Raw genomic sequence first — 113,175 nt, 5'->3', positions numbered from 1 at the left:
ACGGGGCCTTGGTGTCGACGACCGGTGCGCCGGTCGCGTACTCCGTGTAAGAGGTCATGTTCAGCTCACCACTCCGGTCATGACGCCCACGGGTACGGCGATGAAGCCGGCCGTGAGCAGCAGTGCGAGGACGTTGGCCGTGGCCTTCAGGGCGCGGTCGCGGGTGCGGCTGCCGGCGCCGAGGGTCTGGGCGGCGCTCCAGAAGCCGTGCCGGACGTGCAGGCCGAGGGCGAGCATCGCGACGATGTAGATGACGTTGCCGTACCAGGTGGAGAAGGTGTCCACGACGTTCTGGTAGGGGTGCCCCTCCTGGAAGCCGCCCGAGTGCACGGTGCCGGTCGTCAGGTCCAGGAGGTGCCAGACGATGAAGAGGCCGAGGATGATGCCGCCCCAGCGCATGGTGCGGGTCGCATAGCTCGAACGCGGCTTGCTGTGGACGTACTTGGTGGGCCGCGCCTTGATGTCGCGGCGGCTGAGCTGGTAGGCGGAGACGGCGTGCGCGACGACCGCGACGACGAGGACGACGCGGATGACCCAAAGCGTCCACTCGTAGTGCATGAAGGGCTCGCCGAGGGTGCGCAGCCAGTGCGCGTAGTGGTTGAACTCGCCGGCCCCGAAGAAGATCTTCAGGTTCCCGATCATGTGGACGACCAGGTACGACAGCATGATCAGCCCGCTGACGGCCATCACCGTCTTCTTGCCGACGGAGCTGTCCCACACGGTGCGCGCCATGGACGGCCGTCGGTCCGTCCGCGTTGCCAGTGCCATGTTCATGAACGCTAGGGCCGCCCGACCCCATCGGTCCAAGACATGGTCCGGCTTGATTCGATAGGCAGCGGCTATCGACCGGCTATCGTACGACCATGCAGTTCACGCAGCTCCAGTACTTCGTGGCGGTCGCCGAGACCAGGCACTTCACCAGGGCCGCGGACCTGGTCCACGTCGCCCAGCCGTCGCTGTCCCAGCAGATCAAGGCGCTGGAGCGGGAGCTGGGCGCGGACCTGTTCCTCCGGGCCCGGGGCAACATCACCCTGACCGACGCGGGCGAGGCCCTGCTCCCGCTCGCCCGCCGCATCCTGGCCGACGCGGACACCGCCCGCTACGAGGTGCAGGAACTGGTCCAGCTGCGCAGCGGCCGGGTCCGCCTGGGCGCGACCCCCAGCCTGTGCACCGGCCTTCTCCCCGACGTCCTGCGCGCCTTCCACGACCGCTATCCCGGCATCCGCCTCCTCATCGAGGAGGGCGGCTCCCACGACCTGGTCCGCGAACTGGCCCGTGGCGCCCTGGACCTCGCGCTGGTCGTCCTCCCGCTCCCGACCCCGTCCCCCGCGCTGACGACGGTGGAGCTGCTGCGCGAGGACCTGGTGGTGGTCTCGTCCCCGGAGGCTGCCAAGCCCGGCGACGGCCGCCGCACCGTACGCATCGCCGACCTGGAGGGCGAGCGTCTGGTGATGTTCCGGCACGGCTACGACCTGCGTGAACTGACGGTCGCCGCCTGCCGCGCCGAGGGCTTCGAGCCGGACTTCGCGGTGGAGGGCGGGGAGATGGACGCGGTGCTGGGGTTCGTGCGCGCGGGGCTGGGGGTGGCCGTCGTACCGCGCATGGTCGCGGCGCGTTCCGGCCGGGGCCTGCGCGTCACCCCGCTCGCCCGTCCCGGCCTGCACCGGACGATCGCCCTGGCCCACCGCAGCGACGTGGCACCGCCGCGCGCCGCGCGGGAGTTGCAGCGGATGCTGCTCGAAAGGTGACGGGCCGCTAGCCTGCCCTGCGCTCCGCCGCGGCCTGCCGCACGGCGTCCAGTGGGATCCGCGCCTGTTCGCACAGCGTGGCCAGGTCGAAGTAGATCGTCTCGCCGGCCATGAGGCCCTGTTCGAAGGGGACGACGTTGGCGAAGGGCACCTCGAAGGAACCTCCACCGGGCGGGACCCCGAGCCAGTCGCCCCGGCTCGTGCCGCGCAGGGTCCCCCACACCACGATGACCTTGTCGCCGAAGGCGATGCCCTCGTCCTGCGGGGCCAGGTCCGGGAAGGCGATGAAGTACTGCTGTTCGTACGCGGCCCGCACCGCGTCCCGCCCCTGACTGCGCAGCCCCAGGGCCTGCGTCTCCAGGAAGCAGTCGTCGACGAAGGTCTGCAGGATCGAGTCGATGTCCCGCGCCGCCTCGGCCTCGCGGTGGGCCTCGAAGAGGCGACGCATGTTGGTGACGTCCATGTCCGCGCTCCCTCCGCTCAGGGTGCCGGTGCCCCCTCTTCGATCGTAGGAAGGGGGACACCGGACAGCCACCGCACGGCCCTCAGCCCGTCGCGTCCACCAGCGCCAGCTCGTGCAGCCGCTCCGGCGGGCCCGGGCGGGCGTAGTACCATCCCTGGGCCGTGTCGCAGCCCAGTATCCGCAGCTGCTCGGCCTGGGCGCCGGTCTCCACACCCTCGACCGTGACCGCGAGGTCCAGGCTGTGCGCGAGTGAGACGATGCCCTCGACGATCTTCAGGTCGACGGGGTCGGCCGGGAACTGCTGCATGCTCTGGGTGAAGGAGCGGTCCAGCTTGAGGATGCTCACCGGCAGGCGGCGCAGGTTCGCCAGGTTCGAGTAGCCGGTGCCGAAGTCGTCCAGGGCGATGTCGACGCCCATCTCGGCCAGCCGGCGCAACGGCTTGAGCAGGTCGTCGTCCGCGCCGATCAGCGCCGACTCGGTGACCTCCAGGCAGAGCGCGTCCGGCTCGACGCCCGTGCGCTCCAGGATGTCCACCGTGTCCTGCACCAGGCCGGGGTGGGTGAGCTGGCACGGCGAGAGGTTGACGTTGATACGCATCGGCCCCGCGTCCGCGTGCCGTTCTCGCCACTCGCGGGCCTGCCGGACGGACTGCTCCAGGACCCAGCGGCCCAGCGGGACGATCAGACCGGTGTGCTCGGCGAGCGGGATGAACCGGTCGGGGCCGAGGACGCCGTGCTGCGGGTGCAGCCAGCGGACCAGGGCCTCGGCGCCGCGGACGCTGCCGTCACCGAGGTGGACCAGCGGCTGGTACTCGATGAAGAACTCGCCCCGGTCCAGGGCCGTGGGCAGCGCGGTCGTCAGGCCGTGCCGGGTGATCGCCCGCGCGTCCGCCTCCGCGTCCGCCAGCTCGAAGCGGTTGCCGCCCGAGGCCTTGGCCCGGTACATCGTGATGTCGGCGCTGCGCAGCACCTCCGCCGCGCTGCGCTCCCCCGCCGGGCCCTCGACGATGCCGATGCTGCCACGCACGGTCAGCTCACGGCCGTCGACGCTGACCGGGGCGACCAGCGCGTTCATGATCCGCGAGGCGAGCTCGTCGACCTCGCGCTCGGTGTCGGGCCCCGTCGTCAGCGCCACGAACTCGTCACCGCCCAGACGAGCGACCATCTCGCCGGGCGCGGTGGTGCACGACTGGAGCCGGTCGGCCACCTCCACCAGCAGCCGGTCGCCGGCCGCGTGGCCGAGGCTGTCGTTGATGGTCTTGAAGCCGTCGAGGTCGAGGTAGCACAGCCCGAACCGCTGGCCCTTCCCCGCGCCGAGCGCCTTCTCCAGGCGCTCGAAGAAGAAGGTGCGGTTGGGCAGGCCGGTGAGCGCGTCGTGGGTGGCCTCGTAGCGCAGCCGGAGGTTGAGGAGCCGGCGCTCGGTGGTGTCCTCCATCAGCGCCAGCTGGTACTGCGGGTTGCCGTCCGCGTCGCGCAGCAGGGAGACCGTGAGGTTGGTCCACAGGGCCGTTCCGTCAGGGCGGGAGAACGCCTTCTCCACGTGATAGTGCTCGCGGTCGCCGCGGACGAGTTCGTCGTAGAGGGTCCAGGTCTGCGGCGCGTCCTCGGGGTGGGTCCAATCCGCCACGTTGCGGCCCAGCATCGTCTGCTCGGTGATGCCGAACATCCGCAGCAGCGCCTCGTTGACCTGGAGGATGTTGCCGTCGAGGTCGGCCATGCCGATCCCTATCGCGGCGCCCTCGAAGACCGCGCGGAAGCGGGCCTCGCTCGCGTGCAGCGCCTGGGCGACCACGCCCTGCGCCTTCAGGGCGGCCGCGGAGATCGCCTCCTGCTCGGCCAGCGTCCGCTCGCGCAGCGCCTGCGCGAACCCGGCGGCCATGGCGTGCTGGATGCGGGAGGCGCGCACCCGCAGGTCCTGCGGGTCGCCGTCGCCGCCGCAGTACAGCACCAGATAGGCGTCGACGCAGTCCAGCGTCCGGCTGAGCGCCTCCGGATCGGTGCAGTGCACCGTCACGAGCGCGGCGCCGACGGCCCTGCCCTCGTCGGCGTCGAAGGTCCTGGCCCGCAGTGCCTCGCTCAACCGGCGGGCCAGCGGCAGGAGTTGTTCCTCGAACTCGGGCCGGGTCGATGACGTCGTGGTCACCGGGAACACCGCCCGGCTCCAGATCGTCGCGAACCGGCGCAGTCTGTCCTCCGGCCCGTCCGGCTCGGCGATCACGCGGTACGCCCCACGCCGGCGAACCCGGAGAACGCCCAGGGATCCTCGTCGTCAGGGTCCCAGGTCTCCGTCTCCGGCCGCCAGTGCGGCATCGGCACCAGTCCCGGTTCCACCATGTCGTACCCCTCGAAGAACCGCGCGATCTGTTCGCGCGAGCGCATGATCAGCGGGTTGCGAATGTCCTTGTACACGTCCACCGCACCCCCGGCCCGCTCCGCGGGCAGCGGGATTCCCTCGTACGAGGCATGCGTGAGCACCAGCAGGCTGCCGGGCGCGAGCGCGTCGCGCAGCTCGGCCACCGCCCCGTACGGGTCGTCCTCGTCTTCCACGAAGTGCAGTATGGCAACGAGAAGCAGGGCCACCGGCCGGTTCAGGTCGATCAGTTGCTGTACTTCGGGGCTCGCGAGGATCTCCTGCGGCTTGCGCAGGTCCGCCGCGACGACGCCCGCGCGCTCGTTCCCGGCGAGGACGGCCTGGCTGTGGGCGACGGCCACCGGGTCGTGGTCGACGTAGACGACGTGCGCGTCGGGCCTGGCGGCCTGGGCCACCTCATGGACGTTGCCGAAGGTCGGGATGCCCGAACCGACGTCCAGGAACTGGGAGATGCCCTGCTCGGCGGCGAAGCGCACCGCCCGCCTCATGAACGCCCGGTTCGCCTGCATGATCTTGGGCAGTCCCGGCATGAACTCCATTGCCTTGCGAGCGGCTTCCCGGTCGACCTCGAAGTTGTGCGAGCCGCCCAGGTAGTAGTCGTAGATGCGCGAGACACTGGGCACCGAGATGTCGATGCTCCGTGGGGCCCAGGCGGGACGCTCCATCTAGCTCTCCAAGGCTTCAGGCGATCCGGTGTTCGAGCTGAGGCTACTGATCGCCTGCCAAAGGAGCGAGCCGAAACGGAAATTGACCGTCCGTTCCCGGTCACTGCCTGCGGCACGTGCCGAGTTGACGTTGCCATAGAAGCGGTGAATTCACGGCAAACCGGTCCGCCCCCTGTGTGCGGTCACAGGGGGCGGACCGGTCGGTCGCGCACGCCGGCCGTGCGTCCGGCATTCTCGCTGAATCCTCGTGCCTCCCTTCCGCGATGCGTCACTGCGGGAGTCGGGCGGTCAGCCCTGGGGAGTTGACCTTCGGGTCGGCCGGGAGGGGCGACCCTTTTTCCTGCTACTTCTTCGGCGCGCCGACCGGCTTTCCGTCGGGCGAGACGGCGTACCAGGTGCCGCCGACGCCCTGACCGTTGGTGTCGCCCGGCTCCTTGTCCTGGGCGAAGGTGTAGATGGGCCAGCAGTTGATGGTCTGCTGCTTGACCCCGTCGGGCCGGGTGAAGCTCATCAGGCCCTTCTTCTGGACGCCCTTGGTGTCGTTCGCCCCGACGGGACCGACGGCCGGCCACTTCTCCAGGCAGGCCCCGGTGCACCGGGAGATCGGGTCGGGCCAGGCGGTGTCCTTCAGGAAGCGGTAGACCGTCATGCCGTTCTTGTCGACGACGATCTCGCCCAGGTTGGGGTCCTCGCGGGTGGACAGTCCGGGCAGCGAGGCCAGCGAGGCCTTCTTGCCGGTGGGGGCGAGCGCGTACCACTTGCCGCCCACGCCCTGACCGTTGACGTCGCCCGCGTTGACGTCCTTCGCGTAGCGGTACGCCGGCCAGCCGCCGATCGTCAGCTGCTTGCTGCCGTCGGCGCGGGTGACCTCGCCGAGCAGCGCCTTGTCGATGCCCTCGCCGGCCGAGGCGTCGTCGGCCGGCACCGGGGGCCAGGTCGTCGCGCAGTCGCCGTCACAGTTGGACTTCGGCGGCTCGGCGGTGTCCGTGTCGAAGCGGTAGAGGGTGAGGCCGGCGTTGTCGGTCAGCACCTTGCCGAGCTCGGGGTTGGTGACGACGGCCAGCTTGCCCGCGGACTTGACCGGGGACGCCGGGGCGCTCTCCGAGGGGCTCGCGCCGGCGTTGCCGATGCCCGAGCCGATACCGGATCCCGCGTTTCCGTAGTCACCGGCCGCGGCCGTCGCGCCCACGTTCTGACTGCTCGCGGACGGGGCTGCTTCCTGGCCGCACGCCGTTGTCAGCGCCAGCACCGCCGCAGCGCTCGCCACGAGCGATGCACTCCGCCAGGAGACCTTCATCGTCAACTCCCCACATTGGTACCGGTGTTGCAGCGCCCTGCCGCGTCGCCGCACGGCCATGAGTACGGACGGAAGTGGCTGTTGTGTTCAACCGGGGCACATATTTCTTTCCGGAAGCTGTGACAGCGGTCCACCGCGAAGCGCGAAACCCCCTCCTCAAACCCCTGCGCGGCTCGCTCACTCCTTTGGGGCAATCACCCGCCACCAGGGCGCACCGCGGCGCGTTCTGGGGTCATGATCTGCGTCGTGCAACGACCCGAACCGACCCAATACGCCCCCGCCATACGGGTGTTGACGGTGTTGGCCCTGGCGTGGCTGTGCGTCGGCGTACCGTCCGGCGCCGCGCGGGCCGACGCCTGCGCGTCCGCGTCGACCGGTCCGGACGGCACGGTCGCGGTGGCGGTCGCCGGCAGCGGCCTGACCTGGCCCACCCCGCCGGGGTGCCCCACGCCCACTCCCCCGCCACCTCCGCCGTGCCCCACGCCGACCCCTACCCCCACACCGACACCGCCCCCCACGCCGAAGCCGACCCCGACCCCGACCCCGAAGCCCACGCCCACGCCCACGCCCACGCCCACGCCGAGCCCTACCCCGAAACCCCCGCCGAAGCCGACCCCGCCACCTCCGGCCCCGCAGCCCGCGGCCCCCGCACCGCGCCCGGCACCCACGCCCACCCCTACACCGACCCCGACGCCCGAGCCGTCGCCGAAAGCGACCCCGCGGCCGACCCCGACCCCGGCCCCGACTCCGGTGACCTACCCGGCGTACCACGCACCGGCCCCGCACCGGACCGCGCACCACAGCACCTCGCCACTCACCTTCGTCCTGCTCATCGCGGTGCCCGCCATCGCCGCCGTCGCCGCGCTGCGTCCGCGCTGATCCCTGGAGGCCTCCCTTGCCGGAATGGCTTGTTCTCACCCTCGCGATGCTGGCCGCCTGTGCCGTGGTGGTCGTCATCGTCGTCGTCCGCCACGGGGCGGCGTCGGAAGACGAGGACCCCGACGAGACCCCGGACGTCATCGAGTACATGACGATGTGGATCGGCGTGGTGTACGCCATCGTCCTGGGCCTGGCCATCGCCGGGGTGTGGGAGGGGCGCGGCGCCGCTCAGGACCACGTCCAGGCGGAGGCGGTCGCCCTGCACGAGGTCTCGGAGCGGGTCCGGGTCTACCCGACCGACGCCCGTGACCGTATTCGGGAGGATGTCAACGCCTATGTCGGACACGTCGTGAACACCGAGTGGAAGACGATGGCCGACAAGGGCGAGGTCACCGAGCGCGGCACCCAGCTGATGGAGAAGCTCCGCCAGGACGTCACCGACTACGAGCCGGCCAACGACTTCGAGGCCCAGGCCTACCAGCCGCTGGTCGACCAGGTGGCCGCGGCCGACACGGCGCGCACCGCCCGGACCAACGCGATGGGCGCGACGATGCCGGGGGTGGTGTGGTTCGGGCTGCTCACCGGGGCCGTCATCACCATCGGCATGGTCCTGGCCCTCCAGATCCGCAGAACACCGCGCGAGCTGATCCTCGCCGGGCTGTTCTCCGCCCTGATCGCCTTCCTGCTCTTCCTGATCTGGGACTTCGACGCGCCCTACAGCCGGGGCATCACCGCTTCGGCAGAGCCGTTCCTGAACCTGTTCCCCCACATCAAGGGCTGACAGCCCCTCACCTGACGGGCACCCAGCGGGGACGCCGCCACGCCGTCGGCGTCCCCCGACCGGCCCACAACCGTGCCCCATTCGCCCGACAGCGTTCGCGCAGGTGTGCGCACCTTCCTAGCGTTCCGATCATCGAGGTGCATTTCCGGCAAAGGCGGAAAAGGTCCGCAGCTGCTCCTCGGGGACCCGGAGGACTCACCATGCGCGCGATACGCGTAGCTTCGGCCGCACTGCTGGGCGTAGGCGCCCTCGCCCTCTCCGCTCCGGCCGCCATGGCGTCCGGCGGCGGCAACATCACGCCGTTCGGCTTCAGCGTCATGCCCTCCACGATCGCCGCGGGCGGCCAGGTGACCCTGCAACTGGACCGGGACAGCGGCGGCTGCACCGGGTCGGCGACGGTCAGCTCGGGGGTGTTCGACACGATCACCATCCCGGGCAACCGCTCGTCGGCGACGGCGGTCGTCGACTGGGACGCCAAACCGGGCGCGGTCTACAAGGTGACGTTCTCCTGCAACGGCGTGAGCGGTTCGACGGAGCTGACCATCGCCACCGGCCGCACCAACCCGACCAACCCGACGCCGTACCCGTACCCCGACCGCGGGGTGCACGCCGGTGAGGGCGGCAGTGTCGCCGGGTTCGACCTCAAGGAGATCGGACTGGGCGCGGCGCTCATCGCCGGCTCGGTCGGGGCGGCGTACCACTTCTCGCGGCGCCGCACCGGCGAGGACGGCGCCTGACCGCGCCTCGGCGGCACCGCACAGGCCTTCGCCCCGGACCTTGGAAGAGGTCCGGGGCGAAGGCCGTTACGTGCGCCTGCGAAGGAGGAACGGAGATCAGATCCGCTTCTCGGAGCGGCGGCGCATCCAGAACAGCCCGCCGCCGACGACGGCCGCCGCGACGAGTCCGCCGCCGATCGCCATGTCGGTCGGGGTGGCACCGGTGGAGCTGCTGCCGCCGAGACCGCCGCGGACAGCGCCGATGACGGTGAAGGCGGTCGGGTTCGTCAGGGTCCCGTTGGCGCACGTGACCGTGATGCTGTGCGTGCCCTGCCGGGCGTTGCTGTTGACCCTGGCGGTACCGGTCGCCAGGCCGGCCACCGAGTTCAGGGTGACCGGCGAGAAGGCGTCGGAGGTCGCGGTCGCAGGGGTGGTGCAGTTGTTGACGGTGATGTTCAGCTGCCCGCCGCGGGCGATGGCGCTCGGCAGGGCGGTGACGTTGGACGGGGTGTTCATGCCGTCGGCGACAGCCACGGGGGCGGCGAGCCCGACGGCGGCGATCGCGGCGCCGGCGGCCGCCAGGGCACGGGTAGTACGCATGTGATCCTCCGCGGAAGGCGCCCCGGGAACCGTCCCCGGTGGATCGGCGAGAAAACGCCTCCCAGAAAGACCCTCAGATGCCGTGCACGCGGGCGCATTTCGGCGATGGTCCGTCCTGGTGAGAGGACACGCCGAGCGAAAAGCGCACAATCGGATATTGCCGCAGGTCACGGACCGTCAGAAATTTCCTGGGGGTGTCGACTCGGATGGCGCACCCACACCGGTGGCGGCCACCCGTTCGCCTTTGCCCCGTCGCCGGTTTTGTGCCCGGCACTTAGCGTGCTCGTATGCGCGAATGACGTGGCGACGGCCGCGTCGAGAGGGGAATGCGAATGTCTGCGTCCGAGCTGGCCGATCTGGCCGAAGAGGAGGAGCAGCGGAAGAGGCGCGCTCCTTGGGGCGTGATAGCGCTTGTTCTGCTGACCGGCCTCGCGCTCATTCGGAACGGTTCGGGGGAGTTCGACGTGGGTCCGCCGCAGCCGGCGACGGCGGCCGCGGCGGACAGCCGTGTGCCCGGGACCTTCTCCGGGTCGGCGACCCCGCTGTCGTTCTCCGAGCCCGAGCGGGTGCGGATCCCCGCGATCCAGGTGGACGCTCCGGTCATGCCCGTGGGTCTGGACGCCGAGGGCTGGGTGGGCGCGCCACCGCCGGAGGACCCGAACCTGGCGGGCTGGTTCACCGGCGCGGTCTCGCCCGGCGAGAAGGGCACCGCCGTGGTGGTGGGCCATGTCGACAACCAGTCGGGCCCCGCCGTGTTCTACGGGCTCGGTGCGCTGAAGAAGGGAAATCGCGTCGAGGTGCCGCGCAAGGACGGGAAGACGGCCGTTTTCGAGATCTACGGCATCGAGGTGTTCGAGAAGCAGAACTTCCCGGGCGACCGTGTCTACGGCTCCAAGGGCACCCCCGAATTGCGGGTCATCACCTGTGGGGGCGGTTTCTCGAAGCAGAACGGCTATGCCGGGAACGTCGTCGTGTTCGCCCGCCTGGTCGAGGTCCGCTGAGCGTTCCCCGACCGGGCGGGCCGGTAGTCCGGGTTATACGTAATGCCGTCTCGGGACGGTCACGTGATATCCGGAGTCCAGGAGATGCGGCAGGTATTCGCGCAGCGCCCGGACACTCTGGGAACGGTCGCCCCCGGCGTCGTGCGAGAGCACCACGACGCCGGGGGCGGCGCCGTTCTCGACCCGTCGCTCGATGGTGCGGGCGCCGGGGGTGGTCCAGTCGAGGGTGTCGACGGACCAGGCGAGGGGTTCCATGCCGAGTTCGGCGCCTAGTCGGAAGGCTGCGCGGTTCCAGGCGCCGTAGGGCGCGCGGAACCACTGGGGGCGTTCGCCGTAGGCCTCCTCGATGACGTCGCTGGTGCGTTCCATCTCGGAGCGGATGCGGCCGAAGCTGAGGCGGGTCAGCAGGGGGTGGGACCAGGTGTGGTTGCCGACGATGTGCCCCTCGTCGGACATGCGTGCCAGCAGGTCCTTGTTGTTCACGGCCATCTCGCCGCAGACGAAGAACATCGCACGGACGTCGTACTCGGCGAGGGTGTCCAGGACGGCGGGGGTGTAGCGGGGGTCCGGGCCGTCGTCGAAGGTCAGCACGATGGTGCGACCCCGTCCGTGCACGCGCAGCAGCGGTTCGCGGCGGATCGGGGTCCGGCCGGGGGCGGTGCGGGGCGGGCCGTATCCGGTCAGGGGCTGGAGCCGGTAGGCGGAGGGCTTGAGGGGGCGGCGGGCCGGGGGGCCCGCGGCCGGGAGCGGGGGCTTGACCGGGTCCTCGCCGCCGAGCGCCGCGAACAGCCCGGCGGTGCCGGCCGCCCCGACAGCGGCGGCACCGGCGAGCAGGGCACGGCGTCGCGTGAGCAGCCGGGTGAGCAACTGATCCTTCGTCATGACTCATCAGTCGCCCGAACCACGACCGACGCACCAGGACAGCACCGGTGCGGCGGCAGGAATACACCCGCCCGGCCTAGGGCCTGTCCGGCGGATCATGCCGCAGACGCCTGCGTCAACCAAGTGCCGTGGCCTTCCTGCGACCTGATCCGCCGGACAGGCCCTGGACAGACTGTCAGTGGCGGCGTACGAGCGGGAACGGGAGGGTTTCCCGGATCGTGAGCCCCGTGAGGAACATGACCAGCCGGTCGACTCCGATGCCGAGCCCGCCGGTGGGCGGCATCGCGTATTCGAGGGCGTCGAGGAAGTCCTCGTCGAGCTCCATCGCCTCGGGGTCTCCGCCGGCGGCGAGCAGCGACTGCGCGGTGAGGCGGCGGCGCTGTTCGACGGGGTCGGTGAGTTCGGAGTAGGCGGTGCCGAGTTCGGTGCCGAAGGCGACGAGGTCCCAGCGTTCCGCGAGCCGCGGGTCGTCCCGGTGCTGGCGGGTGAGCGGGGAGACGTCGGTCGGGAAGTCCTTGTAGAAGGTGGGCAGCTGTGTCTTCTCCTCGACGAGGCGTTCGTACATTTCGAGTACGACGTCGCCGCGGCCGTCGTCGGGGGTGTACGGCACTCCGGCGCGGTCGCACAGCCGGTGCAGCCGGGCGAGTTCGGTGTCGGCGGTGACCTCGTCGCCCAGGGCCTCGGAGATCGCGCCGTAGACGGTCTTGACCGGCCAGGCCCCCGAGATGTCGTACTCCTGCCCGTCCTTGCGGGCGACCGGCGAGCCGAAGGCGGCCGTCGCGGCGCCCTGGATCAGCTCGCGGGCGAGGTCGAGCATCACGTCGTAGTCGGCGAAGGCCTGGTAGGCCTCCAGCATCGTGAACTCGGGGTTGTGCTTGTAGGAGACGCCCTCGTTGCGGAACGTGCGGCCCATCTCGAAGACCTTCTCCAGACCGCCGACGCAGAGCCGTTTCAGGTACAGCTCGGGGGCGATGCGCAGATACAGGTCGAGGTCGTAGGCGTTGATGTGGGTGGTGAAGGGGCGGGCGTTGGCGCCGCCGTGGATCTGCTGGAGCATCGGCGTCTCGACCTCCAGGTAGCCGCGGTCCAGCAGGCCCTGGCGCAGGGCCTGTACGGCGGTGGAGCGGGCGCGGACGACATCGCGGGCGGCGGGACTGGCGACGAGGTCGAGGTAGCGCATGCGGACTTTGGTCTCGGGGTCGGTGAGGCCGCGGCGCTTGTCGGGCAGGGGGCGCAGGCACTTGCCGATCAGCTGCCAGGAGGTGACGAAGACGGTCGGTTCGCCCTTGTCACTGGTGCCGGCCGTGCCGGTGGCGGTGATGTGGTCGCCGATGTCGGTGTCCGACCTGAAGCGGTCCACGCCGTCCTGGGTGAGGGCCAGTTGGTGGTCCCCGGACCAGTCGCGCAGCGTGACGAAGACGATGCCGCCGAAGTCCCGCACCCGCATGATCCGTCCCGCGACGGTGACGTGCTCGCCGTCGCGGACGTCGGCGAGGGCGTGGGTGCGGGCGGGGATGCCCACCGGGTAGGGGTCGATGCCCTCGGCGCTGAGGCGGGCCAGTTTGCGGCGGCGGACGCGGGCCTGTTCGGGCAGGCCCGCGTCCGGATCGGCCGTCCCGGCCTCGTCCCCTCCGGCGAGGCCGAGCGCCGACAGCGACGGCAGGCCTTCGGTGGTGGCCGGCCGCGGCCCGGCCTTCGGGTGCCCCTTTCCCCAGAGTTTGCGCAGCGACGGTACGGAGACGAAGCCCTCGGCGATTCCGGAGGCGAGGCCGATGCGGGCGAGGGCGCCGGTCTCGCCGTAGCAGATGAAGCGGGGGTACCACTCGGGCTGGTACTTGGCGTTGGAGCGGTACAGGGCCTCCAGTTGCCACCACCTGGAGAAGAACAGCAGCAGGCGGCGCCACAGGCGCAGGACGGGGCCGGCGCCGATGCGGGCGCCCTCCTCGAAGACCGAGCGGAAGACGGCGAAGTTGAGGGAGATCCGGCGGACGCCCAGCTTGGGGGCGGCCGCGCAGAGTTCGGCGACCATGAACTCCATGACGCCGTTGGGGGCGCTGCGGTCACGGCGCATCAGGTCCAGGGAGACGCCGTCGCGGCCCCAGGGCACGAAGGAGAGCAGGGCGAGGAGTTTGCCGTCCTCGCCGAGGGCTTCCACCAGGAGGCAGTCGCCGTCGGCCGGGTCGCCGAGCCGGTCCAGGGCCATGGAGAAGCCGCGTTCGGTCTCGGTGTCGCGCCAGGCGTCGGCCTTGTCGACGATCTCTTCCATCTCGGCGTCGGTGAGGGTGGAGTGGCGGCGGATGCGGCAGTGGGCGCCGGTGCGGCGCACCCGGTGCACGGCCTGCCGGGTGACGCGCATGTCACGGCCGTTCAGGTCGAAGCCGGCGACGTTGAGGATCGCCTCGTCGCCGAGTTGGAGGGCGCCTAGTCCGGCGCGCGCGAAGGCCTTGGCGCCGTCCTCGGAGGCGCCCATCGCGGCGGGCGCCCAGCCGTGCCGGCGGGCCGCGTCGAGCCAGGCCGCGATGGCGTGCGGCCAGGCCTCACGGTCGCCGACGGGGTCGCCGCTGGCGAGGCAGACGCCGGCTTCGACGCGGTAGGTGACGGCGGCCTTGCCGCTGGTGGAGAAGACGACGGCCTTGTCGCGGCGGGTGGCGAAGTAGCCGAGGGAGTCCCGGTCGCCGTAGGCCCCCAGCAGGGCGCGGATGCGGTCCTCCTCGTCGCCGTGCAGGGCGGCTTCCATGCGCTGGGAGCGGAAGAGGGTGGCGGCGGCGTTGAGCAGCGCGAGGGCGCCGAAGAGGCCGAGCAGGAAGAACAGGGCGCGCGGCGGGGTGCCGTCGAAGGAGCGGCCGGAGACCAGGCCGCCGCAGACCCGGTTGGCCGCCCAGAGCAGGCGCTGGCCGCGGGGCAGCGTGCCGGGGAAGAGTTCGACCAGGCCCCAGCCGACGAGGATGCCGAGGACCAGGCCGAGGATCAGCACCCCGACGGCCCGGCGCACCGCGCCCCGGCGCGACTCGGCGTAGAACTCGCCCCGGGCGACGACGAGCAGGGCGAGGGCCAGGCAGCACACCACCAGGGACGGGATGGAGTCGACGTAGAGGCCGACGGCCACGCCGAGGGCGTCGACGAGGACGAGCAGGCCCAGGTAGACGACCACCAGCCACCAGGCGACGCGTTTGCGGGCGGCGGTCGCGGCGGCGAGGAGGAAGAGGAAGACGGCGTAGGCGAGGTTGGCGCTGACCGGGACGATGAGGACGTCGAGGAAGCGCACGACGGGGCGCAGCGGTCCGCGCAGCGGCGGGATGAAGGCCAGCAGTAGACAGAGCAGTCCCAGGGCGCCGAAGAAGGTGGCGAAGCCTTCCGGGACCCTGCTGAGGTGGCCGCTGCCGGGCCGTCGTATCGGGCCCTTGGTGTCCTTCGCCTGGGCGGCCTCGACGGTGGCGGTCATGTTCCGACTGTAGGAACTGCCCGGCGACCTCGCCCGTCGGGAGGTCCCGCGTGCGGGCGGGGCCCGCGCTCTCCGATAGCCTCCGTGGCGTGACGGAACAGCACTCGCACCAGTTCGAGCGGGGCACGGACGGCCCGAAGGTCATCGTCGTGGGAGTGGACGGCTCCGATTCCTCCCTCCGGGCCGCGGCATATGCCGGTGGCCTGGCCCGCCGCCAGCACGCGCTTCTCGCCGTCGTGTACGTACGGCCGGTGCTCGCGGCGGGGGCGGCGATGGGCGCGCCGGTCGCCGAGACGACCGACGAGATCGCCGAGGACCTGGTCGCCCAGATCCGGGAGGCCACCGAGCGCACGAAGGGGATATTCGACGTGCGCTGGGAGTTCCACACCTTCCTCGGGGACCCGTACAGCGGCCTGGTGAAGGCGGCGGACGAACTCAAGGCGGACGCGGTGGTGGTGGGCGCCTCGGAGCAGGCCGGCCACCGGATCGTCGGCTCGGTCGCCGTCCGCCTCGTCAAGGCGGGGCGGTGGCCGGTGACGGTGGTGCCCTAGAGATCCCGCAGAAAGTCCAGCAGGAGACTGTTGAACTCCTCGGGCTTCTCCAGGTTCGGGAAGTGCGCGGCGCCCTCGACGATGACCGAGCGGCCCTTCCGGGCGGTGTGGGCGTAGAGTTCCGCGTCCGCGATCAGGTCCGGTGAGTCGAGCGCGCCGTTGACCATGAGCACCGGTATGCCGAGCTTGCGCACCCGGGGCCAGGTGTCGGTCATGGGGACGTGCCAGTTGCGCTCCCCGGGGGTGTGCTTGGCGATGGTGTGCAGGGCCATCTCGCGCAGCCGGTCCTGGATGGCGGGGTCCGTGTCCGCCGCCTCGCGGAAGGGGCCCGCCATGGCCCGAAGGAACACCTTCAGCCAGGCCTCGATGTCGCCGGAGTGCAGGGTGCGGGCCGACTCGGCGACGATCTCCCTGGTCTTGTCGTAGCTGTACTCGAAGTCGCTGACCGAGGCGCCGCTCAGGACGGCCCCCCGAACCAGTTCCGGGTACTCGATCGCGGTGTCGCCGGCGATCGCCCCGCCCATCGACACGCCGACCAGGACAGCGGGACCGGCGTCGAGGTGCTTGAGCAGGCAGGCGAGGTCGTCGGCCCAGCGGAAGGGCTCGCTCGCGTTGGCGGACCAGCCGTGTCCGCGGACGTCCGCGGCGACGACCCGGTACCCGGCTTCGACCAGGGCCGGGGTCTGGTCCTGGAAGAGGCGGTGGTCGACGTAGCCGGAGTGGAGCAGGACCACGAGGTCGCCGCTGCCGGTGTCGCGGTAGGCGAGGTCGCCGTCGGTGGACGGGAAGAAGCTCAGTTCCGAAGCAACTGTCATGACAACCAAGGTGTCATCTTTCGGCGACTTTGACAACCCAGTTGTCATGATGAGTGGGTGCATGATGACTCCGTGAACGACGACGACACCCCGCTCTCCCCCGACGACCTCGGCGACCGTGTCTCCGAGGTGTTCGATCTGGTCGGCGCGCTCTACCGGCGCGGCCTGCGCAAGCTCGAACAGGCCGAGAAGGAGGAGGGAGTCTCCGTCGGCGTCCGGTCCGTTCTCGTCCTGCTGCGCCGCTACGGGCCCATGACGGTGCCTCAGATGGCCCGGATCATGGCACTGACCCGGCAGTTCGTGCAGCGGATGGTCAACGACGCGGTGACCGAGGCCTGGGTGGAGGTCATGCCGAATCCCGCGCACCAGCGGTCCTCGCTGATCCGGATCACCACCGAGGGCGAGGCGGTGATCGACGCGATCCTCGCCCGCGAGCACGCCCTGAACCGGCAGGTCGGCGGGGAGCTGACCGAGGCCGAGCTCACGGCGTGCAGGCGCGTACTGAAGGAGATGCTGCGGACGTTCACCGACCCGGACTGATCTACTCCCCCATCGTCAGCCCGTCCTTCGCCGCGCCCCGGCTCAGCACCACGTCCCGGATGCGGTCGCGCACGCCGCTCAGTTCGGCACCGTCCTCGATCGCCTTGTTGAGGTTGACCACCCGGCCCGCGTCGATGTCGAACAGTTGCGGAACGAACTCCGCCTTCCGCACCTCCCAGCGCCCACCCGGCCGCGCGGGCGGGGCGAAGGTGAAGCGGCCGATCGTGGACTGGTTGCCGCGCGGGTCCTGGGCGCCCTCGTAGTTGAACATCTCGCCGGCGATCTGGTCGCCCATGCCGTAGACCACCCAGGTGCCGTTGACCTTCTCGTAGGCCTGCGGGATGTGGGCGTGGGTGCCGAGGATCAGGTCGATGTCGGGGCGGTCGCCGGTGCGGGCCGCGGTGAGCGAGCGGGCCAGCGTGAGCTGGCGGTCGTCGGGGGCGTCCTGCCACTCCGTGCCCCAGTGCACCGAGACCACGACCACGTCGGCACCGGCCGCCCGGGCGGCCCGCGCGTCGTTCACGATCTTGTTCTCGTCGATGAGGTTGACGGCCCAGGGCTGTCCGGCGGGCAGCGGGTAACCGTTGGTGTCGTAGGTGTAGGAGAGGTGGGCGACCTTCGCGGCGCCCGCGCGCAGGATCGTGACCGCGCGCGCCTCGTCCTCGGTGCGGGCGGTCCCGGCGTGCCGTACGCCTTCGCGGTCGAGGGCGTCGAGGGTGCGGTGGATGCCGTCGGCGCCGTCGTCGAGGCTGTGGTTGGAGGCGGTGGAGCAGCCGTCGTAGCCGGTGGCGGCGAGGCCCGCGGCGACCTCGGGCGGGGACTTGAAGGCGGGATAGCCGGTGTAGTCGCCGTTCGCGCCGTAGACGGTCTCCATGTGACACAGCGCCAGATCGGCCCGGGAGACGAGCGGTTCGACGCCGGAGAGCATCGGCCGGAAGTCGTAGCCGGTACCGCCGGCGTCGAAGCGGGCGCGGTCGATGATGGAGGAGTGCGGGAGGACGTCGCCGGAGGCGACGAGCGTGAAGCCGCGGGCGGTGCCGGCGGACGGCGCCGGGTGGCCGCCGCGGGCGGGCGGGTCGGATTTCTCGTGGCCTTGGGCCTGGCAGGCGGCGCCCGCGGCGAGGAGCGCGGTCAGGGCCAGCGCCACTTGTCGACTGCGTGCAATCATCAGCTCACCCCACTGTGATCATATTTACGCACAAATAGGTACGAAGCTGAGCACAGCCGCAAACTGACCGGCGGTCATTTCAACCGTTGGGCGAGGCGGAGGGGACCGTTCGTCGTACCGTTCGTCGACGCGATCGACCGCCCGCCGCAGATCCGCGTTCACGCCCTGTCCCTCACCGTCACCCTGCGATGCCATACGGCCATGACGGCCGGAACCACGCTCACGAACAGGACGACCGCCGAGCACGAGCTCGCCGCACTGCAGCGGGAGCACGGCCGGCCTCTCTTCGCGCTGCTCCTGAGGCTGTGCGACGGGGACCGGCAGCGCGCCGAGGACCTGGTCCAGGAGACCCTCGTCCGCGCCTGGCAGCACCCCGAGGCGCTGCGCGCCGACGACTTCGACTCCGTACGGCCCTGGCTGCTGACCGTGGGACGGCGCCTCGCGATCGACGCGCGGCGGGCCCGGCAGGCGCGCCCGGCGGAGGTCGGCGACGCGGTCCTGGAGAACGCGCGGGTGTGCGCCGATCACGCCGAGCGGGCCGCCGCGGCCCTCGATGTGCGCGAGGCTGTGAAGACACTCACTCCGGAGCACCGTGAAGTCCTGGTGCTCGTGTACTTCCAGGGGGCGAGTGTGGCGGAAGCCGCCGAAACCCTCGGAATTCCTCCCGGTACGGTGAAGTCCCGCGCGTACTACGCGCTGCGCGCCCTGCGCCGAGTCCTTCCGGGCTACGCGGCCGACCTGCGATGAAACTCATGGTGAAGCAAAGCCTTCGCAAAGCGCCTTGCTGAGGACCATGGTTGAGTAATCGGCTGTCTTCATCCGTGTTCCCGGATGGGGGCCCGGCGACGGGCGACGCGCACGCACCGGAGGAAGGCAGGAAGGGATGCTGCACAGAGGTCAAGAGAGCACGGACGGCGCCGGCGGCGGTGAACTCACCGTTCCCATGGCCTGGTTGTACGCCGAGTACATCGCCGACGAGCTGCTGCGGACCGGCGATCTCATGCCGCCGACGTCCTTCGAGTTCCGCGCGGGCCGGGACGCCCTCGCGCTGACCATCTTCCTGTCCGACACCGACGGAGAGCTGTCCGGCATCCGGGTCGTCTCCCAGCTGGAGACGTGGCTGTCGCTGACGGCGTACGACCAGCCCTGGCAGGACTGGGTCCATGACCGCATGGCGCGGCTCACGGCCGAGGCCCGCGACCGCGGCGGGCCCACTCCCGATCTGGACCTCGCGGAGGCGGCCTGGCGCTGGCTCCAGGAGACCGAGTTGCTCGCCCCCGATCTGAACGCGGTGCCGGGCGGCGGCCCGGTGATCGGCGAGGACGAGGGCCCCAAGGTGTGGACCCCCGCCTGGCAGCTGGGACTGCCGTTGGGGCATCTGGCCATCCACCTGTTCTAGCCACGCCCTGCCCGCGTTTTCAGCCCCATCCTGTCCGCGTTCAATCTGTCCCGGACTTTTTTCGAACGGGACCAATCCTCGTGCCCGGCCGCTCCGAATCCCTTGGTTGCGATTCTGTCTGGGGCTTGAGTGATTCGGCGGTCCGGTGCGTACCGGTGGGAGCAAGGAGTGACCCCACCCGCACCCAACGGCACGAGGATTCCGCATGAGGTCCCAGGAGAGGCATCGCGACGTCGCCGCGTACGCGCTCGGCGTGCTGGACGAGGCGGACGCGTTCCGTTTTGAGGACCACCTCATGGAATGCCCGAGGTGCGCCGCAGACGTCACAGAATTCGGCCCGATCACCCGGCAGTTGCTGCTGTACCGGCGTTCCACGCCGCAGTTCGTGCACCCGATGGCCAAGCCGGGCCCGCGGCTGCTGGACCGGCTGCTCTCGGAGGTCGGGGCGCGGCACCGGGCCGGACGCCGGCGCTTTCTCTGCGCGGTCGCGGCCACCGTCGCCTTCGCGGTGGCCGGACCCGGGCTCGTGGCTCTTACGGGCGGCGGCGAGAGCGCGGTGCGGATCGACGCGACCGACGCGCGGTCCGGCGTCTGGGCGCAGGTGACCTCCGAGGACTACACCTCGGGCAGCCAGTTGGAGCTGAAGGTGAAGGACGGGGCGGGTCCCCGAACCTGTCGCCTGGTCATCATCGGCACGGACGGCTCCGAGGAGACCGTCACCACCTGGAGCGTCCCCCGCCACGACGCCCGTGAACTCACCATGCAGGGCTCGTCGTCGCTGCACCCCGACCAGATCGCCCGCTACGAGGTCCGCTCCTCGGACGGCGAGCATCTCGTGACGCTGAAGGCCCGCTGAGCGGCGCCGACTTCACGGGCGCGCCGGTCACCCGGCGCCGCACGCCCCCTACTTGAGCAGCCGCGACATCCGACGGTCCGCGAGCGGCTTGCCGCCGGTCTGACAGGTGGGGCAGTACTGGAGCGAGGAGTCGCTGAAGGAGACCTCGCGGATGGTGTCGCCGCACACCGGGCACGGCTCGCCGGTGCGGCCGTGGACGCGCAGGCCGCTCTTCTTCTCCGCCTTCAGGCGCCCGGCGGCCACCCCGTGCGAGCGCTCGACGGCCTCGGTGAGCGTGTCGCGCAGGGCCGCGTAGAGGCGGGCCGTCTCCTCGGGGGTGAGGGACGCGGCGAGTTTGAACGGGGACATCTTCGCCGCGTGCAGGATCTCGTCGCTGTAGGCGTTGCCGACCCCCGCGATGAGGCTCTGGTCGCGCAGGGCGCCCTTGAGTTGGCGGCGTTCGTTCGCCAGGAGTCCCGCGAGGCGCGCCTCGTCGAAGTCGTCGGCGAGCGGGTCGGGGCCGAGGCGGGCCACGCCCGCAACCTCCTGGGGATCGTGGACGACGTACACGGCGAGGCGCTTTTGCGTACCGGCCTCCGTCAGGTCGAACCCGGCGCCGGTCTCCAGGGCCACCCGCAGGGCCAGGGGGCCCTTGCCGGGGCGGGGCATGCCGCTGGGCAGCTCGTCCTTCCAGTGCAGCCAGCCCGCGCGGGCCAGATGGGTCACGAAGTGCGGGCCGCCGTCCGTGACCAGGTCGAGGAACTTGCCGTACCGGTGCACCGCGGTCACCTCATGACCTTCGAGGGCGGCGAGCGGTGGATCGTACGTCTTCAGGACACTGATCGCGACGGGCAGCACCCGGACGATCTCGTGGCCGACCAGGTGCTCGGTGAGGAAGTCCTTGAGCGCTTCCACCTCGGGGAGTTCCGGCATACGTCCAGGGTGCCATCCCCCGTCACGCGCGTCCCGGGACGACGAACTCGCACCACACGCACTTGCCGCCGCCCCGCGCCTCCACCCCCCACACGTCCGTGAGCAGGTCGACCAGGAGCAGACCCCGCCCGGAGACCCCCGACTCCCCCGCCTCCCGGCGGCGCGGCAGGGCGCTGGAGGAGTCCTCGACCTCGACGCGCAGCCGGCGTTCGGAGCCGGTCAGGACCCGCAAGGTGACGATGGCGGAGCCCTCGGTGTGCATGAGGGCGTTGGTGATCATCTCGTCGGCGACCAGCTCGATCTCGTCGGCCCGCTCGCCCGAGCCCCAGGCCCGGACGGCGGCGCGGATCATGTGCCGGGCCTCGGACAGCGCCTCCGGGTCTCCGGGGGCGACGTGCTGCTGGAGCCGCCCGCCGGACTGCGGGGCGTCCAGGCCCCGGCGGCGCAGCAGGAGCAGGGCGACGTCGTCGTCGCCGCCGCGTTCCTCGGCCACGTCGATGAGCTTGTCGGCGAGGTCGCGTACGTCGGCGGGGCCGGTGCCGATGAGCGCGGTGAGGGTCTGCATGCCGTCGTCGAGATCGGCGCCGGGCTGTTCGACCAGGCCGTCGGTGCACAGCAGCAGGGTGTTGCCGGGGTCGAGTTCGATGGTGGCGACGGGGTATTCGAGGCTGCCGAACTCGGCGGACAGGCCGAGCGGCAGCCCGCCCTCGACGGGGACCCGGCGGCAGCTGCCGTCGGCCTGGCGCACCAGCGGGTCGATATGGCCGGCCCGGACCACCTGGACCACTCCGGTGGCGAGGTCGGCCTCGGCGTAGAGGCAGGTCGCGAAGCGGTCGGTGTCCAGTTCGTGGAGGAAGACGGAGGCGCGGGCCATGACGGTGGCGGGCGTGTGGCCCTCGGCGGCGTAGGCGCGCAGCACGATCCGCAACTGGCCCATGACGGCGGCGGCATGGGTGTCATGGCCCTGGACGTCGCCGATGACCGCGCCGACCCGGCCGCCGGGCAGCGGGATGAGGTCGTACCAGTCGCCGCCGATGTCCCGGCCGAGAGAGCCCGCGGCGGAGCCCGCGCGGTAGCGGACGGCGACGTCGGCGCCGCGCACGCTGGGGATGGTGCGCGGCAGCATGGCCTGCTGGAGTCCGGAGGCGAGGTCCTTCTCCTGCTCGTAGAACATGGCCCGTTGCAGGCTCTGCGCGATGCTGCTGCCGAGGGCTACCAGCACATTGCGGTCCTCCGGCGAGAAGCCGCTCCGGTCGCTGTAGAGCAGGCCCATCGCGCCGATCGGTCGGGCCTGCGCGATCAGCGGGAGGTAGGCGGCCGCGGTGATGTTCAGGTCGGTGAGGTGCGGCCACAGCAGCGGGTAGCGCTCGGCGAACTCCTCGGGCGACTCGATGAAGCGCGGGGTCAGGGTCCGTACGACCTCGCTCATCGGGTACTGCTCGTCGATGCCGGTGACATCGGTGCCGGGTACGAAGCTGCCCGCGGGGCCCTCGGCGATCAGCCGGATGCGGCCCGCCTCGACCAGGCCCATGACCAGGCTGGTGGCGCCCAGGTGGGTGAGGCCGCGGGTGTCCTTGAGGACGTCGATGACGTCGTCGACCGAGCGGGCGTAGGCGAGGGCGGCCGTGGTGAGCTGGACGACGTTGGTCTGCTCCTGGCGGGCGGCGTCCTGGCTGGCCTGTTCGTGACGGGCGGCAAGGTCGTCGAGTTCCTGGGTGGCGTCGCGGACGATGCCGACGATCCGGCGCGGGCGGCCCGTCTCGTCGCGCCGGATGTAGCCCTGGGTGTGGGTCCAGCGCAGCGAGCCGTCGCGGCAGCGGATGCGGAAGTAGGTGCCGTAGTTCTCGCTGCCGTCCTTCATCGCCTGGGAGACCAGGGCGTCCAGCCGGTAGCCCTCGGGGGCCGGGACCCGGATCGCGAGGGTCTCGGGGCGGCCGTCGTATTCGTCGGGGCGCAGGTCGAAGACCTCGTGGGCCTGCGCGTCCATGTGGAACAGACCGGTGTCCAGGTCCCAGTCGAAGCTGCCCATGCGGTTGAGCGCCAGAATCGGGTCCGGGTGGGCGGGCCAGTCGTCCGGGAGTGACAGGGCGCTCGCTCCCCGATCAACCATGGGCCCACCTTGCCAGGATTTGTCCGATTCTTCGACTGGGGCTGCCCGTGGGGCGCCTCGGGTGATCAGTCTCCGAACACGTCCGTGGGGCTGTCGAAGATGCTGTCGGTGGCGGCGGGCTCGTCGGGGCTGTCGGGGATGTCGGGGATGAGCCCGCCGCCGTCGGGCAGGTCGGGGGCGTCCGGGACGGTCTCGGGGCCGATGTCCTGCCCGGTGTCCGTGGGCTGCCCGGCCGAGGGCACGTCGGGGACGGTCTGGGTCTGCGGCGCGGTCGTCGGGGGCGGGGCCGTGGCGGTGCCGGTGGGGCAGGCGGAGGCGGGGGCCTGCGTGCCGGGGGTGACGGTGGCGGTCGGGGCGACGCAGTCGGGCGGCGAGTCCTGGCTCACGCTCGGGTCCGCGCTCGCTCTCGAAGCGCTCTCCGACGGACTGGATGCGGCGGGCGTGGTCGCCGTGGAGGCCGGCACCGGGGACAGCGGCTCGGGCCGGGGTACGACGTGGTCATGGCGTACGTCGTGCCCGCAGCGCCGCTCGATCCAGGTGTGGTCGACGACGTCGAGGATCGTGATCTGCGTGACGACCTGCGGTGCGGGGGTCACCACGATCACCCGGTCGGGCCGGTAGCCGGACCAGGACTGCCCCTTGGCTCCGGAGTTCCCGCTCTGCGCCGCCGAGGGGGTCAGCGGGTTGCCGCAGGCGCAGCGCACCCGCGGTACGCCCCGGTTGTCGACGAGGACGGCGGTGCCGGACTGGAGGACGGCCGGGAAGCTGGTGGCCTGTCCGGCCCGGTACCCGTGGTCGGTGACACGGGTGTCCGCGCGCAGCACGACCGAGGTGAGGGAGCGCAGATAGGCGGGGATCGAGGCCTGCGCGACGCCCGCGACCTGCGCGAAGGCGCGCCCCTTGGCCGGGTCGGCGGTCAGGTGCTCGATCTGCCGGTCCACGTCACAGCTGCCGGTACGCGCGGTGCCGCCGTAGAGGCCGGGGGTGGCGCCGGAAATGGCCCGGACGCCCGACTGCTGTGGTTGCTGCGTTCGGGTGACGGGCGTGGTGGTGGCCGTCGCGGTCGCCGTGGACGCGGTGAAGGGGTCGGGCCCCTGGGCCGCGACGGGCTGGAGGAAGAGCTCCCCGCTCGCCTGGGTGTCGTTGCCGCCTGCGCAGCCGGCGACGATCAGCGCCGCCGAGAGCGCGCAGGACGTGACGAAGGTTCCGGTGAAGTCACGCACCGTGGTCTCCTGCCTCACACCGAGTAATTCGTCACCATTGTTTGCTTCACTCGCTTGGGTTACGCAAGCGGAGGTGAGGTACACACAGAGTGACCTAGGCTTCCCGCGCGACAATGGCAGGGAGGAGCACCTGGCCGTGGACTGGTTCACCGCATCCGACTACTGGCTGAGTCGGCTGGTCTTCCAGCGGGCTCTGGCCGGCGTGTATCTCGTCGCGTTCCTCACCGCGGCCCTCCAGTTCCGGGCGCTGCTCGGCTCACGCGGCATGCTGCCGATCCCCCGCCACGTCGAGCGGATGCCCTTCAAGGCGGCCCCGAGCCTGTTCCATCTCCACTACTCCGACCGCTTCTTCGCCGCCAGCGCGTGGACGGGCTGCGCGGTGTCGGCGGCACTGCTCGCCGGCTTGGACTCCCGACTCCCGTTGTGGGCGGGCATGTTGCTGTGGCTGCTGCCCTGGCTGCTGTACCTGTCGATCGTCAACGTCGGCCAGACCTGGTACGCGTTCGGCTGGGAGTCGCTGCTGCTCGAAGTCGGCTTCCTGGCCGTCTTCCTGGGCAACGACGACGTGGCGCCGCCGATCGTGGTGCTGTTCCTGCTGCGCTGGATCCTGTTCCGGGTGGAGTTCGGGGCGGGGCTGATCAAGATGCGCGGGGACGCGTGCTGGCGGAAGCTGACGTGCCTGGACCACCATCACGAGACCCAGCCGATGCCGGGCCCGCTGAGCTGGTTCTTCCACCATCTCCCGCGCCCGCTGCACCGGGTCGAGGTGGCCGCGAACCACGTCACCCAACTCGTCGTCCCCGTCCTCCTGTTCACCCCGCAGCCGCTGGCCACGGCCGCCGCCGCGCTGATGATCGTCACCCAGCTGTGGCTGGTCCTGTCGGGCAACTTCTCCTGGCTGAACTGGATCACCATCGTGCTGGCCCTGTCCGCGGTGGAGTTCCCGTACGACGCCCCGTCGACGCCCGACGCGCCGCTCTGGTACGAGATCGTCGTCCTCGCCGTCGCCGCTCTGCTCGTCTACCTCAGCTACCACCCGGTGACGAACATGGTCTCCCGCCGCCAGATCATGAACCGCTCCTTCGACCCGCTCCATCTGGTCAACACCTACGGCGCGTTCGGCAGCGTCAGCCGCATCCGCTACGAGGTGGTGGTCGAGGGCACGGCCGACGACGTGCCGCGGGAGGACTCGGACTGGCGGGAGTACGAGTTCAAGGGCAAGCCCGGCGACCCACGGCACTGGCCGCGCCAGTTCGCCCCGTATCACCTGCGGCTGGACTGGCTGATGTGGTTCGCGGCGCTGTCGCCCGGCTACGCGGGGTCCTGGTTCGGCACCTTCGTGGAGCGGCTGCTGGAGAACGACCGCGACACCCTGAAGCTGCTGCGCCGCTCCCCGTTCCCGCCCGACGCCCCGCCCCGCTATGTGCGCGCCCGCCTCTTCCGCTACCGGTACACGAGTTGGCGTGAGCTGCGGGAGACGGGCGCGTGCTGGGAGCGAACGTATGTGCGGGAGTATCTGCCGCCGACCCGGCTGGCGGGGATGGCTCAGCGGTCGTAGAGGCCTTTCGGGGCGATGCTCAGGACGGTTCCGCCAGCAGTCCCGTCTCCCGCAGCTCCTGCCAGCAGGCCTCCGGTACCGGGGTCGCGAACTGGTCGGCGCCGTCGTGGACTTCGGCCGCCGAGCGGGCGCCGATCAGCACGCTCGTGACGGCGGGGTGGGCGGCGCAGAAGGCCAGGGCGGCGGCGCGCAGGGTGATGCCGTGCCGCTCGGCGACCTCCTTCATGCGCAGGGCGCGGTTCAGCACCTCCGCGGGCACCTGGGCGTAGTTGTACGTCGCCCCGGGCTTCGGGTCCGCCAGCAGACCGGAGTTGAAGGCGCCGCCGACGACGACGGCGGTGCCCTTCGCGAGCGCGGCGGGGAGCAACTCGGTGGCCGCGCTCTGGTCGAGCAGGGTGTAGCGGCCGGCGCACAGCACCACGTCGACGTCCGTGTCCCGGACGAAGCGGGTGAGCATCTCGGCCTGGTTCATGCCGGCGCCGATCGCGCCGACGACGCCCTCGGCGCGGAGCTTCTCCAAGGCCGGGTAGCCCTCGCGGAAGGCCTGCTCGGCGTGGTCGTCGGGGTCGTGCAGATAGACGAGGTCGACACGGTCGAGGCCGAGGCGTTCGAGGCTGGCTTCGAGCGTGCGTCGGATGCCGTCCTCGGTGAAGTCCCAGACGCGGCGGTGGGTGGCGGGGACGGCGAAGCCGTCCGCCAGGTCGTCGCCGCCGTCGGCCGACGGCTCCAGGCGGCGGCCCACCTTGGTCGAGATCAGGTACGCGTCGCGCGGGTGCTCGCGCAGGGCCGCGCCGAGGCGGCGTTCGGACAGGCCGAGGCCGTAGTGCGGCGCGGTGTCGTAGTAGCGGATGCCGCGGTCCCAGGCCGCGGTCACGGCGGCGTGCGCCTGCTCCTCGGGGACCTCGGAGAAGAGGTTGCCCAGGCCGGCGCCTCCGAAGCCGAGGCCGCGCGGGGTCCTCACTGGCCCACCGGGCGCAGTCGCAGGCCCTGCACGCCGCCGTCGACGGCGAGCGAGGTGCCGGTGGTGGCGCCGGAGAGGGGGCTCGCCAAGTAGGCGATGGCTCCCGCGACCTCCTCGGGGGAGACGAGACGGCCGGTGGGCTGGCGGGCCTCCAGGGCGGCGCGTTCGGCGGCGGGGTCCGCGGCCTTGTCGAGGAGGCGGCCGATCCACGGGGTGTCCGCCGTGCCGGGGTTGACGCAGTTGACGCGGATGCCCTCGCGGACGTGGTCGGCGGCCATGGCGAGGGTCAGTGAGTACACCGCGCCCTTGCTCGCGCTGTAGAGGGCCCGTTGGGGGAGGCCCGCGGTGACGGCGATGGAGCCGGTGTTGACGATCGCCGCGTGGGACGACCGGCGCAGGTGCGGGAGGGCGGCGCGGGAGACGCGGACCATGCCGACGACATTGACGTCCAGGACGCGGTGCCATTCGGCGTCGTCGTTGTCCTCGACGGTGCCCACGGCGCCGATCCCCGCGTTGTTGACCACGACGTCGAGGCCGCCGAGCTCGGCGACGGCGGCGGCGACCGCCTCACGGACGGAGGCGTCGTCGCTGACGTCGGCCCGGAATCCGAGCAGGGGCTTGGTCACGGACGACGGGTCGAGGTCGAGGACGGCGACCTGGGCGCCGCGCGCGGCCAGGAGCTCCGCCGTGGCCCGGCCGATGCCGGAGGCGCCGCCGGTCACCAGGGCCTTGAGACCCTCGAAGTCGGTCATGCCGCGTGTCCCTTCTTGTTCGATTCGTCGGCGAGATCTTCTGCCCAGAAGGCGCCGTCGGGGAACGTGTAGCGCGCGATCGACTCGGGCCGCATGGCGGCCGAGAAGCCCGGCGCGGTGGGTGCCGTGTAGTGACCTTCCCTGATCACCACCGGGTCGAGGAAGTGGTCGTGCAGATGATCGACGTACTCGATGACACGGTCCTCGGTGGTCCCGGTGACCGCGACGTAGTCGAACATCGACAGGTGCTGGACGAGTTCGCACAGGCCCACGCCGCCCGCGTGCGGGCACACCGGCACGCCGAACTTGGCGGCGAGCAGCAGGATGGCGAGGTTCTCGTGGACGCCGCCGACGCGGGCCGCGTCGATCTGGACGACGTCGACGGCGCCGGCCTGGAGGAGCTGCTTGAAGACGACCCGGTTCTGGACGTGCTCGCCGGTGGCGACCTTGACCGGGGTGACGGCCTTGCGGATCGCCGCGTGGCCGAGGACGTCGTCGGGGCTGGTGGGCTCCTCGATCCAGTACGGGTCGAACGCGGCGAGGGCCTTGGTCCAGCGGACGGCCTCGTCGACGTCCCAGCGCTGGTTGGCGTCGATCGCGATGCGGATGCCGGGGCCGACGACGGCGCGGGCGACCCGGCAGCGCCGCAGGTCGTCGTCGAGGTCGGCGCCGACCTTCAGCTTGATCTGCCGGAAGCCGTCGGCGACGGCCTCGGCGGCGAGGCGGGTGAGCTTGGCGTCGTCGTAGCCGAGCCAGCCCGGCGAGGTGGTGTAGGCGGGGTAGCCGCGTTCCAGCAGCTTGCCGATACGTTCCGCCGCGCCCGCCCTGCCGCGGCGCAGGATCTGGAGCGCCTCCTGCGGGGTGAGCGCGTCCGTTAGGTACCGGAAGTCGATCTGGCGGACCAGCCACTCCGGTTCGGCGTCGGCGAGCAGCCGCCACAGGGGTTTGCCCGCGCGCTTGGCGGCGAGGTCCCACACGGCGTTGACGACCGCGCCGATCGCCATGTGCATCACGCCCTTCTCGGGGCCGAGCCAGCGCAGTTGGCTGTCGCCGATCAGGTCGCGGTTCAGGGTCTGGGGGTCGGCGCACAGCTCCTCGACGGACCGTCCGACCACGTGGTGCCGCAGGGCCTGGATGGCGGCCACCTGGACCTCGTTGCCCCGCCCGATGGTGAAAGTGAAGCCGTGCCCCTCGTGCCCGTCGCCGGCGTCGGTGCGCAGGACGACGTAGGCGGCCGAGTAGTCGGGGTCCGGGTTCATCGCGTCGGAGCCGTCGAGCTCGCGCGAGGTCGGGAAGCGGATGTCGTAGGTGTCGACGGCGGTGACGCGGCCGGGGGTCGGTGGCACTGAGGGCTCAGCTCCTCGTCGGGCGTGATCGAGCAGTTGCCCGCATATTTATCAGACCACTTCACCTTCAGAACACCCTTCGCCCCCGAATTTTGCCGTGTTCGGGCGCTATTGGTCGGACCACTCCGGTGGTTAGACTTCCGCGCACGGCGAGTGGAGGAGTGAGGGCGTGGAGGAGACCCCGCAGAAGGGCACGGTGACCCAGCGGGCGATCGAGCAGATCAAGGCGATGATCGCCCAGGGCAGCCTGGAGCCGGGGCAGCGGCTGCCCACGGAACGGGATCTGGCCGTGCAGCTGGGGATCTCGCGCAGCTCGATGCGGGAGGCGATCCGCGCGCTGACGGTGCTGGGCGTGCTGGAGGCCCGGCACGGTTCGGGCATCTACGTCACACAGCTGGAGGCGGGCGACCTGCTGGAGACGTTCGGTGTGGTGGCCGATCTGTCCCGGGGGCCGCGGCTGGTGGAGCTGCTGGAGGTGCGGCGCATCCTGGAATCGACGGCGACGGCCCTGGCGGCGGCCCGGATCACCCCGGACCAACTGGCCGCGGTGGAGAAGCACCTCACGGCGATGAACGCCACCGACGACCCCGAGGAGATCCTCGCCCACGACCTCGCCTTCCATCGCGAGATCACCCTGGCCGCCGGCAACGAGACGATGGCCGCGATCCTGGAGGGCCTGTCCTCCCGCACCTTCCGGGCCCGGGTCTGGCGCGCCTACCAGCAGGAGGGCGCCTTCGAGCGCACCCGCCGGGAACACGCCGCCATCCATCGCGCCCTGGTCGCCCACGACCCCGAGGCGGCACGCGCCGCGGCGGCGGCGCATGTGGGCGAGGTGGAGCAGTGGCTGCGGTCGCAGATCAGTGAGGTCTAGGGCTCCCTTGGTTCAGTCGCCGATGAGGTCTGGGACTGCCCTGGCTCAGTCGCCGATGAGGTCTGGGACCGCCCCCGCTCAGTCGCCGGAGAAGCCGAATATCCCCAGGTGGCTCGGCTCCGCACCGGTGTGCAGGACGACGTACAGGCCGGTCCACCGCATCCGGCACTCGTCGAGGAGCGTTCCGCCGGGCCCATGCCCGTCCGCGAGGGACGCGTGGGCCCGGGTCACCGTCTCGTGGAACTGGTCGGGGGTGGGGTGCTCGGTGCCGAAGTGGTGTCTGACGCGGTCGGGCGCGAGCGGGCGCAGAGTTCCGTGGTCCTGGGCGTCGTGGTCGGACGGGGCGGCGGTCGAGTGCACGACCCGGCCGATGTCCAGGATCGTGTGCGTCCCCTCCTCGCCCATGAACTCGTCGTCCTCCCAGAGCTCCGCAAGGCTCCCGTACGTGTCGTCGTCGCCGTACTCCTCCTCGAAGACCTGCGCGTGCAGCGCCTTCAGTGACTCCTCGACGGTCCCCTCGAACGGCGTGACGTACTCCCAACCGCTGGCACCCATGTGTGCCCCCCTCCCGATGCGACATCCGCAAGATCGATGCCACTTTAGGGACAGCCACTGACAACGCGGCGGGGGCCGTCAGCCAGGGAGCACCCGGGTCTGTCCTGCGGGCAGTTTGGTCCACCAGTGGGCGTACCGGCTGTAGACCGACCGGTCCCTGTCCGCCAGGAACGCGAGCAGGGTGTGCGCCTCCTCGGCCAAGGCGTCCCATGCCGCGTCCGGGAGGTCGTGGAAGGCCGTCGCCTCGATGCCGTCCGCCACGGGGCGCCAGACGCCGGCCACATACCCGTCGATGAGCAGCGTCGGCAGGACGTCGCCGTTGACGCGGGTCACCAGCTTGCGGTACTCGGGCGGGATCACCCGGCTGCGGTCGTCGTACGCCAGCAGGACGCTGTCCCACATGGGGAGGAGGCGGGGCGGGGCGGGTGTGTCGGCGGGTGGGCGCGGGCCGGCGTGGACGTCGTACAGCGTTCTGCCCTCGGGTCCGGCGATCACCTCCAGCGTCTCCCCGAGCTCCTTCAACACCGCCCGGACGCGCGCCCGTTGGACCATGGCGAACTGGGCGATGTCCGCCACCGACGCCGGTCCGAAGCCGTGCAGGTAGCGCAGGACGAGGACGCGCAGCGCCGCTCGCGCCGCTTCCGCCGCTTCCGGCTCGCTGCTGAAACGGCCTTCGGGTGCGGCGACGTACGACGGGGAGTACTCGAAGGACCAGGGGCCGCCGGTCGGTACGTGCACCAGTGGCGCGTACGACCGCAGTCCCCACCACGCCCCGTCCTTCTTCTCCGTCCCCACCCGCTCCGCCAGCCAGCCCGCCAGCTCGCCGTTCGAGCGGGGCCGGGCGGCGAACTCCAGCAGCCCCGGCTCCAGTTCGGCGGCGTCCGCCGGGGTGAGTCCCGCGGCGGCGAAGCGGTAGCCGAGGCGGGAGGCGTACAGCGTCGGCTGCATCGCCTCCCGGACCGTGCGGTAGTCGTCGCAGTGGACCGTGTGCAGGGTGATGCGGAGCAGGGTCGCCTTGACGAGCGTGCGGTCGGTGAAGGCGGCGTCCAGTTCGGCCGGGTCGAAGCCGTCGAGCCGGTTCCACAGCGCGAGATACGGTGACGCCGGCTGCTGCGTCTGGAGGGCGAGGAGCCGGCGGACGGCATCGCCGACTCCCAGCGGCTCCCGGCGCAGCAGCAGCTGACGGGCGAGGGTGGCCCGGTTGAGTTCCCGCGCGGTGATCGTGGAGGTGCTCGAGGTGCTCGTCACCCCCCGGATTCTGCCCTCCGCCGGCGCGGGGTGACGAGCTGTCCGAGAGCGCCCCCCTCTCGACTCGGCGACCGAGCCGGGGCACAGTTCTCCCTACATACTGGCCAGTAGGAGGAGAGACCGTGACCAGTTGGACCGGCCGGACCGCCACCGAGATCGCCGCCGCCGTGCAGGAGAAGCGGGTCACGCCCCGCGAGGTGGTGGCCGAGCATCTCGCCAGGATCGAGCGGCTCGACGGCCGGATCGGCGCCTTCCGGACGGTACGGGCCGAGGCGGCGCTCGCCGAGGCCGACGAGGTGGGCTCCCGTGCCGACCTGGCTGAACTGCCCCTCGCCGGGGTGCCGGTGGCCGTCAAGGACAACCTCGCGGTGCGCGGCGAGTCCAAGCGCGTCGGCTCGGCGGCCACGCCGGACACGCCGTCGGCGGAGGACCATGTGACGGTCGCCCGGCTGCGGGCCGCGGGCGCGGTGGTCGTGGGCCTGACGAACGTGCCCGAGCTGTGCATCTTCGGTACGACCGAGGGCGTCCACGGCACCGCCCGCAACCCGTGGGACACCTCGCGCACGGCGGGCGGCTCCTCCGGCGGCAGCGCGGCCGCGGTCGCCGCGGGCCTGGTCCCGATCGCCCTCGGCAACGACGGCATGGGCTCGCTGCGCATCCCGGCGGCCAACTGCGGCCTCGTCACCATCAAGCCGGGTCACGGCGTGGTCCCGGCGGGCGTCAGCGACGGCGACTGGTTCGGCATGTCCGAGAACGGCCCGCTGGCGACGACGGTCGAGGACGCGCGGCTGATGCTGGGCGTCCTGGCGGACGCGGAGTTCGTACGGCCGCCCGAGTCCGGCATGCGCAAGGTCGCACTCTCGCTGCGCAGCCCGATCGCCGGCATCGCGATCACCGCGCCCTACAAGACGGCCGCCCGGGACGCCGCCGAGGTGCTCATGAAGGCCGGCCACCAGGTGCGCCGTGCCGACCCGTCGTACCCGATGTCGCTGAGCTTCACCTCGCTCGCCCACTGGACGGCGGGCACGGCGCAGGACGCCCAGGGCCTCGACCCCTCCCTGCTGACCCGGCGCACCCGGGTGCACGCGGCGGTGGGCCGCCGTTTCGTGAAGGGCGTCGGCACCGGCGAGGCCCGCGCGGAACTCCGCCGCCGCCTGGAGCCGTTCTTCGAGGAGTACGACATCCTGCTCACCCCGGCGCTGGCCCGCCGCTCCCCCGCGTCGGCGCCCTGGCACGAGCGCGGCTGGCTCCGCAACATCCTCGCCAACACCAACTACTCGCCCATGACCCCGCCGTGGAACCTCACGGGCTGGCCCGCGATGGCGGTCCCGTTCGGCTCCTTGCCGTCCGGCGCCCCCACCGCCGTACAACTGGTCGGCCGCCCCGGCACGGAGGCGGTACTGCTGGAGACGGCGCACCACCTGGAGAAGCTGCACCCGTGGCAACGGACGGCACCGCTGGACTAGGTCCGGCGCCGGCCCGAGGCCGGTCAGCTCCAGCCAGGCGGCAGCAGATCCCAGGAGCTGCGGCCGAGCCACGCTGCGAAGCCGATCGGCGGTATGCCCCGGAGCCGGTCGAGGGAGAGCGGCACGATCAGGCCGCAGGTGGCCCGCCCGTCCCACCACAGGGTGCCGGCGAGCGGGCCGGTCAGGGCCAGAAGGGTGGCGAAGCCGCAGCCGTGCTCCCGGGCGACGATCGCACCGGCCGTCTTGCGGTCCTCGAACGGCTCGCACTCGTCGTCCCAGGCCCGCCAGGCGGCCGCGTAGGCGTCCTGATCGGCGAAGTCCTCGGCGCGCGGCTCACGGTCGGCCAGTGCGTCGTCCTCGGCAGCGTAGGAGTCGGGGTGCGGGAAGGGCAGGGCGAGCAGCTCGCGCGCGGGGGCCCCGTTGTTCTCCCACCACCATCCGCGCTCCGTCCGCGCCAGCCGGGAGACGGCCCCGCCCGCACTCACAGTCAGCAGGTACGCGCGGTACTCGGCCGGAAAGGCGACGCCCAGTTCCTGTTCGGCGTCGGCCACCTCGGCCTCGGTCAGCGGCGGTGGTATCGGCGCCATCTACGGCGCCTGCGTCCGCGGCCGGTGACCGGCCGCGGTTCCTCTGATCGGCATGGGCGTGAGTGTCGCACGCCCATGCCGTCGGCGATCGCGAAGGGGACTGACCGGGTCAGTCCACGCTGGGCAGGATGTGGGGCTCGGCCAGGTCGTCTTCGTAGCCCGCGAGGCGGATGGGGGCGGAGCGCGCCCACACGTCGAGGCTGCCGAGCTGGCCGGGCCTGCGGCCGGCGCGCTCCGGACGTTCCTTGGGGCGTTGCTCGCGATTCGTCTTCTCCGGTGTCACCGCGCACTCCTTATGTGTCGGGTCACCCTCGGGGCGTACCAGCCAGGATGCGGCCTGGCGCCGGACGCCCGCTCGGGTCTGAGTCAAATCAGTTCGGACGCGGTGGCGCCGGTAACTCTGGTGAGTACAGGCCGTGGTGACCGGCTTGCCCCAGGACGGACCGTGGGTGTGGGTGGGACCCCGTACTGCTGTCCGTCCGCTACAGATTAACCAAATGAGCGGAGCACTGCTCGATGGGGCTGAAAACAAGGGGTAACCATTACAAGTCCCCCGTGTTGATTGGCCTGTTTGTGCCAGCATTCGCCCCGGTATGCCCCACCGGCAAGCTCACCCGTTCGGCCTACATCCCTGTCGGCTGACGGTCCGTCATGAGACGGTACGCCGATGACGCAGTCGTCGTACGGACTGGGCGGGCTGGACGGGAAGGCCGCCGTCGTCACCGGTGGGACGCGTGGGATCGGGCGCGAGGTCGCCCGGCAGCTGGCCGACGCCGGGGCGCTGGTGTGTGTGACCGCGCGGGACGCGGCGGACGTCCGGCGGACCGCCGCCGAGCTGGGCGGCGTCGGGGTGGCGGGCAGCGTGGCCGACCCCGCTCATCTGTCGGAGGTGACCGAGCTCGCCCTGCGGGCGTTCGGGCGGATCGACGTCGTCGTCAACAACGCGGCGACCAACCAGCCGTACGGCCCGCTGATGGACGCCGACCCGGACGCCTGGCGGACGGCGTTCACCGTCAACGTCGAGGCGCCGCTGCGGCTCGTGCAGTACGCGTGGCGGGCGTGGATGCGGGAGCACGGAGGCTCGGTGATCAACGTCTGCACGGAGGGCGCCACCCACGTCGGGCCGCACATCGGCGCCTACGGCACCAGCAAGGCGGCCCTCCTCCATCTCACCCGGCAGCTCGCCGGGGAGCTGGCCCCGCGCGTCCGCGTCAATTCCGTCTCGCCCGGTCTCGTCCGCACCGAGATGGCCCGTTTCGTATGGGAGCCGGGTGAGGCGGAGGTCGCCGCGGGGCTGCCGCTCGGGCGGATCGGGGAGCCGGCGGACGTGGCGCGGGCCGTCGTATGGCTGGCCTCCGACGCTGCCGAGTGGATCACCGGGGCGGATCTGCTGGTGGACGGCGGCACACGGGTGCGGGCGGCGCACCCGGGCGGGTACGCCGTCCACGACCGGCTGCGGTCGTACCCGCCGCCGCAGCCCTGAACAGGCTCTTTACGGGAAGAGCGCGATCCCCATGAGGACGATCAGCACGACGAACGCGACGAGCGCGATCGTGCCCCAGGTCCAGGGGTGTTTGTAAGGATCGTGGGCGCCACCGCGGGGCCGGTCCTCGGGGAGGACGTGATGCGCCGGGCGGTCGCTCGCGTAGAACTGCTCGTCGGTGGGGTAGTGGTTGCGCGGGTCACCGAGAGCGCGTGGATCGATGTTGTGCGGACTGGCCATGACTCACTCCTGGCGCGGTAGTCACCAGGGTCCGGGTTCCCTTCGGGCGCCGCGTGACACGTCACGGCCGACGCGTCACCACTTCCCGGGCGCGTAGTCCTTGAGGAAGACGCCGTACAGGTCCTCGCCCTGTTCGCCGCGCACGATCGGATCGTAGACCCGCGCCGCGCCGTCCACCAGGTCGAGCGGGGCGTGGAAGCCCTCCTCGGCGAGGCGCAGCTTGTCGAAGTGAGGGCGTTCGTCGGTGATCCAGCCGGTGTCGACGGACGTCATGAGGATGCCGTCGGTCTGGAACATCTCCTGACCGCTGGTCCGCGTGACCATGTTCATGGCAGCCTTGGCGGCGTTGGTGTTGGGGTGGCCCGCACCCTTGTAGCCGCGGCCGAAGACGCCCTCCATCGCGGAGACGTTCACGACGTAGGCCCGGCCGCTCGCCGCCTTCTTCGCGGCCTCGGCCATGCTCGGGCGGAGCTTGCTGATCAGGATGAACGGCGCCGTGTAGTTGCACAGCTGGGTCTCCAGCAGCTCCACCGGGGAGATCTGCTCGATGGTCTGCACCCAGGTGTTGGTGTCGACGACGTCGGGGACGAGGCCGCCCGCGTCGATGGCGGTGCCGTCGAGGTGCCTGGCGACGCTGGCGTTGCCCGCGACGAGCGCGAGGTCGGCGACCTGCTGGGCGTCGATGCCGGAGATCCCGGCGGGCAGCGAGGCGAGGCCGTCGACGGCGCCGGAGCCGAAGGCGCCGATGACGTGGTGGGCGGGCAGCTCGCCGGCGGGCAGCGGGGCGCTCTCGCCCTCGACCAGGGCGGCGTAGGCCGAGGGCAGGCGCCGTACGGTCTGGGTCGCGTTGTTGACCAGGATGTCGAGCGGGCCGGCCTCGGCGACCTGGTCGGCCAGGGCGACGGCCTGGGCCGGGTCGCGCAGGTCGATGCCGACGACCTCCAGGCGGTGCATCCAGTCGCCGGAGTCGTCCATGGCCTTGAAGCGGCGGATGGCGTCCTTGGGGAAGCGCGTGGTGATGGTGGTGTGGGCGCCGTCGCGCAGCAGCCGGAGCGCGATGTACATGCCGATCTTGGCGCGGCCGCCGGTGAGCAGGGCGCGCTTGCCGGTGAGGTCGGCGCGGACGTCGCGCTTGGCGCGGTTCAGCGCGGCGCAGTCCGGACAGAGCTGGTGGTAGAAGTAGTCGACTTCCACGTACCGGGTCTTGCAGGTGTAGCAGGAGCGGGGGCGCTGGAGTATCCCCGCGATCTTGCCCGCCTCGGTGACGGACGACGGCAGGATGCCCTCGGTCTCGTCGTCGATGCGCTGCGCGGAGCCGGTCGCGGTGGACTCGGTGACCGCCTTGTCGTGGGCGGTCTTGGCGGCCCGGCGCTCCTGGCGGCGGCGCTGCTTGACGGTGCGGTAGACGCCGGCGGTGGCCCGGCGCACGGCGATCGCGTCGGGGTGGTCGACCTCCAGCTTGTCGAGCTCATCGAGCACGCTGAGGCAGACGGCCAGCCGCTCGGGGTCGATCCCGGGGCCGTACACGACCTCGTCCACGGCCTCGTCCGTGATCGCCGAGCCGTCCTCTGTCACCGTCATCGCGCTGCCGTTCCCTGCTGCCCCGTGCGGCGCTCCGACCGCGTCCGCTTTCGAACGGGGAATTCTACGGAGCGCCGGGCCGGTCCTCCAAAATTCGGGAGGGTCAAGCCTCACAGGCCGTGATGAGCGTCTCCACCTCCTCGGTGAGGGCCCTGGCCAGGACGTCCAGGTCCGGCACCGCTTCCGCGTCGGCGACCAGGCCGTAGTGGACATGGCCGCGGTACGTCGAGACGGCGATCGCCAGGGACTGGCCGCGGGCCAGCGGGGCGAACGGGAAGACCTGGGTGACCGGGTGGCCGCCGAGCTTCAGGCCGAGGCTGGGCAGCGGCACGCTGGTGACGAGGATGTCGAACCAGAGCCGGGCGGCCTGGCTGACCAGGGGCCCGCCGAGCCGGTGGCCGAGCGCGGGGACGTGGTCGGCGAGCAGCGCGACGGCACCGGCGCCCCGGTTGGGCCCGGCGTCCTTCTTGCGGTCCATGGCCATGCGGACCGTGTCCAGGCGGGCGAGCGGGTCGGGGTCGTCGACCGGGAGTCTCACCAGGTAGCCGGAGAGCCGGTTGCCCTGCGGGTGGGCGGTGCGCGGGCGGCGCTTGGAGACGGGGATGAGCGCGCGGGGCGCGACGCCGTCGCTGCCGTCGCCGCGCTCGTCGAGCCAGCGCCGCAGCGCGCCCGCGACGACGGCGATGAGGACGTCGTTGACGGTGCCGCCCCGGATCTTGCGGACGCGGTGCACATCGTCGAGGTCGATGACCACCCCGGCGGTGCGGCGGGTGCCGCTGGGCTCGGCGGTGAGGGCCGCCGAGGAGCGCACGCCGACGGTGGAGAGCGCGACGGACGCGCCGATGTCGAGGGCCCGGCCGACGTCGGAGACGGCGCCGCGGACCAGCCCGGGCAGCTTGCGCACATCCGGGAACAAGCCCTTCGACGGCTCCTCGGGGCGCGGCGTGCGGGCCGGCAGGTCCATCGGGTCCAGGATCGCCGCGGCCAGCGTCAGGGCGCGCAGCCCGTCGGCCAGGGCGTGGTGGAACTTGAAGAGCACGGCGAAGGAGGCGCCGTCCTCCCCCGGCAGGACATGCGCCTCCCACGGCGGCCGGCCGCGTTCCAGCGGGCGTTCCATGAGCCGGCCGGCGTCGGCGTGGAAGTCGGCGGTGGGCGCGTGCAGCCGGACGTGGTCCAGGGGGTCGAAGTCGGGGGCGGGCTCGCGCGTCGCCCCTCCGAAGGCCAGCGGCTGCCAGACGTCCCGGATGCGCATCCGCAGGCCGGGCACCGCGGCGGCCCGGGCCGCGAGCAGGTCGGCCGCGTGGGCGCCCGCGGTGGGCGAGTGCGCCGCGAAGACGCCGAGGGCACCCAGGTGCATGGGGTGCTCGGCGGACTCGATGTTCCAGAACGCCAGGTCGAGAGGGGCGAGCAGATCTGAAGTCAATGGCTTGCCTCGCGTCGACGACGGGTGAGCAAGCAGTCAACCGCCCCCGGGCGATTACGGTCAAGTACGATCACGCTACGCACAGTTAACAGCAGATTAAGTCCGGCCCTCCGTGCCCCAGGGTTCACTGGCGCACCGGAGGCCGAGTTCAGGACACCTGCTGGCCCTTCCCGAGTGCGATCACCCCGCCCTTGGAGACGGTGTAGAGCTCGGCGTCGCGCTCCGGGTTCACCCCGATCGTGGCACCCGGTGGCACCTCCACGTTCTTGTCGAGGACCGCGCCCCGCACCACCGCGCCCCGCCCGATCTTGACGTTGTCGTGCAGCACCGACCCCTGCACGACCGCCCCCGGGTCCACCACCACCCCGGGCGACAGCACCGACCGGGTGACCTGCCCCCGGATGAGGCAGCCCGCGCTGATGATGGACTCGCTGGCGATGCCGCCGGCGTTGAAGCGGGCCGGGGACAGCTGGCCCGAGTGGGTGTAGATGGGCCACTGCCGGTTGTAGAGGTTGAAGGCGGGGCGCTCGGCGATGAGGTCCATGTGGGCGTCGTAGTACGCGTCCAGGGTGCCGACGTCCCGCCAGTAGCCGCGGTCGCGGTTGGTCTCGCCGGGGACGTGGTTGGCGCTGAAGTCGTACAGCTGGGCCTCGCCGCGCTCGGTGAGCTGGGGCAGGATCGAGCCGCCCATGTCGTGCAGCGAGTGCTCGTCCTCGGCGTCCCGCTGGAGGGCCTCTATCAGGGCCTTGGTGGTGAAGATGTAGTTGCCCATGGAGGCGAACACGCACTCCGGGTCGTCGGCGAGACCGGGCGGGTCGGCGGGCTTCTCCAGGAAGCGGTCCACCGTGAGCCCGTCCGAGCCGGGGGTGATCACCCCGAACTGCGAGGACTCCGAGCGCGGGACGCGGATCCCGGCCACCGTCACGCCCGCGCCGCCCTCGATGTGCTGGGCGAGCATCTGGCGCGGGTCCATGCGGTACACGTGGTCGGCGCCGAACACCGCCACGTACTCGGGCCGTTCGTCGTAGACGAGGTTGAGGGACTGCAGGATCGCGTCCGCGCTGCCCAGGTACCAGCGGGGGCCGAGCCGCTGCTGGGCCGGGACGGGGGTGACGTAGTTGCCGAGCAGGCTGGACATCCGCCAGGTCGTGGTGATGTGCCGGTCGAGCGAGTGCGACTTGTACTGCGTCAGCACGCAGATGCGCAGGATGTCTCCGTTGACGAGGTTGGACAGGACGAAGTCCACCAGGCGATACGTTCCGCCGAAGGTGACCGCGGGTTTCGCGCGGTCACCGGTCAGGGGCATCAGGCGCTTGCCCTCTCCGCCCGCCAGTACGATCCCGAGCACCGAAGGTCCACCACGACGCATGGTCGCTCCCCTCACCCTGGTTGTGACCCATGCCTGCCCCTGCCCGGGGCGCACTACGCCTGTTTGAGGATCTCCTCGTAGAGCCGCACCGTCCGCCGGGCGACCGCGTCCCAGCCGAACTCCCCCACCGCGCGCTCGCGTCCGGCCTCGCCCATCCGCCGGGCGCCCTCCGGATCGCCGAGGACCGCGTCCAGCGCACGGGCGAGGGCGGGCTCGAAGTCGTCGTCCACCGGGACGAGCAGCCCGGTCTTGCCGTCGTCGACGACCTCCGGGATGCCGCCGACCCGCGAGGCCACCACGGGGGTTCCGCACGCCATGGCTTCGAGGTTGACGATGCCGAGGGGTTCGTACACCGAGGGGCAGACGAACACCGCCGCGTGCGTGAGGAGCTGGATCACGTCCGGGCGGGGCAGCATCTGCGGGATCCAGTGCACGCCCTCGCGGACCCGGCTCAACTCCTCGTACAGCTCCCGGAATTCACGGTCGATCTCCGGGGTGTCCGGCGCTCCCGCGCACAGTACGACCTGTGCGGCGGGGTCGATGTCGCGTACCGCGCGCAGCAGATGGGGCACGCCCTTCTGGCGGGTGATGCGGCCGACGAACAGCACGAAGGGCCGGTCGGGGTCGAGGCCGATGCGGGTGAGGGCATCGGTGCCGTGGTCGGGGCGGTAGAGGGTGGTGTCGATGCCGTTGTGCACGATGTGCACCCGGGCGGGGTCGAGGGCCGGGTAGCAGGCGAGGATGTCCTCGCGCATGGCGCCGGAGACCGCGATCACCGCGTCGGCGGACTCGATCGCGGTGCGCTCGGCCCAGCTCGACAGGGCGTATCCGCCGCCGAGTTGCTCGGCCTTCCAGGGGCGCAGCGGCTCCACGGAGTGGGCGGTCATCACGTGCGGGATGCCGTACAGGAGCTTGCCGAGGTGACCGGCGAGGTTGGCGTACCAGGTGTGGGAGTGGACGAGTTCGCGGCCCTCCAGGCCCGCGGTCATCGCGAGGTCCACGGAGAAGGTGCGCAGCGCGTCGTTCGCGGTGTCGAGCACGGACCAGGGGCGGTGGCGCACCACGCCCACTCCGCGGCCCTCGCCCCAGCAGTGCACCTCGACGTCGGCCAGGGCGGCCAACTCCCGGGCGAGGAACTCGACATGGACGCCCGCGCCGCCGTACACGTCCGGCGGGTACTCCCGGGTCAGCAGGCCCACTCGCACCCGGAACCCCCTGTTCTCAGCGGCTGGTTGCCCTTCATGGTCACCCAGATGCGGCGCCTGGGGAAGAGCGCGGGGGTCGTGTGAAGCAACAGTCGCCGCAGACGCCCCCGCCGGGGACGCGGTAGTAGAGGCAGCAGCTGCGGCGCCGGAAGGCGGTGCCGGTCAGGGTGCCGGTGCCGGCGAGGAGGGGGTGGGCGAGGAGTTCCGTGGTGAGGGCGCGGCTGCGGGCGGCCACCTCGGGGCGGCCGTTCGCTCGGGCCCAGCCCGACAGCTGGCGGGCGGCTCCGGCGAGCGCGGAGGCGGCGTTGCCGCGCAGCAGGCCGGGGGCGAGGTGGTGGCGCGCCCGCAGCGCCGCCGCCAGCGGCTCCAGGTGCCCTTCCAGGACGACCGCCGCGAGGGTTCCCGCGTCGCCGGCCAGCGCGTGCACCTCGGTGAGCCACAGGTCGTCGGGGGCGCTGCCGTCGGCGTCCCAGCGCAGCAGCCGGGCGTCGAGGTCGGGGACGTGGCCGTAGAGCACGGCGCAGCCGAGGGCCGCGGACCACAGGCGGGCGGCGAGGCCCTGCTGGGCGATCGAGGCGGCGATCCGCACCTCCGGAGCCTGAAGGGAAGCGGCCACCTTACGGATACGAAAAGTCACGGATTCTCCGTAAACGTCCGACTTTTCGAAGTCGTATACCTCTGCGAGGGTCGGCAGCGTTGAACGCGACGGCGCACCCGTGCGTAGTAGGAAGAAGCCGCCGAGCGGGCGGAGCGCGGCGAGATCGGCGTCGAGGTCCACGAGGAGCAGTAGTACCAAGGCCCTTAGGGGACGGCATCAGGGGGGCCTGGGGCAGTGTCACCCACCCTGGGGAGGACTGACCCTCCGTAGTACTCCATCGGCAGTAGGACCCATTGCGTGCTCAGGTACGACGACGGGAATGGCATTCCACGGCATCGTGTTGCACATGGAAGCCGACCGTTCGCCGCGCCGGGGTCACCAGCCCCGCTTCACGCAGAGGAGCTGCTGATGAGCGCCCTCGCGTTGTCCGTCGTCCTGTCGCTCGTCTCTGCCGTCGCCTACGCGGGCGGGGCGATCGTCCAGGAGCAGGTCGCGGTGTCCTCCCCCGAGCAGCAGTTCGCGCCGCTGCGCCGGCCCAGCTGGTGGGCGGCGGTCGCGCTGAACGGCCTCGGCGGACTGCTGCACGTGGTGGCGCTGGCGTTCGGCCCCCTCAGCCTGGTCCAGCCGCTCGGCGCCCTCACCATCGTCTTCGCCCTGCCCATGGCCGCGCTGTTCGTCGGCCGCAAGGCCGGGGCGACCGCCTGGCGCGGCGCGATCATGGCGACCGTCGGTCTCGCCGGTCTGCTGTCCCTGGTCGGCGCGTCCGACGCGCAGTCCCTGGACACCGCCCAGCGGGTGGCCGTCGCCACGGTCACCGGCATCGCGGTCGTCGCCCTGATGATCGCGGGCCGGGCGGCCCACCGGCACCCGGCGGTGCGCAGCATCCTGCTCGCCACCGCGTCGGGTATCGCGTTCGGCATGTCCTCGGTGTTCACCAAGACGGTCGCGGTCGACTGGACCGGCGGCGTCTCGGTGGCCGACGTGCCCTCCCTCGCCGTGATCGCCGTCCTGGCCACGGCCGGCATGCTGCTCTCCCAGGCCTCCTACCGGGGCGCCGGGCTCGCGGCCCCGCTGGCCACGCTGACCGTCGTGAACCCGGTGGTCGCGGCCGTCGTCGGCATCACGATGTTCGGCGAGACCTTCCGCTACGGCACCACGGGCACCGCGCTCGCCCTGAGCTGCGGTGTGGTGGCGGCGGGCGGCCTGATCCTCCTCACCTCGGAGCGGATCGCCCGCACGGAGTCCGTGCCGGAGGAGCCGGTGCGGGTGCCGGCCCAGTCCGGGGACCCGGAGCCGGTCACGGACCCGCAGGCGGACGAGCTGCGGGTGCCCGCCTCGCCCGCGGAGCTGCTCACGACCCTGCCCGGTCAGCCCGGTCAGACCCGCGAAGAGGTCCTGGCGGCGGCTGCCGACGCGGCGGTACGGGAGGACGTCCTCGCCGCGACGGCCGAGGCGGCCTTGGAGGACATCCTCGTACCGGCACCGCAGCCGGCCCTGGAGGACGTCCTCGTCCCGGCGCCGCAGCCGGACGAGACCGATGCCCTGGACACCGCCCCGGACACCGAGGAGCGCCCGATCTTCTACGTCGGCCCGCTCTACGGCGCCTCCTACATCCCGATGCCAGTCCTCGACCGACACCGTACGAGGGTCAAATCCTGAGGGGCGGGTCCTGATCCCGGGATCAGACCCTGACCCCTCCGGCCCGGAGATAGGCGACCGGGTCGACATCGGTACCGAAGCCGGGCCCCGTCCGCACCTCGAAGTGCAGATGCGGGCCCGTGCTGTTGCCTGTGGACCCCGAGCGCCCGATGCGCTGTCCGGCGCTCACGCTCTGCCCGGTCTTCACCGAGATCGCGGAGAGATGGGCGTACTGGGTGTAGCGGCCGTCGGAGTGCCGGATCACCACCTGGTACCCGAACGACCCGGCCCACCCGGAGGCCACCACCCGCCCCGCGGCGACCGCCTTCACGGACGTGCCCGTGGGGACGGCGAAGTCGACGCCGGTGTGATAGCCCTTCGACCAGGCGGAACCTGCCTTGTGGTACGGGGTGCCGGTGGAGGCGTCGACCGGGGCGACCAGGCGGTGGCCGGTTTCCTCGGTGTCCTTCGCCTTCTTCTTCTCGGTGGCCGGCCTGGTGGACGTCTGGGTCGTGACCGTGGCCGCCTTGCCGCGCAGGCTGAGCCGCTGCCCCGGCAGGATGAGGTCCGGATCGGCGCCGATGGTCTTCCGGTTGGCGGCGTACAGACCGCGCCAGCCGCCCTTGACGTCCTCCCGGCCGGCGATGCCGGACAGGGTGTCGCCGTGGACCACGGTGTACATCTCGGCGGAACCGGCCCTGGACTGCGGCGTGGTCTGCGGCTGCACGTCAGGGACGGCGGCCTTGGTGCCCCCGGCCGGATGGATGTCGGGGGTGTCCCCGCCCCGGGTGAGCCCGGCCCGCACCGAACACACCGGCCAGGCGCCCGGCCCCTGCCCGTCCAGCACCTTCTCCGCCACGGCGATCTGCTGGTCCTTGGTGGCGAGATCGGCGCGCGGGGCGTACCGGGTGCCGCCGAAGGCCTCCCAGGTGGACTGGGTGAACTGCAGCCCGCCGTAGTAGCCGTTGCCGGTGTTGATGCTCCAGTTGTTGCTCGACTCGCAGGCGGCGACCTTGTTCCAGATGTCCACGTCGGCCGCCTGGGCGGTGCCGGCACCGATGAGCGGGATCGCCATTCCGGCGCCGCCCGCCGTGACGGTGAGCGAGGCGCGGTTGATCCTGTTCGGCTGATACCGGCGGTGCCGGCCGCGTACGGCCATGGAGCTCCCCCTACGACGTACGTCAGGAGGGCCAAAAGTAAGCGCCCCGAACAGGCCATGACAAGACAGCAATCAGCCGCCTGTTCCGGCCGCCCGCGCCGGCGGAATGTTCCGGCTGAACACGACGAGGCCCCCGAGCCGTATCTGCGTAGGCTGCTAACCAGCACGAGCGGCAGCACCGATAACGACCTACGCGATCCACTGGATCTTTGGGAGCAGACGGTATGAGCACTACAGCGCAGATCGGCGTCACGGGCCTCGCGGTCATGGGCAGCAACCTCGCCCGCAACTTCGCCCGCAACGGCTATACGGTCGCGGTGCACAACCGGACGGCGTCCCGTACGCACGCCCTCGTCGAGGAGCACGGGAGCGAGGGCGACTTCATCGCCGCCGAGACCGCGAAGGAGTTCGTCGCCGCCCTGGAGCGGCCGCGCCGGCTGGTCATCATGGTCAAGGCCGGTGACCCGACCGACGCGGTGATCCAGGAGTTCGCCCCGCTCCTGGAGCCCGGCGACATGATCATCGACGGTGGCAACGCGCACTTCGCCGACACCCGGCGCCGCGAGCGCGAACTCCGCGACAAGGGCATCCACTTCGTCGGCACCGGCATCTCCGGCGGCGAGGAGGGCGCGCTCAACGGGCCCAGCATCATGCCCGGCGGCTCCAAGGAGTCGTACGACTCCCTTGGTCCGATGCTCGAGAAGATCTCCGCGAAGGCGAAGGACGGCGCGCCGTGCGTCACGCACGTCGGCGCGGACGGCGCCGGGCACTTCGTGAAGATGGTGCACAACGGCATCGAGTACGCCGACATGCAGCTCATCGGTGAGGCGTACCAGCTGCTGCGCGATGTCGCCGGCTACTCGCCCGCGCAGATCGCGGAGATCTTCCGGACCTGGAACACCGGCCGCCTCGACTCGTATCTGATCGAGATCACCGCCGAGGTGCTGTCCCATGTGGACGCGGCCACCGGCAAGCCGTTCGTGGACGTGGTGGTGGACCAGGCCGAGCAGAAGGGCACCGGTCGCTGGACCGTGCAGATCGCCCTCGACCTCGGGGTCCCGGTGTCCGGCATCGCCGAGGCCGTCTTCGCCCGGTCGCTGTCCGGCCACGCGGCGCTGCGCGAGGCGTCCCGCGGCCTCGCCGGGCCCTCGGCCACGCCGCTGAGCGAGGCGGAGGCGGGCGCGTTCGCCGACCGGGTCGAGCAGGCGCTGTACGCCTCGAAGATCGTGTCGTACACGCAGGGCTTCCACGAGATCGCGGCGGCGCGCGAGGAGTACGACTGGGACATCGACCTCGGTGCCGTCTCCGCGATCTGGCGCGGCGGCTGCATCATCCGGGCCGCGTTCCTGGACCGCATCCGCGCCGCGTACGACGCCCGGGCCGATCTGCCGAGCCTGCTGTCCGACGAGACGTTCGCCCGGGAGATCGCCGACGCGCAGGACGACTGGCGCGAGGTGATCGTGGCGGCGACGCGGCAGGGAGTGCCGACGCCGGGCTTCTCGGCGGCGCTCGCGTACTACGACGCGCTGCGTGCGGAGCGGTTGCCTGCGGCGCTTACGCAGGGGCAGCGGGACTTCTTCGGGGCGCACACGTATCGGAGGGTGGACCGGGACGGGTCGTTCCACACGTTGTGGGGTGGGGACCGGTCGGAGGTCGGCGCCTGAGGGGTGGGGCGGTTTCGGCGGTACGGCGGATGCGGCTGAGTGGGGGTTGATCGCGCAGTTCCCCGCGCCCCTTGGGGCGTTCAGCCGCCCGCCGTCATCAAGTGCCGGTCCCTCAACTCAGGGGAGGTCCTGGCTCCGGGTTCGGTACCGGCTCCGGGCCCGGTGGGATCGGTGAGGGGTCCGGGGTCGGCTGCGGCCCCGGGCCGGGTGGCGGCGTCGGGGGCTGCGGGGGCTCCGGCGTCGGGCCCGGGCCCGGTGGTGGGGTCGGGGTCGGGGGCTGCGGGGGTTCCGGAGGCGGGCCCGGGGTCGGGGTGGGGCCTGGGGTCGGGTCCGGGTGGACCGGGTCCGGGTAGGGGGTCGGGGGGTTGGTCATCGTGTCCTCCAGCCAGATGGGACGTCGGCTCTGGACTTCTCCCCCGCCTACCCGGTCCGCGGCGGGCCAGTCACTCGTACGGCGGGATCAGAAGCCCTCCGGATGGGCCTTCAGCCACTCCTTCGCCGCGCGCAGCAGCTCGGGGTCGGCGGCCGGGGCCTCGTCGGGGTGGCGTGCGGCCCACTTGACGACGTACGGGCACAGCGGTGCCACGGGCACGCCCTCGCGCGCGGCGATGGTGTAGAGCTCGCGGGCCAGGGAGCCCGCGATGCCCTTCCCTTCGTGGGCCGGTTCCACGATCGTGTGGACGGGGACCAGGGCGCGCGCCGGTGCCTCGAGGACGAAGTACTGGATGTGGCCCACGACTTCGCCGCCGCCGATCGCCTCCAGGCGGCCGGCCGGCCGGTCGTCGCGGATCTCGATGTCGTCGCTCATGGGCACGCTCCTGGTCTCGGCCGTCTGTGACTCAGGCCGGTACGGCCTGCGGGCTGCGCTCCTGGTCCGAGCCCGGCACCGGCTCCGAGGGGTCCGCGCCCAGGGCCACGATGCGGTTGTCGTGGTCCACGTGCACGACCCGGGGTTCCAGTGCCCGCGCCTCGGCGTCGGTCACCTGAGCGTAACTGATGATGATCACCAGATCACCGGGGTGGACGAGATGGGCGGCGGCCCCGTTGATACCGATCACCCCGGAGCCGCGCTCGCCCTCGATGACGTACGTCTCCAGCCGGGCGCCGTTGGTGATGTCGACGATGTGGACGAGTTCGCCGGGCAGCAGGTCGGCGGCGTCGAGCAGGTCCGCGTCGATGGTCACCGATCCCACGTAGTGCAGGTCGGCCTGGGTGACGGTGGCGCGGTGGATCTTCGATTTGAACATGGTTCGGAACACGGAAACTCCCGATTCGTCTGCTCCCTGCCTGCTCTGTGCAGGTCAAGGGCGGTCTTCGGAGCGTACAACCCTTCGCATGTCCGGTCAGCCGTTGTTCATCGACCTGTGACGGCAGCCACTTCCAGTGATTTACTAGGACGTCCTAGTATTTCTTTGTCGCGCACCACTCCGCCTGTCCGGGAAGGCCCCCATGAGCGCTCTGCATCGACCCGTGCACCCCGTCCGCCTGGTCACCGCTTCGGCGCTGTTCGACGGGCACGACGCCTCGATCAACATCATGCGGCGCATCTTCCAGTCCCAGGGCGCCGAGGTGATCCACCTCGGACACAACCGGTCGGTGCGGGAGATCGTGGACGCGGCGCTGGAGGAGGACGCGCACGGCGTGGCGGTCTCCTCCTACCAGGGCGGGCACGTCGAGTACTTCGAGTACCTGGTCGAGTCGCTGCGCTCACGGGGAGCGGGGCACATCCGGGTGGTGGGCGGCGGAGGCGGCGTCATCGTGCCCGACGAGATCGCCCGGCTGCGCGGGAGCGGGGTGACCATCTTCTCCCCGGAGGACGGGCAGCGGCTGGGCCTCGCCGGGATGGTCAACTCGGTGGTGCGGGACTGCGACTTCGACCTCTGGGACGGCGGACCGGCCGATGCGGCCGCCGTGCTCGCCGGTGACCGGTTCGCGATCGCCCGCGCCATCACCGGCGCCGAACTCGGCAAGCTGCCCACGGGATTCATGGAGCGGCTGCGTGCCGCCGCGGACCGGGTCGTACCGGTGCTCGGCATCACCGGCACCGGCGGCTCGGGCAAGTCCTCGCTGACCGACGAACTGGTGCGCCGGTTCCGCGTCGACCAGCAGGAGAAGCTGCGGATCGCGGTGATCGCGGTCGACCCGACGCGCCGCCGTGGCGGTGGCGCCCTGCTCGGTGACCGGATCCGGATGAACTCCCTGGACGGGGACCGGGTGTTCTTCCGGAGCCTGGCCACCCGCGGCAGCCACGAGCTGCCCGAGCACCTGTCCGAGGTGATCGACGTCGTGAAGGCCGCAGGGTTCGACCTGGTGATCGTCGAGACGCCGGGCATCGGCCAGGGCGACGCGGCGATCGTGCCGTTCGTCGACACCTCGCTGTACGTCATGACGCCGGAGTTCGGCGCCGCCTCGCAGCTGGAGAAGATCGACATGCTCGACTTCGCCGACGTCGTGGCGATCAACAAGTTCGAGCGGCGCGGCGCCAAGGACGCGCTGCGCGACGTGGGCCGCCAACTGGTCCGCAACCGCGAGGCGTTCGGCATGCGGCCCGAGGACATGCCGGTGTACGGCACCTCGGCGGCGACCTTCAACGACGACGGCGTGACCGCGCTCTACCAGCATCTGCGGACCGCCCTGGCCGAGAAGGGGCTGCCGCTCGTCGAGGGCGCGCTGGCACCGGTCGACGTGCGCCACTCCTCGGGCATCCGGCAGGTGGTTCCCGCGGACCGGGTGCGCTACCTCGCCGAGATCACCGACACCGTCCGTGCGTACCACGCGGAGACCGCGCGGCTGGCCGAGGCGGCCCGGCGGGTGCAGCGCCTGGAGGCCGTCAAGGGCGAGCTCGTCGCGGCGGGCTCCGACGCCGGGAACGTCCAGGCGCTGCTCGACGACGCGCACAAGCGGCTCCCGCTCGACGTCCGGGAACAGATCGACGAGTGGCCCGCCGTCGTCGCCTCGTACTCCGGCGACGAGCAGGTCGTGACGATCCGCGACAAGGAGATCCGCACCCAGCTCACCCGCGAGTCCCTGTCCGGCAACCGGATCCCCCGCGTCGCCCTGCCCCGCTTCACCGACCACGGCGAACTGGTGCGCTTCTGGCGGGCAGAGAACCTGCCGGGCCGTTTCCCCTTCACGGCCGGGGTGTTCCCCTTCAAGCGCGACGGCGAGGACCCGGCACGGATGTTCGCCGGCGAGGGCGACCCGTTCCGCACCAACCGCCGCTTCAAGATGCTCTCCGAGGGCCAGCCGGCCACCCGGCTGTCCACCGCCTTCGACTCCGTCACCCTCTACGGCCGCGACCCCGACGAACGCCCCGACATCTACGGCAAGGTCGGCACCTCCGGTGTCTCGGTGGCCACCTTGGAGGACATGAAGGCGCTCTACGACGGCTTCGACCTCGTCGCGCCCACGACCTCGGTCTCCATGACCATCAACGGGCCCGCGCCGACCCTCCTGGCGTTCTTCCTGCACACCGCGATCGACCAGCAGACCGAGAAGTTCCGCACCGCGGAGGGCCGGGACCCCTCGCCCGAGGAGACGGCCGAACTGCGCGCCCGCGCGCTCGCCACCGTGCGCGGCACGGTGCAGGCGGACATCCTCAAGGAGGACCAGGGCCAGAACACCTGTCTGTTCTCCACCGAGTTCTCCCTGCGGATGATGGCGGACATCCAGGAGTGGTTCATCGCCCACCAGGTCCGCAACTTCTACTCGGTGTCGATCTCCGGCTACCACATCGCCGAGGCCGGCGCGAACCCCATCAGCCAGCTCGCCTTCACCCTGGCCAACGGCTTCACCTACGTCGAGGCCTACCTCGCCCGGGGCATGCACATCGACGACTTCGCCCCCAACCTGTCGTTCTTCTTCTCCAACGGCATGGACCCCGAGTACTCGGTGCTCGGCCGGGTCGCCCGCCGGATCTGGGCGGTGGCGATGAAGGAGAAGTACGGCGCGAACGACCGCTCCCAGAAGCTGAAGTACCACGTCCAGACGTCGGGCCGGTCCCTGCACGCCCAGGAGATGGACTTCAACGACATCCGCACCACGCTCCAGGCGCTCATCGCGATCTACGACAACTGCAACAGCCTGCACACCAACGCCTACGACGAGGCGGTCACCACCCCCACCGAGGACTCCGTGCGCCGCGCCCTGGCCATCCAGCTCATCATCAACCGCGAGTGGGGCCTGGCGATGAACGAGAACCCCCTGCAGGGCTCGTTCATCATCGACGAGCTCACCGACCTGGTGGAGGAGGCGGTCCTGCGGGAGTTCGAGCGGATCAGCGAACGCGGTGGTGTGCTCGGCGCCATGGAGACCGGCTACCAGCGCGGCCGCATCCAGGACGAGTCGATGCTCTACGAGCAGCGCAAGCACGACGGCACCCTGCCCCTCATCGGCGTCAACACCTTCCGCAGCCCGCACGCCGACACCGCCGAGCCCACCGTCGTCGAACTCGCCCGCGCCACCGAGGAGGAGAAGCAGTCCCAGCTGGAGCGCGTGAGGGACTTCCAGGCCCGCCACCACGAGCCCGCCCACGCCGCCCTGACCGCCCTCAAGGAAGCGGCGGTCAGCGGGGACAACGTCTTCGCCGTCCTCATGGACGCCGCCCGCGTCTGCTCACTTCAGCAGATCACCGAGGCGTTCTTCGAGGTCGGCGGCCAGTACCGCCGCAACGTCTGAGCAGGGTTCGGACGGCAGACGGGCACCGAGGCCGGGGCCGGCTCCGCTAGGCGCCGGTCCGCGGCGAGCCGAACAGGCGGCGCTGGATCTCCCGCCGGTAGTCCTCCAGCGTCCGGTCGAGGTGGACGGCCGTGGCCTCCGCGGCCTCGTCCGGCCGGCCGTCGCGAATGGCCCGGTAGATCGCCTCGTGCTCCTCGACCGCGGCCGAGGTGCCCTCGTTGAAGCTGTCGTGGATGCCGATCGCGCTGGACTGGCGCTGCAACCGGCGGGCGTCGCGCACCGCGCTGCCGAGGAAGGTGTTGTGGGAGGCCGCGGCCAGCGCCGTGTGGAAGTCGTCGTCTCCCTGGTTGAAGGCCTCGACGTCCCCATGGACGTAGCCGTGCCGGCACTGCTGCATCGCGATCTCGATGGTGCGCAGTTCGGCGGGCGTGGCCCGGGTGGCCGCGAGTCTGGCGGCGGCCATCTCCTGCACTCTGCGGAACTCGAACAGCATGAGTACGTGATCGAGGTCGACGGGCCGGAAGAAGCCGCCCCAGCGGCTGGTGATCAGCATGCCTTCGTCGTCCGCGACGAACAGTCCGCGTCCCTTGTGCGCCCGGACCCGCCCGAGCGCCGAGAGGATCTTCACCGCTTCCCTGACCACCGCGCGACTGGTGTCCAGCTGCTGGGCCAGGTCGTTCTCGGTGGGCATCCGGTCGCCCGGGACCAGACGCGACTCCGCGATGAACTCGAGGATCCGCTCCGCCACGACCTCGTATCCGGGCCGGTAGTCGCGCCGCTCGTCCGCGCCGTTCACCACTGCTGGCACGGCGGGCGTGTCGTTCATATGTCCTGCCTCCGGGTGACTGCGACGAAGGTGACTGATCAGGTTTGAAGCCGAGGCTCATCGTACCTCAGGCAAGCATAAGTCGTACTCATTCTTTCCAAACTTGATCATGACTCCCTGACAACTTGCCCCTATTGATCCGCATTTACCCAAGTAGGGCCACCACGGGAGCAGCCTTCACGCGCCAGATGAGCTCTGAAAAAAGCCGTACACACCTCTTGACGCGCCCTTCGATATGGCGGCTAATTTCTTCCGCAGCGGCAATGACAGAGCCGTCAGCCTCACGCAAAACGAGTGGAGTCGCACATGTCCGTCTACAGGCCTTCGGCCACCCGGGAGACAGGGACCAGCAGGAGACGTGCCGCCTTGCTGGCCGGCTGTGCCGCCACGGTGCTGTTCACGGTGACCGCGTGTGGCGGCGGGGGCACCGGCGGCACGACCAACAAGGACGGATTCGCCCAAGCGGCCCAGAACGACGGGGCGTTCACCGTCTGGGTGGACGCGACCCGCATGGACGCCGCGAAGCTGTACAAGGCTTCGCACCCGGGCGTGAAGATGAACATCGTCAGCTACGACGGCGACGCCAACGGGTCCAACTACCTTCAGACGAAGGTCCAGTTGTTCAACCGCACGGGCAAGGGCTGGCCGGACGTCGTCTTCAGCTCCCAGAACAACGAGGCGAGCTGGGCCGTGGACGCCGGCTTCGCGGCCCCGCTGAACAAGGGCCTGATCCCGCAGGCGACCCTCAGCGGGTTCGCCAAGGGCGCCAACGACGTCTGCACGGTCGACGGGACCCTGTACTGCCTGCGCAACGACCTCTCCCAGGCGGTGCTCTGGTACAACGCGCCGCTGCTGAAGCAGTTCGGCTACTCGGTCCCGACGACCTGGGAGGAGTACCAGGCGCTCGGCGAGAAGGTCGCCAAGGAGCACCCCGGCTACCTCGTGGGCGACGCGGGCGACTCCTTCACCCCCGAGATCTACCTGTGGGCGAGCAAGTGCGGCGCCAACCACATCACCGGCCCCAAGGCCGTCTCCGTCAACACCACCAGCGAGGCCTGCACCAAGATGGCCAAGCTGCTGGACGTACTGATCAAGAACAAGTCGATGTCGATCAGCGGCGTCTTCAGCACCGACTTCACCAAGAACAAGGGCAAGAAGGTCCTGCTGATGCCCGGCCCGGCCTGGTACGGCGGCGCGGTCTTCGAGAGCGGGCTCAAGACCCCGGCCAAGCAGATCGCGGTGGCGCCCATCCCGCAGTGGCAGGGCGACAGCTCGCCGTCCACCGGCAACGTCGGCGGCGGCACCTGGCTGCTGTCCAAGCACTCCACCCACATCAAGGCGGCCACCGACTTCCTGAAGTGGGTCACCACCGACAACGCCTACCAGGGCGAGAAGGCCCCCGGCTTCCCGGCGTACACGCCCGCCGCCGAGAACTGGCTCAAGGCGCAGGCCACCTCCGGGTACTACGCCAGTGACCTCACGGCCCTCAAGGACGCCTCCTCGCAGGTGTGGTCCGACTGGGGCTCGGGCCAGTTCAGCCAGGAGGCGATCTGGGCCGCCACCGTCAAGCCCGGCCTGACGCAGGGCAAGACCATCGAGTCCCTGCTGCCCGCCTGGCAGGACTCGATCGTCAAGTACGCCAAGTCCAACGGATACAAGGTCTCCCAGTGACCCTCACGCACTCCTCGGCCGACTCCGCCCGGGGGCGCCCTCGCGGCACCTCCCGGCAGAGTCGGGCCGGCCTCGCGTTCGTCGCCGGCTACACACTGCTGCTGATCGCCTTCGGTGTCCTGCCGACCTGTTACGCCATCTACTTCGCGTTCACCGACGCCGGAGGCACGTTCACCGGGTTCTCCAACTTCGTCACCACGGCACAGGACTTCCGCTTCGTCGACTCCCTGAGCCATGTGGCCTTGTACCTGGTCTTCTGGCTGCTGTCCCTCGTGGTGTTCGTGGTGGTCCTGGCGCTGCTGCTGCACCGGCTGTCCGCCGGGCCGGTCAGCCAGGCGCTGCGCTTCCTCTACTACATCCCCGGGGCCCTCGCGGGCGCCGCGAGCGTCCTGGTGTGGCTGTTCATGCTCGACCCGACGGTGAGCCCGGTCAGCTCCCTGCTGGGAACGCTGGGCTTCCACACCTTCGGCGAGGTCATCGCACCCGGGAACCTGGCGCTGCTGTTCACGATCATCGCGTTCTGGACCGGCGCGGGCGGCTGGATCGTCGTCATGTACGGCGCGCTCAACAACATCCCCAAGGACGTCATGGAGGCCGCGCGCATCGACGGCGCGAACGGCTGGCAGACCGCCTGGCGGGTGCAGATCCCCATGCTCCGCAAGTGGATCGTCTACATGGTGATCCTGGCCTTCGCGGGCGGCGCCCAGCTCTTCGTCGAGCCGCAGCTGCTCTCCCTCGCCAGCACCGGCGTGGCCGGCCGCGACTACTCGCTCAACCAGCTGACGTACGACTTCGCCTTCCAGATGAACAACATCAACGGCGCCGCCGCGGTCTCGGTGGAGCTGCTGGTGGTGAGCCTGTCGGTGGCCGGTGTCTTCGTCGCACGATCGGGGTTCTTCGATGCCGACTGAGACCCGACCCACTCCCACCCTCACGGCTCAGGGTGCGAAGTCGACGAGCCGGACCCGGCACGGGGACGCGCGGCAGCGCCGCCGGCCCCCGCGGAACGTGGGCTCCCGGCTGCTGGGGGGCTCGGTGCTCCTCGTGTTCGTGGTCTTCTTCGTGCTGCCGGTGGTGTGGCTGCTGCTCGCGGCGACCAAGACCGACCAGCAGCTGGTCCACGACAACCCGCTGTCCTTCGGGTCCCTGCACGCGCTGAAGGCCAACTGGCACGCGCTCACCGGCTTCCAGGACGACGCCATCCTGCTGTGGCTGCGCAACTCGGCCGTCTACGCCGTGATCTCCCTCGTCATCACCCTCTGCCTGGCCATCCCGGCCGGCTACGCGCTGGCGATGACCGAGTTCCGCGGCCGGCACACGCTGCTGATCGCGACCCTCGTCGTGATGCTGATGCCGAACGCCACGCTGGTGGTGCCGCTGTTCCTGGAGATCAACGCGGTGCATCTGATCGGCACGATGTGGTCGATCATCCTGCCGTACTCGTTCTACCCGTTCGGGGTGTACCTGACGTACATCTACTTCACCACCGCCGTGCCCAGGGATCTCCTGGCCGCGGCGCGGATGGACGGCTGTTCCGAGTTCGGCGTCTTCCGCCACGTCGCGCTGCCGCTGGCGACGCCCGTCATCGCGCTGGTCGGGTTCTTCAGCTTCGTCGCCAACTGGACGAACTACTTCCTGCCGTACGTGATGCTCCCCGAGAGCGACCAGATGCCCATCCAGGTGGGCGTCGGCAGTCTCCTCAGCAACGTGCCCTCGTTCAACCCGACCGTCGGCACCCTCGCGATCGAACGCCCGCAACTGGCACTGGCGACGCTGGTCGCCATCACCCCCGTACTCGTCGTGTTCCTGTTCGCCCAGCGCTTCCTGGTCAGCGGAATGCTCGCCGGCGCCACCAAGGAGTAACCGCTCTCATGTCCTCCAGCCCGCACCCCCACGCCTCCGGCGACTCGACACCCGACGTCCAGGCCACGGTCCCGTTGCTCGAACCCCCTGGCTGGGCCGTCGCACAGCGCGCCCTGTTCGACCTGCTCGACCACGCCTGGCGGCGCTTCGCCCGCGACTTCACCGGCCCGGACGGACGCCTCAACTACACCAAGGAACTGACCACCCGCGACGGTGTGGACGATTTCTACGAGGTCTTCTTCAACTGGCCCCAGCTGTACCTCCTCGGCGGCGCAGACGACCTGCTGCCCGCCAGCGAGAAGCACTGGGAGGGCGTCACCAAGCAGCTGACCGAACTGGACATGCTGCGTGACGAGTACGAGCGCGGCTACGACTGGTTCCACCAGGGCGAGAGCCTGCTGCTGCTGTACTTCCTGTGCATGGCCGCCCCCGACCGCTGGGCCGAACGCGCGCTGCGCTTCGCCGAGTTGTACGTCGACCCGGCCAAGGGCAACTACGACCCCGAGCACCGCATCATCACGCGCCCGCACAACGGCAGCGACCCCGAGCGCACCGGCCTGTTCGACGGTGACGTGTACCCGTGGCTGCTCAAGGAGGCCGAGACCTACGGCTATCCGCTCGAATGGCTGCCCGAGGCCCAGGACGGTCCGTACCCGCTCTCGGCGGACCCCCGGCTCGGCGACCAGATGCGTGACCGGATGGGCGTCGGCGACACCACGATGAACCTCGCCGCGGCCGGTCTGGTCCTCAACGCCTGGATCCTGACCGGCGAGGAGCGCTACCGGGACTGGATCGTCGAGTACGTCGGCGCCTGGCGCGAACGCACCGAGGCGAACGGCGGTCTCATACCGGACAACGTGGGCCCGGACGGGGTCGTCGGCAGCCTGCTGGAAGGGCGCTGGTACGGCGGCCACTACGGCTGGTCCTGGCCGCACGGCTGGCACAGCCTCGGCCACGCGGCCTGCGTGGCGGCGCTCGCGGCGGCCACGGTCACCGGCGACGACGACTACCTCTCCATGGTCGCGACCTCCCTCGACACCCTGATCGGCCACGCCAAGGTCATGCCCCACACGGAGGCCGACTCCAGCCTGCCCTCCAAGTGGGCGGTGGAACTCGGTCCGGACCGGCACACGCCCACCCTCCACCTGCCGTTCCGCCACAACGACTCCGGCTGGTTCGACTACAACCCGGCCACACCTCCGGTGCCGGTGGCCCTGTGGCACCACACCTCCTCCCAGGCCGACCGCGCCCGGCTCGAGGGCCTGCGCGAAGCGGACGGCATCGACTGGCGCACCGTGCGGCCGTTCCGGTCCAAGGAGGACTCCGGGCACGAGAAGGCGTGGTTCGCCTTCCTCGCCGGCGACGACCCCGACTACCCCGAGCGCATCCTCGCCACCGCCCAGGCCCAGATCCGGCACCGGCTGCGGCGCATCGACCGCTACCGTGACCTGGACGTGCCCGAGGCCGACATCCACGTCTGGCAGCTGTGCAACCCGGTGGTCACCGAGGCCCTGGTGCAACTCACCTGGGGCGGCCCGCAGGTGCTGTACCAGGGCGGTCTCCAGCAGGCCCGGCTGCGGTACCACGACGCCGACGCCCGCCGGGCCGGCCTGCCCGCCGACGTCGCCGCACTGGTCACCTCCATCGACCCCGAGGCGACCACCGTCGAGCTGGTCAACCTGGCCCCCGAGACGGACCACACGGTCATCGTCCAGGCCGGCGCCTTCGCCGAGCACACCATCACCGGCGTCCGCTACACCACCTGCGAGGACGACGGCTGGATCGGGGACATGTACGACTACGGCCACAGCGAGCCGGTGGTCACCGAGGCCGAAGTCCCTTACGAAGGCCCCTATCTGACGGTCGGTCTGCCCGCCTCCACACGCATCCGGCTCACCCTGCGGCTGGGGCTGCGCACCCGCAGACCCAGCTACGGCACACCGTTCGACGCGTCCAACTCCCGTGACACGACAGGGGAATCGGCATGAAGCGCATCGCCCAGACCATCAGGCTCCGGCCCGAGTACCGCGAGGAGTACCTCCGGCTGCACTCCGCCGTGTGGCCCGGCGTGGAGGCCGCCCTGCACCGGGCGAACATCCGCAACTACAGCATCTACCTGCACGGTGACGTGCTGTTCGCCTACATGGAGTACCACGGCGAGGACTTCGAGGCGGACATGGCGTCCATCGAGGCCGACCCCGAGACCCAGCGCTGGTGGAAGCTCACCGACCCGTGCCAGGAACCCTTCCCCGACCGGGGCGAGGGCCGCCAGTGGAGCGAGCTCCCCGAGATCTGGCACCTGAGCCCGCCCGGTGACGACGCCACCGCCTGAGCAGACGTGGATCCCCTTGTGAACGCACCCATGCTGGTCGACGCCCACCACCACCTCTGGGATCTCTCCCAGCGCCCGCAGCCCTGGCTCGACGACCCAGCCGTGGCGTCGATCCGCCGCACCTTCACCCCCGAGGACCTGCGCTCCACCGCCACCCACCCCGTCGCGGGCCGGCGGCTGCACGGCACGGTGGTCGTCCAGTGCATCCCGGACGTGCCCGAGACCGAGGACCTGCTCGCGCTCGCCGAGCGGGAGCCGCTGATCCAGGCCGTGGTCGGCTGGGCCGACCTGACCTCCCCGGCGATCGGTGACGTGCTCGACAAGCTGATCGCCGGGCCGGGCGGCCGGTATCTGCGCTCCCTGCGGCACCTGGTCCAGGGCGAGACCGATCCCAACTGGCTGCAACGACCCGATGTGGAACGCGGGTTGGCGGCGGCCCGCGATCGCGGACTGCGCTACGACGTGCTCGTGCGCGACCATCAGCTCGACCAGGCGGTCCGGCTCGCGGAACGTTTCCCCGACCTGGCCCAGGTCCTCGACCACGCGGGCAAGCCGGACCTCGTCCGCCAGGACCTCGCCGACTGGGAACGCGGCATCCGGCGGCTGGCCGCACACCCGCACGTGGTGTGCAAGGTCTCCGGGCTGATCACCGAGGCCGACCACACCCGTTGGACCACCGCCGACATCCGCCCCGCCTGGGACGTACTGGTCTCCGCCTTCGGCCCCGAGCGGCTGATGTTCGGCTCGGACTGGCCGGTCGCCAACCTCGCGGGTGGCTGGAACCGGTGGGCCGCGACCGTGGACGAACTGCTCACCGGCTGGAGCGACAGCGACGTCCACGCGCTCCTCGCCGGCACCGCCACCGCGTTCTACGGCCTCGCCCCCGTCGCCGGAGCGGGCGACGCGACGCCCCGCACGACGACCTGACCCCGCCCCGGACACCCCGCCTCACCCGCCGAACATCGCACCGAGCCCGCCCCGGACACCCCACCCCGCCTCGCCGAACACCGCACCGAACCGCCCCGGACACCCCACCCCGCACACTCCGGTCCGCGCCGAAGGGACCCCGCCCCCATGCCACTTGCCGCCCGTTACCTGTCCGCCCGCACCCTCGACACGGCCCCCGCCCCCAGCACACCACCGGGCCCCGGCGAGGTGGAGCTGGCCCCCGCCTACGTCGGCATCTGCGGCACCGACCTGCACATCTTCCACGGCGACATGGACGCCCGGGTCGCCGCGCCCGCCGTCCTCGGGCACGAGATGGCCGGCCGTGTCGTACGGGTGGGCCCGGACGTCGAGGGCTGGGCGCCCGGGGACGCGGTGACCGTGATGCCGCTGCGCTGGGACGACACCTGCCCGGCCTGCCGCAACGGCCACCAGCACATCTGCCAGCACCTGGACTTCATCGGGATCGACTCGCCGGGCGCGATGCAGCAGCGCTGGACCGTGCCCGCCGCCACCCTCATACGGCTGCCTGAGTCCCTCCCGCTGGACCGGGCCGCCCTCGTCGAGCCCACCGCGGTCGCGGTGCACGACGTCGGCCGGGCCGGGGTGCGCGAGGGCGAGCGGGTCGTCGTGGTCGGCGGCGGTCCGGTCGGCGTCCTGATCGCGCTGGTGGCCCAGGCCGCGGGAGGGGACGTCCGGGTGGTGGAGCTCAGCGCCCACCGTCGGCTGCTCGCCGAGGAGTTGGGGCTGACCGTGTGGGACCCGGCCGCCGAGGACCTGCCCGAGCTGGTCCGGCAGTGGACCGGCGACGCGGGCGCGGACGTCGCGTTCGAGGTGTCCGGCGCGGCGGGCGGCGTGGACACCGCGGTTGATGTGCTCGGCGTGCGTGGCCGGTTGTGCCTGGTCGCGATCCACCCCCGCCCCCGCGAGGTGAACCTGCACCGCTTCTTCTGGCGCGAACTGACCCTGATCGGGGCCCGGTTGTACGACCGCTCCGACTTCGAGAAGGCGGTGACACTGGTCGCCGACGGGACCATCCCGGCAGATCGGCTGATCAGCAAGGTCGTGCCGCTCACCCAGGCACCGGCCGCCTTCGAGGCGCTGGAGGGCGGCGGAGACGTGATGAAGATCCTCGTGGACTGCACCGACGAGGCCCAGGAGGCCGCCGTATGACCGCCTTCGACCTCACCGGGAAGCTCGCCGTCGTCACCGGCGCCCGGCGCGGCATCGGCCGGGCCATGGCCCGCGCGCTCGCCGACGCCGGCGCGGACATCATCGGCGTCAGCGCCTCGCTGGAGGAGTCCGGCAGCGCGGTGGAGAAGGACGTCACCGCCGCCGGGCGCACCTTCGAGGCGATCCGCACCGACTTCGCCGACCCCGAGGCCGTACGCGCCCTGGGCGCCGACCTCGCCGGACGGGAACGCCCGGTGGACATCCTGGTCAACAACGCGGGCACGATCCGCCGGGCTCCAGCGGCCGAACACACCGACGCGGACTGGGATCTGGTCCTCCAGGTCAATCTGAGCGCCCAGTTCGCGCTGGCCCGCGCGGTCGGCGCCTCGATGGTGGCCCGCGGGCACGGAAAGATCATCTTCACCGCCTCCCTCCTCAGCTTCCAGGGCGGCATCACCGTCCCCGGCTACACCGCCGCCAAGCACGGCGTCGCCGGTCTCACCAAGGCGCTGGCCAACGAATGGGCCCCGCACGGCGTCAACGTCAACGCCATCGCGCCGGGTTACATCGCCACCGACAACACCCAGGCTCTCCAGGACGACCCAGCGCGCAGCAAGGCCATCCTGGACCGCATCCCGGCCGCACGCTGGGGCAGCGCCGACGACCTGGCGGGCGCCACCGTGTTCCTGGCGTCGGACGCGGCCGCGTACATCCACGGCACCGTCCTCCCGGTCGACGGCGGATGGCTGGGCCGATGACCGCCGACCTGACCGACCTCCTCTCCGAGGCGCGGATCGTGCCGGTCCTGACGGTGCACGACCCCGGCACGGCCGCCCCGCTGGCCCACGCCCTGGCCGCGGGCGGCGCCCGCTGCGCGGAGGTCACCTTCCGCACCCCGGACGCCGAACGGGTCGTGAAGGCGATGGCCGCCGAGGGCGGTCTGGTCGTCGGCGCCGGTACGGTGCTCACCGCCGAGCAGGCGGAGCGGGCCGTGGCGGCGGGGGCGCGCTTCGTCGTCTCCCCCGGGCTGGATCACGAAGTCATCGCCCGGTGCCGGGAGTTGGGCGTGCCGGTGCTGCCGGGTGTGGCCACCGCGACCGAGGTGATGAACGCACTGCGGGCCGGCCTCGACACCGTCAAGCTCTTCCCCGCCGAACCGCTCGGCGGCCGGGCGATGCTGCGGGCCCTCGCGGCGCCCTTTCCCGGGCTGCGGTTCATGCCGACCGGCGGGATCGGCGCCGCCGCTCTGCCCGGCTACCTCGCGGAACCGTCCGTTCTCGCGGTCGGCGGCAGCTGGATGGCCACCCCCGCCCTCCTCAAGAGCGGCGACTACGCCGAGATCCGCCGGCTGACCGCCGAGGCCGTGGCGCGGAGCACGCCATGACCGACGTGATCGCCCTCGGCGAGGTGATGCTGCGCTTCGACCCCGGTGAGGGCCGTATCCGCACCGCCCGCACCTTCCAGGTGTGGGAGGGCGGCGGCGAGTACAACGTCGTCCGCGGTCTGCGGCGCTGCTTCGGACTGCGCACCGCCGTGGTCACCGCCTTGGCGGACAACGCCGTCGGACGCCTGGTGGAGGACCTGATGCTCCAGGGCGGCGTCGACACCTCGCTGATCTGCTGGATGACCGACGACGGCATCGGCCGCAGTGTCCGCAACGGTCTCAACTTCGTCGAGCGCGGCTACGGCATCCGCGGCGCGCTCGGCGTCAGCGACCGCGCCCACACCGCCGTCTCCCAGCTGCGCAAGGGCGACATCGACTGGGACGCCCTCTTCGCCACCGGACCCCGCTGGTTCCACACCGGCGGCATCTTCGCCGGCCTGTCCGACACCACCGTCGACGTCGCCGACGAGGCGATGGCAGCCGCGCGCCGGCGCGGTGTCACCGTCTCCTACGACCCCAACTACCGCCCCAGCCTCTGGGCCGACCGCGGCGGACCGGAGCGGGCCCGCGAGGTCGACCTGCGCCTGGCCCGGCACGCCGATGTCGTGGTCGGCGCCCTCGGCCTGGCGGGCGAACACCCTGGCGCCCTGCGGTTCGCGGCCGACGAGGTGCCGGACGCCCTCGCCGCGGTGGCCGACCTGCTGCCCGACGCCCGGGTGCTCGCGACCACCCTGCGCGAGGTGCCCTCGGCGGGCGTCAACGACTGGACCTCGGCCGCCTGGTCCGCCGACACCGGCTACGTCACCGGCCCCCACATGCCCGGCCTGCACGTCCTGGACCGCATCGGCTCCGGCGACGCCTTCGCCGCCGGCCTCATCCACGGCCTGCTCGCCGGCCACTCCCTGGAACGCGCCCTCGCCTACGGCACAGCCCACGGCGCCCTCGTCATGACGACCCCCGGCGATGTCTCGATGGCCACCCTCGCCGAGGTCGAGGCGCTCATCGCCGGCGGCTCGGCCCACGTCCGACGCTGAACGACCCTCTCAGGAGCCCCTCTTGCACCGCCGGAAGATCCCTCACACCTCCGTCGAACTCACCGAACTCGGCTTCGGCGCCTCGGTGATCGGCAACCTCTACCGGGTGACCGAGCCGCAGGACGCCGCCGCCGCCCTCGACGCCGCCTGGGACGCGGGCGTCCGCTACTTCGACACCGCGCCGCACTACGGCCTCGGCCTCTCCGAACGCCGGCTCGGCGCCGCCCTGCGCGACCGGCCCCGCGACGAGTACGTCGTCTCGTCCAAGGTGGGCCGCCTCCTCGTCCCCAACGAACACCCGCGAGGCGTCGACGACCAGGGGTTCGTCGTACGGGACGACCTGCGCCGCCAGTGGGACTTCAGCCGCGACGGCGTCCTGCGGTCCCTGGAGGACACGCTCACGCGCACCGGCCTGGACCGCATCGACATCGTCTACCTCCACGACCCCGACGACCACTGGCAGCAGGCCGCCGACGAGGCCATGCCCGCCCTGGCCGAACTCCGCGACCAGGGCGTGATCGGAGCCATCGGCGCCGGCATGAACCAGTCCGCCATGCTCGCCCGCTTCCTGCGCGAGACCGCCGCCGACGTGGTCATGCTGGCCGGCCGTTACACCCTCCTCGACCAGTCTGCCCTCGACGACGTCCTCCCCGCCGCCCGAGAACACGGCAAGGGCGTCGTCGCGGTCGGCGTCTTCAACTCCGGCCTGCTCTCCCGGGACCGGCCTGCCGAGGGCATGAAGTACGACTACCAGAACGCCCCGACCGACCTGGTGCGGCGGGCCCAGGCCATCGCCGAGGTCTGCGAGCGGTACGGCACCACCCTGCCGGCCGCCGCCATCGCCTTCCCCTTCGCACACCCCGCCGTCGTCAACGTCACCCTGGGCATGCGCACTGCGGAACAGGTCCGGCGCAACGCCGGACTGCACGCTCGGGCTGTCCCCGACGGCCTCTGGGCGGAGCTGCGTGAACAAGGCCTGATCAGGGCTGACGTCACTCCGCCGCCGTCGGCCGCCGGGTCAGCTCCGTCGCCGCGGTGACGTCCGTGATCGGGCGCAACCGGTAGGTGTAGGTGTAGTCCCGGTCGGCGAAGAGCTTGTACTCGTCGTGCGTGTGGGCGCCCCAGCTGTTGTCGCCGCCGACTCCCATCTGCCGGTGGTTCACCCGCAGTACAACCTCCGCGCGCGGGGTGAGCTGGTAGTCGTGGCGGGCGCCGACCGAGAGGTCCTCCGGGGTGAAGTGGGAGGCGTTGACCTCCAGCAGCGGCTCACCGCTCACCAGCAGGCCGGTGCCGTCGCGGCCGGTGAGGGCGGCCCAGCGGACGTCGGTCCTGTTGCCGTTCTCCTGCGGGCGGATGTAGGAGGTCCACTGGTCGGCGACCGAACCGGAGTAGAGGCCGACGTCGGTGCCGTCGTTGCGGTCCCAGTGGTTCTCCTCGGGGCCCCGGCCGTAGTAGTGGATGCGGTCCAGACGGCCGGGGAGGAAGAGGAGCGTGCCGACCTCCGGGATGTACGGCAGTGAACTCGCCCCCGGGTGCAGGGTGTTGTCGACCTTGATCTCGCCGTTGCCGAAGACCGTGTAGGTGGTCGTGTACGTCGATTCCGTGGTCGTGGGGAGCGTGCCGCCGACCTTGATCCTGACCGCCCTGTCCCGTACGGCGGTCACGGTCACGTCGGTGACCTTGCGGCGGGCGCCCGCGTCACGCCACGTCTGGTTGCGGGTGTGCTGGCCGTTGCCGTGGTCGTTGTCGGTGGGCGCCCGCCAGAAGTTGGGGACGGGACCGGAGGCGATCAGCGCGACGCCGTCCGCCTCGTAGGAGGTGATGACGCCGCTGTTCTTGTCGACGGTGACGGTGAAGTCCGCGCCGGTGACGGTGACTTGCGCCGCGCTGTCGTGGTAGGTGAGGGGCGACGCCTCGTCCAAGGGCACCGGTGTGACGGCGGGGCTGCCCGCGTCGAGCGGGAGTTGGACCTTGGCCACCTCGAAGCCGGGCCCGGCCCACGGCGTGCGTTCCCTGGTGGTGAAGGACAGCTCCAGGAAGTACTCCGTGCCGGGCGCCGGGTCGGCCGGCAGCCGTACGGGCAGGGTGATCTTCTTGCTGGACAGGGGGGCGACGTCCAGCTGGTCGCGGGTCAGCCTGCCGCGCCGGACCGGCTCGCCGTCCGCCACCAGCGTCCAACTATCGGAGAATTCACGGAGGTTGGTGAACAGGTATTCGTTGGTCAGGGTCACCGAGGCCGCGTCGCCAGTGGCGTTGATCGCCTGGTAGATCCGCTTGATCTCCGCCGCCTTGCCGGTGTGGCCCCGGTCGGCGGTGATGATGCCGTCGGCCACGAAGTTGCCGTCGTTGGGGTTGTCGCCCCAGTCGCCGCCGTAGGCCAGGAAGGTCTTCTCGCGCGGGCGTTGTGCCGTGCGGCCGACGCTCGCCGCATCGAACCAGAACCGGACGCCCTCGTCACCGGGGCCCCGGCTGCCGGAGGCCAACTCGGCGGCGCTCAGGGCCCGGGCGTAGACCCGCGCCCTGCGGATGGTGCCGCTGAACTCGCGGGTGATGTTGTCGACGTCGGTGGCGAGGGCGAGCGGCGCGGTGTTGCTGCTGGGCCGTCGCGTGGTGGTGCGGGTGGCCCGGACCGTGCCGTCGACGGACAGGGTCAGGGTGCCGGTCTCCGCGTCGAAGACCCCGGCGACGTGGTGTTCGCCGCCCGTCCAGTCGCTCGGCAGGGCCCAACTGGTGGAGACCCACTGGCCGCCGCCGTAGATGAAGAACTCCAGGTTGCCGTCGTTCTGCTTCAGGGCGTACTGGGTGTCGCCCTTGGCGAGGATCGGCTGGTGGTAGCCGAGCACCTGCGGGGTGAACCAGGCTTCCAGGGTGAGGGAGCCGGTGAGGTCGAGGCGGTCGTCGCGGGCGAAGACCGTGCCGCCCGAGAGGCCCTTCTCGCGGTCGAACGAGCCGCTGGGGGCGATGAGTTCGCCGCGTATCGCGCCGGGGCCTTCCTCGGTGAACCGCTGTCGCGCGGGCGTCGGCCAGTTCAGGGACTGGTCCACGAAGTCCCAGATCCAGCCGCCCTGGAGGACGTCGTGAGCGCGGATCACGTCCCAGTACTTCTTGAAGTTGCCGTTGGAGTTCCCCATCGCGTGGCAGTACTCGATCATGACGTACGGCCGGGTGTCCGTGGTGTCCTGGGCGCGGGCCTCGACGCGGGCGGGGCTCTCGTACATCTCGGAGCGGATGTCGCTGACGCCCGGGCTGTCGTCGCCCTCGTACTGGACGACGCGGGTCGTGTCGTAGGACTTGATCCAGTCGTGCATGGCGACGAATGTGCTGCCGGCGCCCGCCTCGTTGCCGAGGGACCAGATGACGACCGAGGCGTGGTTCTTGTCGCGGTGGACCATGTTCTGGGCGCGGGCGACGCAGGCGGCGGACCAGTCGGGGTGGTTGCCGGGGTACTCGCCGCGGATGCCGTGGGTCTCCAGGTTGGTCTCGTCGACGAGGTAGAGGCCGTACTCGTCGGCGAGTTCGTACCACTGCGGGTTGTTGGGGTAGTGCGAGGTGCGGACCGAGTTCATGTTCATCCGCTTGATGATCTTCATGTCCTGGATCATGTCGGCGCGGGTGAGGGCGGTGCCGCGGTCGGGGTGCATCTCGTGGCGGTTGGTGCCGCGGAAGGACACCGGCCGGCCGTTGATGCGCATCAGGCCGTCCTTGAGCGCGAACTCGCGCAGTCCGACCCGGTGGGAGAGCGTCTCGATGACCTGGCCCGAAGGGTCGCGCAGCCGCAGCACCGCCGTGTAGAGGTACGGGTGTTCGGCCGACCAGAGGCGCGGCTCGGGCACGGCTCTCGCCGTCTGTACGGTCGTGTCCTCGCCGACCGTCCGCACGTCGGCGGACTGCTGGAGCGGCCGGGACCAGACCGGGTGGCCGTCGGCGTCGTACAGCTGGGTCTCGACGGTGTACGCACCGGCCTGACCGGCCGCGTAGGCGCGGACGCTCGCGGTCACCGACAGCCGGGCGGCGCGGTAGTCGTCGCTCAGCGGGGTGTCCAGCTTGAAGTCGCGCAGGTGCACGACCGGGGTCGAGTAGAGGTGGACCGAGCGGAAGATGCCGCTCAGCCGGATCATGTCCTGGTCCTCCAGCCAGTCGCCGTCGGAGTAGCGGTAGACCTCGACGGCGATCTGGTTGGTGCCGGGCCTGAGGTGGTCGGTGATGTCGTACTCGGCGGGGGTGAAGGAGTCCTCGTGGTAGCCGACGAGTTCGCCGTTGATCCACACGTAGTGCGCCGACTTCACGCCCTCGAAGTGCAGGAAGGTGCGCCGCCCCGACCAGCCGCGGGGCACGGTGAAGGTTCTTCTGTACTGCCCGACGGGGTTGTAGCGGGTCGGCGCGGCGGGCGGCTGGGGCTCCTCGCCCAGGCCGTTGGGGCCCCAGTAGGGGTAGGTGATGTTGACGTAGATCGGACGGTCGTAGCCGTGCTTCTGCCAGACGGACGGGACCGGGATGGTGTCCCAGTCGCTGTCGTCGACGTCGGTGGCGAAGAAGTCGGGGTCGCGGTCGTCGGGGCGCTCGGCGTGGGCGAACTTCCACTGGCCGTCGAGGCTCAGCCGGTACGGCGAGTCGGTGCGGTCGGCGGCGAGCGCCTGGCCGAGGGTCGCGTACGGCATCAGGGTGGTGTGGGGCGGCTGGGTGCCGAGCCGGAAGACGTCGATGCGGCCGTTCCACTCGGGGGACTCGGCGGCGGCACGGGCCGTGCCGCCGGTCCAGGAGGGGAGGGCCAGGGCGCCGACGAGGGCGGCCCCGCCCTCCAGGAGCCGGCGGCGGCTGACGGGCGTCCAGGTGGGGGACTCGGAAGTGTGCGACATGACCGTTGCCTTCCTCACTACGGCCGGGTGACCGTGCGGCTTTGAGGGAGCGTCAGATCCTGTTCGGTGATGTTGGGAAACCGAACGCACACTAGGTTGTGAGTCAGATGGTGGCAATGATGCTGTCGAGCTTTGTGTCCTTCTGATCGTTGTCATGGCCGACCTTGGCCGAATCCCGTTCCTCGAACTGGGTCCGGTGCAGCTCGGCGTAGCGTCCGCCGGCCGCCAACAGCTCGTCGTGCGTGCCGCGTTCGACGATCTGCCCGGCCTCGACGACGAGGATCTGGTCGGCCGCGCGGATCGTGGAGAGCCGGTGGGCGATGACGATCGCGGTCCTGCCCTCCAGCGCCTCCGTCAGCGCCTCCTGCACCGCCGCCTCCGAGGTGTTGTCGAGGTGGGCGGTGGCCTCGTCGAGGATCACGACACGCTGGCGGGCCAGCAACAGCCGGGCGATGGTCATGCGTTGGCGTTCGCCGCCGGAGAGCCGGTAGCCGCGCTCGCCGACCACGGTGTCGAGGCCGTCGGGCAGGGACCGTACGAGAGTGTCGAGGCGGGCGCGGCGCAGGGCGTCCCACAGGTCGTCCTCGGTCGCGGTGGGGCGGGCCAGCAGCAGGTTGGCGCGGACCGTGTCGTGGAAGAGGTGGCCGTCCTGGGTGACCATGCCGATCGTCTCGCGCAGGGAACGGGCGGTGAGGTCGCGGATGTCCTCGTCGCCCACGCGCACGGCGCCCTCGTCGACGTCGTACAGGCGCGGCAGCAGCTGTGCGATGGTCGACTTGCCGGCGCCGGAGGAGCCGACGAGGGCGACGGTCTGGCCGGGTTCGGCGCGGAAGGAGATGCCCTTGAGGACCTCTTCGCCGCCGCGGGTGTCGAGGGAGGCGACCTCCTCCAGGGAGGCCAGGGAGACCTTGTCGGCGGACGGGTAGCCGAAGCGGACGTCGTCGAACTCGACCGCAACCGGGCCGTCACCGAGCTCGCGGGCGTCCGGCTTCTCCTCGATGAGCGGCTTCAGATCGAGCACCTCGAAGACCCGCTCGAAGCTGACCAGTGCGCTCATCACCTCGACGCGGGCGCCGGCGAGGGCGGTGAGCGGGGCGTAGAGCCGGGTCAGCAGCAGGGCGAGGGAGACGACCGCGCCCGGTTCCAGGGTGCCGCGCAGGGCGAACCAGCCGCCGAGGCCGTAGACGAGCGCGAGGGCCAGGGCGGAGACCAGGGTGAGGGCGGTGATGAAGACGGACTGGGCGGTCGCCGTGCGCACGCCGATGTCCGCCACCCGCCGTGCGCGGGCCGCGAACTCCTCGGACTCCTGCTCCGGACGGCCGAACAGCTTGACCAGGGTGGCGCCGGGCGCGGAGAAGCGCTCGGTCATGCGGGTGCCCATCGCCGCGTTCAGGGCGGCCGCCTCGCGCTGCATGCGGGCCATCCGGCTGCCCATGCGGCGGGCCGGGATCACGAAGACCGGCAGCAGGGCGAGCGCGAGCAGGGTGATCTGCCAGGACAGGGTGAGCATGACGGCGAGCGTCAGCAGCAGGGTGACCATATTGCTGACCACTCCGGAGAGGGTGTTGCTGAACGCCCGCTGCGCCCCGATGACGTCGTTGTTGAGTCGGGAGACCAGTGCTCCCGTACGTGTCCGTGTGAAGAACGCGACCGGCATGCGCTGCACATGATCGAACACAGCCGTCCGCAGATCGAGGATGAGTCCCTCCCCGAGCGTGGCCGACAGCCGTCGTCCGAGGATGCCCAGGGCCGCTTCGGCGACCGCGATGAGCGCGATGAGCAGGGCCAGCCGTACGACGGTGCGCTCGTCGTCGCCCGTCACGATCGCGTCCACGACATGGCCGGCGAGGACCGGGGTGGCGACGGCGAGCAGCGCGGTGGCCACCCCGAGGACCACGAACTGGGCGATGCGGGTGCGGTGCGGGCGGGCGAACGCGCCGATGCGGCGCAGCGTCGCGCGGGCGAAGGGGCGGGTCTCCGTCTGCGCGTTCATCACGCTGTGCAGCTGGGTCCAGGCTGTGGTTTCCATGCTCATGGGAGCGAACGTAGGACCTCAAGCGTTGTTGAGGTCAACATTCGCGTAAGAATCACTCACCGTACGTCCCCCTTCCCCGCCGCGTCCCCCTCCCCTTTCCCCTCGCCTTCCCGCTCTCCTTCCCGCTCCCCGAAGGATCCGATGACCGTCAGCAATGCCCCGTCCCCCCTGCCGCAACCCGCAGTTGGTGCGGCGCGGAAAACCTCTCAGGACGTGAGCCCCCGCCGCGTCTCCCTCCCCCTTCCCGGTCGCAGAGTCCGGCAGATCCTGTGTCTGCTGCCGCTGCTGCTCGTCTCCGTGGTCGCCGTGCGGCACCGCTCGGTGCTCGCCGAGGGCTTCGGTCATCTGCGGTCCGCCGAGTGGCCGTGGCTGCTGGTCGCGGTCGGTGCCACGTGTCTGACGTGGGTCGCCGCGGCCTGTACCCGGCAGGGCGCGGTGGTGGAGCGGCTGCCGAAGCGGCGGCTGCTGGCCGCGCAGTTCGCGGCCGGTGCCGCCAACCATCTGCTGCCGACGGGGCTCGGCGCGAGCGCGGTCAACCTGCGGTTCATGACGGTGTGCGGGGTGCCGCTCGCCCGCTCCTCCGCCGCCCTCGCGCTGTATCTGCTCGCGGAGTCGATCGGCCGGCTGGGTCTGCTGGCCGCGCTGCTGCTGATCTTCCCCGACGCGCTGAGTCTCGGCTCGCTGCTTCCCGAGGAGGCGGTCGGCGCGCTGCTGCCCGCGGTGGGGGCGGTGCTGCTGGTGGCGGCCGGGGTGCTCGTCCTCGTACGACGGGTGCGGACGGCCGTGACGGCGTTCCTGCGGACCGCGCTCGGCGAGCTGCGCGAGGTGCACACCCGGCCGTGCCGGGCACTGGCGCTGTGGGGCGGGTCGCTGGCCTTTCCCGCGCTCCAGGCGGCGGGGCTGGCCGCGGTGGGGCAGGCCCTGGGGCTGCCGGTGCCGCCGCTGCACATGGCGGTGGCGTACCTGGCGGCGACGGTCGCCGTCGCCCTGGTGCCGACACCGGGCGGTATCGGCTCGGTGGAGGCGGCGCTGGTCGTGGCGCTGGTGGCGGCGGGCGGACCGGCGGCGGTGGCGACGGCCGTGGTGCTGGCCTACCGGATCATCACGGTGTGGCTGCCGCTGCTGCCGGGGGCGCTGACGCTGGGGGCCCTCGTGCGGCTGAAGATCATCTGATCGGCCGCGCTCGAAGATCGTCTGCGGTACAACGGCCGCATGGACATCACCGCTCTCTCCGAGGCCCTCGACCAGATCGAGGACAGCGCTGTCGTGCACCACGGCTTCACCGACTACATGCGGGACTACGAGGTCGTCGTCCACGTGACCGCCGATCCGCGCACGGGCGTTCTCCCGGCCCATCTGCGCTATCTCTTCCGGTACTGCGTGGCGGCGCGCTGCGAGACGTCCCTGGAGCCCTGGCTGTGGCAGAAGTCGCTGGACGACCGTCTCATCGACCACGCGACGGCGGACGGCCTCGACGGCTGGGTCTGGGGCGTGAAGTGGGCCAACCTGGAGAGGGCGCAGGTGCTGCCCGAGTCGGACGCGGCGCGGTGGTGGGCCGGTGAGCTGGGGATCGACTTCCACGCGGTCCGCATCGAGACGCAGGTGCACGACCTCGACCTGGTCTTCTCCGAGCTGGAGATCACCGAACTGCCCGCGGCCTGGAAGAAGTAGCCTCGGTCGCGCCCGTCGCCGTCAGGAGGATCAGGATGCCCGTCCGGACCGAACGCAAGGGACCCGTCACCACGGTCGTCCTCTCCCGCCCCGAGGCCCGCAACGCGGTCGACGGTCCGACCGCCGCCGAACTCGTCGCCGCCTTCCGGGAGTTCGAGGCGGACGAGGAGGCGCGGGTGGCGGTGCTGTGGGGCGAGGGCGGCACGTTCTGCGCGGGCGCCGACCTCAAGGCCCTCGGCACCGAGCGCGGCAACCATGTCTCGGAGGACGGCGACGGCCCGATGGGTCCGACCCGGCTGCGGCTGTCCAAGCCGGTGATCGCCGCGGTCGCCGGGCACGCCGTGGCCGGTGGGCTGGAGCTGGCGCTGTGGTGCGATCTGCGGGTCGCCGAGGAGGACGCCGTGTTCGGTGTCTTCTGCCGCCGCTGGGGCGTTCCGCTGATCGACGGCGGTACGGTACGGCTCCCCCGGCTGATCGGTACCAGCCGCGCCCTGGACATGATCCTCACGGGCCGTCCGGTCCCGGCCGACGAGGCCCACGCCTTCGGCCTCGCCAACCGTGTCGTCCCCACCGGCACCGCCCGCGCCGCCGCCGAGGAACTGGCCGCCGAGATCGCCGCGTTCCCGCAGGCGTGCCTACGGTCCGACCGGGCGTCCGTGCTGGACCAGGAGGGCCTGCCCGAACCGGCGGCCCTGCACAGCGAACTCGGGCATGGCATGGGCGTGTTGGCGGAGAGCCTGGAGGGCGCGTCCCGATTCGCTTCCGGGGAGGGGAGGCACGGGTCGTTCAAGGAGGCGTGACAGCGGGGGCTGCGTGGGTCGTTCCAGGACGGTGGACCGCGGCGGGGAGGCACGGTTCGTTCGCGGCCGCATGACCACGGCGAGATGGCTCGGGCCATTCGTGGACGCACGACCGCGGCGAAAGCCCGCACGGTTCCCTCAAGGCCGCACGATCACAGCGAGACAGCACGGGCCGTACACGGACGCACGACCGCGGCGAGCCCGTACGGTTCCCTCTAGACCGCACGACCGCGGCAAGGCGGCACGGGTTCCTTCAGGGACGCACGACCGCGGCGGCAGCCTCAGCGGCGCCTGGAGGACGCATCACCGCGGCGGCGGCCCGGGCACCCGAGCGCGCGGCCCTCGCCGCGCCCTCCCCCGGGTGCGTCAGGCCTCCGGCGGCGAACACCCCGGGCCGTGACGTCGTCCCGGCGTCGACGCTCAGCCCGCCCCGCCGCGCCAACTCGTTCTCGGGCACGAAGTCGCCGGTGAACACGACGGTGTCACAGGCGAGTTCGGCGGTACGACCGTCCCGGCGCCGGACGCGGACGCCCGACAGGCGGCCGTGGCCCAGGAGTTCGGCGACGGTGGCCCCGGTGAGGAGAGGGACCCGGCGACGGAGGCGGGCGTCCTGGACGCGGACGAGGGACGCCTGGGCGCGCTCGGCCTCGGTGACCAGGGCGACGACCTCCGCTCCCGACGCGCGTACGGTGTCTGCGGCCCGGTACGACACCGGCTCCGCGCCCACGATCACCGCACGGGTGCCGATCCGCTGCCCGAACAGATGCACCGCCTGCTGGAGTTCGCCGGTGGTGTAAACGCCGGCGGGACGGGTCCCCGGCACCAGACGGGCCGCACGGGGGCGTTCGCGGGCGCCGGTGGCGAGAATGATCGCGCGGGCCTCGACCGTCTCCGGCCCGCCCGGGCCGACGGTGCACAGTGCGAGGGGGCCCGCCCAGTCGAGGGCGGTCACGCCGGTCCGTACGACCGCCCCGGCGCTCAGCGCGGTCTCGACGAGCCGTCGGGCGTACGCCGGACCGGTCAGAGGGCGCCGCCAGGAGCCGAAGCCGCCGTGCGCGCAGTGCCGTGGCGCTCCCCCGGCGTGCTGCTCCCGGTCCAGCACCTCGACCGCTCCGGCGCCCGAAGCGGCGAGACGGGCGGCGGCGGTGAGCCCGGCGGGGCCCGCGCCGACGACGAGGACGTCGACCTGCCGCGTCACCCGCGAGCCTCCTCGAACAACTGCCGCACCGCGGCCCCGCAGTAGAACCCCTGGCAACGCCCGCCCCGCGCCCTGGTCCGGCGCCGCAGTCCGTCCAGGCTGCCCGGCGGGACGGTACTGGCGAGGGCGTCGCGGATCTCGCCCCGCGACACGCGTTCGCAGTGGCAGACGAGGGTGCCGTACTCCGGGTCGGCGGCGATGAGGTCGGGACGTTGGTACGGGCGTGGGAAGGCCTCGCCCAGGTTGGGCATGCGCACCGGCTCCAGCTCGCCTGACGGGCCCAACTCCAGGCCGTTCGCGGCGAGTTGTCCCACCACGTACTCGGCGATGGCGAGCGACGCCGTCAGCCCGGTCGAGCGGATGCCGCCCACCGTGAGGTACGTCTGCTCGGGGTGGGCCGTGATGAGGTAGTCGTCGTACTCGGTGGCGGCGCGCAGGCCGGCATAGACGGCGGTGACCTCTTCGTCGAGGAGCTCGGGCAGGATGCGGCGGCCCTGTTCGCGCAGGCGTGTCAGGCCGTCGGCGGTCGACTGCGTGGCCCGTCTGTCGTCGAGGTCCTCGGCGGTGGGGCCCAGCAGGACGTTGCCGTACACCGTGGGCGCGACCAGGACGCCCTTGCCGAGTGCGGTCGGGACGGGCAGCAGGATGTGCCGGACGAGGGAGCGGGCGAACTTGTCGAAGACGATGAGCTGGCCGCGGCGCGGGGTGACGGTGAAGTCGTGGTGGCCGAGGTCGTGGTCGAGGGTGTCGGCGTGGAGGCCGGCCGCGTTGATGATCCAACGGGTGCGCAGCACTCCCCGGTCGGTCGACAGCAGTCCCTGACTCACCTTCCGCACCCGGCAGTTGAGGTGCAGGTCCACGCCGTGCCGGACGGCCTGGGTGGCGTACGCCAGGGTCGTCGTCCAGGGGCAGATGATGCTCTCGCCGGGGACGTGGAGGGCGCCGAGCGCTCCGGGGCCGAGGTGCGGCTCGCGGTCGTACAGCTCGGTCGGTCCCAGCAGGCGGGTCTCTTTGTACTCGTTGCGTTCGGCCTTCTCCGCGAGGCGGGGCAGTGCCGCGAGTTGTGCCTCGTCCCAGGCGACGAGCAGGGCGCCGACCGGTTCGACGGGGATGCCCGACTCGGCGGCGTACTCGGCCAGTCGGCGGGAGCCCTCGCGGACCAGGCGGGCCTCCAGGGAGCCGGGGACGGCGTCGAAGCCGGTGTGGAGGATGGCGGTGTTGGCCTTGGAGCTGCCCTGGCCGACGTCGTCCTGCGCCTCGACGACGGCAGTGCGCAGCCGGGGGTGGCGGGCCAGTTCACGGGCGAGGGCGCTGCCGACGACTCCGGCGCCGATGACGATCACGTCGTACGAAGTGTCGGGCAGGGGTCCGTGGGTGGTGACCGTCATGCGGGGGTCCGGTCGAGGAGGGCGGTGACCTCGGTGCGGAAGCGGGCGCGGCGGGCGGCGGCCTCGTCGGCGGTGATCCGGGGTTCGTGGACAGCAGCCGGTTTCCAGTCCGGCAGAGCCGTGGCGACCGTAAGACCCGGCTCCGCGCCGAGCCGAGCCATGGCGGCGACCCCGAGGGCGGTGGCGTCGGGCAGGGCGGACACCTCGACGGGGCGTTGCAGGAGGTCGGCCTGGGTCTGCATGAGCAGGGCGGAGCGGGTCAGGCCGCCGTCGACGCGCAGGGTCTCCAGCGGGGCATCCAGGGCGTCCACGAGCTCGGCGACCTGCGCGGCGATCCCCTCGCACAGCGCCCGCACCAGGTGGCCGGCGGTCGTGTCGAGGCCGAGCCCCGTGAGCGAGCCGCGCAGGTCGCCGCGCCACCAGGGGGCGGCGAGGCCGGCCAGGGCGGGCACGAAGGTGACCCCGCCGCTGTCGGGCACCGAGCCGCCCACCGCGTCCAGGTCCGCGGCGCCCTTGATCACGCCGAGGTCGGTGAGCCAGCGCACGGCGGACGCGGCCGTGTACACCTGGCCGTCGAGGCAGTAGCTGGTCCGGCCGCCGAGATTCCAGGCGACGCAGCTGACCAGTCCCGAACTGCCGCGCCCGGGGGTGTCGCCGGTGTGGGCGAGCAGGAACGCGCCGGTGCCGTAGGTGCACTTGGCGCCGCCGCGTACGGTGACGCGTTGGGCGAGGAGGGCCGCCTGCTGGTCCACGGCCAGTCCGGTGAGCGGGATCTCCGGGCCGAACTCCGTTGTCGTGCCCGCCGGTTGGGCGTTGCCGACGATCCTCGGGAGCCGTTCGCCGGTGAGTCCGTACAGGTCGAGGGCGCGGGGTGACCACTGCGCGCGGTCGAGGTCGAGGAGCTGGGTGCGGCTCGCGGTCGCCACGTCGGTGACGTAGGCGCCGGTGAGGCGGTGGACGAGCCAGGCGTCGGTGGTGGTGACGACGCCCTCGCGGGTGAGGTGGCGGCGGATCCACGCCATCTTGGGGGCGGCGAAGTACGGGTCGAGCGGCAGGCCGGTCAGGTCGCGCAACTCGTCGGCGTGCGGGGCGAGTTCCGCGCAGACGCTCTCGGCGCGGCGGTCCTGCCAGACGAGGGCCGTGGTGAGCGGGCGGCCGGTGGCGGGGTCCCAGGCGAGCACGGTCTCGCCCTGGTTGGCCAGGCCGAGCGCCACCACGGGTTCGCGGGCCTCGGCGAGGGCACGGCGGCCCGCCTCGACGACGGACGCGTACAGCTCCCCGGGGTCGACCTCGACGAGACCGCCGGGCAGGTGGCGCGGGCGCACCTCGGCGAACCCGGCGCCGATCACTCCGCGTTCGGGGCAGACGACGAGCGCCTTGGTGCCGGACGTGCCCTGGTCGACGGCCAACACCGGACCGGTCATCGAGCCCCTCCCTCGGCGATCACCACGGCGCCAGCCTGCCGTCGCCCGCCGCACCGCGTCAAGCGACCCCGACCATCGGTGAATCTTCAACCACCAGGACCCTCAACTCCCCTTCATGGCAACGGAGTTCGAACAGATCGAGAAACCGGAGGAGATGCGGAACCACCGCCTCTATAGTGGCCGCCGACCGGCACGAGCTCCTCGACCGCCGCCCGGAGGAGGGCTGTTGTTACTCCACCCCGCCGTCCCGCCCCGCCCGCCGACCGGGACGGACGGCTGATGGCCAGAGAAGGAGCGCGCCCCGGCTACGACCCCGCGGGCCACGACGCCGCCCTGCGGGCCACCCTCCAGGAGGTGCGCACCGGACGCTGGATGTCGATGCGCCGGCTGCTCGGCGAGACGACGGCGTGGTGGCAGTGGACGCAGCGCACCCAGGTCCTCGCCGCGGCCGCCGCGGGCACCGATGTGGTGCGGACCTGGCTGGCGGAGGAGCCGTACAGCGTCCCGGGCACGGTCATGCAGGCCAGGGTCGCCGTCGAGCGGGCGTTGCGCGCCCACCGCGACCAGCACGCCCGGACCCTCGACCTGTGGCGTGAGGCCTGGCAGGCGAGCCACACGGCGACCCAGGCGGCACCCCAGGACCCGGTCCCGTGGGTGTGTCTGCTGGCGCTGGCCCGGCTCGACCGGGAGCGGCGCTGGGAGGAGCACCGGCTGGCGCCGCCCGGGCCGATGCTGCCGCCGGGACCGTGGGGCCTGCTGGCGGAGGCCGACAAGCGGGACCCGTACAACCGCGAGGCCCATCACCGGATGCTCCAGTTCCTCTACGAGCACGGCACCTCGGGCCGGCTCGCGGAGGCGGTCGGCTACGCCCACTGGGCCGCCGACACCGCGCCGCCGGGCTCGGCGCTGCACGTCCTGCCGCTGTACGTCCGGGTCGAGCGCTACCGGCGCTCGGGCGGCCGCGACGCCGCACTCGACCTGCACTGGGTCGCCGAGGACGCCACCCGGGAGGCGCAGCGGGCGCGGTACGCCTGGTTCGATCAGACCTTCCCCGCCGAACGCTCCCCGCTGGACCTGAACCACCTCGCGCACGCCCTGTGGGGCGCACTGCAATTCCCGGAGGCGGCCCGGGTGTTCGACGCGCTCGGCCCGTACTGGACGCCCGTGCCCTGGGCGTACCGCAGCTCCGAACCCGGTGACCGCGGGCAGGCACTGGAGGTGTTCCTCCAGGCCCGGGCTCGCTGCCGCCCCGCGTGACCCCCCACCACCCCGTTCTCTTCCGGAGGTTTCCGCATGTCCCGTACCAGCAACGGTCCGTCGAAACCGCACGACGAGGAACAACGCCTGCGGGAGCTCGGCTACCGGCCCGTCCTCGCCCGCCGCATGGGCGGCTTCGGCAACTTCGCGATCAGCTTCTCGGTGATCTCGATCCTGTCCGGCTGCATGACCCTGTACGGCTTCGGCCTCGGCGCGGGCGGCCCCGCGGTGATGCTGTGGGGCTGGGCGGGCGTCGGCCTGTTCGTGCTCTGCGTGGGCCTCGCGCTCGCCGAGGTCACCAGCGCCTATCCGACCTCCGGCGCCCTGTACTACATGGCCGACCGGCTCGGCGGGCGCCGCTGGGGCTGGTACACCGGCTGGCTCAACCTGCTGGGCCTGCTGGGCGCGATCGCCGGCATCGACTACGGCGCGGCCCTGTTCACCGGGGCGTTCATGAACCTCCAGTGGGGCTTCGAGCCGACACCGGGGAAGACGATGCTGATCTTCGTGGTGATCCTGCTGCTGCACGCGGTGCTGAACCTGTTCGGCGTCCGCCTGGTCAGCCTGCTCAACTCGGTCAGTGTCTGGTGGCACCTGGCCGGTGTCGCCCTGATCGTCGGTGCGTTGGCGATCGTGCCCGACCACCACCAGTCGCCGTCCTTCGTCTTCACCGAGTTCGTCAACGACACCGGCTGGTCAAGTCCCTTGTACGTGGCGGCGATCGGCCTGCTGCTCGCCCAGTACACCTTCTCCGGCTACGACGCCTCGGCTCATCTGTCCGAGGAGACCTCCAACGCGTCCGTGTCGGCCGCGCGCGGCATCGTGCGCTCCATCTGGGTCTCCTGGATCGCCGGATTCGTGCTGCTCATGGGGCTGACCTTCGCCATCCAGGACTACGACGCCACCCGGGCCACCGACACCGGGGTGCCGCCGGCACAGATCCTCCTCGACGGTCTCGGCACGGACGGGGCGAGCGCGCTGCTCGTCGTGGTCATCGTCGCCCAGCTGTTCTGCGGCAACGCCGAGGTGGCCGCCGCCAGCCGCATGGTGTTCGCGTTCAGCCGGGACGGGGCGCTGCCGGGCTCCGGGCTGTGGCGCAAGGTCAGCGTCCGCACCCAGACGCCGGTCGCGGCGGTGTGGCTGTCGGTGGTGGTCGCAGGTCTGCTCGCGCTGCCTTCCCTGTACTCGGCGACGGCGTACGGCGCGGTGACCGCCATCAACGTCATCGGCATCACCCCGGCGTACGCCATTCCCGTGCTGCTGCGGCTGCGCGCGGGGGACCGTTTTCAGCCGGGTCCGTGGAGCCTGGGCCGGTGGAGCAGGCCGATCGGGTGGACGGCCGTGACCTGGGTGGCGTTCGTGACGGTCCTGTTCTGCCTGCCGCAGTCGTCGCCGGTGACGGTCGACACGATGAACTACGCGTCCGTCGCCCTGGCCGTCGTACTGATCCTGGCCACGGTGTGGTGGTACGCGGCCCGTCGTTCGTACGGAACGCCCACCACCGCCGCCTACTCCGACCAGGAACAGGCCGAACTGGCCGAGGGCATCGTCTGAAACCCCGCCGTCCGGCCCCCGACCGGCTACGAACTCCTGTGCCCGATACGGCAGGATGAGCGGTCGCGCCGACCACGGAACCCACACCGTCGGCGCGAGCGCACATCCAGCAACTCGGACAGGTGGCAACGTGACGGCATTTCAACGGGATCTCACCATGGACGACCTGGTCGTCGCCGGAATCCCCGTGGTCGCGGGCTTGGTGGCGGCGTTCCTGCTGCGCATGGTGCTCAAGTGGCTCGGCAAGCACGCCGATCGCACCAAGTGGACCGGTGACGACGTCATCGTGGCCGCGCTGCGGACGGTGGTGCCCTGGGGTGCGATCGTCGGCGGGATCGCCATCGCGGCGGCGGCGCTGCCGCTGCGGTCGGGGTTCCAGCGCAACACCAACAACGTGCTGACCGTAGTGATGATCTTCGTGGTCACGGTCGCGGCGGCCCGGCTGGTGGCCGGTCTGGTGCGGACGGTCACCCAGTCCCGCTCCGGGGTCGCGGGCTCGGCCACGATCTTCGTGAACATCACCCGGGTGCTGGTCCTGGCCATCGGCTTCCTGGTGGTGCTCCAGACGCTGGGCATCTCGATAGCGCCCCTGCTCACCGCCCTCGGCGTCGGCGGTCTCGCGGTCGCCCTGGCGCTCCAGGACACCCTCGCCAACCTCTTCGCGGGCATCCACATCCTCGCCTCCAAGACCGTCCAGCCCGGCGACTACATCCGGCTCAGCAGCGGCGAGGAGGGCTATGTCGAGGACATCAACTGGCGTCAGACGACCGTGCGCGCCCTCTCCAACAACCTGGTCGTCATCCCCAACGGCGAGCTCGCCAAGTCGAACATGACCAACTTCATGCGTCCCGAGCAGCAGTTGACGATCCTCGTCCAGGTCGGTGTCGCCTACGACAGTGACCTGGAGCAGGTCGAGCGGGTCACCTGCGAGGTCGTCACCGAGGTGATGACGCGGGTCGAGGGCGCCGTCCCGGAACACGAACCGCTGGTCCGTTTCCACACCTTCGGCGACTCCCGCATCGGCTTCACCGTGATCCTCGGCGTCGGCGAGTTCAGCGACCAGTTCCGCATCAAGCACGAGTTCATCAAGCAGCTCCACAAGCGTTACCGCCAGGAGGGCATCCGCATCCCGGCGCCCACGCGGACGGTGGCGCTCCAGCAGGGCTCGGTGACGATCCCGCAGCAGCGGGTCGCCGAAGAGGCGGGCGAGGTCACCGCCGCCCGCCTCGACTGACGCGACGTCTCAGAGCGTGGCCGAGTTGTCGTGGTGGCCGCTCGGCCGGCTCTGCGGCCGGCGCAGGGACGAGGTCACCGGCGTCACCGTCCAGTCCGGGTGGCCGGGCATGCGCGGGGTCTTCGTGCCGTAGAGCCAGTCCCGCAGGAAGCCGGACTGGTCCTGGCCGGAGATCTCGGAGGCGATGGCGATGTAGTCGGCGGTCGACGCCGTGGAGTTGCGGAAGCGGTCGAGGAAGGTGCGCTCGATCGAGGCGAACACCGTCTCGCCGACCTGCTGGCGCAGGGCGTACAGGACGAGGACGCCGCCGAGGTAGCGCTGGTTGTCGAAGAGGTTGGCCTCGTTCGGGGCGGCGACCGGGCCGGAGGACTGACGCCACAGGTCGCCCTTGGCGTAGGTGTCCTTCATCCGGGCTTCCATGGTGGTCAGGCCGATCGAGTCGGCCCAGCCGCGCTCGTAGCGGTACAGCAGCCCGTAGAAGTCGGCGTGGCCCTCGTTGAGCCACAGGTCGGCCCAGGTGGCGGGGCTGACGCTGTTGCCGAAGTAGGAGTGGACCAGCTCGTGCATCATGTGCGAGCCGATCTTCGGCTCGGCCTGGAGCAGGAAGTTCGGCTTGTAGAGGGTCAGGGTCTGGGTCTCCAGGCCCGTGAAGTCGAAGGCCGTCGAGGAGTCGTTGTTGCACGGCAGCAGGCCGTACGTCTCGAACGGGTAGGCGCCGAGCCGCTGCTCGATCCAGCTCACCAGGTTCGGGGTGAGGGCGAGCGCGGGCTCCAGGGCCTCGGCGCGGGCGACGGGGACGACGTCCCGCAGCGGCAGGCCGTTCGGGCCCTGCCGGTCCTTGACCACGTAGTCGCCGACCGTGACCTGGACCAGCTCGGTGGCTATCGGCTCACGGGAGCGGTAGCTGTACGCGGTGCGCCCGTCGCCGAGGTCCTCGGTACCCGTCAGGGAGCCGTTCGCGACGCCCTTCAGACCTGCCGGGACGGTGATGCGGAAGGTGAAGTCCGCCTTGTCCGACGGGTGGTCGTTGCACGGGAAGACGGTGTGCGCCGAGTTCGGCTGCGGGCAGACCGCGAAGCCGTCCGGGGTGGGCACCCAGGCGGTGTGCGCGAGGGTGCGGCGCGGGTCCGCGGAGTACGTCACGGTGACCGTGGCCCGGCAGCGGGCGGGCAGACAGCGGGCCGGGGTGATGCGCAGCTTCTCGTCCGCCTGCTCGAAGGCGGCGGCCTTTCCGCCCACGGACACCGTGCGTATGTCCAGGCCGAGCGCGTCCAGGGAGAAGCGGGTCAGGGCCTCGGTGGTGGTGATCCGCAGGGTGACGGTGGCGTCGACGAGCCTGGTCGTGGCGTCGTAGGCGAGGTCCAGGTGGTAGGACGACACGCGGTAGCCGTCGTTGCCGAGGGCCGGGTAGACGGGGTCCCCCAGGGTCTCCGGGCCCGCGACGCCGCTTCTGGCGGCGGCCTGCGCCGGGGCTCCCCCGATGGTCAGGGCCGCGGCGGTACCGAGCAGGGCGGCGGGTGCCGTCACTCTGGTGCGATATCTCATGGTCCGCTTTCGCTCGGGCGGCCGGGTGGTCGGTCCGGCCGCCGGATGGGTGTGATCACCCTCCATCACTCAAGATCGGGCGTTCGGGTTGCATGAGAAGGCACACGAAATCCGACAGCCTGTGCGAGGACCCCTGTCGAGCCGGGCTCGGTCACGAGATATCTTGATGTCGAGCAATGTTGCAGACGTGGAGCGGAGCACCCGGTGACTGACTCGACCATCATCTATACGCACACTGACGAGGCCCCGGCCCTGGCGACGTATTCCTTCCTGCCGGTGGTCCAGGCGTACGCCTCGCAGGCGGGTGTCGCCGTGGAGACGCGGGACATCTCGCTGGCCGGCCGCATCATCGCGGTGTTCCCGGAGTACCTGACCGAGGACCAGCGCATCCCGGACGCCCTGCACGAGCTGGGCGAGCTGGCGAAGACGCCCGAGGCCAACATCATCAAGCTGCCGAACATCTCGGCCTCGATCCCGCAGCTGAAGGCCGCGATCGCCGAGCTGCAGGCGCAGGGCTACGCGCTGCCGGCCTACCCGGACGACCCGAAGACCGACGAGGAGCGGGACATCCAGGCCCGCTACGACAAGATCAAGGGTTCCGCCGTGAACCCGGTCCTGCGTGAGGGCAACTCCGACCGCCGCGCCCCCGCCTCGGTCAAGAACTACGCCAAGACCCACCCGCACCGCATGGGCGCCTGGTCCTCGGACTCCAAGACCAACGTCGCGACCATGGGGCAGAACGACTTCCGCTCCACCGAGAAGTCCGTCGTGATCTCCGAGGCCGGCGCGCTGAAGATCGAGCTGGTCGCCGAGGACGGCACCACCACGGTGCTGCGCGAGTCCGTACCAGTCCTCAAGGACGAGGTCGTCGACGCGTCCGTGCTGCACGTGGCCGCGCTGCGCGAGTTCCTCACCGCGCAGATCGCCGAGGCCAAGGCCCAGGGCGTGCTGTTCTCCGTGCACCTGAAGGCCACGATGATGAAGGTCTCCGACCCGATCATCTTCGGCCACGTGGTGCGCGCGTTCTTCCCGAAGACGTTCGCGAAGTACGGCGAGGTCCTCGCCGGCGCCGGTCTGTCCCCGAACGACGGTCTGGGCGGCATCTACAAGGGCCTGGAGACGCTCCCGCACTTCGGCGAGGAGATCAAGGCCTCCTTCGACGCCGAGCTCGCCGAGGGCCCGGCCCTGGCGATGGTCGACTCCGACAAGGGCATCACCAACCTGCACGTGCCGTCCGACGTCATCGTCGACGCCTCGATGCCGGCCATGATCCGCACCTCCGGCCACATGTGGGGCCCGGACGGCCAGGAGGCCGACACCCTCGCGGTGCTCCCGGACTCGTCGTACGCCGGTGTCTACCAGGTCGTCGTCGACGACTGCCGCGCCAACGGCGCCTACGACCCCTCCACCATGGGCTCGGTCCCGAACGTCGGCCTCATGGCGCAGAAGGCCGAGGAGTACGGCTCGCACGACAAGACCTTCGAGATCAAGGCGGCCGGTACGGTCCGTCTGGTCGACCAGGCCGGCAACGTGCTCATCGAGCAGCCGGTCGCCGAGGGCGACATCTTCCGCGCCTGCCAGACCAAGGACGCGCCGATCAAGGACTGGGTGAAGCTGGCCGTCACGCGCGCCCGCGCCACTGGCGACCCGGCGGTGTTCTGGCTGGACGAGACCCGCGCCCACGACGCCAACCTGATCGCCAAGGTCAACGCGTACCTGCCGGAGCACGACACCGAGGGCCTGGACATCCGCATCCTCGCCCCGGTCGAGGCCACCAAGCTGTCGGTCGAGCGCATCCGCCGCGGCGAGAACACCATCTCCGTCACCGGCAACGTGCTCCGCGACTACCTGACCGACCTCTTCCCGATCCTGGAGCTGGGCACCAGCGCCAAGATGCTGTCGGTCGTGCCGCTGATGGCGGGCGGCGGCCTGTTCGAGACGGGTGCCGGCGGTTCCGCGCCGAAGCACGTCCAGCAGCTGGTCAAGGAGAACTACCTGCGCTGGGACTCCCTCGGTGAGTTCTTCGCGCTGGTCCCGTCCCTGGAGCAGTACGCGACGGCCACGAACAACCCCAAGGCCAAGGTCCTCGCCGACACCCTGGACCGCGCCACGGCGACCTTCCTCAACGAGGACAAGTCCCCGACCCGTCGCGTCGGCGGCATCGACAACCGCGGCAGCCACTTCTTCCTGTCCCTGTACTGGGCGCAGGAGCTGGCGGCCCAGACCGACGACGCCGACCTGGCGAAGGCCTTCGCGCCGCTCGCCGAGACGCTCGCCGCCAACGAGCAGAAGATCGTCGACGAGCTGAACGCCGTCCAGGGCAAGCCGGCCGACATCGGCGGCTACTACCAGCCCGACCCGGCGAAGGCCGCGGCGGTCATGCGCCCGTCCACCACGTGGAACGAGGCCCTGGCGTCGCTCAGCTGACGCACCCCGCCCACTGCTCCCGCCCCGGTCGGCAATTGCCCGGCCGGGGCGGGGGCGTTCGGTGCCGCGTTCACCCCTACGTCCTTGGAGCAGCCGCATGACCTCCGCCATGTCGTCCTTCGAGCTGGTGCCCGGGGCCGGGGGATCCCCTGTGATCCTGCATGTGCCGCATTCCGCGCGGGAGATACCGGGCGACGTGCGGGCGGGCATCGTCCTCGACGACGCCGCGCTGGAGCGCGAGCTCGACCACATCGTCGACGCGCACACCGCGGAGCTGGCCGAGAAGGCGGCCGGGCTGTCGGCCGTGACGCCGTGGCGGTTCGTCAACCGGCTGTCGCGGCTGGTCGTCGATCCCGAGCGGTTCCCGGACGAGCGGGAGGAGATGCTCGCCGTCGGGATGGGCGCCGTATACACGCGGACAACCGACCGGAAGGTGCTGCGGCCCGCGGACAGCGACCCCGAGCCGCTGCTCGCGCGGTACTTCCGGCCGTACGCGCGGGCCATGACGGAGGCGGTGGCCGAGCGGCTGGCCGGGGCGGGGCGGGTCGTGATCGTCGACGTGCACTCCTATCCGAGCGCGGCCCTGCCCTACGAGCTGCACGGCGACGGTCCGAGGCCCCCCGTCTGTCTCGGCACCGACCCCTTCCACACGCCGCCCGAGCTGGTCGCCGCCGCGCGCGAGGCGTTCGGGGAGGTGGGGCTGGACAGTCCGTTCAGCGGGACGTACGTGCCGCTCGAGTTCTACGGCCGTGATCCGCGGGTCTCCGCGCTGATGGTGGAGATCCGGCGGGACACCTACATGACCGAGCCGGGCGGGCCCGCCGGTCCTGGCCTTGAGCGGCTCGCCTCGGCGCTCGCTGCGCTCGTCGACGCCGTGTCCCGCTGACCTCGGCTGGAGCACTCCCGCGCGACACCCGGCCGCACCGCGGTGAGGGTGGAGGGCATGACCGAGGAGACCACCACCCTGACCGGCCCTCCCGTACGGGAGTGGCCCGCACTCGACCTGGCCGGGACGGAGTTCGACCCGGTGCTGGCGGAGCTGATGCGGGAGGGGCCGCTGACCCGGATCCGGCTGCCGTTCGGAGAGGGGTGGGCGTGGCTCGCCACCCGCTACGAGGACGTCCGGCAGATCACCAACGATCCGCGGTTCAGCCGTACCGCCGGCATGGACCGCCAAGTCACCCGGCTCGCCCCGCACTTCAGTCCGCAGCCGGGCTCCCCCGCCTGGGCCGACCAGCCCGACCACAACCGGCTGCGCAAGGCCGTGGCCGGCGCGTTCACGGTCGGTGCGATGAAGCGGCTGCGGCCTCGCGCGCAGGAGCTCCTCGACCCGCTGGTGGCGGGGATCGTACGGGACGGTCCGCCCGCCGATCTCGTCGAGCGGGTCCTCGAACCCTTCCCCGTGACCCTGATCTGTGAGGTCATGGGGGTACCCGCCGCCGACCGGCCCCAGATGCATGCCTGGGCGGCGCAGATCGTCTCCACGAAGGGCGGGGCCGAGGCCTCCGCCGAGGCCAAGAAGGGCATGTTCGGCTGGATCGCGGACACCGTCCGAGCCCGCGCCCACAGCGACGGCGACGACGTGTACTCGATGATCGGCGCGGCGCTGCGGCGGGGCGAGATCAGCGAGCGGGAGGCGGTCGGCCTGGCCGCGCCCCTCCAGATCGGCGGCGAGGCGGTCACCCACAACTGCGGCCAGACGCTGTACCTGCTGCTGACGCGCCCCGAACTGATGGAACGCATGCGGCATCAGCCCGAGGCGCGCGCCACCGCCCTCGACGAGCTGATGCGCTACATCCCGCACCGCACGGCGGTCGGCCTCGCCCGGATCGCCCTGGAGGACGTCGAGGTGGGCGGGCAGCTGATCCGCGCGGGCGACCCGGTGTACGTCTCCTACCTGGCCGCCAACCGTGATCCGGACGTCTTCCCCGACCCGGACCGCATCGACCTCGACCGGGACCCCAACCCGCATCTCTCCTTCGGCAACGGCCCGCACTACTGCACCGGAGCGGTGCTGGCGCGGCTCCAGATCGAGCTCATGGTCGGCACGCTGCTGGACCGGCTGCCGGGGCTGCGGCTCGCGGTCCCGGCCGACCAGGTGGCCTGGCGCCGCAAGACGATGATCCGCGGACCGCAGTCCCTGCCCGTGACGTGGGACTGACTCAGACCGTCAGCCAGTCGGTGACGATCGCCTCCCTGCCGGTGCGCAGCCGCAGCGCGAACGGACCGGCCGGGGAATCGGCGTACGTGAAGCGCCCCATGTCGTCGGTGGTCAGCGGGGCCCCGGCCTGCGGCCCGCTGAGCACCTCGACCGACGCCTGCTGGGGCGGCAGTACCTGCCCCATCAGGCCCTCCCCCGTGACCTCCACGTCCACGGTGACCTCACCCGCGCGGAAGGTCAGCATCCGCGGCACGTCCGTGGCTCCCCTGACGGGGATGGCGTCCACCACCGAGTCGAAGGTCAGCTCGGCGATCCGGGCGTCGAGGTCATGTAAGGCATACGCCTCCACGGCGATCTGCCGCAGCTGGGCCGGTACCGGGTCAAGGATGCCGGCGGCCCTGCGGAGCTCCTCCTCCAGCAGGTCCGCGTCGGCGTCCTGACCGTCGTAGGCCTCGTCGAACGTCTCGTCGTCATCCATCTCGTCCCTCACACCGCCCCCCGTGCCTCGAGTCGGGCCCGCAGCCGGCGCAGACAGCGCTGGCGCAGCGGTCCGATGCTGCCCACCGCGATACCCAGCGCGGCGGACACCTCCTGGTAGCTCGGCGGCGGCGACGCCATCAGGATGCGCAGCAACTGCCTGCACCGCTCGCCGAGTTCCTCGAACTCCTGCCACAGATGCCGGACGCGTTCGCTCTCCACGGCCGCCTCCTCGGAGTCGAGGAGGGACTGCTCCGGCGTACGGTCCTCGCTGACCCGGTCGAGCAGCTGCGGATCGTCGGTGGGCGTCAGCCGCCTTAAGCTCTTCAGCACCTTCAGACACTCGTGCCGCGCGGTGCTGGCCAGCCACGAACCCGCCTTCTGCGGTTCCCGGATGCGGCCGAGGTGCTGGGCGAAGCGGAACCACACCGTCTGGTACACCTCGTGCGCGTCGGCGTCGCTGAGCCGGTGCGCGCGCACCACGGACCACACCAGCGGGCTCAGCCCTTCCACGAGCGCCTTCCAGGCCGCCGCGTCGCCGTCGACGGCGGACTGGACCAGCGCGCCGACATCTGCTCGGTCCACGTCCCCACCCCTCGTGTACGGCAAGTCATCGTACGCCGTGGAGGGGGCGAGTTCGGCCCTCATGCCCCAGGAGGGAGCTGTACGACCGTCCCCTGGCGCCAGGTGGGCGGAATGAGCGCCGGTACGTGCGCCCCGCGCACTTCCGCGAACTCGGTGTTGGCGGCGAGCAGTTGCCCCCGCGCGGCCCGCGGGTCGGTCTCCTTGTGGGCGGTCATGTGGGCCGCGACCAGGGCGGCGGCGGCCGGGGTGGCGAAGGAGGTGCCGCTCCAGTGCGCGTACCCGTCGAACATCACCTGGTCCGGCTTGGCGGAGCTGCCGTCGTCGCTCAACACGCCCGTGTGGCGGGGGTGTTGGCAGGTGCAGAGGTAGGTGAAGTGGAAGCGGCAGGCGTCGTAGGTGGAGTGCTGGTAGACGTACGGGACCGGCGCGTCGAAGCCGGTGAGGGTGCTGGTGAGGCGCTCGCCGGGGGCGTAGGCGTTGACCCAGGAGCCGTGGTTGCTGAAGCAGGCGCCGTGGTCACCGTCGGTGCGCAGCGCGCCGATCGACAGGACGCTGTCCGCGTAGTCGGGCAGGGAGGCGTAGGCCGCGGGCCAGAAGGGCGTCGCGCTGGCGTTGTTGCCGGCGGCGGCGACCAACAGGGTGCGCTGCTGGCGCAGTTCGCGCATGAAGGCGTCGACGCCGAGCAGGCCGTCGGTGCGGCCGTTGGAGGTGCCGGCGGAGAGGCTGATGATGTCGGGCCAGCCGTCCCGGTCGACGGCGGCGAACAGGGCCTCGCCGAAGTCGGATTCGAGGATGGCGCCGGCGTCGTTGAGGGTGTTGCGCACGGTGATGTTCGTGTTGGGCGCGACGGCCGCGACGATGCCCGCGATGAACGTGCCGTGCCCGACGTAGATCTTGAGGTTGCCCTGGTCGTCGGTCTCGGTGCCGTGCAGGTCGCCCTGGACGTGGCTCAGGAGCGGGACCAGGGTGTGGTCGTGGGTGAGACCGTTGTCGATGACGAGGACGCCGACCGCGGTGCCGGCGTCGTAACCGGCCTCCGCGGGGGCCGGGTTGGTGCCGCCGGTGAGCGGGGCGGGCACCGGCTCGTCGCCGGGGCAGGAGTTGACCGCTATGGACACCACGTGGTTGCGGCTGACGAGTCGGCGTCCGGCGCGCCCTTCTGGTTCGCGCATGGCGCGCAGGGCGTTGGCGACGGCCCGGTCGGCGCGGCGGTCGCCGTGGCCGGGGTCGCCGACCTGGATGCGGGTGATGCCCGAGCGGTTGGTGTCCGGGCCCGCGCGGCGGACCTGGGCGCCGTTGAGGCCCGTCGCCGCGTCGAAGTGGTCGCGCACGGTGCGCTCGACGAGCGCCGCCTCCTCACCGTCCCGGGCGAGGACCACACCCTTCTCATAGATGAACTCGGCCGCGTCGTCCGGTCCCATCGCGAGGGGGACGTCGGGCATCGAGCGCTGGATCTGGTCGAACTGCTCCGGGAATCGCTGAGGTGCCATGGCGTGTCCTCCCACTTGAGCGACGGTCGTCAGTCAGAGTCTCGGGGCCTGCGATTGATACAGCGCCAAACCTGTGTGGCACACGACCCGGAGCACTACCATCCGTTGAGTGACAGCGGGAAGCGAATCGGTTCTCGAACTGCTGCCCATGGTGTTCGCCGCGCCCAAGCAGGCGGTGGCGAGGGCAGAGGAAGTACTCGGCTCCGCTCCCTCACCGCTGCACGCCTCCGTGGCCCACCAGGTGATCGGCATCTGGCAGCGCGACTGGGGCGACATGAAGCTCGCCCTGCACCATCTGCGGCGCGCCCGCGATCTCGCCGTACGCGCCGAGTCCACCGACCGCGAGGGCGACGTGCTGGCCGCGCTGGGCGTGGCGCTGGTGACCGCGGGGCGCACCCGGCAGGGCCTGGACGCGCTGGAGCGGGGCGTCACGGTGAGCAGCGGGCACACCCGCGCGCGGGTGCTGTACCGGCGCGCCTACGCCTCATGGGTGCTCGGCCGGCACCGGGAGTCGCTGGAGGACGTACGCCGGGCGATTCCCGTGCTGCGACAGATGGACGACGTGATCTGGACGGCGCGGGCGCTGACGCTGCGCGCGACCGTGCATCTGGCGGTCGGTGCGGTGGAGCGGGCCGAGGCGGACTTCGCGGCGGCCGAGTCGCTGTTCGACACCACGGGCCAGGAGCACGACAAGGCGGACGGGGTGGAGAGCCGGGGGCTCGCCGCGTTCCGGTCCGGCGACATCCCGGCGGCGCTGCGGCTGTTCGACGAGGCCGGGGACCGGTACGCCAAGCTCGACACGCCCTCGTTCATGCTCTACATCCGGCGCTGCGAGGTGCTGATGGCGGCCGGTCTCGCGCCGGAGGCGCTGGCCGAGGCGGACGCGGCGATCGCCGTGCTCGACGGGATCGGCGGACAGTCCACCCTCAAGGCCGAACTCCTGCTGGCGGCGGCCCGGGCGGCCCGACGCGCGGGCGATCCGCACACCGCCATCGCGCGCGCCGCGCTCGCGGTGCGGCTGTTCGCCGCGCAGCGGCGGCCCTGGTGGGAGACGCACGCCCGGCTGGTGCTGGTCGAGGCGCGGCTCGCCGCGGGGCGCGGTTCGGGACGGCTGGTCGCCGACGCGGCCGAGGTCGCCGAGCGGCTCGCCGGGTTCGGCGCGCCGGCCGCGCCGGAGGCGTCTCTGCTCGCGGGCCGGATCGCGCTGGGCCTGGGCTGGACGGCGGACGCGGAGCGGCATCTGGCCGTCGCCGCCCGCAGCCGGCACAGCGGTCCGCCGCTGGCGCGGATGACCGGCTGGGCGGCGCAGGCGCTGCGGGCCCGGGCCGCCGGGTCGCAGCGGGGCGTGCTGGAGGCCTGTCGCCGGGGCCTGGACGTGCTCGACGACCACCGGATGACGCTGGGCGCCTCGGAGTTGCGGGCCCGGGCCACCGAACAGGGCGCGGAACTCGCCGCGTTGGCGCAGCGGGCGAGCCTGGACTCCGGCAGCCCGCGCCGGTTGCTGGTGTGGAGCGAGCGCTGGCGGGCCACCGCGCTGTCGGCGCCGCCGACCCGCCCGCCTGCCGACCCGGAGCTGCTGGGCGATCTGACGGCGTTCCGGGAGATCGCGGCCCGCGCGGAGGCCGCCCGCATGGAGGGCCGGCCGATTCCGGCGCTGGAGCGTGAACAGCGGCGTCTGGAGCGGGAGATACGCGGCCGGACCCTGCACATCCGCGGGGACGCGCCCGGCTTCGGCAGCCGCTTCGACGCCGGCCGGCTGCTGGAACGCCTCGGGGACGACGTGCTGCTGGTCGAACTCGCCGTGCTCGACGGGCGTGTTCAGGTACTGCTGTGCGGGCAGGGGCGGGTGCGGCGGTTCGAGGCCGGACTCCTCGCCGAGGCCGAGACCGAGGCGGAGCATGTGCAGGCCGGGCTGCGGCGGCTCGCCCACCCCGGGGCGGAGGCACGGCTGCCGGTGGTGGAGGCCGCGGGCCGCCGTCTGGAGGAGCTGCTGATCGGCCCGGCGGCGGCGCATCTCGGCTCCGGTCCCGTCGTGGTCGTACCGCCGGGCCGGCTGCACCGGGTGCCGTGGGCGCTGCTGCCGTCGTTGCGGGAGCGGGTCCTCAGCGTGTCGCCGTCGGCGAGCAGCTGGCTGCGGGCCCACGAGACCGAGCCACCGCCCGGGGGACGTCAAGTGCTGGTGCGCGGGCCGGGGTTGGCGACCGAGGGCGCCGAAGTGCCCGAACTGGCGGGCCGGTACGGCGGGTCGACGGTGCTGGAGGGGGACGAGGCGCGGGTGCCGCGGGTGTTGGAGGAGCTGGACGGGGCGGCGCTCGCGCACATCGCCGCGCACGGCACCTTCCGGGCCGACAGTCCACTGTTCTCCTCGCTGCGGATGGCCGACGGGCCGATCGTCGTGCACGACTTCGAACGCCTCGACCGGAGTCCGTACCGGATCATCCTGTCCTGCTGCGACACCGCCCGCTTCGCCTCGGTCGGCGCGGACGAGCTGCTCGGCCTGGTCACCGCGCTGCTGCCGCTGGGCACGGCGGGCGTGGTGGCGTGCACCGCGCCCGTGAACGACGCGGCGGTGGTGCCGCTGATGCTCGCGCTGCACAAGGGGTTGAGCAGCGGGCTGTCCCTGGCGGAGGCGCTGCGCGACGCGCGGGCGGAGCTGCCGGGGGATGCGACGCATCAGGCGACGGGGTGGGCGTTCTCGGCGTTCGGCGCGGCGTGAGTGCTCATGGACAGGTCGGCGGCCTGACCCCTCCCCCGATCACGGGGGTCAGACCGCCGGTCGGTGGGTCGGCTCAGGCCGACTGGGCGTCGGGCAGTTCCACCAGCCACGGCAGCGCGCCCCGGTCGTTCGCGCCGAGGCGGGCGTACGCGCTGTAGAGGTGGTTGCCGACGGTGCGGATGGACAGGGTCAGCTTCTCCGCGATCTGCCGGTTGCTGAGTCCGGCGGCGGCGAGCGTGACGATCTGCCGCTGGCGGGCGGTGAGTTCGCCGAGGACGAGCCCGGACAGGGCCGGGGTGCGGGCACCCTGGCAGCGGCGGGCGAGGGCGACCGCGCGGGTGCGTGAGGTGCGGGCGGCGCGCGGGTCGCGGTGGGCGCGCACGGCCTGCGCGTGCGCCTCGGCGGCGAACAGCAGGAACCCGCGCTCCTCCAGTCGCTCGGCGGCCCGGTCCAGCGCGGGGCCGTCGCCGCGGGCGAGCGCGTCGGCGTGCTGCGCGAACACGTCGTCGCCCGGCAGCCGCCCGGTGGCCCGCCCGGGAGCACCGAGGCGTACGGCGTCGTAGCCGCCGTCCCCGACCGCCGCGAGCGCGGCGTCGAGATCCCCGCGCGCGGCGGCCAGCCAGGCCGCGGCGCGGGAATCGGGCTCGGCGCTGCGGCGCGTGGCACCGGAGTCTGCGCCGGTGCCGGTCGTGTCCCCCGACTGCGCGGCCGCCAGGGCGAGTTCGGTACGGCAGGCCGGGTCGTCCGCCGTTTCCCGCAGTCCCTCCCTCGCCCAGGCCGCCGCCTCCCGCAGCTCTCCGCGCAGCCGCGCGAACCGCGCGCGTACGGCGGCGTAGCGGGCCGGGACCGGCTGCCCTTCCGCCACCATCCACTCCCCCACCGGCGCGTCCGTGGTCCGTACGTCGGCCCGCGCGATCTTCGCCGCCAGCGCGGCGGCCTCGGCGGCCAGCGCCGCCGTGCACTGTTCCGGCCTGCGGGCCAGCCGCCTCGCCCGCAGCCTGCCGGCCGCGGCCCGCAGCACCGGGCCGTGCAGGGGGTGGGCGAGGCGTACGGCCCCGTCGTCGTCGACGCGGACCAGTTCGTCGGCTTCGAGGCGTTCGAGGGCGGGCAGGTCGAGGCCGTCCATCGGCAGCGGCAACGGCTCGGCGAACGCGAGGAGTTCGAGCGTCCCGCGGTCCGCGCACTCCAGGACCTGTGCCGTCTGTTCCCGCACGGTCGCCGTCACCGGCACCGGCCCGCGCCACGCCCAGTCGTCGGTGCCGGGCAGCCGCGTGAGCAGCCCGCCCTCGCGGACCGCGCCGAGCAGATCGCGCAGCAAGCGCAGATCGCCGCGGCACAGCCGGTGCAGCCGGTTGACGGTGAGCGGCTCCAGAGCGCCCCCGACGCCGGCCGCGGCGAGCTGGGCGGTCTCCTCCTGCGGCAGCGGTTCGAGGACCAGACGCGGCAGCAGCTCACCGGTCCACAGCCGGGCGACGGCCGAGGGCACGGCGGTGCCGTCGGTGGCGACGATCAGCAGCCGCGTACGGCCGTGCACGGCGAGCTGGTGGACGAGGGCGGCCGAGGCGTCGTCGAGCAGATGGGCGTCGTCGACCAGCAACAGCCGTACCGCGGCAAGGAGTTGGACCGCCCGGTGCAGGGACACCGTCTCGGGCAGCAGATGGGCGAACGCGGCGAACGGGATGTGCCGGGTCTCGGGCGTCCCGGCCACCCTGGCGCAGTCGGTGCCGCGGACGGCCTCCGTGACGAGCCGGGTCTTGCCGCTGCCCGCCGGGCCGGTGACCACGATGCCGTGGTGACCGGCCGACGACGACCGGCGGATCAGCTCGAGTTCGTCCTCCCGGCCGGTGAACGGCCAGGGCAGCTCCAGGGTTTTCGCGTCCCGTTCGAAAGTCATCACACCTACAAGAGGCCGAGTACTCACTCCTGATACACAGGGACTTGAGTAGCCCTCGACTCAGGCGCCCGGAGGCGGCCGACGGCAGTCTTGGCGCATGGCTTCCCGCTACTGCTCCCTCGCGCAGCAGTCGGCCCCCGTCTTCACCCCGGGGTTGACCGCCGAGCGGCTGAGCGCGCTGATCGGCGGGAGCCGGATGTGGGTCAACAACACCGTCCTGCACTACTACTTCTTCGATGGCGACTCGGACGCCTCGGTGATCGCGGTTCCCGGCAGCGGGGCGACCCGGCGGGTGTCGTGGGTGGGCTCGGAGGAGCAGCGGGACGTCGTACGGGAGTGCTTCCTGGAGTGGCAGGACCTCGGCATCGGTGTCACGTTCGCCGAGGTGCGCGACCGTTCCGAGGCGGAACTGCGCATCGGGTTCCAGCTCGGCGACGGCTCCTGGTCCACGGTGGGCAAGGACGCCCTCCAGGTCGGACTGCACGAGCGCACCATGAACTTCGGGTGGGACCTGACCGCGCCGGGGGAGCGCGGGACGGCCCTGCACGAGATCGGGCACGCGCTGGGCATGTCCCACGAGCACCAGAACCCGTTCGCCGGGATCCACTGGGACGACGAGGCCGTCTACGCCGAACTGGCGGGCCCGCCGAACTTCTGGACCCGGGACAAGACGTTCTTCAACATTCTGCGCAAGCTCGACCCCAACGAGGTGAACGGCTCCGCCTGGGACTCCCAGTCGATCATGGAGTATCCGTTCTCGGCGGGGCTGATCCTTGAGCCGGAGCAGTTCCGTGCGGGGCTGACCCCGCCCGGGACGCTCTCGCCCTCGGACAAGGAGTACGTCCAGCGCTGGTACCCGTCGGTCGGTCCCACACTGCCGCCCGCGCTGGTGCCGTTCCGCTCGGCGCCGCTCGGGCTCGGCCCGGGCGAACAGGCGGACTTCACCGTCCTGCCGCCGGAGACCCGCGAGTACAGCGTGGGCACGTTCGGCGACAGCGACACCGTGGTCGTGGCCTTCGAGGAGCGGAACGGGGAACCCCGCTACCTCGCCGGCCAGGACGACGGCGGAACACCGCACAACACCACCATCAAGGCCCGTCTCGTCAAGGGCCGCCGCTACTTCGTCCGTGTGCGCCTGTACTCCGCGTGGGGTTCGGGGGAAACCGCGGTCATGTGCTGGTGACAGCACGTACGGACCGCACACGGACGAGGCTGGACCACTGTCCGGCGCCGGGGGAATGGCCGGTCGATCGTCGCCTTCGGGGGAGGGAGACGATCGGCCGGCCATGCGACGTGCTCCGGGGGTCGCGGAGCACGGCAGCCGCGGTCTACGCTCCGCTCATGCTTGCTACGGAAGGCAGCACGGTCCCGGAGCTGGAGCACCATCTCCGCCTGCTCCTCTGGATTTTGCCGATCACAGCGGTGCTGTGTGCCGCCTCCTGCGTCTCGTTCCTCGGCGCGATGCGACGCTCCCGTGCCGCCGGTGCGGCTCACGTCGCCACCGCCAAGGGGCGTAACGCGATGGCGACCGCACTGCTGGCCGCGTTCCTGACGGCGTGCTGGGGTGGCGCCGCACTGCTGATGCAGTAGCGGTCGGCCGTAGCATCAGCTCGGCTGGAAGGAGTGCCCCCGTCGACGCCACTCGGCTGCGAGCAGCTCGTAGGAGCGCACCCGGTCCGTGTGGTCGTGGGTGATGGTCGTGATGAGCAACTCGTCGGCTTCCGTGGCCTCTTGTAGTTGTTCCAGGCGGTCCGCGACCTGGGCGGGTGAGCCGACGAACTGGGTGTCGAGGCGGTCCTGGACCAGTTCCTGGTCCGCCTCCGTCCAGGGGTGGGCGCGGGCCTCGTCCGGGGTCGGGAACTCGATGGCGCCCTCCGCGGTGCGGATGCTGCGCACCCACGGGCCGTAGCCGGTGGCCAGTTCGCGTGCCGTGGCCTCGTCCTCGGCGACCACGACGTCGGCGGAGACGCTGACGTAGGGCTTGTCGAGGACGTCGGACGGCTGGAAGAAGGACCGGTAGCCGTCGACGGCTTCCAGGACCGTCGCCGGGCTGACGTGGTAGTTCGCGGCGAAGCGCAGGCCCCGCGCGCCCGCGACCTCCGCGCTGGTCCCGCCGCTGCTGCCCAGGATCCACACTTCCACCTCGGCGCCCTCGCCCGGCACCACATGCGCCTCGACGCCCTCCGGGGTGCGGTAGGTGCCGGCCAGCAGGGCGAGGAGGTCGTCGATCTGCTCGGCGTAGTCCTGCGATTCGGCGCCGGGGAGCAACAGCAGTTTGCGTTGGAGGGCGATACGGGGTGAGCCCAGGAGGCGTTCGAAGGAGAAGCGGGGTGGGATGACCAGGCCGTTGGGGGCGTGGCCCGCGACCGGTGGCTCCGCCGCCGGCTGTGCCGGTGGGCGGCCGCCCGAGCGGCCGACGCCCAGGTCGAGGCGGCCCGGGTGCAGGGCGTCGATGAGGCCGAACTCCTCCACGGTGTTCAGCGCGGTGCGGTGGCCGAGCTGTACGGCCCCGGAACCGAGCCGGATCCTGGAGGTCGCGGCGGCCGTCAGGGCGAGGACGACCGCCGGGGACGTACCGGCCACGCCGGGGTTGAGGTGGTGCTCGGCGAACCAGTAGCGGGCGTAGCCGAGTTGCTCGGCGCGCTGGGCCAGGTCGATGGAGTTGCGCAGGGCGTCGGCGGCCGTGGAGCCGCTGGAGATCGGCACCAGGTCGAGGATGCCGAGGGGGACGTCAGGCATGGACGGACTCCTCCCGTACCGGTGCCCACGCGAACGGCGGGTCAGGGATGTCGCGCCGCAGCACCGGGGCGACCGCCGACTGGAACAGCTCCAGAGAGTCGCGGTGCTGAGCGTCCGTCAAACCGCTCGCGTCAGCGTGCAGATGGAGGACGGTGTGCCCGAACTGCTCGTGGTAGCGGTGCACCTTGTCGATGATCTGCTCGGGGCTGCCGATCAGGGCGGAGCTGCGGTCGACGAAGTCCTCCAGGGTCTCGAAGACGACGGGCAGGCCCGCCTTCTTGAAGAAAGCCGTGTTCGCCTCGAAGATCGGCCGGTAGACGTCGAGCGCCTCCTGGGAGGTGCGGGTCACCAGGAGCCCGGCCGTCCCGGCCCCGACCGCGAGGTCCGCCGGGTCGTGCCCGTAGTGCTCCCACCGCTCGCGGTAGTACCGGATCAACTCGGCGTACGGCTCTATGGGGTTGGTGACGTTCGCCGAGAACAGCGGGTCTCCGTAGCGGGCGGCCAGGTCCACCGACTCCTTGCTGGTGGCGCTGCCGTGCCACACCCGGATCGGGCGCTGGTACGGCCGCGGCCACACCTCGGCGTCCTTCAGCGGCGGCCGGAAGCGGGTGTCGGCGGTGACCTTGTCGTGGCGCCAGATCTGCCGGAACACCTCGTAGCTCTCGGCGTTGCGGTCCCACTGGTCCTCGGGCGTGACGTGGAACAGCTCGCGCTGGGCGGCGCCGTTGCCCTTGCCGATGATCAGGTCGAGGCGGCCCTCGGAGAGGTGGTCGAGGGTGGCGTAGTCCTCATAGGCGCGCACGGGGTCGAGCAGGCTGAGGGTGGTGACCGCGGTGAACAGGCGGATGCGCCGGGTCAGGGCGGCGATGTGGCTGAGGACGACGGTCGGCGAGGAGGAGATGAACGGCCGCTCGTGCCGCTCCCCCACCCCGAACCCGTCAAAGCCCAACTCCTCGGCCAGCACCGCGTTGTCGAGCACCTCACGGAACCGCTCGTGCGTCGGCTTGAGCACGCCGGTGACCGGGTCCGGGCGGTGCACGATCAGCGTGATCGCGAGGAACTTCACGACGCCGCCCGCTCGCCGCGCGCCTGGTCCGGGTGGGCGAGGCCGAGGTGGTCACGCAGGGTCGTGCCCTCGTACTCGGTACGGAAGACGCCCTGCTCCTGGAGGAGCGGGACGACCTTGTCAGCGAAGGTGTCGAGGCCGGTCGGGGTGATGTGCGGGACGAGGATGAAGCCGTCGCTCGCGTCGGCCTGGACGTACTCGTTGATGGTCCTGGCGACGGTCTCCGGGGAGCCGACGAAGGTCTGCCGGTTGCCGGTGTTGATGACCAGGTCGCGGATGGACCAGTTGTTGGCGGCGGCCAGTTCACGCCACTCGCGGGCGATGGCGAGCGGGTCGCGGTACATGCGGACCTGGGCGCGGCCCTTCGAGATGTGGTTCTCGCTGACATCGGGGTCGATGTCCGGGAGCGGGCCCTCCGGGTCGTACGAGGACAGGTCCCGGTTCCAGACGAACTCCAGGTGCTTGAGGGCGGTGGCGCCGCTGACCTGCTGCCGGCGCACCTCCCTGGCAAGTTCCTCGGCCTCGGCGTCGGTGTCGCCGAGCGCGAAGGAGGCGGCGGGCAGGATGAGCAGGTCGCGGTGGCCGCGGCCGTACTTGGCGAGGCGGTTCTTGACGTCCGTGTAGAAGGCCTGGCCCTCCTTGAGGGTGGCGTACCGGCTGAAGATGGCGTCGGCGGCGGAGGCGGCGAACTCGCGGCCCTCCTCGGAGTCGCCCGCCTGGAAGATCACCGGGCGGCCCTGCGGGGAGCGCGGGACGTTGAACTGGCCGTGGATGTCGAAGTGTTGCCCGGTGTGGACGAAGGCCCCGGCCTTCGCGTCGCGCAGGAAGACGCCGGTCTCCTGGTCGGCCACGATCTCGTCGCCGTGCCAGGAGTCGAAGAGCTCGGTCGCCGTGGCGAGGAACTCCTTGGCGCGGGAGTACCGCTCGTCCTGTGGGAGGAAGCCGCCGCGGCGGAAGTTCTCGCCGGTGAAGGCGTCCCAGGAGGTGACCACGTTCCAGGCGGAGCGGCCGCCGGAGAGGTGGTCGAGGCTGGCGAACTGGCGGGCCACCTCGTAGGGCTCGTTGAAGGTGGAGTTGATGGTGCCGGTCAGGCCGAGGTGGTCGGTGACGGCGGCGAGCGCGGAGAGGATCGTGAAGGTGTCGGGGCGGCCGACGACGTCCAAGTCGTATATCTTGCCGCCCTGTTCGCGGAGCCTGAGTCCTTCGGCGAGGAACAGGAAGTCGAACTTGGCGCGCTCGGCGGTCCGCGCGAAGTGGGCGAAGGAGCTGAACTCAATGTGGCTGCCGGCCTCGGGGTCGCTCCACACGGTGGTGTTGTTGACGCCCGGGAAGTGGGCGGCCAGATGGATCTGCTTCAGCGGCTTGGTCATGGCTTTGGCGGTCCTTCGCGTCTCAGGCGGCGGCGTAGCGGTTGGCGGGGCGGGCGAGGCCCAGCAGTCCGCGCAGGGTGTCGGCCTCGTAGGCCTGCCGGAAGGCGTCTCGGCGCTGGAGTTCGGGGACCAGGCCGCGGGTGATGGCCGGCAGGTCGTGGCCGAGGACGGCGGGCCGCAGCCGGAACCCGGTCAGCCCGGTCGCCTGCAACTCCTGGAGCAGGTCGGCGAGTTGGGCGGGGGTACCGGTGAAGATGCGCGCGTCGCTGTCGTACGGCTCCCCCGCCACCTCGTCGAGGCGCTCCCGGCGGGCCGTGGCCGCCGCGGGGTCGTCGTCGAGGAAGACCACCAGGTCGCCGAAGACATGCAGAGGCTCCTGAGCCCGGCCCGTCGCCTCCTGTTCGGCGCGGATCTCGGCGACGATCTCGCGGGCGTGCTCGGCGTCGCGCGGGGTCACGTAGCCGACGTCGGCCTGGCGGGCCACGAGCCGGTAGGGCACGGTCTGGTGGGCGAGGGCCGTGACGAGGGGCTGGCCCTGCGGCGGGCGCGGGGTGATGGACGGGCCCTTGACGCTGAAGTGGCGGCCCTCGAAGTCGATGTAGTGGAGCTTGTCGCGGTCGATGAAACGGCCGGTGGCGGCGTCCCGGATCTCGGCGTCGTCCTCCCAGCTGTCCCAGAGCCGGCGGATGACCTCGACGTAGTCGGCGGCCTCGTCGAAGAGGTCGGTCACCACCGGACTGTCGTAGGACTCGATGCGCGGGATCGTGCGGCGCCCGAAGTGCTCGGCCTCGTTCGGGCGGGCGGTGATCTGGACGCGGACGCCCGCGCGGCCGGTGCTGACGTAGTCCAGCGTGGCGATCGCCTTGGAGAGGTGGAACGGCTCGGTGTGGGTGACGACCGCGGTCGGGACCAGGCCGATGTGCCGGGTCAGCGGGGCGATGCGGGCGGCTAGGAGCACGGCGTCGAGGCGGCCGCGGACCTGGTCGGTGCGGTCGTCCGGCGCCAGGTGGTGGGAGGACTGGAGGCCGAGGCCGTCCTCGAACGTGACGAAGTCGAGCAGTCCGCGCTCGGCCTCGGCGACCAGGTCGGCCCAGTAGGCGGCGGTGAACAGCTCCCGGGGGCGGGCGACCGGCTCCCGCCAGGAGGCGGGGTGCCAGCCGGTGCCGTCGAGGGCGACCGCGAGATGCAGCGGGGATGACAGCGGGGAAGAAGGGGACACGAGGGGTGCCTTCCTGGAGATCCGTACGAGAACACCGGCCCGGGCACAGGGCGCGCGGGGCACGGCGGAGAAAACGGGTCAGGGGCGACAGAGAGCGCCGGCGACGCGCTGGAGGTCGATGTGCAGGCGGAGGTAGGGGGTGTTGGGGGTGCTTGGGGTACCCACGTCCCTGCCTCCCGTTCTGCCGGCGCGCGCCTCGTCATGACTCACAACGCCCGCGCCACGGCGTGTGTTCCTGGGGTGCGCACCTGAAGGATGGTCGTGCGGCGGCGCAGGGTGAAGCCGAGCGACTCGTACAGCCGGATCGCGGTGGTGTTGTGGGCGGCAGCGTGCAGGAACGGGGTCTCGCCGCGTTCCCTGATGCCCGCGGCGACCGCGCGGACCAGCCGGGTGCCCAGGCCCCGGCCGCGGTGGGCGGGGTCGGTGCAGACGGCGCTGATCTCGGTCCAGCCGGGCAGGCGGAGCCGCTCCCCGGCCAGGGCGATCAGCCGGCCGTGGTGCCGGATGCCGAGGTAGGTGCCGAGATGGACGGTGCGGGCGAGGTAGGGGCCGGGTCTGGTGCGGGCGACGAGGTCCAGGATGTCGGGGACGTCGTCGGGGCCGAGCCGTACGGCCTCGGAGTCGGGTTCGGCCCGCAGATGGGTGTCGACGAGCTGGACGCCCTGGCCGCCGCCGACGACGTCCCAGCCGTCGGGGACGCCGTCGACTCCCTTGAGGCGGGCGGGGGTTGCCGGGCCGAGCAGCCGGTGCAGGTCGGCCCAGGCGGCCGGGTCGGCCGGGTCGGCGAGCGCGGCGAACGCGTACACGTCCACCGGGTAGCGCGCCGCCCGGCCGATCCGTTCGGCGAAGGGCGCGTGCGGTCCGTCCAGGGCGGCCCAGACGGGGTTGTCCAGGAGACGGCTTCCAAGGGCGATCTGGGGGACCACGACGGCCTTTCTCACACAGGTTGCTGACGGTTGATCAGGAGTTGGTCAGCGGCAGGCCGGGCGGGTTGATCTCGGACTTGGCCACGGCCTCGCCGGAGAGGTTCCAGGCCTTGAGCCACTTCGCGTACTGCCCGTTGTCGATCAGGTAGTTGATCGCGGCGGCCAGCGGCTTGGCGAGGCCGCTGTCCTTCTTGGCGGTCGCGGCGATCAGGCCCTGGAGGGTCTCACCGGCACCGGAGAACCGGCCCGCGATCCGGGTCGCCTGGGGCGTCTTCGCGGTCTGCGTGGTGTGGTACGAGAGGTTGGGGCTGGGGCCGAAGTAGGCGTCGATCTTGCCGCTGTTGAGGGCCAGGTAGAGGCTGTTGGTCTCCTGGAAGTACTTGACCGTGAGCTTCTTGCCCTCCTTCGCCAGCTTCGCCTTCCACTCCAGCAGGATCTTCTCCTGGTTGGTGCCGTTGCCGACGGAGACGGTCTTGCCGGCGAGGTTCTCGTAGTTGTTGTCGAAGTTCCAGGTGTTGTCCTTCTTCACCTCGAAGGCGAGGTCGTCCCTGCGGTAGGAGGCGAACTCGTACTTCTGCTTGCGCTCCTCGGTGTCGGTGACGTTGGAGAACGCCACGTTCACCTTGCCGCTGTCGAGGCCGATGAAGAGGTTCTCCCAAGTGGAGCGCTGCACCTCCGGCTTGAGACCGAGGACGGCGGAGACCAGCCGGGCGAGGTCGATCTCGGAGCCGGTGAGCGACTTCTGGTCGCTGCCGATGAAGCCGAGCGGCGGGGCCCCGGAGGGCAGGGTGCCGGAGCCGATGACCCACTTGCCGCTCTTCTTGATGTCGGCGGGGAGCAGCGCGCTGATGGACTTCACCTCGCCGACCTTCAGGGCGGTCTCGGTGGCAGCGCCGTTGGACAGCCGGCCCACGGTCACCGTGCCCGCCGCGTCGTTCGTCCGGGTGGCGGCGTCGCTGTCGCCCCCGCAGGCGGCGAGCCCGGTGGCGAGGGTGGCGACGGCGGTGGCCGCGGTGAGGCCTCGTATCAGGCTGCGTCGGGTGAGGTGCGTGCGCATGGCTGTCCTTGTCGTGTGAGTGAGAGATGAAAAAGGGAGGAAAAGTCAGGGGGTCAGAGGACCTTGCTGAGGAAGTCCCGGGTCCGCTCGTGTTGCGGCTTGTCCAGCACTTCGGAGGGCGGCCCCTGTTCGACGATCTTTCCGCCGTCGATGAAGACGACCCGGTCGGCGATCTCGCGGGCGAACCCGATCTCGTGGGTGACGATCACCAGCGTGCTGCCGCTCTTCGCCAAGTCCTTGATGACGGCGAGGACTTCGCCCACCAGCTCGGGGTCGAGGGCGGAGGTCGGTTCGTCGAAGAGGATGACGCCGGGCCGCAGTGCGAGGGCGCGGGCGATGGCGACGCGCTGCTGCTGTCCGCCGGACAGCTGTCGCGGGTAGGCGGTCTCCTTGTCGGCGAGGCCGACCCGGTCGAGGAGTTCACGGGCGAGTTTCCGAGCCTCGTCCCGGTCGAGCTTGCCGGTCGCGACCGGGGCCGCGGCGACGTTCTCCAGCACGGTCAGGTGCGGGAAGAGGTTGAAGTTCTGGAAGACGAACCCGATGTTGCTGCGCTGGGCGAGGATGGCCCGCTCGCTGAGCTCCTTGAGGTGGTCGCCCTGCTTGCGTACGCCGATGAGTTCGCCGTTGACGCTGACGTACCCGATCTCGGGCTTCTCCAGGTGGTTGACGACCCGGAGCAGGGTGGACTTGCCGGAGCCGGACGGGCCGAGGATCACGGTGACCTCGCCGGCCCTGACGGTCAGGTCGACGCCGTCCAGGACCCGGTGGGCGCCGTACCACTTGTGCACGTCGTGGACCTCGACGGCGGCCGGCACGATCTGAAGGGTCTCGGTGCTCATACGGCGGCCTCCCTGCGGATGCGGGCGCGCAGGTCGCTGATTCCGGTGCGCAGCTTCTGGAGCGGGGTCGGCGGCAGGCTTCGCGTGGCGCCCCGGGCGAAGTACCGCTCGACGTAGAACTGGACGACGGAGACGACGGTGGTCAGGATCAGGTACCAGACGGTGACGACCAGCAGCAGCGGCACGATGTCGCCGGGGTAGGTGGCGCCCATCGTCTGGGCGGCGCCGAACAGGTCCAGCAGCGACACGTAGAACACCAGCGAGGTGGCCTTGACGAGGTCGATGAGCTGGTTGACGTAGTTCGGCGTGATGGAGCGCAGGGCCTGCGGGAAGACGACCTTGCGGAACTGGTAGCCCTTGGGCAGTCCGAGGGCGGCGGCGGCTTCGTGCTGGCCCTGGTCGACGGAGAGGATGCCGCCGCGGACCGCCTCGGCCGCGTACGCCGCCTGGTTCAGGCTCAGGCCGACGACGGCGACCACGATGTCGGTGGCGAGCCGGGACTCGTCGAAGGTGAAGAACGCCGGCCCGAAGGGGACGCCCACGCTGAGGGTCTGGTAGAGGGCGCTGAAGTTGTAGAGGAAGAGCAGGATGACGATCAGCGGGATGGAGCGGAACGTCCAGATGTAGATCCAGCTGACCGCCCGCAGGACGGGGCTCTTGGAGAGCCGGGCCAGGGCGAGCAGGATGCCGCCGAGGAGGCCCAGCACCGCGCTGTACGCGGTGACTTCGAGCGTGACGAGCAGCCCGTCGAGGATCGTCGGCCGCAGGAACCAGTAGCCGAAGCGGTCCCACTGGTAGAAGGGGTTGGTCACCAGGCCGTGCACGAACTGGGCCGCGAGGACCAGGACGACGGCGGTGGCGATCCACCGGCCGGGGCGGCGCAGCGGCAGAACGCGCTGGGCCGAGAGGGGTTTTGACGGGGCGTCGGCGGGCGTCGGTGCCTCGGTGAGAGACACGGCGGCGCCTGGGGGTTCGCTCATGGAGGGGCTCCGGCGGGAGTCGATTCCCCGGGTACGGCGAACGCGGCGGGTCACGGCCGGGAGGGGCGTGACTCACAAGGACGCACGGGCACCGGGGCTTGATGGACAACGGCACACCGCGGAGGCGGTGTTCGTCTTCGGGTGCGGGGCTGCGGAGGTGGAGAGGTCAGCCCCGACAGCGGGCACGGCCCGGTGCGGTACACAGTGCGCTGTTCACGCGGAGCAGATCGACGGCCCGGTCGGCGACGAGCAGGTCCACGTACGGCAGTACGCAGCCGCGGGAGCGGCGCGGGGCCGTCCTGGGGGCTGCGTACATGTCCGTCACCGTGTTCTTCCGGCCCGTCGGGGCCCTCGCGCTTACCGATATGTCGTCGGTCCGGTCGTCACCTGGGGCACCCCACCGCGGAGCGAGGGTTGCCGGTCAGCTAGCCAGGGCTTGTCGCTGACGCTCATGACCGTTCTGGGGCGTAAGTAAAGACATGCCCCCGAACGGATGTCAACGCCGTTCCACCACGTGGGCGGTGTGCGCGGCCCAGTCCAGGATCTGTACGGCCGACCCGGCGGCCTCCAGGCCGCGACAGCGGGCGTGGTGGCGGCGGGCGATGCCGTCGAGGTCGAGGTGGGCGCCGAACGCGGGGTGGGCGGCCAACCGGCGGGCGTACTCCCACAGTTCGGGGTGGTCGGCGATCCGCTGCACGGCGGAGGCGTCGAGGTGATGGCGGTGCACGGTGTCGAGCTGGACGAGCGTGACCCACAACTCGACGTCGGCCGCGGTGATCTGATCGCGGATCAGATACTCGCGTCCGACGAGCCAGCGCTCCAGCGAGCCGAGGGTCTCCAGCAGCTTGTCGAGCGCCGCCGGGTCGCCGCCGGCCGATCCGGCGTTCTGGGCGGCCCGCTCGATGCCGTCCGCGCACAGCCGCTCGACGGCCTCGGTCTCCGACTCCGCGCCGCACGGGTACAGCGCCGCGCGGCCGCCGCCGAAGTGCCGGGTCAGGTCGCGGGTGATGTCCGGGGCGTGGGTGCTGACGATGCGGCCCGACCAGTCGTCGCTGAGGACCGGCCCGGCGGCCGCCCCGGTGTAGCGGTGCGCGCTCGCCTCGTACAGCGGGCGCAGCGCGGAGTGTCCGCCGTCGGGGCAGTCGGGGACGGCGTCCAGGAAGGTCACGGGGCAGGCCTCGGCGAGGCCGAGCAGGCTGTGCACGACGGCGATGCGCAGGCCGTCGGGACATGCGGTCGACAGATGGAGCCGGTAGCGGCGCGGCACGGCGTAGTGCCCGCTGCGCGCGTCCCGGCCGATGCGGCCCCGGAACGCGGGGGTGGGCTGCGTGGTCGGGACGGGGGCGAGCGGCGTGACGGACATGGATCTCCCCGGGGGTGGGCGCGCGGACGTACGCGCGGCGGAAGCGACGTCGGGCCAGAAGGAGGGGGCGGGGGCGTGGCCGTGCCGGGTGGCACGGCGTACGCGACGGGGAACGGCGACCGGGTCAGCCGTGGGCGCGGATGGCGCTGCAGACGCGCTGGAGGTCGATGTGCCGGCGGGAGGTGAGAAGAGGCGACGGCCGAGACGTGCGGCTCACGCGGCCGTCGACCGATTCAAGGCGCCTCATGCTTCCCTACCTGTTCACTAGGATTCCCATCTGGAGTGTCGATCGGCCGCCGCGCGACGTCAAGAGGGCGTCCACGGGCCGGTCACGGACCGGTGACGGTCCGCTCCCGAGGGCGCCCGGGGGTCCCGTACGCTGACGCCCCATGGAACTGGTCTTCACCGGTCGGGTGATCGAGTGGCGCGGCCCGGCGCCCTACTACTTCGTCCCCGTGCCGGACGAGGAGTCCGCCGACATCCGTGAGGTGGCGACGGCGGCCTCGTACGGCTGGGGGGTGATCCCGGTCGAGGCGAGCATCGGCGAGGCCGCCTTCACCACCTCGCTCTTCCCCAAGGACGGCCGCTATCTGCTGCCGCTGAAGGCCGCGGTACGCAGGCCCCGGAGCCTCGCTGCCGACGACGAGGTGACCGTCAGGATGACCGTCGTCCTGTGACTGAGGGACGGCTCACGCGATGGCTTCGGCCAGCAGGTCGATCTGGTCCAGCCCCGATCCGGTCGGTACGAAGATGAGCTCGTCGCAGCCGGCCGCCTCGAACGCGGCGACGTACTGGGTGACCATCTCCGGGCTCACCGCCGCGCTCCCCGCGATCTGTTGGGCGACGTCGCCGAGGAAGCCGTAGTAGTCGAGGAGATAGCCGTCGGCCTGGGCGCGGGCGTCGGGGCCCAGGCCGAAGTAGGCCAGCGACAGCTTGCGCGGCGAGCCCGCGCGGCCCGCCTTCTGCCAGGCCGCGTCGACGCCGGCCGCGGCCTCGGCGAACATGTCCGGCGTGCCGCCGCCCATGATCCAGCCGTCGGCGAACTCGGCGACCCGCCGGAAGCTCGCCTCGCTGCCGCCGCCGAGGATCAGTTCAGGACCGCCCTCACGCACCGGCCGCGGCCCGATCGCCCCGGCGAACCCGCGCTCCTCCCCCGCCCACACCCGCTTCAGCTCACCGAGCTGCTCCTCGAACCGACGCCCCCGGCCCTTGGTGGACAGACCGCTGGCCTCGAAGTCGTCGTCGCGTCCGCCCAGCCCGAGGCCGAGGACGAACCGGCCCCCGGATATCCGTTCCAGCGAGGCCGCCTGCTTCGCGAGCAGCGCGGGGTTCGTGTACAGCGGCGCGAGCAGCACGCTGGTCGTCAGCCGGATGCGGCTGGTCACCGCGGCGGCGGCCGTGAGGGCGATCAGCTCCTCGTAACCGCCGTACACCAGGCGCCCGATGGTGCCGAGGGTGCTGAACCCGGCGCCTTCCGCGCGCTTCGCCCAGTCGAGGAGGGTCTGTGCCTCGGTGCCGGGCACCGTGTTGGGAAGGCCGATCCCGATGTCCATCTGCGCTCCGTTCCATGCATGGGGAACACACGGTCGCCGCCCATCATGCCTCCGGCCGGGGCGATGCGACCGGACCGGGTCGGCAACCGGCGGGCAAACAGTCGACAGCTGGTCCGCAACTCCCTTCCCTCAAGGCTTACTTCACCCCTTGACGGAAATGGTCCAGACCTTTAGGTTCCGGGTCAGCAACGCCCCGTGTGACGCCCGCTCACCCCCGACACCCCCCTCAGGAGCGTCCCCACCATGCCCTTCTCCCTTCGCTCGGCCCGACTCCCGGTCCTCGCCGCGCTGTTCGCCTCCCTCACCGCACTGCTGACCGTGACCCCGGCGCACGCCGCGAGCGGCGCGATATCCGGGCTCGCCGGCAAATGCGTCGACGTGGCGGGCGCGAACACCGCGAACGGCACCGCCGTACAGCTCTACGACTGCAACGGCACCGGCGCCCAGATCTGGTCCAACTCCGGTGACGGCACGCTCCGGGCGCTCGGCAAGTGTCTGGACGTCGTCGACCGGAGCACCGCCGACGGCGCCGCCGTACAGCTGTGGGACTGCAACGGCGGCGCCAACCAGCAGTGGGTGGTGAGCGCGGCCCGCGACATCGTCAACCCGGCCGCGAACAAGTGCCTGGACGTCCGCGACAACAACAGCGCCAACGGCACCCGGCTGCAGATCTGGACCTGTGCCGGTACGGCCAACCAGAAGTGGAACGCGCCCGCGAGCGGCGGGGGCGGCACCCCGTCCGGGTTCGTGGTGTCCGAGGCGCAGTTCAACCAGATGTTCCCGAACCGGAATTCGTTCTACTCCTACAGCGGGCTGGTCGCGGCGCTGAGCTCCTACCCGGGCTTCGCGAACACCGGCAGTGACACCGTGAAGAAGCAGGAGGCCGCCGCCTTCCTCGCCAACGTCAACCACGAGACCGGCGGCCTGGTGTACGTCGTCGAGCAGAACACCGCCAACTACCCCCACTACTGCGACTGGAGCCAGTCGTACGGCTGCCCGGCCGGCCAGGCCGCCTACTACGGTCGCGGCCCCATCCAGCTCAGCTGGAACTTCAACTACAAGGCGGCCGGGGACGCGTTGGGCCTCGACCTGCTCAACAACCCCTGGCTGGTGCAGAACGACGCGTCCGTGGCCTGGAAGACCGGCCTGTGGTACTGGAACACCCAGTCCGGCCCCGGCACCATGACCCCGCACAACGCCATGGTCAACCAGGCCGGCTTCGGCCAGACGATCCGCTCCATCAACGGCTCCCTGGAGTGCGACGGCAGGAACCCGGCGCAGGTGCAGAGCCGCGTCGACGCCTACAACCGGTTCACCTCGATCCTCGGCGTCACGCCGGGCGGCAACCTCTACTGCTGACAAGGAGTCGCTGCCATGCCCAAGTCGAGACCGCTCGCCTCGGCACTCCTCGCCGCCCTGGCCCTCGTCGTGACCGTCCCCACGTCCGCCCACGCGAACGTCCTGACCCTGCTCCCGCAGAACGCCGACGGCCTGGAGCAGACCTTCTCCCCGGCCTACGACTACGACGGCGACGGCTGCTACGCGACCGCCGCGATCGGCGCCGACGGCACCCTCAACCCCGGTCTGAAGCTGGGCGGCGACGTCAACGGCCACTGCCACGACTACGCCCAGCTCGCCAACGCCAACACCTATTCGCGCGCGAAGTGCGACAACGGCTGGTGCGCCGTGATGTACGCCAGCTACTTCGAGAAGGACCAGGCCACCCTGGGCCCGGCGGCCATCGGGCACCGGCACGACTGGGAACACGTCGTGGTGTGGATCAGCGCAGACCAGGTCCAGTACGTGTCCGTGTCCCAGCACAGCGGCTACCAGGTGGCCGCGCGTTCGTCGGTCCGCTTCGACGGCACGCACCCGAAGATCGTCTACCACAAGGACGGTGTGTCCACCCACTGCTTCCGCTTCGCCAACGGCAATGACGAGCCGCCGGAGAACGTCACGGGCGGCTGGTTCTTCCCCCGCCTCGTGGGCTGGAACGGCTACCCGGCCGGCTTCCGCGACAAGCTCCTGAGCGCGGACTTCGGCTCGGCCACCCTCAAGATCGACGACGGCGACTTCCAGTACGCCCTCGCCGCGTCCAAGCCGTCCGGCATCCCCTTCGACCCGAACGCCTGAGTGCCATCGCGCACACTGTTACGAATCCGCAAGCCGTCTGCCCGGTCCCGGCCCCCGACACTGCCGAGTCCAGAACGGCTTCGATTCGCTGTCGCCGACCACCACACCGAGGATCTCGCGGTGCCCGGTGGCGGAGATCCCGGTCGCGATGACCACGGCCTGCGAAGCGATCCAGTGATTCACCCTGCCGCGTCTGCGACGCGCTGCACGAGTCCGAGATCTCAGAGGGCCGGCGCTGTCGGCGAAGTACACAACGCCGGTGACATAGACGGCGCCGTCGGCCATGGCCGGCGTCCCGTAGGGAATGCCCCCGTCGGGTACCTTCCACAGCGTTCTGTCGCCGACGGCGACACCAGTCATCGCTCCCCCTGCCCAGGCATCGTTGGCCTTCCGCGTTCACCCGGCGCCCTTGTGCGCGACCAGACCGCAAGCCGGCAAGGAAACGAGCCCCGACATGTCGCTTTTGGGCAGCGCAACCGTGAATCCGCGTGCTCCTACAGCCCGTTGGCCTCGCCCGGCCTCGCAACTCTCGGGTCCCGTTACAGTCGAAGCCGACGCGAGACGGCTACGACGGATCGATGGGACAACGCGGACCGGCCGGAGAGCTGGACGCCGCACGGGCGGTGAACTCCCGGCCCGGCGCCGCGGGACGGCGTCCACAGCCGATGGGCAGCGCGGCGTGCCCGCCCATCCCGTCCGTGGCCGGACGAGCCGCGCGGGGGGCGGTATCCGCGAGGTTCGGGCCACAGGAACCGGCCTGTCGCGCACGTCGCGAGGGTTCTCGGCATCCGTCCCGAGGCTCCGCGCGACGAGGTGAGACGGGTCTCGGCTGAACGCGTTCATCGTCTGGTGAGCGGGAGGCTCAGGACCCCGCGGTCGTGCCCGACGATCAGGTCCGGACCCGCGGTGGCCAGACAGGTGAGCACCACATCCAGGGCGATGTGCCCCACCGCGCCGGTCTCCGGTTCCCATACCCGCAGCCGGTGACCGTGACGGGTGCCGGTGACCAGGACCGTGTGGCCGCCGTGCAGGGTGGAGGCGGTGATGACCGGCAGGCCCCCGGTGCCTGTCGAGGCGGGCAGACCGTCGCCGACCGGGGCACCGGTGGCAAGGTCCCACAGCATGACCACGCCCTGGTTGTCCCCGGTGGCCAACATGGTTCGGTCGGGTGTGGGCACAGCCGCCACGGCTGCCACCCGGTGGTCGGCATCGGCGAGGGCACGGGCGCTCAACTGCACGGCCGCGCCGCGTTCCCAGGGGTCCTCGACGGCAGGGTCCCACACATGAAGGCGGCCCCCGGTATCCGCGGCCGCGATCAGTGTGTGGTCGGCGGAGATCGGGACGGCGGCGATCGACTGGATCGGACTGCCATAGGGGTTGAGGCGCCCGACGCACTCACCGGTGTCCGGATCCCACAGCCGGACCGCGCCTCGGGGGGTGGCGGTGACGAGCAGGGTGCGGCCGTCGGGGACGATCGCGGTACACATTCCGGTCACCCCGCCAGGCCAGTCCCCGGCCGGTTCGCGGACCGGCTGCCCGGTGACGGGGTTCCACAGGGCGATCGTCCCGGTGTCGCCTCCGCTCGCCAGCAGGACGCGGCCGTCGGGCAGGGGCAGGGCCGTCATGGAGCGGATACGGTCACGGTGTCCTGGCAGCGGGGCATGGACGAGCCGGGCGTCGGCCACGTCCCACAGGCACACCACGGCCCTGTCCCCGGCGCCGGCCACGAGCGTCGGCCGACCCGGGCGGGAGACCACCGCCAGCGCGTTGACACCCCCGGATGAACCGGGCGCCGAATCGGAGAACACCGAGATACGGCCCCAGGGGGTGCCGTCGGCCGCGAGCACCGCGTTCCCGTCCTGCCGGAACCGAGTCGCCGCTTCACCTGTTCGTCCGGGCGCCGTCGACTCCACCATGGCGGCCGACTCGTCGGAGTCCGCCCGCGCCTCCGTCGGGCGGTGCCGGGGGCTCGCACCGTCCGGGTTCTCCGCCAGGCCGTCGGCGATCGTCCACGTCTGCTCGCAGTCCCAGCAGCGGAAGTCTCCGGTGAGCGCCATCAGTTGGCGGGCCAACTCCCTTGCGTCCTGTTGCGGGGTGCCCCCGACGGCGACCATGCCGACGACCAGACACAGGACGGCCTGTCCCGGTGTTTCGGGGGGTACCCCTGCCACCGCGACGTCGCGTGCCGCCCGCAGGAAGGGCTCCCACTCCTCGCCCACCGCCTCCTCCCGCAGTGCGGCAGCGACCTCGCCCCAGGGATGTCCTCCCTGCCTGACATGGGCGGGATCAGGGCGTCCCGGAGCCTCGGCGGGCGGACGTGCCGGGTCCACGAAGAAGTCGGGGATCTCGGTATCGCTCCCGCACTCGGGACATATCAGCAGGAGGTCACCTTCCCGGGGATCGGGGAACCGCCACAGCGCTTCGCCCATGTGGTGGCCGGCGAAGGCCACGCAGGCGAGCACGAGGTGGGCGCAGACCCGCGGGGTGGTATCGGCGGCAAGGAGGCTTCGGATGGCCGCCCGCTCGGCCAGACGCAGTGCGGCGCCGAACCCCGTCTCGAGATCGGCCGGGACGGGGGGCCTGTCCTCCGCGGTCACGATGCATCCCAAGTCCACCCAGAAGTCCGCGGTCTGTCCCGGAGGCAGGGCCGCTGCCGCCTCGACGAGATGCGGCAGAGCGGCATAGGCCCCGTCGAAGACGGTCCCGTCGTCCATCAGGCTGCCGGCCAGGTACGTCCAGGTCTGCCTCCATCCATCGTCGCTCCCGGTGGCAGCCGCGGAGGACAACTGCTCCAGGAGTGCTTTCACCTCTTCGACCTTCACACCGTCGAGGTCAAGCCAACGAGGGCTGTGCAGGGGCAGCTTGGGAATCATGGAACGAGTCTCGCAGGCAGCACCGACCATCAGGAGGCTGCCCCGGATCAGCTCATCATCCGATCGGCGACCACTGCCACGGAACGGGGGACGATCCGCTCCAGGACCGGCAGAACAGGATCCCAGTCGCCCGCAACCCTCACGACCTGCGCGGCGAGCCTGCGGGCGTGGGACGGCTCGGACAACTCCACGAGTGCGGCCAGCGCGCGGGCTCGTGTCGCGCGGTGGGCGATCGAGCGGGTGAGAGCCTCGGCCCGGGCGTGATCGCCGTGCCGGGCCGTCTCCCGGACGACCGCGACCAGTGCCTCGCCCTGCGCCCAGCGGTCGTTGATCGAGTGAACGAGAGCCTCGGCCCAGCCTGGATCGCCACGCCGGGCCAGCTCCCGGACCACTTCGATCAGCGCCCTGTCCTGTGCCCTGCGGTCGTTGATCGAGTGAACGAGAGCCTCGGCACCGCCCGTGTCACCGGACCGGGCCAGTTCCCCGACGACGTCCGCCTGCCGCGCCACGGACAGATCGGGGTCGAGACGGCCGGCGAGGGCCATGGCCCGCTCGACCTGCCCGTGCCTGGCCAGCAGGAGCGTCACGGACCTCAGCAGAATGTCGTGATCACGGCCGTCGCCGGTCTCGAGCAGTGTCTCGGCCCGGTCGGCAAGGGCCAGGACCACGTCCTGGCCGGCGCTGTGAACGACCGCGTCCAGCACACAGGCCATGTCCCAGGCGTCGAGCGGGGATCCGGGAGGGAACGGGCGAACGGCGGCCTCGTCCAGGTCTCCTTCCGGGACCACCATGTCCTGTTCGGCGGCTTCGCCGAGCGCCCACCCGCATACCGTGCCCCCGGCGCCGACGGCCGGTCCGGGCGGGGTGCGCAGGAGAGCATCGAGCCGGTGAAGGTCTCCCGCCAGCGCCTCGCGGGCCAACACCGCCGCCAGGGGCCGTGGCTGGGACCACCGTGTCGAGTTGCGGGAGCGGGTGATGTCCTCCACGCGGTCGGCAAGTGCAGCCGCTCGGTCATGGTCGCCGCTGGCGACGGCCACCTCCACAAGGAGGGCGAGCACCTGTTCCGTCCCGTCGGCGGCGTAAGAACTCACCACGTCGTCGGCGCGAGCGGCGAACCTGAGCGCCTCATCGATGTCGCCGCTGTCCGCCACCGCCTTCGCCAACAGGGCCCAGGCCCAAGCCCAGTTGTGCGGGTAGCGGATCCTCTCCGCCAGAGCGACGGCCCGGTCACGCTCACCGGCACGGGCCCACGCCGGCACGAGGGCGACCAGTGCCTGGTCCCGCACCTGCCGTAGGGGAATCGACTCGGCCAGCGCCTGAGCGCCGCCCAGGTCTCCCGCGCCCGCCGCGGCCTGCACCAGCGCCAGTAGTTCCGTACCCTGCTTGAGCTCGTCACTGATCGTGTACGCCAGCTCAGCCGCACGGACGAGGTGGCCGGTGCGGGCAAGCGCCCTCGGGAACCACCCACTGGTGAGACCGGTGCTCGAGTGCCTGCCGACCGACAGCCGCAGAAGGGTCAGCAGGCAGGGCTCGAACCCCCCTTGAGCGATGTCCCTTCCCATGTCGTTCTCGGGTGCCAGGCCGCGACGTAGCTCTCGTTCCCGCGTCATGAAAAGCTCTGACCCCCACTGGGCCAACCCCTCTGACATACCTGGCGCCCCCCCTCGAAGCCCCTCAACTGCGCACCTGCGCAGGCGGCCCAACAGTAACGGGCCCCCGACCTGACGGAGTCTCGCCAGTGGCCGGGCTCTCAGCTCGGACATCAGCTTCGACGATGCCTCGGCTGCGTGTTTTCCCCGATGCGGTGATCCCCAAGAGCATCTACAGTCGTCTCGGTCACATTTCTGGGGGGTGTATGAACTATCGAATGTTGACCGCCGGTGTGGTGAACCTGCTGATGGGAGACGGCGAGACAACTCCGAAGGGCATCGAGACCACCGCCCTGGAAATGGTCCGCACCGGCCGACTGCTGGGTGAAGAGAAAGCCGACGGTACGGTGACCGTACGGATCGTCCCGCAGACCGCCGACTCGGCGCTGCGGCCCGTCGAGGAACTGATGGTCGAACGGATCCGCCGGCGCTGCCGAAGCGGTGTGGACCGCGTGCCGATAGGCGCCCTCGGGCCGGGCGACGGCGACGAGTTCTGGGTATGGTGGCGCGGCTTTCAGAACAGTGTCCGCGACGAGGCGACCGCCCTTGGCCTCATACGGCCGGCCCGGAACAAGTACGTGACGCTGCTGTATCGGGGTGCGCCTTTCGCGGCCTGGTTCGGCGCCCTGTGGGCCAGCGTGTCGTGGAGTCCCGACTGGATGCGGATC

The 113,175-nt window shown here is 71.5% G+C and carries 99 protein-coding genes, 2 pseudogenes and 1 riboswitch (2 of these 102 cut by a window edge); of the genes and pseudogenes, 44 read left to right on the top strand and 57 right to left on the bottom strand.

Going from position 1 to position 113,175, the window contains the following annotated elements; translation table 11 throughout:
• Positions 1-58 carry the 5' portion of a fumarate reductase/succinate dehydrogenase flavoprotein subunit gene (locus CRP56_RS36770; protein WP_097271502.1) on the bottom strand. Its footprint begins 1,892 nt before the window's first position, so only the first 58 of its 1,950 coding nucleotides appear in the window; the start codon lies at positions 56-58; the stop codon falls past the left edge of the window.
• A gap of 2 nt (positions 59-60) precedes the next feature.
• Complete coding sequence (locus CRP56_RS36765) at positions 61-732, bottom strand: succinate dehydrogenase (RefSeq protein ID WP_097271500.1); 672 nt, start codon at positions 730-732, stop codon at positions 61-63.
• A 131-nt stretch (positions 733-863) separates the two neighbouring features.
• Here CRP56_RS36765 and CRP56_RS36760 point away from each other — a divergent pair, with 131 nt between their 5' ends.
• Entirely contained in the window at positions 864-1,748 is an 885-nt protein-coding gene (locus tag CRP56_RS36760) for a LysR family transcriptional regulator (protein ID WP_097271498.1), read from the top strand.
• A 7-nt stretch (positions 1,749-1,755) separates the two neighbouring features.
• Here the strand turns inward: CRP56_RS36760 and CRP56_RS36755 are convergent, their stop codons facing one another.
• The 5 genes from CRP56_RS36755 to CRP56_RS47790 all read right to left on the bottom strand — a co-directional run bounded on the left by CRP56_RS36755 (position 1,756) and on the right by CRP56_RS47790 (position 7,212).
• Positions 1,756-2,211: an ester cyclase gene (locus tag CRP56_RS36755; RefSeq protein WP_097271496.1), complete on the bottom strand. Its 456-nt coding sequence runs from the start codon at positions 2,209-2,211 to the stop codon at positions 1,756-1,758.
• Positions 2,212-2,293: 82 nt separating this feature from the next.
• Positions 2,294-4,429, bottom strand: coding sequence for a putative bifunctional diguanylate cyclase/phosphodiesterase (locus tag CRP56_RS36750; RefSeq protein ID WP_097271494.1), 2,136 nt, complete (start codon positions 4,427-4,429; stop codon positions 2,294-2,296).
• Positions 4,426-5,247, bottom strand: coding sequence for an SAM-dependent methyltransferase (locus CRP56_RS36745; RefSeq protein ID WP_097271491.1), 822 nt, complete (start codon positions 5,245-5,247; stop codon positions 4,426-4,428). Before CRP56_RS36745 ends, CRP56_RS36750 begins: the two co-directional genes overlap by 4 nt.
• Before the next feature lie 343 nt (positions 5,248-5,590).
• Positions 5,591-6,544 carry an SCO0930 family lipoprotein gene (locus CRP56_RS36740; protein WP_097271489.1) on the bottom strand — a complete coding sequence of 318 codons (954 nt, stop codon included), beginning with the start codon at positions 6,542-6,544 and terminating at the stop codon, positions 5,591-5,593.
• A gap of 194 nt (positions 6,545-6,738) precedes the next feature.
• Positions 6,739-7,212, bottom strand: a complete 474-nt coding sequence (locus CRP56_RS47790; protein WP_179851207.1) for a hypothetical protein — start codon at positions 7,210-7,212, stop codon at positions 6,739-6,741.
• Between the two features lie 82 nt (positions 7,213-7,294).
• On the opposite strand from CRP56_RS47790, the gene CRP56_RS48620 reads away from it, so the two are divergent.
• The 3 genes from CRP56_RS48620 (at position 7,295) to CRP56_RS36725 (ending at position 8,941) form a co-directional block, all read left to right on the top strand.
• Positions 7,295-7,423 (top strand): hypothetical protein, encoded by a 129-nt coding sequence (locus CRP56_RS48620; protein WP_257041471.1) that lies wholly within the window; start codon positions 7,295-7,297, stop codon positions 7,421-7,423.
• A gap of 16 nt (positions 7,424-7,439) precedes the next feature.
• Complete coding sequence (locus CRP56_RS36730) at positions 7,440-8,204, top strand: bestrophin-like domain (RefSeq protein WP_097271487.1); 765 nt, start codon at positions 7,440-7,442, stop codon at positions 8,202-8,204.
• A gap of 200 nt (positions 8,205-8,404) precedes the next feature.
• Positions 8,405-8,941 carry a hypothetical protein gene (locus CRP56_RS36725; RefSeq protein WP_097271485.1) on the top strand — a complete coding sequence of 179 codons (537 nt, stop codon included), beginning with the start codon at positions 8,405-8,407 and terminating at the stop codon, positions 8,939-8,941.
• 96 nt (positions 8,942-9,037) lie between these two features.
• Here CRP56_RS36725 and CRP56_RS36720 read toward each other — a convergent pair whose 3' ends face one another.
• Complete coding sequence (locus CRP56_RS36720; RefSeq protein WP_097271483.1) at positions 9,038-9,520, bottom strand: hypothetical protein; 483 nt, start codon at positions 9,518-9,520, stop codon at positions 9,038-9,040.
• 332 nt (positions 9,521-9,852) lie between these two features.
• Between CRP56_RS36720 and CRP56_RS36715 the strand changes: the two genes are divergently transcribed.
• On the top strand, positions 9,853-10,521 hold the full coding sequence (locus CRP56_RS36715; protein ID WP_097271481.1) for a class F sortase: 669 nt from the start codon (positions 9,853-9,855) through the stop codon (positions 10,519-10,521).
• A 33-nt stretch (positions 10,522-10,554) separates the two neighbouring features.
• Here CRP56_RS36715 and CRP56_RS36710 read toward each other — a convergent pair whose 3' ends face one another.
• Entirely contained in the window at positions 10,555-11,403 is an 849-nt protein-coding gene (locus CRP56_RS36710; protein ID WP_097271479.1) for a polysaccharide deacetylase family protein, read from the bottom strand.
• A gap of 175 nt (positions 11,404-11,578) precedes the next feature.
• A complete protein-coding gene (gene lysX / locus CRP56_RS36705; protein ID WP_097271477.1) occupies positions 11,579-14,845 on the bottom strand; it encodes a bifunctional lysylphosphatidylglycerol synthetase/lysine--tRNA ligase LysX in 3,267 nt (1,088 codons plus the stop codon).
• 89 nt (positions 14,846-14,934) lie between these two features.
• On the opposite strand from lysX, the gene CRP56_RS36700 reads away from it, so the two are divergent.
• Complete coding sequence (locus CRP56_RS36700) at positions 14,935-15,396, top strand: universal stress protein (RefSeq protein WP_097271475.1); 462 nt, start codon at positions 14,935-14,937, stop codon at positions 15,394-15,396.
• Here CRP56_RS36700 and CRP56_RS36695 read toward each other — a convergent pair.
• Positions 15,393-16,211 (bottom strand): alpha/beta fold hydrolase, encoded by an 819-nt coding sequence (locus CRP56_RS36695; RefSeq protein WP_097271473.1) that lies wholly within the window; start codon positions 16,209-16,211, stop codon positions 15,393-15,395. The two genes, CRP56_RS36700 and CRP56_RS36695, sit on opposite strands and share 4 nt — an antisense overlap.
• A gap of 72 nt (positions 16,212-16,283) precedes the next feature.
• On the opposite strand from CRP56_RS36695, the gene CRP56_RS36690 reads away from it, so the two are divergent.
• Complete coding sequence (locus CRP56_RS36690) at positions 16,284-16,751, top strand: MarR family winged helix-turn-helix transcriptional regulator (RefSeq protein ID WP_097274802.1); 468 nt, start codon at positions 16,284-16,286, stop codon at positions 16,749-16,751.
• Between the two features lies 1 nt (position 16,752).
• On the opposite strand, the gene CRP56_RS36685 is transcribed toward CRP56_RS36690, so the two are convergent.
• Entirely contained in the window at positions 16,753-17,919 is a 1,167-nt protein-coding gene (locus CRP56_RS36685) for a CapA family protein (RefSeq protein ID WP_097271471.1), read from the bottom strand.
• A 201-nt stretch (positions 17,920-18,120) separates the two neighbouring features.
• On the opposite strand from CRP56_RS36685, the gene CRP56_RS36680 reads away from it, so the two are divergent.
• From CRP56_RS36680 to CRP56_RS36670, 3 genes are all read left to right on the top strand, one after another.
• Complete coding sequence (locus CRP56_RS36680; RefSeq protein ID WP_097271469.1) at positions 18,121-18,666, top strand: sigma-70 family RNA polymerase sigma factor; 546 nt, start codon at positions 18,121-18,123, stop codon at positions 18,664-18,666.
• A gap of 136 nt (positions 18,667-18,802) precedes the next feature.
• Positions 18,803-19,318 (top strand): hypothetical protein, encoded by a 516-nt coding sequence (locus CRP56_RS36675; RefSeq protein ID WP_097271467.1) that lies wholly within the window; start codon positions 18,803-18,805, stop codon positions 19,316-19,318.
• A 205-nt stretch (positions 19,319-19,523) separates the two neighbouring features.
• Entirely contained in the window at positions 19,524-20,174 is a 651-nt protein-coding gene (locus CRP56_RS36670) for a zf-HC2 domain-containing protein (RefSeq protein WP_097271465.1), read from the top strand.
• Between the two features lie 48 nt (positions 20,175-20,222).
• Here CRP56_RS36670 and CRP56_RS36665 read toward each other — a convergent pair whose 3' ends face one another.
• The 3 genes from CRP56_RS36665 to CRP56_RS36655 all read right to left on the bottom strand — a co-directional run bounded on the left by CRP56_RS36665 (position 20,223) and on the right by CRP56_RS36655 (position 24,419).
• Positions 20,223-21,086 carry an Fpg/Nei family DNA glycosylase gene (locus CRP56_RS36665; RefSeq protein WP_097271463.1) on the bottom strand — a complete coding sequence of 288 codons (864 nt, stop codon included), beginning with the start codon at positions 21,084-21,086 and terminating at the stop codon, positions 20,223-20,225.
• 22 nt (positions 21,087-21,108) lie between these two features.
• Positions 21,109-23,196 carry a SpoIIE family protein phosphatase gene (locus CRP56_RS36660; RefSeq protein WP_097271461.1) on the bottom strand — a complete coding sequence of 696 codons (2,088 nt, stop codon included), beginning with the start codon at positions 23,194-23,196 and terminating at the stop codon, positions 21,109-21,111.
• A gap of 65 nt (positions 23,197-23,261) precedes the next feature.
• Positions 23,262-24,419 carry a DUF6777 domain-containing protein gene (locus tag CRP56_RS36655; RefSeq protein ID WP_097274800.1) on the bottom strand — a complete coding sequence of 386 codons (1,158 nt, stop codon included), beginning with the start codon at positions 24,417-24,419 and terminating at the stop codon, positions 23,262-23,264.
• A 136-nt stretch (positions 24,420-24,555) separates the two neighbouring features.
• Here CRP56_RS36655 and CRP56_RS36650 point away from each other — a divergent pair, with 136 nt between their 5' ends.
• Positions 24,556-25,977 carry a lipase maturation factor family protein gene (locus CRP56_RS36650; RefSeq protein ID WP_097271459.1) on the top strand — a complete coding sequence of 474 codons (1,422 nt, stop codon included), beginning with the start codon at positions 24,556-24,558 and terminating at the stop codon, positions 25,975-25,977.
• 19 nt (positions 25,978-25,996) lie between these two features.
• On the opposite strand, the gene CRP56_RS36645 is transcribed toward CRP56_RS36650, so the two are convergent.
• The 3 genes from CRP56_RS36645 to CRP56_RS36635 are packed head-to-tail and all read right to left on the bottom strand — an operon-like array spanning position 25,997 to position 29,036.
• Positions 25,997-26,938, bottom strand: coding sequence for an aldo/keto reductase (locus CRP56_RS36645; RefSeq protein WP_097271457.1), 942 nt, complete (start codon positions 26,936-26,938; stop codon positions 25,997-25,999).
• Positions 26,935-27,690 (bottom strand): SDR family NAD(P)-dependent oxidoreductase, encoded by a 756-nt coding sequence (locus CRP56_RS36640; protein ID WP_097271455.1) that lies wholly within the window; start codon positions 27,688-27,690, stop codon positions 26,935-26,937. Before CRP56_RS36640 ends, CRP56_RS36645 begins: the two co-directional genes overlap by 4 nt.
• The gene (locus tag CRP56_RS36635; protein ID WP_097271453.1) at positions 27,687-29,036 is read right to left on the bottom strand and encodes an L-fuconate dehydratase; all 1,350 of its coding nucleotides are present in this window, start codon (positions 29,034-29,036) and stop codon (positions 27,687-27,689) included. The genes CRP56_RS36640 and CRP56_RS36635 overlap by 4 nt, the downstream gene beginning before the upstream one ends.
• Before the next feature lie 169 nt (positions 29,037-29,205).
• Here CRP56_RS36635 and CRP56_RS36630 point away from each other — a divergent pair, with 169 nt between their 5' ends.
• Entirely contained in the window at positions 29,206-29,907 is a 702-nt protein-coding gene (locus CRP56_RS36630) for a FadR/GntR family transcriptional regulator (protein ID WP_097271450.1), read from the top strand.
• 78 nt (positions 29,908-29,985) lie between these two features.
• Here CRP56_RS36630 and CRP56_RS36625 read toward each other — a convergent pair whose 3' ends face one another.
• The gene (locus CRP56_RS36625; protein WP_097271448.1) at positions 29,986-30,462 is read right to left on the bottom strand and encodes a hypothetical protein; all 477 of its coding nucleotides are present in this window, start codon (positions 30,460-30,462) and stop codon (positions 29,986-29,988) included.
• 78 nt (positions 30,463-30,540) lie between these two features.
• Positions 30,541-31,710 carry a winged helix DNA-binding domain-containing protein gene (locus CRP56_RS36620; protein ID WP_179851206.1) on the bottom strand — a complete coding sequence of 390 codons (1,170 nt, stop codon included), beginning with the start codon at positions 31,708-31,710 and terminating at the stop codon, positions 30,541-30,543.
• Between the two features lie 122 nt (positions 31,711-31,832).
• Here CRP56_RS36620 and CRP56_RS36615 point away from each other — a divergent pair, with 122 nt between their 5' ends.
• Complete coding sequence (locus CRP56_RS36615; RefSeq protein WP_097271446.1) at positions 31,833-33,176, top strand: amidase; 1,344 nt, start codon at positions 31,833-31,835, stop codon at positions 33,174-33,176.
• A 23-nt stretch (positions 33,177-33,199) separates the two neighbouring features.
• On the opposite strand, the gene CRP56_RS36610 is transcribed toward CRP56_RS36615, so the two are convergent.
• Complete coding sequence (locus CRP56_RS36610) at positions 33,200-33,763, bottom strand: SMI1/KNR4 family protein (RefSeq protein WP_107484051.1); 564 nt, start codon at positions 33,761-33,763, stop codon at positions 33,200-33,202.
• Positions 33,764-33,872: 109 nt separating this feature from the next.
• Complete coding sequence (locus tag CRP56_RS46855) at positions 33,873-34,046, bottom strand: hypothetical protein (RefSeq protein WP_101924606.1); 174 nt, start codon at positions 34,044-34,046, stop codon at positions 33,873-33,875.
• Between the two features lie 384 nt (positions 34,047-34,430).
• On the opposite strand from CRP56_RS46855, the gene CRP56_RS36605 reads away from it, so the two are divergent.
• A complete protein-coding gene (locus CRP56_RS36605) occupies positions 34,431-35,246 on the top strand; it encodes an SDR family oxidoreductase (RefSeq protein ID WP_097271444.1) in 816 nt (271 codons plus the stop codon).
• Positions 35,247-35,255: 9 nt separating this feature from the next.
• On the opposite strand, the gene CRP56_RS36600 is transcribed toward CRP56_RS36605, so the two are convergent.
• From CRP56_RS36600 to CRP56_RS36575, 6 genes are all read right to left on the bottom strand, one after another.
• Positions 35,256-35,486 carry a hypothetical protein gene (locus CRP56_RS36600; protein WP_097271442.1) on the bottom strand — a complete coding sequence of 77 codons (231 nt, stop codon included), beginning with the start codon at positions 35,484-35,486 and terminating at the stop codon, positions 35,256-35,258.
• A 75-nt stretch (positions 35,487-35,561) separates the two neighbouring features.
• Positions 35,562-37,067 carry an SDR family NAD(P)-dependent oxidoreductase gene (locus tag CRP56_RS36595; protein WP_097271440.1) on the bottom strand — a complete coding sequence of 502 codons (1,506 nt, stop codon included), beginning with the start codon at positions 37,065-37,067 and terminating at the stop codon, positions 35,562-35,564.
• A gap of 103 nt (positions 37,068-37,170) precedes the next feature.
• Positions 37,171-38,490 carry a wax ester/triacylglycerol synthase family O-acyltransferase gene (locus tag CRP56_RS36590; RefSeq protein WP_097271438.1) on the bottom strand — a complete coding sequence of 440 codons (1,320 nt, stop codon included), beginning with the start codon at positions 38,488-38,490 and terminating at the stop codon, positions 37,171-37,173.
• A 148-nt stretch (positions 38,491-38,638) separates the two neighbouring features.
• On the bottom strand, positions 38,639-39,859 hold the full coding sequence (gene glgC, locus CRP56_RS36585) for a glucose-1-phosphate adenylyltransferase (protein WP_097271436.1): 1,221 nt from the start codon (positions 39,857-39,859) through the stop codon (positions 38,639-38,641).
• A 53-nt stretch (positions 39,860-39,912) separates the two neighbouring features.
• Positions 39,913-41,064 (bottom strand): glycogen synthase, encoded by a 1,152-nt coding sequence (gene glgA, locus CRP56_RS36580; RefSeq protein ID WP_097271434.1) that lies wholly within the window; start codon positions 41,062-41,064, stop codon positions 39,913-39,915.
• Positions 41,065-41,104: 40 nt separating this feature from the next.
• Positions 41,105-41,860 carry a (2Fe-2S)-binding protein gene (locus CRP56_RS36575; protein WP_097271432.1) on the bottom strand — a complete coding sequence of 252 codons (756 nt, stop codon included), beginning with the start codon at positions 41,858-41,860 and terminating at the stop codon, positions 41,105-41,107.
• A gap of 210 nt (positions 41,861-42,070) precedes the next feature.
• Here CRP56_RS36575 and CRP56_RS36570 point away from each other — a divergent pair, with 210 nt between their 5' ends.
• On the top strand, positions 42,071-43,321 hold the full coding sequence (locus CRP56_RS36570) for a DMT family transporter (RefSeq protein ID WP_097271430.1): 1,251 nt from the start codon (positions 42,071-42,073) through the stop codon (positions 43,319-43,321).
• A 22-nt stretch (positions 43,322-43,343) separates the two neighbouring features.
• On the opposite strand, the gene CRP56_RS36565 is transcribed toward CRP56_RS36570, so the two are convergent.
• On the bottom strand, positions 43,344-44,459 hold the full coding sequence (locus CRP56_RS36565; RefSeq protein WP_097271428.1) for a transglycosylase family protein: 1,116 nt from the start codon (positions 44,457-44,459) through the stop codon (positions 43,344-43,346).
• A 224-nt stretch (positions 44,460-44,683) separates the two neighbouring features.
• Here CRP56_RS36565 and gndA point away from each other — a divergent pair, with 224 nt between their 5' ends.
• Positions 44,684-46,123, top strand: a complete 1,440-nt coding sequence (gndA, locus tag CRP56_RS36560; protein ID WP_097271426.1) for an NADP-dependent phosphogluconate dehydrogenase — start codon at positions 44,684-44,686, stop codon at positions 46,121-46,123.
• A 460-nt stretch (positions 46,124-46,583) separates the two neighbouring features.
• Here the strand turns inward: gndA and CRP56_RS36550 are convergent, their stop codons facing one another.
• Positions 46,584-46,931: a GNAT family N-acetyltransferase gene (locus CRP56_RS36550; protein ID WP_097271422.1), complete on the bottom strand. Its 348-nt coding sequence runs from the start codon at positions 46,929-46,931 to the stop codon at positions 46,584-46,586.
• A 31-nt stretch (positions 46,932-46,962) separates the two neighbouring features.
• Positions 46,963-47,382, bottom strand: a complete 420-nt coding sequence (panD, locus tag CRP56_RS36545; RefSeq protein WP_079310731.1) for an aspartate 1-decarboxylase — start codon at positions 47,380-47,382, stop codon at positions 46,963-46,965.
• A 190-nt stretch (positions 47,383-47,572) separates the two neighbouring features.
• Here panD and icmF point away from each other — a divergent pair, with 190 nt between their 5' ends.
• A complete protein-coding gene (icmF, locus tag CRP56_RS36540; RefSeq protein ID WP_097271420.1) occupies positions 47,573-50,800 on the top strand; it encodes a fused isobutyryl-CoA mutase/GTPase IcmF in 3,228 nt (1,075 codons plus the stop codon).
• Between the two features lie 46 nt (positions 50,801-50,846).
• On the opposite strand, the gene CRP56_RS36535 is transcribed toward icmF, so the two are convergent.
• Positions 50,847-51,626 carry a FadR/GntR family transcriptional regulator gene (locus tag CRP56_RS36535; protein ID WP_097271419.1) on the bottom strand — a complete coding sequence of 260 codons (780 nt, stop codon included), beginning with the start codon at positions 51,624-51,626 and terminating at the stop codon, positions 50,847-50,849.
• 306 nt (positions 51,627-51,932) lie between these two features.
• Between CRP56_RS36535 and CRP56_RS36530 the strand changes: the two genes are divergently transcribed.
• From CRP56_RS36530 to CRP56_RS36480, 11 genes are all read left to right on the top strand, one after another.
• The gene (locus tag CRP56_RS36530) at positions 51,933-53,297 is read left to right on the top strand and encodes an ABC transporter substrate-binding protein (RefSeq protein ID WP_097271417.1); all 1,365 of its coding nucleotides are present in this window, start codon (positions 51,933-51,935) and stop codon (positions 53,295-53,297) included.
• Positions 53,294-54,208, top strand: coding sequence for a carbohydrate ABC transporter permease (locus tag CRP56_RS36525; RefSeq protein WP_097271415.1), 915 nt, complete (start codon positions 53,294-53,296; stop codon positions 54,206-54,208). Before CRP56_RS36530 ends, CRP56_RS36525 begins: the two co-directional genes overlap by 4 nt.
• Positions 54,209-54,305: 97 nt before the next feature.
• The gene (locus CRP56_RS36520; protein ID WP_097271413.1) at positions 54,306-55,160 is read left to right on the top strand and encodes a carbohydrate ABC transporter permease; all 855 of its coding nucleotides are present in this window, start codon (positions 54,306-54,308) and stop codon (positions 55,158-55,160) included.
• An 8-nt stretch (positions 55,161-55,168) separates the two neighbouring features.
• Positions 55,169-57,148, top strand: a complete 1,980-nt coding sequence (locus CRP56_RS36515; protein ID WP_097271410.1) for a hypothetical protein — start codon at positions 55,169-55,171, stop codon at positions 57,146-57,148.
• On the top strand, positions 57,145-57,492 hold the full coding sequence (locus CRP56_RS36510; RefSeq protein ID WP_097271408.1) for an L-rhamnose mutarotase: 348 nt from the start codon (positions 57,145-57,147) through the stop codon (positions 57,490-57,492). Before CRP56_RS36515 ends, CRP56_RS36510 begins: the two co-directional genes overlap by 4 nt.
• A 30-nt stretch (positions 57,493-57,522) precedes the next feature.
• Entirely contained in the window at positions 57,523-58,419 is an 897-nt protein-coding gene (locus tag CRP56_RS36505; protein WP_097271406.1) for an amidohydrolase family protein, read from the top strand.
• A gap of 147 nt (positions 58,420-58,566) precedes the next feature.
• Positions 58,567-59,610, top strand: coding sequence for a zinc-dependent alcohol dehydrogenase (locus CRP56_RS36500; RefSeq protein ID WP_097271404.1), 1,044 nt, complete (start codon positions 58,567-58,569; stop codon positions 59,608-59,610).
• Complete coding sequence (locus CRP56_RS36495; protein ID WP_097271402.1) at positions 59,607-60,368, top strand: SDR family oxidoreductase; 762 nt, start codon at positions 59,607-59,609, stop codon at positions 60,366-60,368. Before CRP56_RS36500 ends, CRP56_RS36495 begins: the two co-directional genes overlap by 4 nt.
• Positions 60,365-60,994 (top strand): bifunctional 4-hydroxy-2-oxoglutarate aldolase/2-dehydro-3-deoxy-phosphogluconate aldolase, encoded by a 630-nt coding sequence (locus CRP56_RS36490; protein WP_097271400.1) that lies wholly within the window; start codon positions 60,365-60,367, stop codon positions 60,992-60,994. The genes CRP56_RS36495 and CRP56_RS36490 overlap by 4 nt, the downstream gene beginning before the upstream one ends.
• On the top strand, positions 60,991-62,028 hold the full coding sequence (locus CRP56_RS36485) for a sugar kinase (protein WP_097271398.1): 1,038 nt from the start codon (positions 60,991-60,993) through the stop codon (positions 62,026-62,028). Before CRP56_RS36490 ends, CRP56_RS36485 begins: the two co-directional genes overlap by 4 nt.
• Positions 62,029-62,050: 22 nt before the next feature.
• Positions 62,051-63,067: an aldo/keto reductase gene (locus CRP56_RS36480; RefSeq protein WP_257041466.1), complete on the top strand. Its 1,017-nt coding sequence runs from the start codon at positions 62,051-62,053 to the stop codon at positions 63,065-63,067.
• On the opposite strand, the gene CRP56_RS36475 is transcribed toward CRP56_RS36480, so the two are convergent.
• On the bottom strand, positions 63,021-66,884 hold the full coding sequence (locus CRP56_RS36475; RefSeq protein ID WP_097271394.1) for a glycoside hydrolase family 2 TIM barrel-domain containing protein: 3,864 nt from the start codon (positions 66,882-66,884) through the stop codon (positions 63,021-63,023). The genes CRP56_RS36480 and CRP56_RS36475 overlap by 47 nt on opposite strands.
• A 103-nt stretch (positions 66,885-66,987) precedes the next feature.
• Positions 66,988-68,913, bottom strand: coding sequence for an ABC transporter ATP-binding protein (locus tag CRP56_RS36470; RefSeq protein WP_097274794.1), 1,926 nt, complete (start codon positions 68,911-68,913; stop codon positions 66,988-66,990).
• A 147-nt stretch (positions 68,914-69,060) separates the two neighbouring features.
• On the opposite strand from CRP56_RS36470, the gene CRP56_RS36465 reads away from it, so the two are divergent.
• From CRP56_RS36465 to CRP56_RS36455, 3 genes are read left to right on the top strand one after another with little or no spacing between them, the layout of a single operon-like run.
• Positions 69,061-70,092, top strand: coding sequence for a lysylphosphatidylglycerol synthase transmembrane domain-containing protein (locus tag CRP56_RS36465; RefSeq protein WP_097271392.1), 1,032 nt, complete (start codon positions 69,061-69,063; stop codon positions 70,090-70,092).
• Between the two features lie 39 nt (positions 70,093-70,131).
• A complete protein-coding gene (locus CRP56_RS36460; RefSeq protein WP_097271390.1) occupies positions 70,132-70,590 on the top strand; it encodes a YxiG-like protein in 459 nt (152 codons plus the stop codon).
• A gap of 35 nt (positions 70,591-70,625) precedes the next feature.
• The gene (locus tag CRP56_RS36455) at positions 70,626-71,390 is read left to right on the top strand and encodes a crotonase/enoyl-CoA hydratase family protein (protein ID WP_097271388.1); all 765 of its coding nucleotides are present in this window, start codon (positions 70,626-70,628) and stop codon (positions 71,388-71,390) included.
• Positions 71,391-71,688: 298 nt separating this feature from the next.
• Here the strand turns inward: CRP56_RS36455 and CRP56_RS36450 are convergent.
• The 3 genes and pseudogenes from CRP56_RS36450 to CRP56_RS36440 all read right to left on the bottom strand — a co-directional run.
• Positions 71,689-72,588: pseudogene (locus tag CRP56_RS36450) on the bottom strand (NAD(P)/FAD-dependent oxidoreductase); the annotation flags it as partial.
• A complete protein-coding gene (locus CRP56_RS36445; RefSeq protein WP_097271384.1) occupies positions 72,585-73,976 on the bottom strand; it encodes an FAD-dependent oxidoreductase in 1,392 nt (463 codons plus the stop codon). The gene CRP56_RS36445 and the pseudogene CRP56_RS36450, both read right to left, overlap by 4 nt.
• Positions 73,973-75,400, bottom strand: a complete 1,428-nt coding sequence (locus CRP56_RS36440; RefSeq protein WP_097271381.1) for an FGGY family carbohydrate kinase — start codon at positions 75,398-75,400, stop codon at positions 73,973-73,975. Before CRP56_RS36440 ends, CRP56_RS36445 begins: the two co-directional genes overlap by 4 nt.
• A gap of 279 nt (positions 75,401-75,679) precedes the next feature.
• Between CRP56_RS36440 and CRP56_RS36435 the strand changes: the two genes are divergently transcribed.
• From CRP56_RS36435 to CRP56_RS36425, 3 genes are all read left to right on the top strand, one after another.
• Positions 75,680-76,657 carry a hypothetical protein gene (locus tag CRP56_RS36435; protein ID WP_097271380.1) on the top strand — a complete coding sequence of 326 codons (978 nt, stop codon included), beginning with the start codon at positions 75,680-75,682 and terminating at the stop codon, positions 76,655-76,657.
• Positions 76,658-76,693: 36 nt separating this feature from the next.
• A complete protein-coding gene (locus CRP56_RS36430; protein ID WP_097271378.1) occupies positions 76,694-78,211 on the top strand; it encodes an amino acid permease in 1,518 nt (505 codons plus the stop codon).
• Positions 78,212-78,368: 157 nt separating this feature from the next.
• Positions 78,369-79,445: a mechanosensitive ion channel family protein gene (locus CRP56_RS36425; protein WP_097271376.1), complete on the top strand. Its 1,077-nt coding sequence runs from the start codon at positions 78,369-78,371 to the stop codon at positions 79,443-79,445.
• A 9-nt stretch (positions 79,446-79,454) separates the two neighbouring features.
• Here the strand turns inward: CRP56_RS36425 and CRP56_RS36420 are convergent, their stop codons facing one another.
• The gene (locus tag CRP56_RS36420; protein ID WP_097274792.1) at positions 79,455-80,990 is read right to left on the bottom strand and encodes a M1 family metallopeptidase; all 1,536 of its coding nucleotides are present in this window, start codon (positions 80,988-80,990) and stop codon (positions 79,455-79,457) included.
• Positions 80,991-81,194: 204 nt separating this feature from the next.
• Here CRP56_RS36420 and CRP56_RS36415 point away from each other — a divergent pair, with 204 nt between their 5' ends.
• The 3 genes from CRP56_RS36415 to CRP56_RS36405 all read left to right on the top strand — a co-directional run bounded on the left by CRP56_RS36415 (position 81,195) and on the right by CRP56_RS36405 (position 85,578).
• Positions 81,195-83,417, top strand: a complete 2,223-nt coding sequence (locus CRP56_RS36415; RefSeq protein WP_097271374.1) for an NADP-dependent isocitrate dehydrogenase — start codon at positions 81,195-81,197, stop codon at positions 83,415-83,417.
• A gap of 97 nt (positions 83,418-83,514) precedes the next feature.
• Entirely contained in the window at positions 83,515-84,303 is a 789-nt protein-coding gene (locus CRP56_RS36410; RefSeq protein WP_097271372.1) for an N-formylglutamate amidohydrolase, read from the top strand.
• A gap of 57 nt (positions 84,304-84,360) precedes the next feature.
• The gene (locus CRP56_RS36405; protein WP_097271370.1) at positions 84,361-85,578 is read left to right on the top strand and encodes a cytochrome P450; all 1,218 of its coding nucleotides are present in this window, start codon (positions 84,361-84,363) and stop codon (positions 85,576-85,578) included.
• Between the two features lies 1 nt (position 85,579).
• Here the strand turns inward: CRP56_RS36405 and CRP56_RS36400 are convergent, their stop codons facing one another.
• Genes CRP56_RS36400 through CRP56_RS36390 form a run of 3 tightly spaced genes read right to left on the bottom strand, consistent with a single transcriptional unit; the run spans position 85,580 to position 88,130 of the window.
• Positions 85,580-86,056 (bottom strand): hypothetical protein, encoded by a 477-nt coding sequence (locus tag CRP56_RS36400; RefSeq protein WP_097271368.1) that lies wholly within the window; start codon positions 86,054-86,056, stop codon positions 85,580-85,582.
• Between the two features lie 8 nt (positions 86,057-86,064).
• Entirely contained in the window at positions 86,065-86,640 is a 576-nt protein-coding gene (locus CRP56_RS36395) for an RNA polymerase sigma factor (protein ID WP_097271366.1), read from the bottom strand.
• A 59-nt stretch (positions 86,641-86,699) separates the two neighbouring features.
• A complete protein-coding gene (locus CRP56_RS36390; protein WP_097271364.1) occupies positions 86,700-88,130 on the bottom strand; it encodes a S8/S53 family peptidase in 1,431 nt (476 codons plus the stop codon).
• 148 nt (positions 88,131-88,278) lie between these two features.
• Here CRP56_RS36390 and CRP56_RS36385 point away from each other — a divergent pair, with 148 nt between their 5' ends.
• Positions 88,279-90,846: a CHAT domain-containing protein gene (locus CRP56_RS36385; RefSeq protein WP_097271362.1), complete on the top strand. Its 2,568-nt coding sequence runs from the start codon at positions 88,279-88,281 to the stop codon at positions 90,844-90,846.
• A 73-nt stretch (positions 90,847-90,919) separates the two neighbouring features.
• On the opposite strand, the gene CRP56_RS36380 is transcribed toward CRP56_RS36385, so the two are convergent.
• Positions 90,920-92,740, bottom strand: a complete 1,821-nt coding sequence (locus CRP56_RS36380) for a LuxR family transcriptional regulator AbsR2 (protein ID WP_097271360.1) — start codon at positions 92,738-92,740, stop codon at positions 90,920-90,922.
• A gap of 97 nt (positions 92,741-92,837) precedes the next feature.
• Here CRP56_RS36380 and absR1 point away from each other — a divergent pair, with 97 nt between their 5' ends.
• Together absR1 and CRP56_RS36370 are read left to right on the top strand one after the other, a co-directional pair.
• Positions 92,838-93,923, top strand: coding sequence for a beta-glucuronidase AbsR1 (gene absR1, locus CRP56_RS36375; RefSeq protein WP_097271358.1), 1,086 nt, complete (start codon positions 92,838-92,840; stop codon positions 93,921-93,923).
• A 158-nt stretch (positions 93,924-94,081) separates the two neighbouring features.
• Positions 94,082-94,330 carry a hypothetical protein gene (locus CRP56_RS36370; RefSeq protein WP_143664967.1) on the top strand — a complete coding sequence of 83 codons (249 nt, stop codon included), beginning with the start codon at positions 94,082-94,084 and terminating at the stop codon, positions 94,328-94,330.
• Positions 94,331-94,345: 15 nt separating this feature from the next.
• On the opposite strand, the gene CRP56_RS36365 is transcribed toward CRP56_RS36370, so the two are convergent.
• The 11 genes from CRP56_RS36365 to CRP56_RS49350 all read right to left on the bottom strand — a co-directional run bounded on the left by CRP56_RS36365 (position 94,346) and on the right by CRP56_RS49350 (position 104,546).
• Positions 94,346-95,479 carry an LLM class flavin-dependent oxidoreductase gene (locus tag CRP56_RS36365; RefSeq protein WP_097271354.1) on the bottom strand — a complete coding sequence of 378 codons (1,134 nt, stop codon included), beginning with the start codon at positions 95,477-95,479 and terminating at the stop codon, positions 94,346-94,348.
• Positions 95,472-96,545 carry an LLM class flavin-dependent oxidoreductase gene (locus tag CRP56_RS36360; RefSeq protein WP_097271352.1) on the bottom strand — a complete coding sequence of 358 codons (1,074 nt, stop codon included), beginning with the start codon at positions 96,543-96,545 and terminating at the stop codon, positions 95,472-95,474. Before CRP56_RS36360 ends, CRP56_RS36365 begins: the two co-directional genes overlap by 8 nt.
• Positions 96,542-97,915: an NtaA/DmoA family FMN-dependent monooxygenase gene (locus CRP56_RS36355; RefSeq protein ID WP_097271350.1), complete on the bottom strand. Its 1,374-nt coding sequence runs from the start codon at positions 97,913-97,915 to the stop codon at positions 96,542-96,544. The genes CRP56_RS36360 and CRP56_RS36355 overlap by 4 nt, the downstream gene beginning before the upstream one ends.
• Before the next feature lie 22 nt (positions 97,916-97,937).
• A complete protein-coding gene (locus tag CRP56_RS36350; RefSeq protein ID WP_097271348.1) occupies positions 97,938-99,134 on the bottom strand; it encodes an LLM class flavin-dependent oxidoreductase in 1,197 nt (398 codons plus the stop codon).
• A gap of 206 nt (positions 99,135-99,340) precedes the next feature.
• Positions 99,341-100,075 carry a GNAT family N-acetyltransferase gene (locus CRP56_RS36345; protein WP_097271346.1) on the bottom strand — a complete coding sequence of 245 codons (735 nt, stop codon included), beginning with the start codon at positions 100,073-100,075 and terminating at the stop codon, positions 99,341-99,343.
• Between the two features lie 19 nt (positions 100,076-100,094).
• On the bottom strand, positions 100,095-101,117 hold the full coding sequence (locus CRP56_RS36340) for a transporter substrate-binding domain-containing protein (protein ID WP_097271343.1): 1,023 nt from the start codon (positions 101,115-101,117) through the stop codon (positions 100,095-100,097).
• A 53-nt stretch (positions 101,118-101,170) separates the two neighbouring features.
• Positions 101,171-101,956, bottom strand: coding sequence for an amino acid ABC transporter ATP-binding protein (locus CRP56_RS36335; protein ID WP_097271341.1), 786 nt, complete (start codon positions 101,954-101,956; stop codon positions 101,171-101,173).
• Complete coding sequence (locus tag CRP56_RS36330) at positions 101,953-102,936, bottom strand: amino acid ABC transporter permease (protein WP_097271339.1); 984 nt, start codon at positions 102,934-102,936, stop codon at positions 101,953-101,955. Before CRP56_RS36330 ends, CRP56_RS36335 begins: the two co-directional genes overlap by 4 nt.
• A 166-nt stretch (positions 102,937-103,102) precedes the next feature.
• Complete coding sequence (locus tag CRP56_RS47785; RefSeq protein ID WP_165951096.1) at positions 103,103-103,252, bottom strand: hypothetical protein; 150 nt, start codon at positions 103,250-103,252, stop codon at positions 103,103-103,105.
• Positions 103,253-103,284: 32 nt separating this feature from the next.
• A riboswitch (SAM riboswitch) is annotated at positions 103,285-103,393 on the bottom strand.
• Between the two features lie 39 nt (positions 103,394-103,432).
• Positions 103,433-104,299 carry a glutathione S-transferase C-terminal domain-containing protein gene (locus CRP56_RS36325; RefSeq protein WP_097271337.1) on the bottom strand — a complete coding sequence of 289 codons (867 nt, stop codon included), beginning with the start codon at positions 104,297-104,299 and terminating at the stop codon, positions 103,433-103,435.
• Positions 104,300-104,423: 124 nt separating this feature from the next.
• Positions 104,424-104,546, bottom strand: coding sequence for a putative leader peptide (locus CRP56_RS49350; RefSeq protein WP_373559723.1), 123 nt, complete (start codon positions 104,544-104,546; stop codon positions 104,424-104,426).
• A 142-nt stretch (positions 104,547-104,688) separates the two neighbouring features.
• Between CRP56_RS49350 and CRP56_RS36320 the strand changes: the two genes are divergently transcribed.
• A complete protein-coding gene (locus tag CRP56_RS36320; protein ID WP_097271335.1) occupies positions 104,689-104,976 on the top strand; it encodes a DUF1905 domain-containing protein in 288 nt (95 codons plus the stop codon).
• Between the two features lie 12 nt (positions 104,977-104,988).
• Here CRP56_RS36320 and CRP56_RS36315 read toward each other — a convergent pair whose 3' ends face one another.
• On the bottom strand, positions 104,989-105,852 hold the full coding sequence (locus CRP56_RS36315) for an LLM class flavin-dependent oxidoreductase (RefSeq protein WP_097271333.1): 864 nt from the start codon (positions 105,850-105,852) through the stop codon (positions 104,989-104,991).
• A gap of 243 nt (positions 105,853-106,095) precedes the next feature.
• Between CRP56_RS36315 and CRP56_RS36310 the strand changes: the two genes are divergently transcribed.
• Complete coding sequence (locus CRP56_RS36310) at positions 106,096-107,211, top strand: chitinase (protein ID WP_097271331.1); 1,116 nt, start codon at positions 106,096-106,098, stop codon at positions 107,209-107,211.
• 15 nt (positions 107,212-107,226) lie between these two features.
• Complete coding sequence (locus CRP56_RS36305; RefSeq protein ID WP_097271329.1) at positions 107,227-107,985, top strand: NPP1 family protein; 759 nt, start codon at positions 107,227-107,229, stop codon at positions 107,983-107,985.
• Positions 107,986-108,054: 69 nt separating this feature from the next.
• Here the strand turns inward: CRP56_RS36305 and CRP56_RS36300 are convergent.
• The 3 genes and pseudogenes from CRP56_RS36300 to CRP56_RS36290 form a co-directional block, all read right to left on the bottom strand.
• A pseudogene (locus CRP56_RS36300) lies at positions 108,055-108,171 on the bottom strand (transposase); the annotation flags it as partial.
• Between the two features lie 653 nt (positions 108,172-108,824).
• Positions 108,825-110,858 carry a WD40 repeat domain-containing protein gene (locus CRP56_RS36295; RefSeq protein ID WP_257041463.1) on the bottom strand — a complete coding sequence of 678 codons (2,034 nt, stop codon included), beginning with the start codon at positions 110,856-110,858 and terminating at the stop codon, positions 108,825-108,827.
• A 47-nt stretch (positions 110,859-110,905) separates the two neighbouring features.
• Positions 110,906-112,420 carry a hypothetical protein gene (locus tag CRP56_RS36290; protein WP_143664966.1) on the bottom strand — a complete coding sequence of 505 codons (1,515 nt, stop codon included), beginning with the start codon at positions 112,418-112,420 and terminating at the stop codon, positions 110,906-110,908.
• Between the two features lie 212 nt (positions 112,421-112,632).
• On the opposite strand from CRP56_RS36290, the gene CRP56_RS36285 reads away from it, so the two are divergent.
• Positions 112,633-113,175: the start of a DUF2207 domain-containing protein gene (locus tag CRP56_RS36285; RefSeq protein ID WP_143664965.1), read on the top strand. The gene runs 753 nt beyond the window's last position; 543 of the gene's 1,296 nt are visible here — the first part of the coding sequence; its start codon is at positions 112,633-112,635; its stop codon lies off the right edge, out of view.

It is taken from the genome of Streptomyces sp. TLI_55, from assembly GCF_900206255.1.
Taxonomy (GTDB): domain Bacteria; phylum Actinomycetota; class Actinomycetes; order Streptomycetales; family Streptomycetaceae; genus Streptomyces; species Streptomyces aquilus.
Note: the sequence above shows the minus strand (reverse complement) of the source record. Positions and strands in the feature narration are given on the sequence as shown.

Bases quoted from the DNA above. Each gene is read 5' to 3' on its own strand.
- CRP56_RS36310 (WP_097271331.1), top strand. From the start codon at position 106,096: ATGCCCTTCTCCCTTCGCTCGGCCCGACTCCCGGTCCTCGCCGCGCTG.
- CRP56_RS36765 (WP_097271500.1), bottom strand. From the start codon at position 732: ATGGCGCGCACCGTGTGGGACAGCTCCGTCGGCAAGAAGACGGTGATG.
- CRP56_RS36330 (WP_097271339.1), bottom strand. From the start codon at position 102,936: ATGAGCGAACCCCCAGGCGCCGCCGTGTCTCTCACCGAGGCACCGACG.
- CRP56_RS36660 (WP_097271461.1), bottom strand. From the start codon at position 23,196: ATGGTTGATCGGGGAGCGAGCGCCCTGTCACTCCCGGACGACTGGCCC.
- CRP56_RS36470 (WP_097274794.1), bottom strand. From the start codon at position 68,913: ATGGAAACCACAGCCTGGACCCAGCTGCACAGCGTGATGAACGCGCAG.
- CRP56_RS36670 (WP_097271465.1), top strand. From the start codon at position 19,524: ATGAGGTCCCAGGAGAGGCATCGCGACGTCGCCGCGTACGCGCTCGGC.
- CRP56_RS36380 (WP_097271360.1), bottom strand. From the start codon at position 92,740: ATGACTTTCGAACGGGACGCGAAAACCCTGGAGCTGCCCTGGCCGTTC.
- CRP56_RS49350 (WP_373559723.1), bottom strand. From the start codon at position 104,546: ATGAGGCGCCTTGAATCGGTCGACGGCCGCGTGAGCCGCACGTCTCGG.
- CRP56_RS36410 (WP_097271372.1), top strand. From the start codon at position 83,515: ATGACCTCCGCCATGTCGTCCTTCGAGCTGGTGCCCGGGGCCGGGGGA.
- CRP56_RS36640 (WP_097271455.1), bottom strand. From the start codon at position 27,690: ATGACCGACTTCGAGGGTCTCAAGGCCCTGGTGACCGGCGGCGCCTCC.
- CRP56_RS36465 (WP_097271392.1), top strand. From the start codon at position 69,061: ATGACCGTCAGCAATGCCCCGTCCCCCCTGCCGCAACCCGCAGTTGGT.
- lysX (WP_097271477.1), bottom strand. From the start codon at position 14,845: ATGACCGCCACCGTCGAGGCCGCCCAGGCGAAGGACACCAAGGGCCCG.
- CRP56_RS36315 (WP_097271333.1), bottom strand. From the start codon at position 105,852: ATGGACATCGGGATCGGCCTTCCCAACACGGTGCCCGGCACCGAGGCA.
- CRP56_RS36625 (WP_097271448.1), bottom strand. From the start codon at position 30,462: ATGGGTGCCAGCGGTTGGGAGTACGTCACGCCGTTCGAGGGGACCGTC.
- CRP56_RS36490 (WP_097271400.1), top strand. From the start codon at position 60,365: ATGACCGCCGACCTGACCGACCTCCTCTCCGAGGCGCGGATCGTGCCG.
- CRP56_RS36755 (WP_097271496.1), bottom strand. From the start codon at position 2,211: ATGGACGTCACCAACATGCGTCGCCTCTTCGAGGCCCACCGCGAGGCC.
- CRP56_RS36550 (WP_097271422.1), bottom strand. From the start codon at position 46,931: ATGAGCGACGACATCGAGATCCGCGACGACCGGCCGGCCGGCCGCCTG.
- CRP56_RS36290 (WP_143664966.1), bottom strand. From the start codon at position 112,420: ATGGGAAGGGACATCGCTCAAGGGGGGTTCGAGCCCTGCCTGCTGACC.
- CRP56_RS36455 (WP_097271388.1), top strand. From the start codon at position 70,626: ATGCCCGTCCGGACCGAACGCAAGGGACCCGTCACCACGGTCGTCCTC.
- CRP56_RS36695 (WP_097271473.1), bottom strand. From the start codon at position 16,211: ATGACAGTTGCTTCGGAACTGAGCTTCTTCCCGTCCACCGACGGCGAC.
- CRP56_RS36600 (WP_097271442.1), bottom strand. From the start codon at position 35,486: ATGGCCAGTCCGCACAACATCGATCCACGCGCTCTCGGTGACCCGCGC.
- CRP56_RS36535 (WP_097271419.1), bottom strand. From the start codon at position 51,626: ATGAACGACACGCCCGCCGTGCCAGCAGTGGTGAACGGCGCGGACGAG.
- CRP56_RS36400 (WP_097271368.1), bottom strand. From the start codon at position 86,056: ATGGATGACGACGAGACGTTCGACGAGGCCTACGACGGTCAGGACGCC.
- CRP56_RS36405 (WP_097271370.1), top strand. From the start codon at position 84,361: ATGACCGAGGAGACCACCACCCTGACCGGCCCTCCCGTACGGGAGTGG.
- CRP56_RS36565 (WP_097271428.1), bottom strand. From the start codon at position 44,459: ATGGCCGTACGCGGCCGGCACCGCCGGTATCAGCCGAACAGGATCAAC.
- CRP56_RS36595 (WP_097271440.1), bottom strand. From the start codon at position 37,067: ATGACGGTGACAGAGGACGGCTCGGCGATCACGGACGAGGCCGTGGAC.
- CRP56_RS36570 (WP_097271430.1), top strand. From the start codon at position 42,071: ATGAGCGCCCTCGCGTTGTCCGTCGTCCTGTCGCTCGTCTCTGCCGTC.
- CRP56_RS36530 (WP_097271417.1), top strand. From the start codon at position 51,933: ATGTCCGTCTACAGGCCTTCGGCCACCCGGGAGACAGGGACCAGCAGG.
- icmF (WP_097271420.1), top strand. From the start codon at position 47,573: ATGAGCGCTCTGCATCGACCCGTGCACCCCGTCCGCCTGGTCACCGCT.
- gndA (WP_097271426.1), top strand. From the start codon at position 44,684: ATGAGCACTACAGCGCAGATCGGCGTCACGGGCCTCGCGGTCATGGGC.
- CRP56_RS36510 (WP_097271408.1), top strand. From the start codon at position 57,145: ATGAAGCGCATCGCCCAGACCATCAGGCTCCGGCCCGAGTACCGCGAG.
- CRP56_RS36715 (WP_097271481.1), top strand. From the start codon at position 9,853: ATGTCTGCGTCCGAGCTGGCCGATCTGGCCGAAGAGGAGGAGCAGCGG.
- CRP56_RS36505 (WP_097271406.1), top strand. From the start codon at position 57,523: ATGCTGGTCGACGCCCACCACCACCTCTGGGATCTCTCCCAGCGCCCG.
- CRP56_RS36370 (WP_143664967.1), top strand. From the start codon at position 94,082: ATGCTTGCTACGGAAGGCAGCACGGTCCCGGAGCTGGAGCACCATCTC.
- CRP56_RS36515 (WP_097271410.1), top strand. From the start codon at position 55,169: ATGTCCTCCAGCCCGCACCCCCACGCCTCCGGCGACTCGACACCCGAC.
- CRP56_RS36500 (WP_097271404.1), top strand. From the start codon at position 58,567: ATGCCACTTGCCGCCCGTTACCTGTCCGCCCGCACCCTCGACACGGCC.
- CRP56_RS36680 (WP_097271469.1), top strand. From the start codon at position 18,121: ATGACGGCCGGAACCACGCTCACGAACAGGACGACCGCCGAGCACGAG.
- CRP56_RS36355 (WP_097271350.1), bottom strand. From the start codon at position 97,915: ATGACCAAGCCGCTGAAGCAGATCCATCTGGCCGCCCACTTCCCGGGC.
- CRP56_RS36385 (WP_097271362.1), top strand. From the start codon at position 88,279: ATGGTGTTCGCCGCGCCCAAGCAGGCGGTGGCGAGGGCAGAGGAAGTA.
- CRP56_RS36305 (WP_097271329.1), top strand. From the start codon at position 107,227: ATGCCCAAGTCGAGACCGCTCGCCTCGGCACTCCTCGCCGCCCTGGCC.
- CRP56_RS36675 (WP_097271467.1), top strand. From the start codon at position 18,803: ATGCTGCACAGAGGTCAAGAGAGCACGGACGGCGCCGGCGGCGGTGAA.
- CRP56_RS36430 (WP_097271378.1), top strand. From the start codon at position 76,694: ATGTCCCGTACCAGCAACGGTCCGTCGAAACCGCACGACGAGGAACAA.
- CRP56_RS36740 (WP_097271489.1), bottom strand. From the start codon at position 6,544: ATGAAGGTCTCCTGGCGGAGTGCATCGCTCGTGGCGAGCGCTGCGGCG.
- CRP56_RS36445 (WP_097271384.1), bottom strand. From the start codon at position 73,976: ATGACGGTCACCACCCACGGACCCCTGCCCGACACTTCGTACGACGTG.
- CRP56_RS36440 (WP_097271381.1), bottom strand. From the start codon at position 75,400: ATGACCGGTCCGGTGTTGGCCGTCGACCAGGGCACGTCCGGCACCAAG.
- CRP56_RS36325 (WP_097271337.1), bottom strand. From the start codon at position 104,299: ATGTCCGTCACGCCGCTCGCCCCCGTCCCGACCACGCAGCCCACCCCC.
- CRP56_RS36340 (WP_097271343.1), bottom strand. From the start codon at position 101,117: ATGCGCACGCACCTCACCCGACGCAGCCTGATACGAGGCCTCACCGCG.
- glgC (WP_097271436.1), bottom strand. From the start codon at position 39,859: ATGCGTCGTGGTGGACCTTCGGTGCTCGGGATCGTACTGGCGGGCGGA.
- CRP56_RS36665 (WP_097271463.1), bottom strand. From the start codon at position 21,086: ATGCCGGAACTCCCCGAGGTGGAAGCGCTCAAGGACTTCCTCACCGAG.
- CRP56_RS36610 (WP_107484051.1), bottom strand. From the start codon at position 33,763: ATGGCGCCGATACCACCGCCGCTGACCGAGGCCGAGGTGGCCGACGCC.
- CRP56_RS36320 (WP_097271335.1), top strand. From the start codon at position 104,689: ATGGAACTGGTCTTCACCGGTCGGGTGATCGAGTGGCGCGGCCCGGCG.
- CRP56_RS36425 (WP_097271376.1), top strand. From the start codon at position 78,369: ATGGACGACCTGGTCGTCGCCGGAATCCCCGTGGTCGCGGGCTTGGTG.
- CRP56_RS36745 (WP_097271491.1), bottom strand. From the start codon at position 5,247: ATGGAGCGTCCCGCCTGGGCCCCACGGAGCATCGACATCTCGGTGCCC.
- absR1 (WP_097271358.1), top strand. From the start codon at position 92,838: ATGGCTTCCCGCTACTGCTCCCTCGCGCAGCAGTCGGCCCCCGTCTTC.
- CRP56_RS36725 (WP_097271485.1), top strand. From the start codon at position 8,405: ATGCGCGCGATACGCGTAGCTTCGGCCGCACTGCTGGGCGTAGGCGCC.
- CRP56_RS36365 (WP_097271354.1), bottom strand. From the start codon at position 95,479: ATGCCTGACGTCCCCCTCGGCATCCTCGACCTGGTGCCGATCTCCAGC.
- CRP56_RS36605 (WP_097271444.1), top strand. From the start codon at position 34,431: ATGACGCAGTCGTCGTACGGACTGGGCGGGCTGGACGGGAAGGCCGCC.
- CRP56_RS36295 (WP_257041463.1), bottom strand. From the start codon at position 110,858: ATGATTCCCAAGCTGCCCCTGCACAGCCCTCGTTGGCTTGACCTCGAC.
- CRP56_RS36390 (WP_097271364.1), bottom strand. From the start codon at position 88,130: ATGGCACCTCAGCGATTCCCGGAGCAGTTCGACCAGATCCAGCGCTCG.
- CRP56_RS36475 (WP_097271394.1), bottom strand. From the start codon at position 66,884: ATGTCGCACACTTCCGAGTCCCCCACCTGGACGCCCGTCAGCCGCCGC.
- CRP56_RS36495 (WP_097271402.1), top strand. From the start codon at position 59,607: ATGACCGCCTTCGACCTCACCGGGAAGCTCGCCGTCGTCACCGGCGCC.
- CRP56_RS36420 (WP_097274792.1), bottom strand. From the start codon at position 80,990: ATGAGATATCGCACCAGAGTGACGGCACCCGCCGCCCTGCTCGGTACC.
- CRP56_RS36435 (WP_097271380.1), top strand. From the start codon at position 75,680: ATGGCCAGAGAAGGAGCGCGCCCCGGCTACGACCCCGCGGGCCACGAC.
- CRP56_RS36720 (WP_097271483.1), bottom strand. From the start codon at position 9,520: ATGCGTACTACCCGTGCCCTGGCGGCCGCCGGCGCCGCGATCGCCGCC.
- CRP56_RS36485 (WP_097271398.1), top strand. From the start codon at position 60,991: ATGACCGACGTGATCGCCCTCGGCGAGGTGATGCTGCGCTTCGACCCC.
- CRP56_RS36760 (WP_097271498.1), top strand. From the start codon at position 864: ATGCAGTTCACGCAGCTCCAGTACTTCGTGGCGGTCGCCGAGACCAGG.
- CRP56_RS36460 (WP_097271390.1), top strand. From the start codon at position 70,132: ATGGACATCACCGCTCTCTCCGAGGCCCTCGACCAGATCGAGGACAGC.
- CRP56_RS36335 (WP_097271341.1), bottom strand. From the start codon at position 101,956: ATGAGCACCGAGACCCTTCAGATCGTGCCGGCCGCCGTCGAGGTCCAC.
- CRP56_RS36710 (WP_097271479.1), bottom strand. From the start codon at position 11,403: ATGACGAAGGATCAGTTGCTCACCCGGCTGCTCACGCGACGCCGTGCC.
- CRP56_RS36685 (WP_097271471.1), bottom strand. From the start codon at position 17,919: ATGATTGCACGCAGTCGACAAGTGGCGCTGGCCCTGACCGCGCTCCTC.
- CRP56_RS47785 (WP_165951096.1), bottom strand. From the start codon at position 103,252: ATGTACGCAGCCCCCAGGACGGCCCCGCGCCGCTCCCGCGGCTGCGTA.